The sequence below is a fragment of the Proteus vulgaris genome (assembly GCF_033708015.1).
Lineage (GTDB): Bacteria > Pseudomonadota > Gammaproteobacteria > Enterobacterales > Enterobacteriaceae > Proteus.
In genome coordinates, this window is the sequence record NZ_CP137920.1 from 1614798 (window position 1) to 1729170 (window position 114373).

Genomic DNA, 114373 nt, shown 5'->3' on the forward strand with positions numbered 1-114373 from the left:
GAAAAGCACTTTATTACATTTACTAGGCGGGTTAGATTCTCCAACATCAGGTGAAGTCTTTTTTAAAGGCCAATCACTTAATAAATTATCCTCTTCTGAAAAGGCTGATTTACGTAATAGCCAATTGGGTTTTATTTATCAATTTCATCATCTATTACCTGATTTTACAGCACTGGAAAATGTTGCTATGCCATTGATGATTGGCGGAGCAAACGCTTCTGTTGCGAAAGAAAAAGCGATGTCTTTACTTGAAGCGGTTGGATTAAAAGATCGTGCTCATCACCGTCCTTCCGAGCTTTCTGGTGGTGAAAGACAACGTGTTGCGATTGCGAGAGCATTAGTGAACGATCCCGCATTAGTCCTTGCTGATGAACCAACGGGTAATCTTGACCAGAAAAATGCAGAAGGGATTTTTGACTTGTTGATTAAATTAAACAGAGAAAAACAAACAGCTTTTCTGGTCGTAACGCATGATTTGTCACTGGCAGCTCGTTTTCAGCGCCAACTTGAAATGAAAGATGGTCAATTACAGTCACAAAACGCAATTTCAGGAGTGAAATAATGGCGCAATTGCCACTTGCATTAGTGACCGCATTACGTTTTTCAAGAGGGCGAAAACGTGCGGGAATGGTTTCTTTAATTTCAGTTATTTCAACACTGGGCATTATGCTTGGTGTTGCTGTTTTAATTATTGGCCTAAGTGCGATGAATGGGTTTGAACGTGAATTAAAAAATCGTATTTTATCTGTGGTGCCTCACGGACAAATTTATTCAGTAGAACAGCCATTTGTACAATGGCAATCAGCATTACCTCGTATTGAAAATACCCAAGGTGTTGTTGCTGCGGCTCCTTATATTTTACTCACTGGATTATTAGAAAAAGGAACCGAGTTAAAAGCGGTGCAGGTTATGGGAGTCTCACCTGAGAAACAAGGTGATATCAGTTTATTACCTCAATATGTACAAAATAATGCATGGCAAGATTTTAAGGCGGGTAAGCAACAGATTATTATTGGGCAGGGTGTTGCTGATGCATTAAAGATCAAACAAGGTGATTGGCTCACCGTATTGATCCCTAATAATGATGATCCAACTAAGCTTTTACAACCTAAACGTATTCGCTTACAAGTGAGTGGCATATTTAAACTGAGTGGTATGCTCGATCATCAATTAGCGTTAATTCCTTTAGCTGATGCTCAGCAATACATGGATTATGGGCATGGCATTACAGGGATTGAAGTGAAAACAGTAGATCCTTTTTTCGCGAATGAAATTATTCATAATGCAGGTTTAAATAGCGAAGAGTATGTTTATGCCAAAAGTTGGATAAGTGATTATGGCTATATGTATAGCGATATTCAGATGATCCGCAGCATTATGTATTTATCGATGATCTTAGTGATTGGTGTCGCTTGTTTCAATATTGTCTCAACGTTGATTATGGCGGTAAGAGATAAAAGTAGTGATATTGCTATCTTGCGAACGTTAGGTGCAAGAGACAGTCATATTCGTAATATCTTTTTATGGTACGGCTTATTATCTGGCATGATTGGCTGTATTGCTGGTGTGATATTCGGTGTATTGGTTGCTTATAACTTAACGCCATTAGTATCTATTATTGAATCATTAACGGGACATAGTGTGTTGTCTGGCGATGTTTATTTCGTCGATTTTCTACCTTCAGAAGTGCATTTAATTGATGTTTTCTCTGTATTTATTACCACTGTGATCTTAAGCCTGATTGCAAGTTGGTATCCTGCACGTCGAGCCACTAAACTAGATCCTGCAAGAATTTTAAGTGGACAATAAGTTTATTGGCATACAAAGAAGAAAAAACGCTTAAACTAGTGAAGAAAAGAAACGCGATATTTAAACTTGAAAACCAAGGATTGTAATGATGAAACTTAAACTTCGTCATCGTCGGCTTAGGAAGTTTCGTAAAATTAAAAGTTTACGTAGACAACATTCACGTTGTCGCTATTTTCATCTAACCCATAAAACGGAACATGAAATGAATTTACCCAAAGTTGTCGTATTAACAGGGGCTGGCATTTCGGCTGAATCAGGAATTAGAACATTCCGATCAGAAGATGGATTGTGGGAAGAACATCGCGTTGAAGATGTTGCAACACCTGAAGGTTATCAACGCAATCCCCAATTGGTTCAGCAGTTTTACAATGACCGCCGCCGCCAATTGCAACAACCCTCGATCCAACCTAATGAAGCACATTATGCATTAGCAAAATTGGAGCAACGTTTAGGTAAAGAAAATTTTTTACTTGTTACGCAAAATATTGATAACCTGCATGAAAAAGCAGGTAGTAAACATATTTTGCATATGCATGGTGAATTGCTAAAAGTACGCTGTCCCCAATCTCGCCAAGTATTTGAGTGGAAAGGGGACTTAGAAACAACGGATCGCTGTCATTGTTGTCAATTCCCATCGCCATTACGACCGCATATTGTCTGGTTTGGAGAAATGCCAATTGGTATGGAAGAGATTTATCGCGCTTTGTCTGAGGCTGATATTTTTATCTCTATCGGGACATCTGGAAATGTTTACCCAGCGGCGGGTTTTGTCCATGAAGCTCGATTAACAGGCGCTCATACCGTTGAATTAAACCTTGAACCAAGCTTGGTTGAAAGCCAGTTTGAAGAGAAACATTATGGTCCTGCTAGTCAGGTCGTTGATGAATATGTTCATAAATTGTTTGAATTAATTAATGATCCTAAAGCTGATTTGACGCAATAATTATTTTATAGAGTTCCCTATTATTGTTCTTAGAGAGATTTTAGGGGGCAAAATGGATAAATTATTAGAACGTTTTTTTGAATATATTAATTTTGATACACAATCAAAACCATCTTCAAAAATGTCACCAAGCAGTGATGGACAATTAAAACTTGCCAAGGCATTGGTTCAAGAATTAAAAAAACTGGGTTTTTCCGATGTAACGCTCAGTGATAAGGGATGTGTAATGGCAAGTTTACCATCCAATGTTTCTTGGCCAGTGCCGGTGATTGGCTTTATTTCACATCTTGATACATCTCCTGACTTTTCAGGAAAACATGTAAAACCACAAGTTCTTGAAGATTATCGTGGTGGTGATATTGCATTAGGTATTGGTGATGAAGTGTTATCGCCGGTTATGTTCCCAATCTTACATTCAATGATTGGTAAAACATTAATCACCACAGACGGTAAAACGTTATTAGGTGCTGATGATAAAGCGGGGATCGCCGAGATCATTACCGCTATGGTACGTTTAAAAGAAACCAATCGACCTCATGGTGATATTCGTATTGCATTTACACCTGATGAAGAAATTGGCCGTGGTGCACATTATGTCGATTTAAAAGCATTTGGTGCAAGTTGGGCTTATACCGTTGATGGTGGTGGTGTTGGTGAATTGGAGTATGAAAACTTTAATGCGGCATCCGTGAATATCAAAATTGTTGGTAACAATGTTCACCCAGGCAGTGCAAAAGGGGTGATGGTAAACGCATTAGGATTAGCTACGCGCATTCATCAAGAATTACCTGTTGATGAAACACCAGAAAATACTGACGGTTATGAAGGTTTTTATCATCTTCAAAGTATCAAAGGTACGGTAGAAAGAGCGGAAATGCATTATATTATCCGTGATTTTAATCGTAATTTATTTGAAAAACGCAAACAGAATATGATTGCGATTGCGGAGAAAGTGGGTAAAGGCCTGCATCCTGATTGCTATATTGAGCTAACGATTGATGATAGCTATTACAATATGCATGATAAAGTTGTTCAATTCCCTCACATCATTGAAATAGCTAAACAAGCCATGGTTGATTGTGATATTGAGCCAAATATCAAGCCTATTCGTGGTGGTACAGATGGCGCTCAACTTTCTTACCGGGGATTGCCTTGCCCTAATATTTTCACCGGTGGCTATAATTTTCATGGTAAGCATGAATTTATCTCTTTAGAAGGTATGGAAGCAGCGGTGAGTGTGATTATGCGTATCGCTGAAATTACTGCTGAGAGAGAAAAGGCTAAAGTGATATAATTGCTTATTGAGTTATCGATGATAAAAAATAGTAGCCGATATCTCGGCTATTATTTTTGGGGTTATCTTGTTTTAGCTATATCGCTAGTGTTGATTATTTATTTACATTCTTAATCTAATTCTATCTTATGGATAATTGATAAAATAAAATAGAAGAAATAGCTAAAAATAAATTGAAAAGAGTTACTTAATCTAAAATAAAGCTACTTTATAATAATGATAGTGCTAATTATGAGTTTTCCAAACTGAAAATATACGCTACTTTATCGTAATAGATTGATAAATTAGAATAAATATATTTCATTTATAATTATTATAAAACGATACTATAAGGATGGTAGAATGGATTCAGTTTCAGAAAAACTAGTTAACCCCATAATTGAAAAACAAGTTAAATTAAACAAACAAAAAGAAAATAATATTAATAATGAAAGTGAATATTTAATTAAAAAGTCTGGAAAATACGAATTTATTATTATTCTTAGCTATTTTATTATCACTTTTATCATTTTATTTTCTTTATTTGCTACAAACAGTAAACACACTTTATTACTCTTTTTCTTACAAAGTATTTTTTTTATCACAATTCCTTTCTTCTTTCATAATACAAGAGTGCTTTTAAAAGAGTCTATAACTTATTTAATTCGTTAGTTATGTAAAATATTAAATAATAAAAAGCCCTGTTATTAATATAGCAGGGCTTTATAACTGAAAATTAGTGATAATTAATCTTCAAAGTACCAATAACCTTGATTAACTAAGTGTGTTAATAAACGAACAAATTTCGGATCAGCTAACGCATCACCTAAGTGTTGTTTATCAATATAGTCATATTGGCAAAGTGCATCTGCAGCTTCTATATGATCAGTATCCATCAATTCACCATTTACAAAACAGTTATCACCAACCCGCAGTGCACGAAGACCATTTAAACGATGAAGTTGCTCACCTTGTTGCAGCAAATCATGAATTTCCGCGTTTTCATATAAAGGCTCTGGGATCGCGAGATCAAGTTCATGACGAGATTGAGAAATAAATTCCCCAAACCAATGACGGAATACTTCGGGTTGAGCAAGTAAATCTTCCATCATGTCATGAAGCTTATTGAGCTCTTGATGTTGCACTAATGCTGGGTTTTCACGCAGTGTTAGATCAGGATCACTGTAACGATAGCTACCTAAATCATTTGCTAACACATAGTCAGCAAAACCACTGAAAAGTTCACGAGCATTCGGTGATCGGAAACCAACAGAGTAGTTTAGCGATTCTTCAATCGCATATCCTTCATGAGGGAATCCAGGTGGGATATAAAGAATATCGCCCGGTTCTAATTCCTCATCAATAATTGCTTCAAAAGGATCAACTTGAAGCAGATCAGGGTGAGGGCAGTGTTGTTTCATGGGGATTTTTTCCCCAACTCGCCAACGACGACGACCTTGTCCCTGAATAATAAAGACATCATATTGATCAAGATGTGGACCAACACCACCACCGGGAACAGAATAAGAGATCATTAAATCATCAATGCGCCAATCGGGTAACACACGAAATGGCTTCATTAGTGCCGCACTCGGAAAATGCCAGTGATCGACGGCTTGTACAAGTAAAGACCAATCTTTATCACCCAGTCCTTCAAAGTGTTCGAAAGGCCCGTGTTTGACTCCCCATTGTCCGTCTTGACAGCTAACAAGACGGCTATCTACTTCATCTTCCATTGCAAGACCAGCAAGTTCGTCAGGAGATAAAGGATCAACAAAACGAGAGAAGCCGTTTTTAATTAATAAAGGGCGTTTCTGCCAATGGCTTTCGAGAAATGATTGCCAATCTAAATTAAGTTTATAGTCCATTGTGTATATCCTGAATTCGGGAAGCCTGAAACCATAGTATAATGAATTCTTATTTCCTGCTAAACATTCCTTTGAGCAATGTGAGTAATAGCGAGTAACACAATAATAACTGAACAGATATCATACATAATGCTGGATATTTGGCGGTAATTTAAAAAGACGTTTTTTATCAATAATGATTATTCACGTTCAGTAGTCAGCTGTTGCTCAGCAAAGATTACGGTGATACGAGCACCACCTAAAGGACTATTGGTGATCGTAATTTCGCCACTGTATTGCTCAATAATATCTACTGCGATAGATAATCCTAAACCTTGCCCTGGACGCAGAGTGTCTGCTCTTGTTCCTCGCTGGAAAATAGCTTCTCTTTTTTCATCTCTGACACCTGGACCATCATCATCAACAATTATCATTACACTATTTTCATTATTGCTAACATTGATTTCGACAAATTCTAAGCAGTATTTACAGGCGTTATCAAGAATATTACCCATCACTTCCATAAAATCATTTTTCTCACCTAACCACATGATTTCAGGTGAAACATTGAGTGTTAAATCAACCCCTTTTGACTGATAAACTTTATTTAATGCACTGCAAAGATTATCGAGTAATCCGGATAATGAGTGGAGTTTTCGCGTGCTAATATCGTGATCCCCATGGATGGATGCTCGATGCAGATAATAACCGACTTGCTGTGAAATTCGCTCTATTTGATCGAGCATAATAGGTTCAGCTTGCTCTATCGTCATCTGTTTGCCTGAACGTAAAGAGCGTAATGTCGATTGTAACACGGCAAGCGGTGTTTTTAAGCTATGGGTAAGGTCAGATAAACTTGTGCGATATTTACTGTAACGACTGCGTTCATTACGCAACAATACATTTAAATTTCTGACCAAGCCTTTTAACTCGGTTGGCGGATTTTCATCCAAATCATTGCGAGTTCCTTTTTCTAATGCACTGATTTGTTCAATAACTTGTTTTATAGGTCTTAAACTCCAATGTGCTGCCAGCCAAATTAAGGGGATAACCAAAAATAGATTTGCAAGAATGATATATAAGAACCAATCCCAAACCTGACTGACTTTTTGCATACGTTGAGGAATAGGATCGATAACGGCGATTGCCATGTAAGGCATATTATCAGCCGCAGGATAATGATTAATCACAACTGAATGAGTTAAAAACTCATTACTGGCGTATTCTTCAAGACGTTTAATATAAACACGGTATTGCGGTAGCTGTTTTAACATTAAACGTGTTGTTTTTATATCAACAGAGATCTCAAATAAGCCTTCTTCATGGCGCCATTTATGTTTAATGCTATCCGGAATTGCTTTAGGCAAATCGGGAGGCGTCCATAATACACCACCTTTATCATCAAAAATGACTACCAGTGACGTGTTGTTATTATTAAGATTTGTTGGAAACTCAATATTCAGCTTGCCCTTATCCCACTGCGCTAAACTGTAGTAAAGATTACTTTGACTACGCATCAGCATAAAAGTGGTTTTATCTACACTGACAATCGAACCGACAATAGCAACTAATCCATAAGAGAGCGTAAGTGCTAAAATTATGGCACTGGTTGCAAGTAAAAAACGAGTTCGTAATGAGAGTGGAGAGCGCTGTTTTTTTTGCATATTAAGGTTTCATATCGAAACGGTAGCCTTGCCCACGTACTGTGACCACCACGTCATCAGGGTATTTCTCTAAGATTTTTTTACGTAGTCTCCCCATCAGGACATCAATAGTGTGACTCTCTTTTAACTCAGCATCTGGATACAACTGACGCATTAATGCATCTTTGCTAACAACTTTATTTTGATTGCGCATTAAGGTTTCTAAAATTGTATATTCAAATGCGGTTAACTTAATTTGTTCTCCTGAGATCATGAACGCTTTACGTGACAAATCCAATTCAAAAGGTTCAATAGCCAGAGTTTGCGATGCAATTCCCATGTTCCTTCGCATTAATGCCTGAATACGTGCAACAATTTCCTCAAAATGAAAGGGTTTTGTCACATAGTCATCCGCGCCTGCATTTAACGCTGAAACTTTTTCTTGCCAACTTTCTCGTGCCGTTAAGACCATTATTGGTAGGGTAATATTATGCTCTCGCCATCGACGAATAAGGCTAATGCCATCTTCATCTGGTAACCCTAAATCCACAATGGCAACATCAGGTGTACCTTCTGCAATAAAACTATCTGCCTCTTTGGCATCTTCTGCCGCATCAACTTGATGTCCTGCATCACGAAATTGCACAGATAAGTGATGGCGAAGTAAGATATTATCTTCAATAATTAAGATCCGCATTATTCCACCTTGAGTACAAGCAGCAAAATTCACTGTTGTAAAATAATATAGGAAATGATAGTTAACCTATCAGATAAAAATATGGGCTCATCATAGACAATCTATCGCTTAAAAAACACTGTATCCGACAAAGTGTTTAAGTTACAGATAGTTTTCTTTGTGTTTGGTTATAAAAAAAGGCAGAAATTATCTGCCTTTTTAGAGAGGGAATTAGTTTAATTTATCAACAAGTTGAGTCGCAAAACCAATATAGCTTTCAGGTTTCATCGCTTTTAAGCGTGTTTTTTCATCTTCTGGTAGTGCTAAACCATCAATGAAAACGACCATATCTTGTTCTGTGATGCGTTTTCCTCGCGTAAGTTCTTTTAGTTTTTCGTAAGGTTTTTCAATACCATAACGACGCATTACCGTTTGAATTGGCTCTGCTAATACTTCCCAGTTGCAGTCTAACTCTTCACGCAGATGGTTTTCATTCACTTCAAGTTTATTAAGGCCTTTCATGGTTGATTGATAAGCAATCAGCGCATAACCAATACCAACACCTAAATTACGCAGTACAGTTGAGTCTGTTAAGTCACGTTGCCAGCGGGAAACGGGTAATTTACTCGAAAGATGTCCCATAACTGCATTTGCTAACCCTAAGTTTCCTTCCGAGTTTTCAAAATCAATAGGGTTGACTTTATGAGGCATGGTTGATGAACCAATCTCACCTGCAATGGTTTTTTGTTTAAAGTGGTTCAGTGCTACGTAACCCCAAATATCACGGTCAAAATCGATTAAGATAGTATTGAAGCGACTAATACAATCAAAAAGCTCCGCAATATAATCGTGTGGTTCAATTTGAGTGGTGTATGGGTTCCATGTGATACCCAGTGAAGTGACAAATTCTTGACTAAATTGATGCCAGTTTACTTCTGGATATGCAGCTAAGTGAGCATTGTAGTTACCTACGGCTCCATTGATTTTACCTAAGATCTCAACTTGAGTTAGTTGACGATATTGGCGCTCCATACGGTAGGCAACGTTAGCAAACTCTTTGCCAATGGTAGAAGGGGTTGCAGGTTGACCATGAGTGCGAGACAGTAAGGGTAAATCACGGTATTCTTGTGCCATTTTACTAATGGTATCAATAAGTTCACGCCAAGCAGGTAATAAAATTTCTTGACGCGCTGTTTCCAGCATAATGGCATGAGACAGGTTATTAATATCTTCAGAAGTACAAGCGAAGTGAATAAATTCAGAAACTTGATGTAAAGCAGGGATGGTCGCCACTTTTTCTTTTAAGAAATATTCTACGGCTTTTACATCATGGTTAGTGGTGCGTTCGATAGTTTTAATACGAGCTGCATCTTCTTCATTGAAGTTAGCAACAATCGAATCAAGGTAATCGTTTGCGTTTTTTTCAAAGGCGGGAACTTCTTTAATGTCGGCGCAAGATGCTAGCTTTTGTAGCCAGCGAACTTCTACCTGTACACGGAATTTCAGAAGACCGAATTCACTAAAAATAGAACGTAACGACGAAGTTTTACTACCGTAACGACCGTCAATCGGTGAAATCGCTGTCAGCGAAGATAATTCCATTGTTGGCAACTCCCAGGTTGAATTTAAAGTATTAACATTGAGCGAGAAAATCATCAGCTTGTCGCAGAATAGTCTTTTGATGCAGTAAAAAATCAAAACGACGACCACCTACTTGACGCCAGAGCACGGCACTACGAATGCCAGTTAATAACAACGCCCTAACTTTAGCTTGAATAATAGAATTCTTTAACAGATCAATTGTGCCATGTACTTGAATGCGTGGGCCAACAGGGCTAACGGCATCAACATAAACGCCCGCAAGTGCATTAAATACACCTTCAGACATGGGTTCAAAGTAATTTTTTTGGCGCTCTAATTGAGAAATTTTTTGTGATAAACGAGAACTGTAATCATCATTTCTATTGATAAGACGCTCTAGATTGATTAAGCCCTGTTGATAAGTCATTAATTCAAGCGTTAATTTTTCTCTTCTTACCGCCTGATGAATGGCTTTCAGTGTTTGAAAGCCTAATTTTAAGTGGCTGACTTGATTGCCATAAACATCTAATGTTGAAGTGGGGTTGAGATTAAAAACACTGTTAACCATGACTTCAACATCGCGCTCATTTGCACTACCTTGGTAAGCAATTTGTTGAACGAGACGACTTGCTTGGCAGATGCCTGCCAATGCAAGAGTTATATCACGAAAATCTTTAGCCACATCTACTCCTGAATACGGGTTTCAATGATACCGCCACCTAAACAGACTTCGTCTTGATAAAAGACGGCTGATTGTCCCGGAGTAACTGCTGCAACAGGATAATCAAAGCGGACTTCAATTTTATCTTCACCTAAAGGTATTACTGTACACGCAATATCAGGTTGGCGATATCGTGTTTTAACAGTACAACGGAAAGTTTCAGTTATAGGTTCTCTTGATACCCAATGTAACTGTTGAGCAATTAAACCGACAGACATTAGTCTTGGATGTTCATGGCCTTGAGCGACAACAAGAATGTTGTTTTCAACATCTTTATCAACCACATACCAAGGATCTTCTCCACCATCTTTTGTGCCACCAATACCTAAGCCTTTACGTTGACCTAATGTGTGGTACATCAAGCCTTGGTGCTCACCAATAGTTTCGCCATCAACAGTCACAATAGCACCAGGTTTTGCCGGCAAATAGCGCGATAAGAAGTCGGTAAATTTACGTTCACCAATAAAACAAATACCTGTTGAATCTTTTTTCTTTGCTGTTGCGAGATCAAGCTTTTCAGCAATTTTTCTGACTTCAGGTTTTTCCATTTCACCAACTGGGAAAAGGCTTTGTGCAATTTGCTCATAACTTAGTGTGTATAAGAAATAGCTTTGGTCTTTGTTATTATCCACACCGCGAAGTAATTGACTTTTACCATCAATATCACGACGGCGAACGTAGTGACCTGTTGCAATGTAATCTGCACCTAAATCTTCAGCTGCGTATTCTAAAAACGCTTTAAATTTTATCTCTTTATTACACAGAATATCTGGGTTTGGGGTGCGGCCTGCTTTATATTCGGATAAAAAGTGTTCAAACACATTATCCCAATATTCAGCGGCAAAATTGATGGTATAAAGTTCAATGCCAAGCTTATCGCACACAGCTTGCGCATCGGCAAGATCGGTAGAGGCTGAGCAATATTCTGTATCGTCATCTTCTTCCCAGTTCTTCATAAACAGACCAACGACCTGATATCCCTGTTCCTTAAGAAGATAGGCTGAGACGGATGAATCTACGCCACCGGACATTCCTACGATGACTTTTTTTTGGCTGTTATCTGACATAACGGGATCTCACTGCGGAAAAATAAGCGCCATACTTTACCATATCACTGAGATAGGTGCATCATGTCTTACTCTGTTTTTGATGCTTTTTTTTTCCCTTTTCTATTATTTAGTTAAAAGGTGTTCCAAAGCTACTTAATAAGGAAAGGGGATAGCGCTCACCTTGCTGATAACAGAGTAGGCTTTCTCTTACCAAGGGTGAGCGTAATTGTTGACTATGAATAATTTCATCGGCGCTAACCCAGTGACAACAATCAATATCGCTATCTTGAGGATGAGTTTCCAATTGTTCCTGCGCTTCAATAAGAAAAAGAAAACGTAGAAAAGGTGTTTTATCTGGGGCAATCCATTGATGTAATTTAAGAAAATGTTGAACGGGAAGTGTTAAGCCAGTTTCTTCCCATAATTCACGTTGAACAGCCTGAATAAGTGTCTCATTGGCTTCAAGGTGTCCAGCTGGTTGATTCCATGTCGCTTTTCCATCGACCGTTTCTTCAACAACGAGAAACTTATTTTTTGCATGGACGATACACGCAACAGTTACATTAGGTTTAAACAAAATCAATCTCCTTCCATTCACCAGGTAATAAATTATCCAATGTAATATTACCCATACTAAAGCGGATCAAACGCAATGTTGGATAACCAATATGAGCGGTCATTCGTCTCACTTGACGGTTTTTACCTTCAAATAACGTTATTTTTAACCAAGTTGTCGGGATAGTTTGACGTTCTCTAATGGGAGGATTTCTCTCCCATAGCCATTGGGGTTGTTCAACTATTTCGACTTGTGCTGGTAATGTTTTACCATCTTTAAGTTCTAATCCATCTCTAAATTGTTGTAATGAAGCAGTATTTGGAACGCCTTCAACCTGAGCATAGTAGATTTTTCCTGTCTTTTTACTTGGTTGTGTTAATTTTGCTTGTAGCTTCCCATCATTTGTTAATACTAAAAGTCCTTCACTGTCTCTATCTAAACGTCCTGCTGCATAAACATCACGAATAGGAATAAAATCTTTTAGTGTTTTTCTGCCATTTTCGTCCGTAAATTGCACAAGAACATCGAAGGGCTTGTTGAAGATAATGACCTTACGTTCACCTCTTGGGCGTGCTGGTTTTCTTTGTGCTGATGGAGTGTGATATTTTTTCGATTTAGCGCTATTTTTAAATTGATTTGCCATAGTTAATTTTTGTAAAAAATGGGAGATTGATTATACCTTAAAAGAGAAGCGATTGGCGTTAGCTGAATAATCAAGTAGTATTGACAGGTCTCTTACAAAAAATTAACAAAGCGTGCGCTTACATGAAAGGAGAGGTAAATGGAAAGCAAAGTAGTTGTTCCGGCTAATGGCGCTAAAATTACACTAGATGCTAAAGGTAAGCTTGTTGTTCCAAATAATCCGGTTATCCCTTATATCGAAGGGGATGGTATCGGTATCGATGTTACGCCAGCAATGTTAAAAGTTGTTGATGCAGCGGTTGAAAAAGCTTACGGCAAAGAACGTAAGATTGAGTGGATGGAAGTCTACACCGGCGAAAAATCAACGCAGGTTTATGGTAAAGATGTTTGGCTACCAGAAGAAACTTTAGATCTTATCCGTGAATATCGAGTTTCTATTAAAGGCCCTCTTACTACCCCAGTTGGTGGTGGTATCCGTTCATTAAACGTTGCATTACGTCAACAATTAGACCTCTATATTTGCCTACGTCCGGTACGTTATTACAAAGGTACTCCAAGCCCAGTTAAACAACCTGAACTAACCGATATGGTTATCTTCCGTGAAAACTCAGAAGATATCTATGCTGGTATTGAATGGAAAGCGGGCTCAGCAGAAGCAGATAAAGTGATTAAATTCCTACAAACTGAAATGGGAGTCACCAAAATCCGCTTCCCACAAGATTGCGGTATTGGTATCAAACCTTGTTCAGAAGAAGGCACTAAACGTTTAGTTCGCGCTGCAATTGAATACGCTATCGATAACGACCGTGATTCAGTTACATTGGTACACAAAGGTAATATTATGAAATTTACCGAAGGTGCCTTTAAAGACTGGGGTTATGAGTTAGCTCGAGAAGAATTTGGTGGTGAATTACTAGATGGCGGTCCTTGGGTTAAAATCAAGAATCCAAAATCAGGTAAAGAGATCATTGTTAAAGACGTTATCGCTGATGCTTTCTTACAGCAAATCCTGTTACGCCCAGCAGAGTATGATGTCATCGCATGTATGAATCTAAATGGTGACTATATTTCTGATGCATTAGCCGCTCAAGTGGGAGGTATTGGTATTGCTCCTGGCGCAAATATTGGTGATGAATGTGCATTGTTTGAAGCAACACACGGCACAGCACCAAAGTATGCTGGTCAAGATAAAGTTAACCCTGGTTCTATCATTCTTTCCGCAGAAATGATGCTACGCCACATGGGTTGGACAGAAGCCGCTGACTTAATCATTAAAGGTATGGAAGGCGCAATTGCTGCTAAGACCGTAACTTATGATTTCGAACGTCAGTTAGAAGGCGCTAAACTGCTGAAATGTAGCGAGTTTGGTGACGCGATTATCAAACATATGTAATTGTTGATTTGATAAATAGTTAACGGGAGCTTATTAGTTCCCGTTTTTTATTGTCAATTTTGAAATGGTTATCAAAAAGTTATCAAAACGAATTATCAAAATGAATATAGACCTTTGCAAACCTTTAGAGTTGCCCAATAAATTTGTTAATCGGTTAAAGGCGATTGGAAACTCATGTATAGATGAACAATACTCAGAATCACTAATCGAGCAATGTAGTGTTTATTCTTTGGTTAGAGATATTGATCAATACTGTAGAAGCAATCGAATTATAGGAATACATTACACAAGAGCTATGCCTGAAAGTATTCGCTCACAAGGACTATTAGTTCGGGATGGAGAGACGATCAGGGATACATTTCTGAATGAACATGGACATCTCTTTACACAGAAAGAAATTTTGGAGATCAAGAATCGATGGAAGAGTTATTTTAATCATAATCAGAGCTCCATTAGAAATAATCGTATTTTTTTCAATTTTACAGAATCTGCACTTGGGGGCGAAGGAACAAAGCACCTACTTGGGTTATATGGTGGTGAGCAGGTCAGTATGTGCTTTGAATTAGATGACCCAATTGGACTTAAACTTGGAAAAATCGGAGTACCAATAGTTGTTCGGTGCTCCCTTAATCCTAATCAAGTAAAAACTTTTACTGAGTATCCTTGGGGAAAAATATTAGTTTCCTCTTTTCATAAGTTAATCAACCCAAACGCATGTGGAATTGACCAAGATGGATATCAGATAATACCTGTAATATCAAAAGATATTATCGAGATCAGAATACTGAAAAATTAAGACTTACTATTATTTTAAATAATAAAGTCTGCTACTTGCTCAGATTAGATTATCAAGTTTGATTATGTTCTACTTATAAAAATATATTAACTAAAGTCCAAGTTAATACGATTTAATAACTAGCCAATCTTTTCCTCTGTCATCATGATATCTATCGGTTTGCTGTTGGTTTTTATGACCCAGCAAATCTTTAGTGTTTATACCTTGTGCTCTATATAACCTTTCAGATAAAGATCGTTGTTCATGAAATGTTGCAGGCGTTCCTTCTCCCCAATCAATATCTGTTTTATTTCTCGCCTTTTTAAAGTTAGTTGTTAGCGTATTTGCTGTAACTTGATCACCACGTTTAGATTGTGAAGTGGTATGAAAATAATGAATAAGATAAGGGCTAATAACGCGATCACGACAACGGGAAACAACATCACGTAATGACATATTTAATTGTTCAGAACGTAGTGATAATGGAATAGCTAATTTAGTACCCGTTTTCTCTTGAGTAATATGCAAATGATCATCCCAAATATCATTAAACTTCATTGCGGAAATATCACCTAATCGTTGGCCTGTAATAAGTGCAAGCAACATGGCATTCCCAACATAACGATGTTGTTTATCAGCAATCTCAAATATCTTTTTCCATTCATCAAAATTAAGGCGTTGGCGAGTTACTTTTCGTTTTGGTTGTTTAGTGGCAAGGGCAGGGTTGTAACCAGGAGGAACTTCACCGGCATGTTGTGCTTCTTTAAACACATCAATTAAAACAGAGCGAATAACTTGAGCCATTCTGTGTTGGCCATTAGATTTATACTCATCAAGAATTTCAGCAATATCTCTGGCATCAACAGCGGGTAATGGTTTCATGGATAAGGCTTGCCTCATTAAATCTACCGGCTTCCTTTTTTGTTTATAAGTATTCGGCTTTATATCACCTTCTTTTAAACGCTCTTCTTGAATAATCCAGTATTTATCCAACCAAGTATTAACCGTGATTTCTTTACCTTTTATTTTTGCCACCCGATCACCAATAGCCATAACTTGTCGGCTACGTTGTTCCGCTAATCTTGTGTTAGCTTCAATGGCTATTGCTTTCGCCTCGGCTTCATTATCACCGAGGGCATGATATTTACCTGTTACAGGATGGCTGTAACGCCAATAAACCTTGTTAGCTTTACGACTAAATAATGGGTAAAGATTAGGGATATTGACGTTATTTTTACGAGGTCTGGCAGCCATCTTTGAGGATCCTTTGTAAAATAGGGTTATCGTTGTTATTGATAACCGGTGATGTCAAATTACCGACAAGGTCGGCATCTTCTCTCACGCGCCAAATGCCACCTTCTTTCCTTGCTGGTGGGTAGAACAGGCCACCACGAGCATATCGTTGTAGCGTTCCTAACTTTGGTGGACGACTTTTATATCTTTCTTGTGCCCACTCCTCTAAAGTCAACATTTGCATATTTTTCTCTCCACACTGTCCGTACACAGTTTAAATAGATATTAGTTAATGCTGGTGGTAATTATTCAATCTCTTTAAGAAAAGAGATCCAATGTGTTTTATCATTTTTCCCTACACGCTGAACAACGGTTGGTTTTTCATTGGTTAAAGCTAATATTTGTTTGGCTGGTATTTGGGTTTCATTCCATTTGAACAGTAATGTCCCTCCAGGCCTAAGCACTCTAAATGCTTCACTAAACCCTTTACTTAAATCTTCTCTCCATGATTCTTTATTTAACGAACCGTATTTTTTAAACATCCAACTATTTTTACCAACTCTAATTAAATGAGGTGGGTCAAATAACACTTGGTAAAATGTATTATTAGAAAATGGAAGGTTTTTAAAATCAGAAATAACATCTGGTGTTATATTTAAAATTCTTCCGTCACATAAAATATGTTCTTCAGCTCTAATATCATTAAATAAAATACGGTCATCTTGTTTATCAAAATAAAACATACGAGAGCCACAACACATATCAAGTATCGGTTTCACTCTTAGCCTCAAATTTAATATTTGAATCTTTATTTATCGATAATCTTAAACATGTCTTGTCATGATAATAAGATAATAGATCCTCTTCTTTTTGTAGGTCTATTGATGTTTCATTTCCCCAATATCTTAAATACCTAATTCGATACCATTTATCACCAATTTTAATAACATCATTGGGACTTAATTTGTTTATTGATTTATCCATTATTAAATCCTTTTAAACTCAATAACCCACACCCACGGATTAGACGACCAACTTCCATCTCCATATATTTTTTCCCATAAAGTAGGAAATTGATCGCTAGGTGTAATAGCCTTATCGGGAACTCCACCCCCACGCCCATACCAACAACCTTCAGATTTAGCATCATCGTTACTGATATCATTCAGTCGCTCAACACGAATGTTGGTGATTTCTAACGTAATGCGTGAAGCCCAGCGAGGCATGTGTATAGATGGAGTCCAGCCAATCATTTCAGCACCATCCCAAGATGCACGATAAATACAATGCTCTGGAGTACGATAGCATTCAGGTATCATGCTTAATTGTGAGTCTTTACATCCGTAAAACTCAACATCACCCCAAGTTCCATCGCGAGGAGCATCAGGCATCCATGTTTCACGAACCCAAAGGTGATCACCAGCTTTACCAAGGGGACATAAATTATATTTTGGAGCATCCAATACATGTGTAGTTGTGCCACTTCTTGTTTTGGTCGGTTTCTTTAGCCATATTCCATTATCAGGCATTACATTTTTAACGATGCGACGAGTTTGAGTTTTACGCCCATCTAAAATGGCGCGCACCATTTCTGCATTAAAAATAATTCCGCGTTCTTTCATATCATCCACCTATACGCGTAGCTGTTCTAATACGCTGGTAGATTTCGTGTGCTTGAATTCTCTCTTCGCCGATATCGCAAGCGCAGAAATATTTATAAGCTGTTTTTTCAGCTTCTCGATGGGCTTTTGAAAACTGTTCTTTTAATTGATATTTTGAAGAGCGTAACCAACGGCAGACGGGGCCATCTTCACTTTCGTATATAGCTCCAATAAACCAGCCTTCACCAGGAGGTTCCGTTGGCATCCAAGCTGATACATTAGGGTTACCGTGAGTGAAATAGTTTTGGAAAACAGGTGTATTCTCTCCGACATCTTCACTCATATAAATACAGCGTTGCTCTAATTGGTTATCCGCTACCCACTGCATAATTTCATTACTATTTTCGGAATATGGCAGTTTTGAATGAGCCCAATAACCATTTTCATCATATTCTACAAATTCTGGAGTAATTGACATAAAGCCTCCTAAATCACATTAATTAAATGGCGTGGATACATCAGCCCAATCGGTGCGAATGGAATATCATCGTCAAAATCCATTGGTGGTTGACTACTCTGTGCTTGAGATTGAGCTGGTGGCTGATTTTGCTGTGCCGACTGTGACCCTGCTGATTTACTAGCACCACCTAGCATCTGCATCGAACCGCCAACTTTTACAACAATTTCTGTTGTATAGCGTTTAACACCGTTATCATCCCATTCGCGCGTTTGTAGTTGGCCCTCAATATAAATTTGAGAGCCTTTGCACAAATAGCCACTGGCGATATCTGCGAGTTTTCCAAACAGAACGACACGGTGCCATTCTGTCTTTTCTCGGTTGTCACCCGTTTGTTTATCTCGCCATTTTTCACTTGTGGCCACAGCTAAATTAGCAACAGCACCACCAGAGGGAAGATAACGAATTTCAGGGTCACGACCTAAATTACCGATAAGAATTACTTTGTTTACTGATCCGTTAGCCATTTTCAGCCCCATTATAAAGTTCATTAAAACGGCGGAGGAATAAAGCTTTTGCTTGTGGTGGTGTTAGTGGGTTAACAACAAAATCACTTGCTGGAATACCCTCAAGCATTAACCAGTTACTACCTACATCAATTTCTAAATCACGCTTTTCTGTGGCTAACATCATTAAGTCAGCAAAATGAACTGCATCAGATATAGATTCGGGTAATCCAAACTTTTTGCGGATCATCTTTTCTACACGTAATTCAATTAATTTATATTCAGGCAATAGCTTTTTAAGTGGTGATGGTAGGTCTTTGACATAAGCTTCACTGGCATCATGAAGTAGGGCCTCTAAAGCAAATTCAGGTGCAACTAAATAACTTGCATATACAGAATGCTGAGCAACAGAATAGAAATTATCAATCTGTCCATTAAAGCGACATTCATTAGCAAGACCACTGGCAATATCTTGAATATCTATATCCTCGATCCGTACATCGAGGTAATAGAAGTGCTTATTTGTTGCTGTTGCAATATAAGACATTATTCTCTCCACACAATTTTTAGGTAATAAGAATTCCTCTCGAATTAATCGAGATTAAATTTCCCTGGTGTTGCTAATAAAAAATAAAAATGGATTTACACTTCACACAATAAGAAAGGGCACTAGCTACAGTAGATACCTGATATGGACTGTCATGGATGAATGCCAGCACCCTTACTTATTGTTAGAGTCATAATCAAAAAGAGCGGACCACCTGTGGTTTCATCAGCCCGATTGGGATTCGGATTTCTAGCTGACTGCAGGTTACTTTTTTTTCACGCCCACGCTCTTTGGTTATAAAACTAACTCTATAAAAATGGCTGACTGAGCAGAACATTATCACCATACCCCCGTTAATGGTTTAAGACTCAGCCAGCCATTGTTTCTCTTCACACGTTCTCTTCACACATAAAAATCATTTACTTTGTATCTGAATAGCACTTTTATTTGTGTACTCTGCTATTTCAGCATCCAGTTTTGCTAGTTTATCCACCAGCTCTTCACGTCTTGCGTTTAACTCACCGAGGACTTTGATAGACGATAGTTTTTCTTCCATCCAAGCAACAACATCTTCATCAATGAAATTGGCTGGCGGTATAATTACTGGTTCAGTTGTCATAAGTATTCTCAATAACTATTTAGTATAGATATTAGTAAACTTACATTTTAAGTCAAGAAAAAATATAAGTAATCTTACATTTCTTTCTTTTTTGTGAGGAGATTGGGATCAGTCTAGATTTATAATGACTTGTTTAACTTTACCAGCTATAACGCAGTCACCGTTTATTTGAATAGGGTTAAATTGTGGATTTAAAGGAGCTAAGTATTTGTTTGGTCCATCAATAATAAGTTTTTTAATAGTAGCTTCATCACTACCTTTTTGTTGTGCTATAACTATTTTTCCATTTATATCATCTAGATAACCATAATCAGGTTCAACTATAACCACTGCTCCTTCAGGAATACTCAACTCCCCGTTGTATGTAGTCATTGATTGACCTTTAACGATTAGTGCAAATGCTTTATCTGATAATTTTAAATTGGTATCAACATATTTGTAATCACTAGGATCTGATTCACAGTATGTTTCAGTCCATACTCCAGCCTGGACCCAACTAATGATAGGTATAGACTTATAAATAGCAGCTTGTAATTTAACATCATCCTCAGGAAGTCCTGTTCCGAACATTAACCATGTTGGATTGCAATTCAAAACGGATGATAGTTTTAATAAACTTTCTGCAGATAAACCAGTGTTGTCACTTTCCCATTGAGTAACCGCTGACGCTGATATACCAACACGTTCAGCTATATCTTTTTGAGTCATTTTTAACTGTCGTCTACGCTGCTTTATTCTCTCTCCTACTGTTTCCATAGTTGGCCTCAAATTCACACTCATCATGTAAGCAATCTTACATTTTATTGACATTAGTATCCTGCTACATTAAATTGTAAGTATGCTTACTTTATGGGGAGTGTAATGCTTAAAAGTTTAGTTTTAGAACATTTTGGGGGAACGGTAAAAACAGCTTCGGCACTTGGAGTTTCTCATAGCGCTGTTTGTCAATGGTCGCTTATTGTTCCTGAAAAACAAGCCTTGAAAATAGATAGATTAACTAAAGGAGCTCTTAAATACAGTCCCGAATTTTATACAAACAATAACAAAACCGTTTAAAGCAGTTAACTACAAGAATTTATCAATGGTGGTAGGAAATGAGTAACCAATCAATAAAACAGGTAGTGAAAGAAATGTGTGAGGCGACAGCTGGTGGGCGTGAGGCAATGGCTGGAGCACTTGGTCTGTCTTTAACGTCATTTAATAACAAGCTTTATGAGAAAAACGGTTGTCGCTCATTTGATTTAAACGAGTTGTTAGCGATGCAAGATATTTCTAAGACCGTTTTATTTGCTGAATTTGTCGCTCGTGAATCAAATCGTTTACTCGTTGACAGAATTAGTCCTGCGGAACTGGATGAAACGGAATTGTTTGTACTGCGTAGTGGTGTTGACGAAATGCAGGGGCGTTTAGCGTTATTCATGAAAGATAGCTTGGCTGATGGCGTTATTGATAACGAAGAAGAGCAAAAGATAAAAATGATGTTGGATGGATTAATTTCGCAGATCCGCACATTTATGAATGCGTTTGTTTCGTTGCATCAAAAGAGAAATTAAAGATGGCTATATCCAGAAAGGGTGAAGCCAAAGGTGTACGGCCTCTGGCTTCGGTTTGCAAATTTCAATTGTGTGAAGAGAAATTAGCATGAGTAGATTAGCGCATTTAATACCTAAAAAGCAATTCCGTTGTTTACCTGTCTCGGGTAGTCAGTCATTTCGCTATGTGGAAATCATAGCGTCTGACGAACAACCAGACAACTACAAGAAACCTGCATATTTGGTAGATAGACAGTCTCTTAAAAAGGCATGGGCTGATTTTTATTTTTCAAGTGGAGAGCGGGGCAATGAGCAATGAGAACCCAAACCAACTTGATCGCTACTACAAAAATCACAGGGGTATCGTTGTTCATGTTGTTCGTTATGACAGAGAAAAACAGCGAGTCATTTTTATGCTGGATGGTTGTGACGATCCACAATGTGAACCCTTACAACGATTTAAAGAGAAGTACACACATATTAAGTAATGAGGTGGCAAGATGAGTTTATTATTACTAAAAAGTCGCCCTTTAGTCGTTATTCCTGAATTAGCGGTACGTCTTGGTTTAAATGAGGCGATGCTGTTACAGCAAATTCAATATTGGCTAACTGAAACTACTTCAGGTGTTGAATATGACGGCTCACGCTGGATTTATAACACCGTCGAAGAGTGGAAAAATCAATTTCCTTTTTTCTCTGAATCAACGATTAAACGTGCTTTTACTAATTTGAAAAAGCAGGGCGTTTTACGTATCGAGCAAATCAATAAATCGAACCATGACCGTACTAATTATTATGCGATTAACTACGATCACCACTTGCTGACCGATGAGGTCAATATGACCCAATCGAACGGTGATAACTCATCTAGTCGAACAGTTCAAAATGACCTTATCGATAAGCGCAAATTGAAACCTTCAAGCAGTTCAAAATGCACTGTTCTGAACGGGTCAAAATGGCCTGTTCTTACAGAGAATACAACAGAGATTACTTCAGAGATTACTTCAGAGAGTACAACAGAAACAGATCATTCGTCGCAGAATTCTGGCGAATCCAGCGACCAGCCAAAAAATGATTTTTTAACTCGTTATCCCGAAGCGGTAATTTACAGCCCTAACTTCCAAAAATGGGGTGATGAAGGTGATTTGAAAACGGCGAAATGGATGTTTGGTCGTGTTAAAAAACTGAATCCATCCGCGCTAGAGCCTACTTGGTATGACTGGGCGAATGATATTCGTTTGATGCGCCAAATCGATGGACGTACCCATGAACAAATTTGTGGATTGTTCGACTGGGCCAACAAAGATTCATTCTGGCACCAAAACATTTTAAGCCCTCGTAAGTTACGTAAACACTTTGATGAGCTGATCGTTCGTAGTCAAAAACCAAAGGATGAGCCAAAGGTTCAAGTTGATACTGTTGAACGTGACAGCGCATTCTCACGCTTGATTGGTTCTCGCTCTAAACCTCAAAACCGTATTGAAGAGATCGCACTTGAATTAGCAGGTAAGACAGGCATTCGTCGTATGAGTGAGTTTTCGGGGCGCCAGGCATGGAACAGCATTTGGAAACAAGCGACTGAAATGTCACAGGAGGCTCAGTAATGCTAACTAAATACATTTTGTTCGTTGGGTTTTGGTTTGTGGTGACATTGCTAATTGGCTTATGGGGGGCTTATGCCTGAACTAGTTCTCATACTCCCATTTCCACCTAGCGTAAATACTTATTGGAGAAATACCAAAAGAGGAACCTTAGTTAGTGCAAAAGGGCGAGTCTTTAGAGCAAATGCGATTGCAGCAGTCTATGAACAATTAAAGCGTAGACCTAAAGCGATTGAGAGTGATGTGTTTGTTTCAGTGAAATTATATCCCCCAACTAGGCAAGCTAGAGATATTGATAATTTCTTAAAAGCACCTTTTGATGCCCTTACTCATGCCGGTGTATGGGTGGATGATAAACAGATTAAAAAAATGGATGTTGAATGGATGGACGTTATTAAAGGCGGGAAGCTTGAAATAACCATTCGTCAGCATAGTAAAAATGTGATGTACGGTCACGAGTAAAAGTGGAGAGAAATAACATGAATGGATTAATTGTTATTGATGAAATTTCGACCGCTCCTGAGATCACAGGAGCGCCTATTGCTACTGCTAGATGTTGTCAGCTTGGGAAGAACATGACCAGTCCTAATACTCCTCGTGAAATCCAACTCCATTTCTTTGAGAGTAAAACGGATGAATTGATCCGCATGGTGATGCTGAATAAACAGGTGAGTGCATGAAATTATTATTAACGCCTTATATTCAGCCAGAACTTGGTGTTGTGTTGCTTAAACCGGGTGCTGAATTACTTGAGCAATTTAAAAATCACCATCGTGTGATTATCAGTGATGTGCCTAAAAGTTTAGATGTGCTGCCCTCAGGTGCATTAACGGGTGATGAACAGCCTATTTTAAACAATAAGCACATCGTCCAATTTCTCAATAGTAAAAAAGTGATCCACACCATCGATAAGGTGGCACCGATGGATACATGGGTTATTCGTCATATTCAATGCTGTCAGATCGATAACGATGAAGATAATTATCATCACCATGAATTAGTAACGACCTTTCATGAAGTGGGTGTAATCCGCACTTGTTGGCATCACGATAATCATATTAGAAATTCATCTGCTGGGTGGGTTGCTGAATTGGCCCATAAAAACCGCATTAACTGGATGTTAGATACTATTCGTAGTCGCTTGAGATTAGATGATGGCCACCAGCTAACGATACCTGATTTTTTCTCATTTGCAGTAATGCATAGTTTGGTTGATGAATTACCCGAAGCAATATTACGCCAGATTTTAAATTGGTCAGATAAACAAGAAGAACGCAGAGTTCACGGTGGTTTTCCTGAGGCAGATATTATTCCAAGCAACGTAACTGCATTATCTGTAATGAATGAACGTTTAGATGCGATAAAGCCGGTTATTAAAGTATCTGTCGATCCGGAGCCACCAGCGTCATTTCTTCTTAAACCTAAAATGCAACGTTGGGAAAGCCCCGACTGGCTCCAATGGGTAAAGACTCAACCGTGTTGCGTGTGTGGGCAACAGGCTGATGATCCGCACCACATCATAGGTCATGGCATGGGCGGTATGGGTACTAAGGCTCACGACTTATTCACTATTCCATTATGCCGCATTCACCATGATGAGTTACATCGAGACCCAAAACAATGGGAAGCCACTCACGGCAATCAACTCGAATTGTTATTTCATTTTTTAAACCGTTCATTAGGCATCGGTGCATTTATTTAACGTGTGTACGGCACGAGGAGTATTAAGTATGAGAGATATTCAAACTAGATTAGAGCTATGGGGGGCATGGGCAGCATCAGAAAATAGTGGTGTTGATTGGAAACCTATAGCCGCAGGCTTTAATGGATTATTACCTAATACAAAAAAATCCAGACTTAGGTGTGATGATGATGAAGGAATACTTTTAGACAGTTGTGTAGCATGTTTGAAAAAATATCAACCTAGAGAATACGAATTAATTATAGCTCATTTTGTTGTCGGAATATCTTTACGTAATATAGCTAAAAAAAGAAAGTGCGCTGATGGTACAGTAAGAAAAGAACTTCAATCAGCAATGGGTTTTATAAATGGTTGTTTATGTTTTATTTTAATTTGAACTTATAATCCTAAAAGCCACAATTGTGGCTTATTCTTTATTCAGATCTCTTTTTTCTTTAAATAATTCCTTTATTTTCAAAGGAATAAAGGTGGATTGGATAAAAGAAAAACAGGTTAAAAATGAAATGGTATAGCTAATAAAAGATTTCGTTAATAAAAAACATTCACTAGTGTTGTTTTTATCCTTAGATAGTAGATAAAAGATAAAAATTAACGCAAGAGTTAATATATAGAGTAGAAACAACATATAATATTTATTAAATCTCATTAAAAACCGTCTTTCCTGATTTTCTTCGTCAAGTAATGAAAGTCCATTCATAATTGTTGAATTTTCACCTGACATGGTTATTACTAGCAGTAAAAAGCCAGAAAGAATAGAAAAAACGTTAGCAACAAGATTTAGTGCATCAGTATTGTTTATTAAGCTATAAGTAAGAAAATAAGAAAACATAGCTGAGGCTAGCATATTAAATGCTGTTATAAGTATTCCTTTTAAGTTAATATTTTTAAACATGTTAGCCTCTCTATTTCTCTGTATTATAACTCTTTTACAGCGAAATCTTCTAGAATTTCTTTAGCATATTTAGCATTGATGGATTTTGAGCCATATGGAACAGTATAGTATGTTTTTGTGAGCTTCATATCATCACCATATATTTTTTCACCTTTTTTGGTCTCAATATAAAAATCAGAAGCAAGATCTCCAATCCATTTAGAGGGATTTTTTTCTATCGATTGAGCTAAATCTGCGTTTCCAGATGCATCAATTTTTAGATGTCCTGTAATTCCTTTAGTTTTTGTCTTTGGTTCATTTTTGAATATTGATTCTAAAAATTTGGGGGTCTTAACAAAATCAGATTCATCAACAGAAAGATCAAGATGCAAAGCTCTTAATTTTTGCTCTTTAATCTTATCAATAACTTTTTTTTCTAAAATTGGAGTTGGCGTGATTTTAATCCCAAATTGCTCAAAAATAAGAGCAATTTTTTTTTCACACCAATTGGTTGATATTTGCATTAGTGATGCGATCTTATTATTTTTCACTAATAAAAAAGCATGTAGATTATCTAGATTTTCGACATCTAATAAATCCTTTGTTTTGTTATTACTTGGAGTGATAGAAACTTGTTCTTTGGGGTTGTATAAAGCAAAATGTAAATAATGATAATTTGTCGTTGTTGAAAAGCTTTTTAATTTTAGATGCTTATCTTTACTTATTTTAATTATAGTATTAGGGACAAATTTTTTCGAGTTAGATATTTGATCAAAAAGAATATTTTTAGATGATGTATTAACTTTAAATGCTCTAACTAAGCATTTTTTTGTATTTCCATCTTTTTTAGAGTCAGAAAAATTCATATATAAGCCATTAGTAAAATTTGAGTTTAATTATTGTAGTAAAAAACTAACGCGTACGCAAAAAAGTTGGTATTGTGATAAGAATAAAAACTTTGCCGCATAACTTATGGAATATAATTTCCTTTTTTGGGTTCTTTTATACCTAGATTTATTTAAAACTTGCCTTTCTCTTTGGTCAGAGTTACATGTGTAGTTATGCACGATAACTGACCAAAGGTATAAAATATCATGTTAAAACAGTATGATATGACAACGCAGGCAAGTTGTGTACTTGAAACAATCTCAAAAAGTGATTGGCAAACAGTACAAGCGATTTCAAATCAAACTGGATTAAGTAATGAAAATTGTGAGTTTTTATTAACTCAGTTTGAAATAGCAGGGTTTGTCGCAAAGCAAGGAAATAGCTATATGCGTACAGCCTAAAAATAGGAAGCTTTTATAAAGCTGGTGGCTTAATAGTCATCGGCTTTTTTATTGCGTAGAAAAGGACTTCTGATGCAACTATTTAACGATGACGCACTCTCTGTATTGAAAACACTACCCGAAAATAGCATTGATTTAATTGTGACTGATCCACCGTATTTCAGAGTGAAATCGTGTGCATGGGATAATCAGTGGGATAGTGTTGAGGCATATCTATCTTGGCTTGATGAGGTATTAGCTGAATTCTGGCGGGTATTAAAGCCTAATGGAAGTTTGTATTTATTCTGTGGATCCAAATTAGCGTCAGATACTGAACTGCTTGTTCGTGGGCGATTTAATGTATTAAGCCATATAATTTGGGCTAAACCATCAGGACCATGGCGACGACAAAATAAAGAAAGCCTCCGTGCCTTTTTTCCTTCAACAGAACGAATACTTTTCGCTGAACATTATCAGAGACCGGTTACAGCCAAAGGTTCTGAATTCTCTTTAAAATGCAAAGAGCTAAAACAGAACGTATTTAAGCCCCTGATTGATTATTTTAGAAATGCTCGTTTATCACTGCAGGTGAGTGCAAAAGAAATAGACCAAGCAACAGGTAAGCAAATGTGCAGTCATTGGTTTGGTAGTAGTCAGTGGCAATTACCCGGCGAAGAAGACTATAAAAAGTTACAAACACTGTTTACACACATTGCTGATAAACAAGAAAAAATATCACCGTTATCTCGTCACTTTAGTGAGTTAGAACGAGAACAACTCACTTTACAAAAAGACTACCAAGAGTTAATAAAAGAATATGGTTTATTAAGACGACCATTCTTTGTGACTGCAGATGTACCTTATACAGATGTGTGGACTTATCCCCCTGTTCAATATTACCCCGGCAAACATCCTTGCGAGAAACCATCAGACATGATGGAACATATTATTCGTTCTAGCAGTCGTGAGGGAGATCTGGTTGCTGATTTCTTTATGGGATCAGGCGCAACTCTGAAAGCAGCATTAAAACTTAATCGAAAGGTTTTAGGTGTTGAGCTTGAGAAAGAGCACTTTGAACAAACAGAGCAAGAAATAAAAAAGCTAACTTGTAAGTAACCCTTACAGGTTCAACTATCCAGAATTTCTGGATAGTTCCTTGATATGTGATCTAATGGTAAGAATAACTTAACTATTTAACATATTATCTCTTTGTGTACACAACAGTAGGAGATATTTATGGATCATTATTATGTTCACAAATTCACAGATAATCATGGTGATTATGAGGTGCATAAGGAAGGCTGTAATCATATGCCTGGTGTACTAAATAGAGAGTATTTAGGCATATTTTCTAATTGTACTCAGGCTGTTGCTAAAGCAAAAATTAATGGTTATAGAACTGCTGATGGTTGTTATTGGTGTTGTAGAGAGTGTCATACATCATAAATAAAAAATTTGTGAATTAATTAAAGATCGCCTAGGCGGTCTTTTTTATTATCTAAAATAAGGAACGAAATTATGTACGCACTTAAATTAATTACTGAACGTGAAGGTCGTAAAGTGGAAGAAGTCCACTGCTTAGGGGATATGTACCGTTTGGAGTTTTATCCTGAATCTGAAAATAAAGATATCGTGGCTAGAGTCGAACACACGAAAAAAGACTCTATTCCATCGTTTGATATTAAACGTATAGATCACGCCTACATTACAACAGTAACAGGTGATACGGTTAGAGTTATCTCTAGAGGTAAAGAAGTTTATCAATAAATTGCTTAGTATGGTTTTTTCGTATAAGAGAAGTAGTTATGGATAATAAAAATATCCAAGAAATTAAAGATAGTGATGAAAAAGGCTACCAAGGTAGCCTTTAGTAGGAAGTTTCCTGTTTACGCACTCAATCTCATATTGTTCTCTGCCACAGAATCGTAACCAAGATTGTATGCCTCAAAAGCATCTTTATGGCGTACTGTGCCTGCTTGACTGTCCGAAGTGTATGCTAGAACAGAGTCATTTTTTGCTTTTGGTGCTCCAATGAGAGCGTGATGCCGACCTAATTCATATGCGCATCCAGCACATTTATGTCTTCCAGTCTGTCCTTGATTTTCAGACAGATAAGTAAATGAATAGTCGTATCGGTGAGCGTGTTTACAGATATTTTTGTTCATAGTTTAAAACCCTGTATGAATTTCAGGGCTTTACACTGATCACCGGGTAAACTAGACTGTGAAGGTGATCAAATGTAGCACCCTGCAGTTTTGTCATGCCTTTTTGTAGCTCGATACTACATAGAGGCGCTTCTATATCTAGTGCGTTCTCTTCCACAAGAACACAAGATATTCGGTCATTATAACTGACTGAGTAAAAAAAGATCAATCAAATGATCAACTTATGAGCATTTCAAGAAACCCTGCCATTTGGTGGGGTTTTTTCGTATGTGCAGGAAGTTTTATCACGTTGGGAAGCGTGGTCGGTAGATAATACTGAATAGGTCCAATAATATTCGATTACTGCGGGATTAAAAGGATTAATATCACCATCATCCAGTTCACGTATTACGTGCAGTGATGATGATAGATTATTAATTGATGGTGTTATTAGCCATTTAAAACGAATTAGGAAAGAAGATTGGTTGGAATTAATTGTTACTCATTATATTTATGGAATATCAAAGCGTGGCATTGCTAAATTATGGAATGTAAATGAAGGGCGCATTGGATAGCAAATGCAAGTAGTTGGGGGGATGTTTGACTATGTTAAATCTTTCTCTTGAGATAGATATCGAAGTAATGAAAAAGGAGAAATAAATTCCCCTTTTAAAATTTACTTTTTCTCTATATTTATTGAAAGATGACATTCAGCCTTAAGAAAACCAATAGAAAATCCACAACTAGCATTTACTTTTTGGTTAGCCAAAAGCCTGATTAAATATAGCATGATAGAAAATATGACCATCATATAGTTTGTAAATCCAATGTTCGTCTCTTTACTTAGGCTATAGAAGCGACTAATATTCTCAAAGACAAAGAAAGGCGCTAATAATGAATAAAAGAGACGTTGTATTATTCATTAGCCCTTATGAAAGCCCATCAAGACTGGTACTCTTGGTGGGCTTTGTTTTTATATGATATGACAATATTTAGGCAACACAATAAATTAAATCTTATCTTGAACTGATATAGATCAAGGTATTTTTCATGACTCAAGTCTGCCAAGGGATTACGTACATTGTAAATATAATTATTGATATATGGTTTGCTTTTATTTTCTCTTTTTTATTAAATTTTAACTTAAATATGTTTTCTAAATCTCCAATCTAATATTTTTACTTGTTACTTCTTACACTTAATCCTCTTACATTAATCATCAACGGACACTCCGTAGGGGGTGTATATGCGCATGGAAAAATTAACCAATGCTACCTACGGAACGGCTGGCTTAACTGCCTTTTTTGCAAGTCTTTCACTTTATGAATGGGGATTTGTAATAGGGATGGGATTCAGCATGCTCCTTGGATTAGCGACTTACTTTATGACACAGCGAGAACAACGGAAACGAACAGCGTTATTTGCTGAATTAGTTCATCGAAATTGTTCTAGTGATCCGCAAGACATAGAAAAGATAGTTGGTGAAATGCTGACTAAAGCTAAAAAGGACATTTAATGAATCTAAAACAGAAGGTAGCAGCAGTTGCGAGTGCCGGTGCGGTAAGTATTGCGATAACTATGATTGGTTACTTTGAAGGTGTGCGTTATGAACCTTATCGTGATGTCGCTGGGATCCTGACTGTTTGTTATGGCCATACTGGAAACGACATTATTCCAGGTAAGACATACACACAGCAAGAATGTGACGAGTTACTTCAGAAAGACTTTATTAGAACGCAACAACAAGTTGATGTCCTGGTTAAAGTTCCACTGGATGATAAAACAAAAGCTTCTCTATATTCCTTTGCTTTTAATGTTGGTACCACAGCCTTTGCACGTTCTACATTGCTAAAGAAATTAAACTCAGGTGATCAGTATGGCGCTTGTGAAGAAATGAAACGCTGGGTTTATGCAGGCGGAAAGGTTTGGCGAGGGTTAGTCAGTCGTAGAGATGCGGAGTCAGCACTATGTCATGGAAACCTTTAATTATCGTTATTAGCTTTATCCTCGTATTACTCATCACGGTCGCTGGTGGCGTTTATCTCTCAATTGATAATTCATGTGTTAACGACAAAGCCAGTTTAGAAAAACGCTGTCAGATAGCTCTCTCACATCATCGGTACTAATTATGAAGCATTGGAAACTTTACATTGTTATTGTGATAGTAGGGATTATTGCTGGTGGTTGTGTGCTGATTAATGCACAAGCGAAAAGAATTAACACACTGACAGAAAACCACAAAAAACTTACCGCCATGCTCGAAGAGCAAAAGATTATCAATGCAGACTATCAAGCACGCATAGAGCGACTAAATCAACTTGATACAAGGCACACTCAGGAGCTTGTTAATGCAAAGAATGAAATTAGTCGTTTGCGTGATATCAGTGAGCGTCATCCTGAGCGGGTGTACATCAAAGCCAACTGTTCAAAATCCGAAGGCGTTACCACCACCTCCGGCATGGATGATGCAACCACCGCCAAACCTACTGACTCCGCTATCCGAAATTATTGGTTACTCAGAGAGCGAATTGCAGAATCAGAGCAGATGATTAAAGGGTTGCAGGATTATATTAGAGAGGAGTGTGTTCAATGAATGAAAATAAAGTATTAGGCTAAATATATCTATAGGACTCTCGTGATACATCTCTAATAGAATTATCATTATCGTCAGATATGAAGTTTTTCAGTGTAGTAAGTGCCGGATAAGAAATATTAATCGCATATTTAGCCGCATCTTCATCTACGGAAGCTCCATGGGCTGCCTGATTACCTAAAATTATAAGCTCTGTTAGTATAGATACAAGGTTAGATGGTATCTCATTACTTCTTGCAAGAAGTTCAATTTTGCGTCTTAATGCTAATCCATTCCTTCCCTTTGGGGAAAATATTCAAATGGAATTCTATCTATAAGTTGCTCTATCTCAATTCTAATTGCAACCAACGTAAGAGCGGGTTTTATTTTAACTATATCCTCGAAGTATGAATATTCTTGAGGTTTTTCTTGGGGAGTAGGAGATTGTTGTTCTTCAGTTGTTGTTCCTAGTGCTTTTTGAATCTCAGTTAGTGTGATTTTTAATCCACCCAAACTTCCAATCTCTATTGTATTTATATATGGGCGAATTATCGGAAGTAACCAGCTCATTAACCAAGGAAGAAAAGCTATAATTATTAGAATGATAGTTATCAAATCAATATTAAGATCTTTTATAAAAATATGAAGTATCGCTAATAGGGAAAAAATTGCTGTTAGCGTTGTTGGTATTACTTTATTTTCCATAAAATATTTCCATTCCAAAATAAATAGATAATTAATCATATATTACTAAATATTAGAATACTAAAATACTAGTATTTTTATATTTTTGTATGGAGAGGAAATGATAAATATTGCTTTATTCTGAATATAATATCTATTTTTGACATTGATATTGATATTGATGTGGTTTTACATAAAACACTAGAATAATATTTCATATATATCAATTAATTGTTGAGGGTTATTAAAAAAACACGAGAGAGTATAATCTTGTATATAATTTAGTTATTTGATAATAACGTAGCCGAGGTTTATATGAGTGGTGGTGATTGGCTCTCAGGTATATCAATCTTTGCATCGGTAGTAAGCGCTATTGGTACGGCAATTACTGCGTATATTGCGTACAGGGCATTAAATGCATGGGTGCCAGAAAGAGAAGTTAGATATAGAGACGCTTTTATTACATCTATTCTTCATTATAAAGCATGTGTTAAGAGTTTACCTCAGTATATAGATGAAAAAAATCATTCAGAACTGTTAGATGAGTTATTACAGGCAAAATTAGAGTGTGATAAAAACTGGTGTTTTGTTGATTACAGAAAGAATAAGTCATTATTCAATTGCTATACTCGTATTAATTCACATCATGTGATGGTTATGGGATTTCAAATTGAACAGAATGAATTGTTAGATTGCTGTTATGAAATGATTAGTTTATTACTAGATGAATAACAAATAAGCCATATCTATATATTAAATAAACAAGAAAAAAACAATTAATTAATTCAAAAGGTACTCCCAGCGGGGTACCCTCTCCACGGGGCGACGCGCACGCGGGAAACGGCTCATTTTTCAATTTTTATCGGCCGTCACCACCAGTATAATTATTTGATAAATATATATTAAAAAAATAACAGTGATGAATTTGCTTGTTTTTTGTTCATCACTATCTCAAAACTTTAACTCTCATTTTTATTGTTTTACATCTCATTTCACTGCGCATTCACCGCGCAAAATAACCCATAGAACCTTACAGAAAGTCGAACCTGAGAAATCCCGTTAATGGTGTTTCTATGGGGCGGTTATTTCTGGTGAACAGGTTCGCTTTTCTATAAGGATTTACACCATGAGTAATGTAGTCGTTATTCCTGAATTTAATTTTCAAAAAATGGTTATGGCATCTGACGGTAAAGTGTTCACAACGAGTAAAAAGATTGCTGAGTATTTTGGTAAGCGCCATAAGAATGTGTTGAAGAAAATAAAGCAAACAATCAGTGATTGCCCTAGTGAATTTGCTGGGCTCAATTTTGAGCCCACTGATTACATTGATAAAAATGGTGATATTCAGCCAATGTATAAGTTATCCAAAGACGGATATATGCTATTGGTAATGAGTTTTACGGGTAAATCAGCAATGCTTATTAAAATAAAATTTATCCAAGCATTTAATTGGATGGTAGATCAAATCAATCGCTGGAAAGGTTTAGGTGAAGAGGCTCAGCATCGGCACGCATTAAAATCTGCTAAGTCGGAGTTAAAAGGTCGCCTTGGTAGCCAGTTAATGAATAAACGTAAGAAAGAAAAGAAAGCATTGCAATTGGAATATGAGCAAATACTTTCACTCACACAACCCAAATTATTATTTGTAGATGAATAGGCCCTAGTGGCCTTTTTTATTATTGAATTCGTTATGATCAGGAGTGGAATAAAACAAATGAAATATGGACAAAGAACTCAAACACCTAAAACTCAATATCAGCCAGATAGCTGCACTTTCTGGTGTCCATCGGCAAACTGCTTCCGCTCGTCTTAATCATTTAGAGCCTGTTGCAGGCAATAGCTCAAATCTAAAACTCTACGCACTCACTGATATTTTATCTGAAATGATGAAGGCGCCAGCCCCTGTCGATAATCAGGAAATGTTACCTCAAGATCGGAAAGCGTGGTATCAGTCTGAGCGGGAGCGTTTGAAGTTTGAACAAGAAGTGGGGGAGTTATTGCCTGCCTCAGACGTTGCACGAGAATATTCAGCACTGGCTAAAGCGATGGTACAAGTGTTGGAAACGTTACCTGACATATTAGAACGTGATTGTGCATTAACACCGACAGCCGTATCTCGTGTTCAAGGTATTATTGATGATCTTCGCGACCAGATAGCACATCAAGTCTTAAGTGATCAATCGGATGGTGAAGAGAGCGATGAGGATGAGTTATGACAGCAACAGTGTCAGCAACCACATTAAGAAAAAATGTGGCACAACTCATTAAAGCACCGAGGCGAATGCCGGTTGCGGATGCTGTGGCAAAATATATGCGCGTGCCTGTGGGAGCGGGTAACTCTGTTCCTTGGGACCCAGCAGTATCCCCTTACATTGTTGAACCTATGAATTGTTTATCGTCACGGCTCTATGATGCAGTGATATTTGTGGGACCTGCGAGAACAGGAAAGACGGTCGGGTTAATTGATGGGTGGGTGATTTATAATATTGTGTGCGACCCTTCTGATGTGTTGCTGGTGCAAATGACGCAAGATAAAGCACAAGAGCACAGTAAAAAACGGCTTTCTCGCACCTTTCGTTGTAGTCCTGAAGTCAGTAAGCAACTCAGCCCTCGTCGTAACGATAATAACGTGTTTGATAAATACTTTTTATCGGGCAGTTTTTTAAAAATGGGGTGGCCATCGATTAATGTGATGTCCTCATCTGACTTTAAATGTGTGGCACTCACCGATTATGACCGTTTTCCAGAAGACATCGACGGTGAAGGAGATGGCTTTTCTTTAGCCTCAAAACGGACAACCACTTTTATGTCAGCGGGTATGACGCTGGTGGAAAGTTCTCCGGGGCGTGATATCACCGATACTAAATGGAGTCGCTTATCGCCTCATGAAGCTCCGCCCACAACGGGCATTCTATCGCTCTATAATCGGGGTGATCGCCGTCGCTGGTACTGGCAATGTCCTCACTGCCATGAATATTTTCAGCCTATTTATGATGCAGTAAAAGGGTATCGTGATAATCCTGATCCCGTAGAAGCGAGCGAATCGGCGTATGTGGAATGTCAGCACTGTTTAGGTCGTATCGAGCCCCATCAAAAACGGGATCTCAATAATAAAGGGGTGTGGTTGATTGAAGGGCAGTCCATTGATAAGCAAGGGAAGATCTCAGGCTCAGGGCGTCGTTCTCGTATTGCCTCTTTTTGGATGGAAGGGCCTGCTGCGGCTTATCAAACGTTGTCTCAGTTAGTTTATAAATTACTGACTGCAGAACAAGAATACGAATTAACCGGCAGTGAAGAAACCTTAAAAGCGGTCACGAATACAGACTGGGGTTTACCTTATTTACCGCGCACAGCACAAGAGCAACGTCGGAGCGATGAATTAATCAATCGTGTTGAAGACTTAGGCGAATTGATTGTTCCTGATGGCGTACGATTTTTGGTTGCCACAGTTGACGTACAGGGCGGTAAAAAACGACGCTTTGTGGTTCAGGTGGTCGGTTACGGTGAAAAAGGCGAACGCTGGGTGATTGACCGCTTTGAAATCACCCAATCCCTACGTTATGACAACAACGGTGAATGCCGTCGAATTGATCCGGGCTCTTATCCTGAGGATTGGCAAGTATTAATCACGGATGTATTAGAGAAAACCTATCCATTGCAACATTATCCTCACCATGAAATGGAAATCATGATGTTGGGCGTGGACTCTGGTGGTGAAGATGGCGTTACTGATAATGCTTATAAATTTTGGCGTCGCTGTCGAAAAGAGGGATTACACCGTAAAGTGTATCTCTTTAAGGGCGACGGGCATAAACGCAGTAAGTTAATTACTAAATCATTCCCTGATAACACTAGTCGTTCTGAAAGGCGCGCCCAAGCCAAAGGGGATGTGCCTCTTTATTTACTGCAAACAGACCAACTTAAAGATCGGATCAGTTCTGCGTTATCGCGCGATACCGTCGGGCCTAATTATATTCATTTCCCTGATTGGCTGGATGAATCGTTCTATGACGAGTTGACGTATGAAGAGCGTGATGAAAAAGGGCATTGGGAAAAACCGGGTCGAGGCGCTAATGAGGCATTTGACTTGATGGTTTACGCTCATACCTTGGTGATATTAAAAGGGTACGAGAATATTAATTGGGAAAAACCGCCTAAATGGGCGAGATTGCCTGATGTAATGCTTTCCTCATCCCCGCCAATTGCCGATATCGCCACAGAGCCTGAAATAAAACCCTCACCCGAAATCCAAAAACAGGAAACGCCTGCCGTATCAGCATGGGCACCGGTATCAAACAGCGGAGGCTGGATATGACGAAAGAAGAAATTGAACACATGATTGAGCAATACCGTTTAGCGGAAGAGGCGGTATTAAAAGGCAAATCCATCACCTTTAATGGACAAGCCATGACAATGGAAAATCTCAACGAGATCATAAAAGGTCGTGAGCGTTGGGAAACCCGTTTATCGGCGTTGATATCACGAAAACGAGGTAATCCGATGTATAAATTAGCGAGGTTTAGATGACATTATTAGACAGCGCCATTGGTTATTTCGCCCCAAACTGGCAAGCCTCACGCCTCCGCTCTCGATTACAAATTAAAGCTTATGAAGCCGTTTTACCCACTCGCACACATCCCGCTAAACGTGAAAATCGTAATGGTAACCAACTGACTCAATTTGGTGGCACATCATTACGGGAGCAAGCGCGATGGTTAGATAACAATCATGATATCTCTATCGGCATTCTCGACAAGATGGAAGAACGCATTGTCGGGGCAAAGGGCATTATTGTTGAGCCTCAGCCCTTAGATGGCGCAGGGCAAATCCATGAAGATTTAGCGTCGCAAATTCGTCAAGCTTGGGCGGAATGGTCCGTGTTACCCGAAGTGACAGGGCAATTTAGTCGCCCTGTATTAGAACGTTTATTGGTGAGAACGTGGCTACGTGATGGTGAAGTCTTTGCTCAGCTCGTCAAAGGTAAAGCCAAGGGGTTAGATCCTCAAGCCAATATCTATTTTTGGCTCGAAGCCTTAGAGCCTGACTTTGTGCCTATTCACATGAATATGCCAGAAAGTAAGATTATCCAAGGCATTAAGTTCAATGAGTGGGGGCGAGCCACAGGGTATCAGGTATATAAAAACCTCCCCCAATTCAGTGCCAATTTGGGGGATATCAAAACCATCGATGCTGAAAATATGTTGCACCTGAAGTTCACTCGTCGGCTTCATCAAGCGCGGGGTGTCAGTTTGTTTTCGGGGATCTTAATGCGCTTAAGTGCGTTAAAAGATTACGAAGATGCGGAATTGACCTCCGCACGTATTGCAGCTTCATTGGGGATGTACATCAAAAAAGGGGATGCCGGCTCTTTCCCTGAAGGTGAATACGACGAAGATGAGCAACGTAATATTGATATTCAGCCGGGCATGATTTACGACGGTTTAAAGCCGGGTGAAGAAGTGGGCATGATCAAATCAGACCGCCCCAACCCTAATCTACAAACCTTTCGCAATGGGCAATTACGTGCGGTTTCTGCGGGCAGTCGGGGCAGTTATTCCAGTATCGCCCGTGACTATAACGGCACATATAGCGCTCAACGACAAGAGCTGGTGGAGTCATTTGAAGGCTATAACATTTTTCAAGACACCTTTGTGGCGGGCATTAGCCGTCCGATGTATCGCAATTGGTTAAAAATGGCGATAGCCAGTGGTGTGGTCGCCGTGCCACCTGATGTTGACCCTAAATCCCTGTTTAATGCGGTTTACAGTGGACCTGTGATGCCGTGGATTGATCCGAAAAAAGAGTCTGAGGCATGGAAAACCTTATTACGCGGTGGTGCGTCAACAGAAAGTGACTGGATACGCGCCAAAGGGGGCAACCCTGCGGATGTGAAACGTCGTCGTAAAACCGAAATTGACGAAAATAAACGATTAGGACTGGTATTTGATACTGATCCTGCTAATGACAAAGGGGCACAAGATGCTAAACAACAAGAACCTGATAACGATGCCTAAAATGTCGGGGCCAGTAACTCAAAAAAACTGGTTTCGCATGCAAGCTAAAGAAGACCAAACTGCAGATATCTATATTTATGATGAAATTGGTGGGTGGGGAATTAGCGCAAGACGCTTTACGGAAGATTTAATTTCGCTGGGTAATCTCAGCCATATCAATCTGCATATTCACTCGCCGGGTGGTGAGGTGTTTGATGGTATCGCCATTTATAACCAACTTAAAAACCATTCGGCAACAATCACGGTTTATATCGATGGTTTGGCCGCCTCAATGGCGTCGGTCATTGCGATGGTCGGTGACACGGTCATTATGCCGAAAAATGCCATGATGATGATCCACAAACCGTGGGGCGTTTCATGGGGGGATGCGAATGATATGCGCGAATATGCTGACTTGCTCGACAAGTTAGAAAACGTATTAATCCCTGCTTATGTGGCGAAAACAGGGAAAACAACCGAAGAAATTACCGCCATGTTAGAGCAGGAAACATGGCTTGATGGTGACGAGTGTGTTGAACATGGTTTCGCCGATAAAGTGATTGAGCCAGTGAAAGCAATGGCAAGTCTTACATCTAAACGAATTGAGGAATTTTCATCTATGCCAAGTGCAATTAAAAATCAAATTACCCCTAAAAACACCACGAGTCCTACACAACCTAATCCAACTCCAGTGCCAGCACCAGAGCCACAGCCTAGCGCCACCTATACGGATGAGCAAACGCGCTTAAATGGCATTAAAGATTTATTTGCCATGTTCGGTGGTCGTCACAATGATTTGATGATCACCTGTTTAGCAGATGCGAGCTGTTCTGTTGAGAAAGCGCGGGAACAATTACTCAATACCGTTGCACAACAACAAAATCCTGAGCCATCCAATAAAGGTAATGCGCATATTTACGCAGGAAACGGCAATATTGTGGGTGACAGTGTGCGTGCCTCTGTGATGGCGCGTGCGGGTTATCAAGATTATGAAAAAGATAACGCCTTTAATAGCATGACACTGCGTGAGTTAGCACGCGCATCACTGACGGAGCGTGGTATCGGTGTGGCTACGTATAATCCGATGCAAATGATTGGTATGGCTTTTACGCACAGCACCTCTGATTTCGGTAATATCCTGCTGGATGTCGCGAATAAAGCGATTTTGCTTGGTTGGGAAGAAAATGACGAAACCTTTGAAAAATGGACGAAAAAAGGACAACTCAGTGACTTTAAAACCGCACACCGTGTGGGATTAGGGGCATTCCCTTCCTTACGTGAAATACGTGAAGGTGCTGAGTATAAGTATGTTACGCTCGATGATAAAGGCGAAACCATCGCGCTGGCGACCTACGGTGAGTTATTCAGTATTACCCGTCAAGCCATCATCAATGATGATATGAACATGCTGACAGATGTGCCAATGAAGTTCGGTCGTGCAGCGAAAGCCACTGTCGGTGATTTGGTGTATGCGGTGCTTATTGACAATGAAAAAATGAGCGATAAAAAAGCACTATTTAGTGCCGATCATAAAAACATGATCACCGGCGGGATGGATGTAGAAACCATCAGTGCAGGTCGTACTGCGATGCGTCAACAAAAAGAAGGTGAACGCTCATTAAATATTCGTCCCGCGTTTATGTTGGTACCGACCACACTGGAAACACAAGCTATCCAAGTGGTTAAATCAGGCAGTGTGAAAGGCGCGGATGTTAATGCCAATATTATTAACCCAGTGCGTGATTTAGCGGAAATTATTGCCGAACCTCGTTTAGATGATGCAAGCGAAAAAGATTGGTATATGGCCTCACGTCAAGGTAGCGACACCATTGAGGTGGCGTACTTAAACGGAATCGATGTGCCGTATATTGACCAACTTGAAGGTTTTACCTCAGACGGTGTTACCACAAAAGTGCGTATTGATGCGGGTGTAGCGCCAGTTGATTATCGCGGTCTGCTGAAAGTGACGGGTAAGTAAGACGTCTTTTTTCTTCGTTTTATCCTGATGCCCTGATGGGCTTTTTTTATATCTAAAATCCGGTGCTTCGGCATCGGAAGGAGTTTTTATGGCTAAAAATTATGTACAACAGGGTGGCACAATTGCCGTGATTAACAGCACAAAAGAGATCATTAAAAGTGGTCAACTGGTACACGTTGGCACTATTGCTTGTGTTGCGATCACGGATATTCAACCTAGTGAGAAAGGTGATGGTTTCTCAGAAGGTGTTTTCTTACTGAACAAGAAGGCGGGAATTGCCTTAAAAGCCGGCACTACGGCATCCGTTAAAGACAATATCGTGGTGGATACAGGTGGCACACCTGCTGGTGTGGTTTGGGATGATGCGGATGCATCGAGTGAAAATGTTACGGTTAAACTCAATGTGTTCGCACCAGCGGGTACGCCATAAGGTAGGAAACGATGAATCCATTTGAACGGTTGGTAAAAAGAATGGATAACGTGACCGAAGAACGGATGGGGATCCCCATCCGTATTAATGGTGTTTTTTATCAAGCACTCGAATCTCACTTTATCCCTGAATTGGGTCCGATGAGTGGTGATGGGGTGAGTTATGTTATTTTTTCGTCAACCTATCAACCTGACCGTAAGGATACTGTTGAAATTGATGGGAAAACTTACCAAATTACTCGATATCAAAAGTTTAATGGTAAACCACATATTTGGATTAAATAGGTGGGTGATATGAAAGGATTAGAGCAAGCCATTAAAAACCTGAATAGCATTAATGATGAAATGGTACCGAAAGCAACGGCAATGGCGATCAACCGTGTTGCTCGCCGTGTCATTAGCCATAGTGTTAAACGGGTTTCAGCTGAAACCAAAGTGCCTCAACGCCTGATCCGTCAACGTGTTCGACTTAGTCGAGCGAGCAGTCGCTATAAAACGCCTCGTGCTAGATTAGTGATAAACCGAGGTAATTTACCCGCCATTGCTTTGGGTAGTGCTCGCGTTCAACTATCAAGAAAACGAGGTAATCAGAAAGGAGCAGGGAGTGTGTTGAAAGTGGGCAAGTTTTCTTTTCCTAATGCCTTTATTCAACAGCTTGATAATGGGCGCTGGCATATTCTTCAGCGCGTTGGGAAAAGTCGTTATCCCATCGAAGTAGTTAAAATACCCCTCGTCACACCGTTAACAACGGCTTACACCGAAGAGTCAGAGAAGCTTATTGAATCTGATATGCCTAAAGAAATGGCATCGGCATTAAAGCAACAATTACGGCTTTATATAAAAGGGAGGGTTTGGTGATCAAACACACACAGATCCGACACGCAATTAAAGAGGCGATTGAGCCTCATGCCAATGGGGCGACAGTATTTGATGGTCGCCCTTTTTTTGTGGATGAAAACGACTTCCCAGCCATTGCTGTGTATATCACCGATGCTGTTTCAACAGGTGAAAACCTCGATGAAGACAGCTGGCAAGCGATTGTTCACATAGAAGTTTTTCTCAGTGCGAATAGTCCTGATGCTGAATTAGATAAATGGGTTGAGGCTGTGATTTATCCCGCACTGACCTCCATTCCCGCACTGTCCGATCTTATCGAAAATATGACCCCTAACGGCTACGACTACCATCGCGATGAAGAAATGGGGTTGTGGGGTTCAGTCGATCTCAATTATCAAATTAATTATTCAATGTAAAAGGAATCATTATGCCTACACCAAACCCATTGGCACCCGTAAAAGGTGCTGGTACTACGCTTTGGATTTATAGCGGTACCGAAGACCCATTAAAAGATCCGTTTACTGATACGGATTGGACGCGACTGGCAAAAATTAAAGAGTTACAGCCGGGTGAAATTACCGCAGATAGTTATGACGATACCTATCTTGACGATGAAGATGCAGATTGGAAAGCGACTGCTCAGGGGGAAAAATCAGCAGGTGAAGCCAATATTACGCTGGCATGGAAGCCGGGTGAGCAAGGACAAAAAGATCTGGTTGATTGGTTCCAACTGGGTGATGTTCGTCACTATCGCATTCGTTATCCGAATGGGGCGGTTGATATTTATCGTGGCTGGGTTAGTTCGCTTGGAAAAACAGTGCCCGCAAAAGAAGTAATCACCCGCACGATTAAGATCACTAATAGTGGTCGTCCAGCTCTTGCTGAAGAAATTAAATCAGCGTCAGAGCAAGGAAAAAGTGCGCCCGTTATTAAAAAAGACAATGAATAAAAGGTAACAGTATGTTTTTAAAGAAAAAAGAGTTTACTTATGGTGGTAATTCTGTTGCGTTATATGAATTATCAGCACTGCAACGCATTGAATACTTTGATTTTTTAGTCGAGCAAGCAGAAAAAAACGACGATATTGAAAAAGTGGAAGGCGTTAAAAAAACCGCCCTGATTATTCGTGCAAACACAGAATCGAATGCCTGGTTAGTGTCTCGTTCATTAGAGCACGGTGGTTCGGATGATGTTGAGCAAATTTACAATGATGTTCTTTCTACATGGAATCCGGAAGCACTTGGTCTTGCAGCTAAAGAAGTGCTGGTGATTAGCGGGATGGCACAAGTTGAAAGCGCGGAAAATGAAAATATTCACAGTGATGCACAGGAAGAGTCACTGGAAAAGTAGTCGCCCGTGAACATCAATTTATCCTGCGCCTGTCGCATGAATTTAAACGTGCTGATTGGCGCAGGATGCTCAGCGAAATGACAGCGACTGAACTCGCTGATTGGTTACACTTCTTTAATGAAACTCCCTTCACCCTCCAACTCATTGATCATGCTTTTTCTGGACTTAACTTCACTGTCGCCAGTGTTTTTGGTGGCAGTGATAATTTATCGCCAGAGGATTTTAGCGTGTTGTTACGAAAACCCGCTGTTGATATGGACGATGAAACCATGATGGCGGTCAGTGAAGGGATAGCGGGCGGAGTACGATATGAGCCAACAAATAGCCGATCTCACGATTAACTTAGGCGCTGAGACAGCAGATTTCAGCCAGCAAATGGGGCGTGTTGAACGTCAACTGCAAGAAACCGCAGAAAAAGCCGAAGCCAGTCAACGACGCATGGCTCAACTGGTTGAACAGCAAGCGCAATCTGCTCGCAGTTCTGCAGAGAGTACTGCGCAATCTCTTCAAGAACTTAACAATCAACAAGAAATTTCTCAGCAACAACGAGCGGATTATTATCAGCGGATCGCACAGGAAGAAGCGCGTGCAGCTATTGAATCACGCAAACAAGCCGATGCTTTTTTAGAGCAAGCTCAAAGTGTTGGGCAAACGAGAAATGCACTCGAACAACTCACTGAGGTTTTAAATAAATCAACAAAGGCTTATGACAAGCTCAAAATTACAGGTGAGCAGTTTGCCGAAATTCAGAATGTCACTAAATCAAGAATAAGGGCAATACAAGATCAGCAAGACGCGAATACTGAGAGATATTATAAACAAATTGAAGCCGTTAAAGGCCTATCCGGCAGTGAATCGGCGTTAAGAGCGATTCAGGCTCAGTTAAACCAAGAAGTGAAAAAAGGCACTATCCATCAGCGCGATTATCAGGTGCTTATTTCTGCTATTACTTCAGAGTCAATGAAGTTACGCCGAGAAGAAGAGTCTCTAACACAACAAAAAACACGGTTTATTCAGCGACTAAAAGAACAGGTTGCCACTCAAAATTTAAGTCGTGAACAGATGTTGCGTTATCAAGCTTCTCAACTTGGCGTCAGTTCTTCAGCCGAGATCTATATTCGTCGATTATCTGAATCGAACAAAGAAACTAAAGAGTTTGATAAAAACAGTAAGTCATTATCTGGTCGTCTTCAAGGTATTGCCAACTCCTTTCATATGGGCTCATTGGTTCGTGGTGGTATTTGGGGAGGAATTACTGCTGGTTTAACGGGCGTTGCAAAATTAGCTTATGATGCAGAAAGAGAGTTTTCCCAATTTAACAAGCAGTTGATATTAACGGGTAACTACGCAAATAAATCCGCGAGCCAATTAAATGAAATGGCACGGACACTGGCTGGTGGCGGTATTACGCGTGGTGAAATGGCATCATCCATTTCGAGTGTTGTTGGTACAGGCGTATTTTCAAATAATGAGATTTCCCGTGTTTCAAAAGCGGCCGCACAGATGAATTACATCACAGGGCAGGCGATTGATACCACGATTGATCAGTTTAAACGCTTGCAAGATGAACCGCTTCAAATGTCGCTTGAATTAGAAAAAGCGAATCACCACCTCACGGCATCCCAATTAGAGCAAATCAGAACGCTCGAATTACAAGGTAATAAAACTGAAGCAGCACGATTGGCAATCGATGCTTATGCGCAATCTATCAATGATGGTGCTAATGATATTGTTGAAAATCTTGGATACTTAGAGTCGGCATGGGTAGGCATTAAGAACGCAGCAAAAGAAGGCTGGGATGCCATGCTTGATATAGGTAGAGAAAAAACACTAGCAGAGCAAATTAGGGAGCAGGAAAACTTATTAAGGAATTTAAATAATGTTGGGATTGCACCTCAATATAGAATAAATGAGATACAGGAAAAGATTTCATCTTTAAATGAGCAAAAATTTCAACAAGACCTTAGAAGTGCTCAGGATCAAGCTGAAAAAGTAGCCAATCAATTAGAGGTTAATAAATTCAGGACAAGAGATGAGTGGAGTAGTTTCTTAAGTTACGAAACGAAACGAAAGAATAAAATTGCACAATTCGATGCAGTAAAATATGCATTTACCGAGGATGAGCAAAAAGAAATAATCGAAAGAATTAATTTTGTACTTAGAGATCGCCAAATGCCCGGCACGGGTAAAGGTAAGGGATATGTAGTACCTGCTGGCGATCGTGAAGAGGAAAAAGCCTCTCGTGATTTATTGGCATTACAGGCTCAATTGGAAGTTCTTAAGAAGCATCAGGGTGCTAATGATGTTATTAGCCAACAACGCAAAGATTTTCAAAAAGAGCAGGCGCAATTTGCAATTTTAGAACAAGCACAATTAACGCGTCGATTAACTAACGCGGAAAAATCTTTATTATCAGATAAAGAAAACATTCTTGCTCAAAAGGAAAAACTTGCATTAGTGGGTGATGAAGTTGCTTTGCAAGATCGTTTAAATAAGATGCAAGATCAGGCTGATAAATACATTGCTCAACAATCGGAAAAACGTAAAGCGATTGAAGAAAGTATGGGTAAATCAGCAAGAGAGCAACAACGGTACTTAGAACGCGCTCAATTGCTTGCTGGACAAAAAGACAGTCCGCATCTGAATAATATGTTAGCCGAGCAACAAAAAACCTATGAAGTTGAAGATCAGAAGCGGGCTGATTGGTTAGCGGGTGCCCAAACCGCGTGGGGCAACTATAAAGACACCGCTCTTGATGTTAACTCTCAAGTGCAAAACGCAACATCAATGGCGCTTAATGGGTTTAGTAGTCAGTTAACCAACGTATTATTTGAAGGTGAAGCTAATTTCAAAGACTTTACAAAATCCATTCTTAAAATGCTAACGGATATTTTAATTAAAATGTCATTAGTTAAAGGAATAGAGGCGATGGGCTTTGGTTTTGGTGCACCAGTAGCGAATGCAGATGGTGGAGTTTACAACTCAGCTAGTTTAAGTGCTTACAGTGGACAGATCGTTCATAAGCCTACTATGTTTGCGTTTGCAAAAGGTGCTGGTTTGATGGGAGAGGCAGGCCCAGAAGGTATTTTCCCTTTGCGTCGTGGTGCTGATGGAAAACTAGGTGTTATCGCTAAAATGCCCAATCAAGGATCAGGAGTTACTCAGCATTATCATATTAATATTCAAAATGACGGTAGCAATGGTCAGATAGGGCCTGAAGCATTGAAAAAAGTTTATGAGATCAGTAAGCGAGGTGCTCAGGACTATATTATGAGCCAACGTCGGGATGGTGGAGCTATGTAGATGGAAACATTTAAGTGGAAAGTTAAACCTGATATGAAAAAGGAGTTTGAGCCTCGAGTAAAATCAGTGAAATTTGGCGATGGCTATGAACAGCGTCGCCCTGATGGTATTAATAATAATCTAAAAAAATACAATGTAACGCTGATCTATATAAATAGTGAAAGTTTGCAGATTGAATCATTTTTAGAAAAACATGCTGGTGTTACCGCATTTTTATGGAAGCCACCTCATCAATCAGATCTAGTTAAGGTACTATGTCGAAAATGGTCGTATTCAGTTGGGATGATTAGAACTGAAATAATGGCTGAATTTGAACAGGTTTTATTGTAATGAGGATATTAGTGTGAAAAGAATAATCTCAATAATTTTTATATTTTTTAGTATTAATGTGCAAGCGATTGAGAAAAAAATATCAGCTCCGTTTGGATTAAGTTGGGGTATGACGTATGAAGAAGTATTAAATAAAGCTGGAAATATAAAATTAATTGGGAGCAAAGAAAATAGAATAAAAGAATATTTAATTAACAGTGATTCTAAATTAATAGATGGTCTTGAGCGATATGATGTTGGTATCGATGATAAATATGGATTGGTTAATGTCGGAACATTAATTTCTATAAGTGATTACGAGAATGCTGATAATGTTGTGGAAAAATATAATATATTAAAACAGGCATTGTCTTCTAAATATGGTGAGCAGTATTCTGAAGAGTATTTATGGAAAAATAGAACAAAAAGAAAATTAACTTTACCTGAATGCTTAAGTAATGAATTTTGTGGTAAATATATTTCTATATTTCAAGGTGATGATTCAAGTAGAGTTATATTAATGATGGGGGCATCGCCTAGTAAAGAAGATGTAATCATATCGTTATTTTATAAATCTAGTTTTATTGAAAAAATAAAACAAGAAGAAAAAGATCAGCAAGAAAAAGTTATAAAAGAAAAAGCAAAAGGTCTAGCTGATTCTTTATAATATTTTTGTTTAGAATATCAACCACCTTCGGGTGGTTTTTTATTTGGAGCTAATATGCAACATATTCCTCCTGAAATGCGAATTAGTGTTACCGAACTCTCCTCAACTGATGCTTTGCTTGAGCTTTACGAATTTGATTTAACTAAAATAGGCGGTATTCGGTACCGCTTTTTTGATGGACTCAATCAACGTAAAGAGCCGTTAATCTGGCAAGGAAATACCTATGAACCTTACCCTGTGAAAGGTGAGGGATTTACCTTTAATGGCAAAGGCCCATCAGGGCGACCCACTATTACATTGTCGAATTTATTCGGGCTGATTACAGGGATTGCCAGTCAGCTAGATAGTGCAATTGGTGGGCTGGTGGTGCGTCGCATTGTCAGCACCCAATTTTTAGATGCGGTAAATTTTCCTCATGGCAATCCTAATGCCGACCCATCACAAGAGATTGTGACACGTTGGATCATTGAGCAGATGACCAGTTTAAATTCAGTAACCGCTACCTTTATGTTGGCGACCCCCAGCGAAACTGACGGATTAATGCTTCCTGGTCGTGTGATTTTGTCAGATATCTGCCCTTGGGGATATCGTTCAGAAGAATGCGGATACAAAGGGCCTCCTGTTGCCGATGAATGGGGAAATCCAACCACCGATCCATTAAAAGACAAATGCGGTAAACGCCTTAGTGATTGTAAATTAAGGAAAAACGAATCACGTATAGGCGCGTTTGTCTCAACTTCCCGTATAGGTAATAGTTAATTCCCTCCTAAGGTGTTTCTTATGATTGAACAAGCAATTTTGGCGCAGGCAAAAGAGCAAGCGCCCTTAGAGGCGTGTGGATTATTGATAAGTACCGCGCAGGGTGAACAGTATTTACCTTGCGTTAATCAGCACGCTGATCCGAAAAACCATTTCACAATTTCTTTTGATGATTTTATTCGAGCCGAACAGCAGGGCGAGGTGATCGCGGTTGTACATAGTCACCCTGACGGACAACAGTATCTCAGTACATTAGACCGCCAATTGCAGGTGAACAGCGCATTGCCGTGGTGGGTGGTCTGTGATGAAAAAATTCACTGTTATCAGCCAGTGCCTCATCTATTAGGTCGCCAATTTATTCATGGCTCAACAGATTGTTATGGGTTGTTTCGTGATGCTTACCATTTAGCTGGGCATGAATTGCCTGATTTTGAGCGACATGATAATTGGTGGCGACAAGGTAAAGAGTTGTACCTCGACAATATGGCGAACAGTGGTTTTCGGCAGGTCAAAAAAGAGGCGCAACCCGGCGATATTATTTTGTGTTGTTATGCCAGCTCTCGCGCTAACCACGCAGGGATCTATTTAGGCAATCAAACGATTTTGCATCACATTCCAAACCAACTGAGTAAACGCGAGGAGTATAACGAACGATGGCAACGAATGACGCACTCAATTTGGCGTTACCGCGATTGGCAACCTTCCGATTTTACGGGAATTTGCAACGATTTGGACGTCGCTTTGATTTAAATGTGAATACCGCCTCTGAAGGGCTTCACGCGCTTTTTATTCAAATCCCCGCATTACGCCTCGCCATTCGTGAGGGTTGGTATCAAGTCCGTATTGCGGGTACCGATATTTCCCCGCAAGAAGTTCACCAAAAATTCAATGAAACCTTACCTGATAACGCGGTCGTCCATATTGTTCCTAAATTATCAGGGGCTAAAAACGTCGGCGTTTTTCAGTTTGTTGCGGGTGCTGCTTTATTTTCATTGGGATGGTGGGGACCTGCGTGGATCTCCGCAACAGTGGCGACTTCTTTGATGGCAGGTGGTGCGGCCATGATGATTGGTGGTGTCGCTCAAATGCTGATCCCCGCACCTAAACCCCCTAATTTATCTCGTGGTGATGAAGAAAAAGGCAATACCTATTTTAGTAATCTTGATAACGCAGTTGCACAAGGGATGCCGGTGCCCATTGCGTATGGCGAAATTATGTGTGGTTCACGCGTCATTTCACAATCTGTTGAAATTATGGATGACAGTGACGGCGAAGATATCGATGCCGGCAAACACGGCGGTTAAGAGGAGTTCGTATTATGGGTAAAGGTGGTGGTGGTCAAAGAACACCGTATGAGGCACCAAACGATTTAACATCACGTCAAAAAGCCTCATTAATTGATTTAATCAGTGAGGGGCCAATTGAAGGCCCTATTCATATTCAAGGCTCGATGGATGATTTAGGGTGTATTTACTTGGATGATACGCCTGTGATAGACGGCTCTGGCAATAGCACGATTAATGGGATGTATGCACAATGGCGGGCAGGGACATTAGAGCAACCGGCAATGAGTGGCTTTACCGCGTCTGCGAATGAAGTGCCGGTGGGTATCGAAGTTAAATATAATTCACCGGTTACCCGCACCATCACCTCACCCAATATTGACCGTTTACGTCTAACCTTTGGCACACAAGCTCTCGTTGAAACCAAAGATAATGGTGATCGCGTACCGACTTCTGTTCAATTACAAATCCAAATCCAGCGCAATGGGGCATGGATAACAGAGAAAAACGTCACGATTAATGGCAAGCGCTCTAACTCACCTTATTTAATGGCCGTTGTGTTGGATGATTTACCGCCTGTACCATTTAGTGTGCGCATGATCCGTATCACTCAAGACAGCACTTCTGACAAAATTCAAAATAATACCGTTTGGTCGAGTTATTCTGAGTTAGTCGATATTTCACAAACTTATCCGGGCTCTGCGGTTGCGGGATTGATGTTTGATAGTGAGCAGTTTGGTAATAAATTTCCACGCCGTAATTATTTAATTAAAGGTCGTATTATTCAGGTACCGAGTAATTATGATCCAGATAAACGGATTTATTCGGGAATTTGGGATGGCACCTTTAAACCGGCATTTACCAATAACCCCGCATGGATATTATGGGATTTATTAACCCATCCGCGTTATGGCATGGGGAAACGTCTCAATATCAGCGAGGTCGATAAATTCGCTCTGTATGCAATTGGTCGTTATTGTGATGAGCAGGTTGATGATGGTTTTGGTGGAAAAGAGCCCCGTATGACGTGTAATGCCTATATTACGGATATGCGGAAAGCCTATGATGTCATGGGCGATATGTGTGCCATGATGCGCATTATGCCAGTCTGGAACGGGCGAACATTAACCTTTATTCAAGATAGGCCGTCTGATGTGGTGTGGCCCTATACCAACGCCAATGTGGTTGATGGTAACTTCCAATACAGCTTTAGCGCATTAAAATCGCGTCATACCGCTGTCGAGGTTCGTTTTATTGATCCCGATAATGGCTGGAAAACCAGTGTTGAACTGGTTGAAGATGATGCCAGCATTGCCCGCTTTGGTCGTAATGTGATGCGCGTCGATGCTTTTGGTTGTACTAGCAGAGGGCAAGCCCATCGTCATGGTCTTTGGTTATTAACCACTGAGAAATTAGAGACACAGACGGTTGAGTTTACTATCGGCAGTGAAGGCTTGCGTCATATGCCGGGTGATATTATCGAAATTGCCGATAACTATTACGCGGATAATCAAATTGGTGGGCGTCTGACACACATTGATTATGCCTCTCAAACATTAACCTTAGATCGCAATATAGAGATACCCAAAAGCGGTAAATCAAGCGTCACACTTATTAATGCTCAAGGTGAACCGCAATCGTATGAAGTGCTGAGTTACCCCGCATCTAACCAAATAAAGTTAGACAACTTACCGTTAGGGTTGCGGGAGGGCGGAGTTTGGACGTTAACGCTCCCATCTTTACGTCGTCGATTATTTCGTGCCATTAGTTTAGCTGATAATGGTGATGGCAGTTTTACGGTTATAGCCGTGCAGCACATACCCGAAAAAGAGGCGATTGTTGATAAAGGCGCTAAATTTGAGCCAAAGCCCGATACGCCACTGGGTGGATTTATTCCACCTGTTGAAAATCTTTCTGTGGATATCGAATCAGATGCAAGTGCATGGCAAGTGGAAGCCAGTTGGAACACGCCTTATTCCAGTCGAGGAGTAGACTTTTTATTAAAACTCACTACCGGTGATCGCATTGTCGGTACTGCCTCAACCACGGATACGATGTATCGTTTTGGTGGTTTGCCTCAAGGAAATTACGTTTTATCCGTCGTACCTCAAAATGATCGGAAACAAAAAGGCGAGGTGGCCACAACTTCATTCGCGATTAATCCACCCTTACCACCGAGTTATATTGAAGTGGAATCCGGTTATTTTAGCTTGGGTATTATTCCGCGTTCCGGTGGTCAAAATAGCCTACGGGCACAGTATGAATTTTGGTTTTCAGAAAAGCAGATCACGGATATTCGCGAAGTGGAAAGTCGTGCTGAATATTTAGGTGTTAGTTCTATGTGGGTTATTCAAGGTAGAAACCTAAAAGCAGGGCATACCTATTATATTTATGTTCGTAGTGTGAATGCCGTTGGAAAATCAGTATTTGTTGAAGCGAAAGGCGAGCCAGATAGTAACACCAAAGAAATACTTGATGAACTAGACGGCCAATTTATGACAACTGAGGCAGGAAAGCAACTCAGTGAAAAATTAGATTGGAATGCTGAGACAGCGCTCATTCTTAGTAACGCTGACTCTCAACTATCACGCAGTTTGTTAATGAAACACGGTCAATCACAAGCTGGAATCAAAGAGCTATGGCAAGTCCGTGCAACGGATAACGAAGCATGGGCACAGACTGTTACTCAGCTCTACTCATCAATTGATAATGCAGAGAACACTTTTAACTCAGAAATTAAAGAAGTTAAAACATCTATTTCTAAACTCGATCAAGCGTTCGGTCAAACAACAACTGAAATTAGAACGGAGATAACAACAACTAATAGTGCAACTAATCAGCGTATTGATAGCACGAATAACAATTTGGCTGGCACTAATAAAAACCTTGGTATCACTAATCAAAATTTAGATAAAACTAATCAGAATCTCGAAAAGACCAATCGTTCATTGCAAATAACGGATGAAGAACTTGTTCGTGTTGCTGCAGATGTTGTGACAAACAAAGAAGCAATATCTAAAACAGATAAGGCACTAGCTAAATCAGAGGAGCAAGTACAAGCGCAATTCGGCAAACAGCAAGGCATGATTAACCAGAAAATGCAGGCTGAATTTAGCCAGACCGGTGACGGTGTTGTCACTCACTCAATTAATATCACGATTGTTCATGACAAGGTTAAATATAACGCAGCAGGGCAAGTGATTAGTGCTCAAGTTAAGAATGGAAAGCTCGAATCATTCTTTGGTTACAATGCGAATAACTTTGCTTGGTATAACCCTGTAAATGGCAAGATGGAATTATTCATGTATGCCAAAAATGGGCAGTTTTTTATTAAGGAGGCGTTTTTAGATAAAGCGAATGTTCGTGAAATGGTGTTATCTGAAGCTATAAAGTCCAAGAATTACGAATTAGGTAAGACGGGATTTAATATTGATGCTAATACGGGTAATGCTGAATTTAATAATGCGACATTTCGGGGAACTATCGATGGTGCGGATGGAAATTTTAATGGAACAGTTAAGGCCGGAAAGCTAATAGGAAATATTGTTTCAATTTCTGATGAGATTTATATAAATGATAGATGGAAAGGCGATGGAATAAAAGAGTTGTTTAAATTTAAACAACGAGACACCCCATGTTATTTGTGGGTTAGCGGTTCACTACATCAAGAAGATTATATCCCTGACTGGTTTGGAACAAAAACACCAAACGGGGCATTAATGGGGTATATGGCTCCATTCATGGGAGATGGTAGAGGGGTTGCTGAAATTTATGTTGATGGAATTTTTAATGTCAAAACAGTCTCGGTCTGGTCAGGAAATACATCGAATGCTAGAAAAGATGAATATGTTTGCAACGAATTTGTCGTAAAAATACCAGCGGGAAAGGGAATTAGTAGTGTTGGTATAAAAATACCTTATGCGACCGGAGGGGTTGCTGGAGAGTGGACGGAGTTTATTCTCAGGGGGAGAGTTTTTGCATTTCCTGATTCAAGCGAAGAATTTCTAATTAATTAAGCTAGGAAATAAATCATGATATACACAACAGGCACTGTTAGCACAGTGTCGGGGTCTGCTATTGTCCGCGGAACTGGCACTAAATTTAAAAATAATAATCCCGCCATTAATATCGGAATGACAATTTTAATTAAATCAGGAAATACTAATATTCCCTACATGATTAAATCCGTTAATTCCGACACTGAATTAGTATTAGCACAACCTGCATTAGCAACGACTACTAACACCACATTCTCAATTCATATTACTGAGCCCGATAATAATAGTGATGCAGCTAGAACCATGGTTGCTATAAATGCATACACGCAATATTTTCTCGATGCGATGAATACGTGGATGACTGAAACAGGGCAAACAAAAATTGAGATGCCAAACGGTGAAGTTATCACGCTCGATAGCATTAAGAAGATGCAGGGGGATATTAGTAAAAAAGCGGATGATAATAAAACAGTACATATTGGGGATTTTGGTGTTGGTGCTGTAAACAGACTGAATGCTAAAAATTTAAATGAGGTCATAATTGCGGGCGATTATCAGCAAGATGCAACTAATGAGGCCACACTTGAGAGAAATTATCCAATAAAAGAAGCCGGCGCATTAAGAGTGGCTCAAACCGTTGGTGGCTGGGCGTTGGGTGGTTGCATTCAGGAATACACTACATATCTATCAGCAAGAAAATTTATTAGAGTTAGGGTATCAGTTGACTGGTATCCATGGGAAGAAATGCCAAATCGACATACAAGTGAGACTCAACGATTTAACGGTCAGCTAATGTCGTACAACGGAATATTTAGCTCAGATAAAAATAACCCAAATGACTATTTTGGTTTTCTAAAAGCAATAAGAGGGAATCAGTACGGAATATACTCAAATGTTAGTGGTGTGGGTGGTTTTACTGTAAAAATACCGCAGAAATCAGGGGAGATGATGCTCGTTGGTGATCATGGCGTTGGTGGTAAGGCTGGTTATGTAACTGACTCTGATTTGAAGGATCCATTAAGGGGTTCTTATTTCTTTTCTCAAGGAGCTAATGTTGGAAGTAATTATTTTGGCTCATATGGCTCAGGGATTTCCTTGCAATACGATAATAATATATCGTTTAAGTTTTTTGTTGCGGGGAACGGAATTACCATTACTGAGTGCCTGAATGCAGGAAATCAGAGAAGAAATGTGTTGTGGGGCAGTGTTAATACAACACTGGATTCAAATGGCTTTATCAAAAGAGCTTCCCCTATTATCGACATCAATCCCGACGGCACATTCAACACTAACGATGAATCAGAAGGCGCTACGGTTACTCGAGTAGCTCAAGGTGAGTATCTCATTGAAGGAGTTCTTGGGTTTAACGCTGACGCAGGCTGGGGTGGTATCGATGGTGGTATTGAAATTCCACTCGATGTCAATAAACAGCCACTTATTCGGGTAGACTCTGAAGTTAACAAAGACGGTTCTATTCTCGTTAAAACTTATCACCGCACTCATCCTAATGCACCTAAGTTCGCTCGTAATGATATTGATGGTTACAACGACGGTGATCCGATTGATATTCCATCCGATCGTTTTATTTCAGTGCGTGTACAGATGCCAGAGCAATCAATCTATAACGTGAGAATGCGTGAGATGGAAGAGGTGCAGAAAGTGGAAGAGGAACGCAGACAAAAGGAAGAGGAGATGAAAGAGAAATTTGGGTTAGGTAAGAATGACGTATTACTTTAATAATCAGGACACCAATAGCGCACCAGAAATTGATAACTGATTGATTATATAACTCGGTCGGTTCCATCGAGCATCGGCACTACTCTGTTTTCAAATACTGCACTGAATTCACATCAGGAAACTTCTTACTTCTCTCTCAATAAAATACCAATCGTTCATTAAAGAACTCGCGCAAATGTGTGTTTTTTGAATTCCTCACCCCAAACTTATCAGAAAATAGCCTAGCAGTAAGATGGGGCAACATTTTTATATGGTATGCTGATATTATGGGTTAAATAACTAATGATTAGATGAAGATTTTTGTTAAAGCATAGATTATTGCCAAATATATACAATTGTTTTGATACATTGAATCACCTCCATTGATATAATAACTCATGATATTTATCATTTATTGCCAAATAAGGATGTTTAACTGGCGACATGTGCCAGTGATGTGTATATTAATACGATATCTAAATAGGGAAAAACTATGTTAATCGAATTGTCAATTACTAACTATAAATCAATCGCAGAAAAGCAAACATTTTCAATGTCTGCAAGCAAGCTAACTGATTTGAAAGATAATGTGTTCACGTTAATGGAGCCAAATGTAATTGAACTTTTAAAAACAGCTGCTATGTATGGCGCTAATGCATCTGGTAAATCAAATTTTCTTGAGGCTATGCATACGATTTGTGAAATCGTTGTTGAGTCAGCATCTGGCTATAAAGAAAGCGATCCACTTCCTATTAGTCAATATAAATTAGACGAAGAGCTTTTATCTTCTCCTAGTGAATTTGAAGTTACATTTATTTCTGATAGCGTTAGATACCAGTTTGGGTTTTCAGCTACTAAAGAAAGAATTATTTCTGAATGGTTGTTTTCTTTCCCTTATGGACGAGCGAGGACTTTGTACCAAAGGGAGTGGGATAATGAGACTTATAACTATAAAACCTATTTTGGTCAGGAATTAAAAGGGGATAAAAGTGTTTGGACTCGCTCGACAAGAAGTAATGCGTTACTTTTATCTACAGCCGTTTTATTAAATAGTGAACAGTTACTTCCTGTATATAGATGGTTTGAGAGGAAGGTTAAATTTAGCTCTAGTAAAGGATGGGGGGTAGCATTTACTGCTGAGAGTTGTTTGAATGGTAAAAAAGAAAGAATTCTTAAAGCATTAAGAAATGCAGATACGGGGATTGACAACATTGAAGTAAAAAAACGTAAGTTTGACCTTAATGATCTCCCATCTGATATGCCAAAGGAACTAAAAAGCTTTTTATCTAAAGAGGCCGAAGGATCGGAAGCTATCGAGGTGATGACATATAGAAAAAATAAAAAAGGTGATTTAGTTAAATTTGATTTGTCAGAGGAATCAGATGGAACGACAAGGCTTTTTGGTTTTCTTGGTCCATGGATCGATAGTTTAAATGCTGGAAATATTTTATTTATTGATGAATTACATAATAGCTTACATCCTAAAATGGTAGAATACTTGGTTAAGTTATTTAATAATCCCTCAACAAACCCTAATAATGCACAATTAATTTTTACTACACATGAAACATCGATTTTAAAACAAAATGTATTTAGAAGAGATCAAATTTGGTTTTCTGAAAAACTTAATAATGAAACATCAATTTATCCATTAACTGACTTTGTAGTTAGAAAAGGTAGTGAGGATTTAGAAGCGTCGTATTTAGCTGGAAAATTTGGAGCTCTTCCTTTCATTGGTGATGATGATGTCTGATAAACTTTTTCAAAAAAGAAAAGCTAAAAAGATAGCTGAGTTAGGAAGAAAATCTGCTAAAAAAGAGTCTTATGATCGAATATTGATAGTAACTGAAGGTGAAAAAACAGAGCCCAATTATTTTAATGAAATAATTAGATTATATAAATTAAGTAGTGCTAATGTAAAAGTTGATGGTAGTTGTGGCCCATCACCTAAAACGGTTGTGCAGTATGCAATAGAGTTAGCTAAAGAAGAAGAGCGAAGTAAAAGAATACCTTTCGACAAGATATATTGTGTTATTGATAAGGATGCACATCCTTGTTATAAAGAAGCTCATGAAATAGCCAGAGATACTAAACTTAAAGGTGAATTGATTATAATTAGTTCTGTTCCTTCATTTGAATTTTGGCTACTTCTTCATTTTATTTTTACAACAAAGAGTTATCAGCAGCAAAAGAAAAACAGTACAGGCAAACAGGTATTATCTGATCTTAAAAAATATATACCAGATTACAATAAAGGTATGATTGATATCTTCTCTCAATTAGAAGATAAATTGCCTACTGCGATTAAGAATGCAATTGCAGTAAATAAAAAGGCTGCGGAGTATCAAACTGATATGCCAACTACAAAAGTTTATGAATTGGTTCAAAAGTTGACAAATCTCAAAAGTTAACTAGTTACAATTTAGAAAAGCCTTTTTCGAGGTTTTTTGTTGCCTAAAATTCATGATATCTATTAATTTTACATAATAGATAAAGTATTGTTCATCTTTAAATAACTATAGTCTCTAGTATCCAAGAAATGCTCACTTTTTCTCAAATAATTACATAGATCATAACTATTTTTGATAAAAAGTGAGTTCTTTATGTTTTTGTACCATATATCTTAATTGGGATGTTTATTCTTTTCTTCAACTAGTATTTTTCCTGCATATAATCATTAAAAGCTATTTATATTTCTAACTTGCAGTTATCAAAACCAATAAAAGCATTATGGTAATCAAGTAGTTATAAAAAGGTACAATCATCGTCTTTTAAACCTATTAAGTGTGAATATGCCTTAATAAACAAATAGTTAATGATGGCAGTTTTATATAATGCTACGCCACATGGGTTGGACTGAAGCTGCTGACTTAATCATTAAAGGTATGGAAGGCGCGATTGCTGCTAAGACCGTCACTTATGATTTCGAACGTTAGTTAGAAGGCGCTAAACTGCTGAAATGTAGCGAGTTTGGTGACGCGATTATCAAACATATATAATATAATTAGCGTTGTGAATTGATTACGGGAACTTAAGGGTTCCCGTTTTTGTTACAGGATTTTTTATGAGTGCGTGTAACGTGTTGATGCGTATTTTTGTATTAAAAGTAGCCTAATGTAGCAAAACCAAACAAACAATAAATAAAACGTAAGTGTTAAAATCAATACTTTAAAAGAGGCGATAAGGCTTTATTTATGGCAAAATGAAAAAGAAAGAAAATAATCTGCAAACCGCATGATAAACGTGGCGAAAATTATCATTTGCAGATTATCTTATGAATTAAAATAAAGTCAGAAATAAGATTAACACGCGATGGTTATCCATTCTTTGCCACGAACATCATTATAACGATCTGTCTGTGCTTGAGTGGCATGCCCTAATAAAGCTTGCGTATCGATACCCTGTTTTCGATATAAACGTTCTGATAATGAACGTTGCTCATGAAAGGAAGCGGGTATTCCTTCACCCCAATCAATATCACGTAATAACATATAAAAGAATTGATTAAAGACTTTATATTATAAGAAAAGCTATCAGTTCATATTTTTCTTGCATAAAAGATAAATTTACACTTAATAAGCCCTAGATAAAGATAAGACTGAATAATAACTTTATAAATAAAAATTCAAGATAAAGCTTTTCGATTAATTGACGATATACATAATGACTTATCTTAAATGAGAGATTAAATTTGTGAAAAAAATCTTATTATTATCACTACTGTTTAGTTCTTCTGTTTTTGCACAAAATGTTGATGTAGGGCAAGTATGTAAAGCTTCTGCGGCAACTATGTTTGGTCGAGATCATAAGATTATGCAATTAGAGACTATTGAAAACGGTATTGCTTATGTTCATTACATTCGTTCAGTAGATAACAGTCGCTGGGCTATTAAATGCAAGCTAAACGGTGAAAAGGTAATTTGGGCATCAAATAATGCTGATAGTATTGGTCGATGGAGGGATGATCCTTTAGATAGCATTGTGAAATATTCAGTAAATGGCGGGGACATTACGATTTCTGAAATTTATAGTGATGGTTCTAAAACGGAAAAAACATATCCAATAAAAGAGCTATAAATTACCACCTGTTTTTGCACCCTTTTATATTAAATATAAATACAAGTCAGAAGTTTGATAATTTCTGGCTTTTTTGTTGCCTCAATAAAGGATATAGATGCAATTATATAATAATGACGCATTGATTGTGCTGAAAGCGTTACCAGAGAATTGTATTGATTTGATAGTGACAGATCCCCTTATTTTCGGATTAAATCATGTGCATGGTTTAACATAAAAACGCACCCTTCAATTTAGACTAAAAGAGTCCAACTTTTGGGGTGCAGTTCACGACAGGGCGGGGCGCAGTCACATTTATGTGTTAACGGTTTCCTGTTGCAGATTTTTTTTCGTCGGTACGGCTTTTGGCTTGCTGCTAGAGTAAATGAAAAAAAGTGCGATACCCAAACAGATAACGGCACTAAGTCTGCTTAAGGAGAACGAGATTGCCTCATTGCCTAGCCAGCCGAAGTTATCAATCAGCATGCTCATGGTTAACTGGCCAAAAATGACCGCGACCGTAGCAACTGCTGTGCCAATACGTTGAACGGCTAGAACCATAATAACGATATATGGTACGCCAAATATTGCGCCTAGCAATTGCCATTTAGGCACATCCATCAAAGTCAGAGCGTGTTTGGGCTCGAAAAAAAAGATCAGCAACGCCGTCACCAGCGCGCCTACAGAAAATGTCAGGAACGCACTTTTGAATACGCCGACCTTGCTGCCCAGCTGGCCATTGATAGCCGCTTGGATACTCAACATAGCACCACCGACGACGGCGAGAAGGATCATGATAATAGTCATAATGTTAATTTACTCCTGTGCAACCATAACCAGCGCTGCAATGATGAAAAACAGCGCGATGATACGTTTTCTGTCAATTTTCCTGTGTGACGAACCAAACAGGCCAAAGTGGTCAATAATCAGGCTATTAAAGACTTGACCTGCCAATATGCCGATCATAGTCATAGCGATGCCGATTGTTGGTGTTGCTACAGTCAGGATGATGACGTAAATTGGCCCAAGCACACCACCAAGCAGATACCACGAAGGCTGTGCAAAGAATGATGGGCTGGTACGTGGGCTGAAAAAAAGCATCAGCAAGAAGGTCAGTGCCGCGCCCACACCAAATATGCTGAAAGTAGCCCAGAGATCACCAACCTCCCCACCAAGAGGTCCAAGCAATCCTGCCTCTATGGACAGTCCCATACCTCCGGCAATTACGATAAAAATTAATATCAGCTGCATAGCAATCAATCTCCCGTTGTCTAGGTGGAGAAGATTACAGCTTTACATAGATGAGAAAAATGCCACAATAAGATAAACACTTGTGCAGGATATGCATTAATGAATAAACTTGGAAACATCAGTATTCGTACCCTACTGATTTTTATAGATGTTTATGAAACGCAGAATTTCTCTGTAGTGGCACGGCGGGAAGGGATATCAGCTTCTCAGGTATCGCGCGTCATCCATCAGATAGAGGATATGCTCGGGCAGCAGCTTTTTTACCGTAATACCCGTGCGATAATTCCGACGGAAAGTGGCCATATTTTTGTCCGCTATGCGCGGGCCATGACTAGCAACATGGAGGAAGCGCGACGAGAACTTAACGAGAGAACGCTTGAGCCTTCTGGAATGGTTCGCATAAACGCACCGGTGTTCTTTGGACAGCGCCATGTAGCACCCGCGTTACCCAGCTTGGCGGATCGATACCCTCGGCTTAGCATTGAACTTACGCTGACTGATGATTACATCGATCCACACCAAAAGGCGGCTGACGTAATTTTCCGAATTGGAGTGCTGACGGACTCCTCGTTTCATGCGCGCGTGTTTGGCCAGCAGTTCTATCATCTTGCTGCGTCACCGGATTACATCCGCCGCCACGGTAGACTAAACTCACCCGAAGAGTTCGCACATCATAAATGCCTGGTCTATCGCGGTTCGTCAGGACCAAACCACTGGCTGCTACGTAGGCATGGAGAGGAATGGGTGCACTATCCCGTCTCACCTCTGATGTCGTCTAATAATGCTGAAACCCTGCTGATTGCCGCACTCGGAGGAATGGGAATTGTGCTGTTTCCTGACTGGCTGATTGGAGACCGGTTGAAGAGTGGCGATCTAGTCGAACTGTTGCCGGATCTGGATATATCTATAAAAACCGAGCCACAGCATATCGCGGCAATCTACCCAAATGCCCGCCACCCTCCACTGAACGTTCGGGCAGTTATCGATTACTACATAGACGCGTTCAGTTCACCACTTTACTGGCAGTCTAAATAAGATAGCGATTCTATTGCTCGTCTTGAAAATAGTGCTGATGAATTTAATGGAAACGAACAGCCAATGAGCGTAATCAGAACTCTCAAGATGCAAGTCATTCGCTTCAATGAAATGACGAGTGAACTCGCCAGTAAAGAAGGTGAAGGAGATTTAAGCCTAGCGTATTGGACAGAGAAGGCCATAAGCATTATTTTGAACGCTAGGGCTCTTCTTCTGAAGAAATGGAGCTTATCTTTGAGGAATTTGAACTTATAGAAATTTTGTAACAATTCACAATCAAGGAATTTGTATGCGTTTTCTAACGCTAATTTTTTGCCTCAATCTAAGTTTGGCGTCTTTTCCATCAATGGCAATTGATGATGTTGATGACGATGGTACTATGTCTGCCTCCTATTCAGGAGAATTGTTTGACTGCCGCCAAGAGTTAATTAAGTTAATCGTCAGTAGTAACCATGCATTAATTCGAGTGGAACGTGTCACTGCAGATAGGCTTGATCTTTTTATCGATAGGCGTGAGCAAGACAAACTGATAATTCAGCTTTCTGATAAAAGTCAAAAACCATCCAATGAATCCCCTGGTGCAGGCATGTTAGGGTGGGTTTCATACGATCTGAAAAGAAACCAACTGCAAGATGTAAGCACCGGTGAGGCCTTAACGTTCAGTCATTCTAAAGGGCAAAGAATGCAGTCATGCCTCAAAAAAGAGGAGGAGTGTCATCAAATTTTGAATACTATCCGACTTCAAGCCTTCATTGCACAGTCACCAAAATGGCGTGTAGTAGGAAAAGGGAGAGCCTATTTTCATGCGGCGCCGACAGAAAAATGCCGCCACAATAATTGGTTTGTAGTACCCGGAGATATTCTTCAAATCAATGGGATGAGAGCGACAAAGCCTGTTGATGGGGATAATAATGATTGGCTATTGGTTGGATATGGTGACGCACATGGGTGGATAAAGGTGAATAGATTAGAGCCAGTAGATGAACCAACAGAGTAAACGCTGGCCATCATTTGTATTTACTTAAACTTAAAAGAGTAAAACTGCTCTTGACCGTTTGCTTTGAGCGAGGAGCGGATCTTTTTATTTTGTAGCGAAAACGCTCCATATGGTCAGGTTATGGCAATACCTCTCGCTCTTAAGCTACGTCTGCTTGAATTAATTGCTTCCAGAAGACGCTGGCGGCTTTCTCTGAGATGAATGGCGAGTAATTCTACGGCTTTCTCAGTATCTTGCAATCTAAGTGCAGTTATTATTTCTTGATGATCCTCCCAGGCGGGATTTGATGGTGCTTTGTCGAGCCATCGTGCCCGTGAAAGTCGGCGCAGGGAATCGCTTATTCCTTCGATGATAAACGCGTTCTGACAATAATGGGCTAGCTGAAGATGGAATCGTGTTCCTGCATCGTCCATTATCTCTTCCGCAGCGTCAACAGTATTCCCCTTGAGTAGATTTTCCAGAATGTTAAGTTGTTCTGCTGTCATCTGTTTGATTGAAAGTTTTAATGCTGCAATTTCAAGTACTTCTCGGTAAATACACAGTTGTTCAACTTCATCGACATCGATAGGTGCCACTAACCAACGTAACCCTTCTCGACAGACCAAACCTTCTGACTCAAGTTTTTGTAATGCGGTTCGCACAGGCGTTCGAGATGCGTTAAACGTTGCTTCAGCCCAGCGCTCAGTCAGCCGTTCTCCAGGTCCTAGATCCATGCTGAGTATCAATTTTCTTAATTGGTTTTCAACTTCTGATGCCTGGCTCATAACGACAATATTCTCCCGTGAATTGACAGTAAGATGCGCTATCGGTATGGTATACCAATTTGGTATACCAAAAAAAGAGCGTTTTTATGACTCCTTTTTATAACAACTTTTGGAAGAGAAACCTGATTGTTTGCTTTATTGGCTCGTTCTCAACCGTCTTTGCAATGACTCTGATGCTACCATTTCTGCCTTTGTATGTCGAAGAACTTGGTGTTCACGGTCATGCTGAGATTGTTCAATGGTCTGGTGTGGTATTCAGCGCAACATTTATTACTGCCGGGTTGATTGCCCCAGTTTGGGGAAGACTCGGTGATAGATATGGACGCAAGTCGATGCTCGTGAGAGCCAGCTTTGGAATGGCTATCACGGTTTCACTTATGGGACTGGCAACAAATATCTGGCAATTAGTCGGACTGCGGTTGTTAGCTGGCCTTGCAGGAGGTTACTCATCCGGTGCTACGATCCTTATCGCTGTCCAAGCTCCCAAAGAACGTATCGCATGGGCGTTAGGGATCGTTTCATCCGGTGTCATGGCAGGTAATCTTGTTGGCCCCCTTGCCGGGGGATGGTTGCCGGGACTGATTGGCATTCGAACTACGTTTTTCTACGCAGCCGCCTTGATATTTCTGGCCTTTATTATGACCCTCACGCTCATCCGTGAAGAGGTGCAAAAAAACACAGTTTCATCGACAAAAAAATGCATGAACTGGTCGCAGTTACCTGCCCGTTCGGTGATTGTCTGTATGCTTTGTACCGGCTTATTGCTGATGCTGGCCAATATGTCGATAGAACCCATTATTACGGTCTATGTACAAACTCTCGTTAGTGAGGCATCTCAGATAACTAAAGTGGCAGGGTATGTAATGGCTGTCGCGGCCTTGGGCAGTATCATTTCCGCATCTTGGCTTGGAAAGCTAGCCGACAGAATAGGACATTTCCGCATCATCATACTGGCGTTAGCTGCTGCCGGATTGTTGCTGATCCCTCAGGCATTTGTTACCTCGGGCTGGCAGCTTATTGTTCTGCGTTTCCTTATGGGGCTTGCACTAGGTGGATTATTACCCTGTATTGCAACGGTAATACGTCAGCGCGTACCAGAAGGAATGGTAGGAAGTATTCTCGGCTATTCTGTAGCCGCACAGTTTGCAGGCCAGTTCATCGGACCGCTGATAGGCGGAATTGTCGGTGGTCATATCGGGATGCGGGCAGTATTTCTAGCAACTAGCTTTATATTGCTGCTCGGTGCGATTTGGAATTTTAAAATATATCGCAAGTCAGCTACACGTTGATGAACTGTATTCCTCTTCACTTGTACATTTCGGAGATTTTATGATGACTCAACTCAATAATATCGATAAAAAAACACCTTTTTAGTAATGGATTTTTAGATGAGCATACTCGAAAAATACTGTCTCAACATGCCTTTGTTATGCATTCAACCGAAATATTAAAAGCTTGGACATAAAAATATAACTATTTGATATGGAAATAATTACCACAGTTATTTGAGTGGTTCAGGGCGAATATCTCATTGAAGGGGGACTGGGCTTTAATTCAGATGCAGAGTGGGGGCTATTGATGGTGGTAGTGGGGGCTATTGATGGTGGTATTGAAATTCCACTTGATGTCAATAAACAGCCTCTTATTTGGGTTAACTCTAAAGTTAATAAAGATAGTTCTATCCTCGTGAGAACGTATCATCAAACTCACCCTAATGCACCTAAGTTTGCCCGTAATGATATTGACGGCTTCAATGATGGCGACCCGATTGATATCCCTGATGGTCGCTTTATTTCCGTTCGTGTACAGATGCCAGAGCAGTCAATCTATAATGTAAGAATGCGTGAGATGGAAGAAGTGCAGACGGTGGAAGAGGAGCATAGACGGAAAGAAGAGGATTAATTATGATTGTTGTTAAACGGGCTGTACTGATTAACTAACTCACCCGTTTAACATAATGGGTCTTATGTGCATCAGTTTTATAATCATTATTCCTTTACTGTTAAGAAAATTGCATTAGCAATTATTACCAATAATGTAAATATTATTAATAATAAATTAGCTGGCAATTCTCCATATTTTATGGAAAGAAGTACATCACCACAGATAAAAAACATTAAATAAAAATATAAGATGCTAATTCTATACTTAATATTTTTATTTTTTTTATTATTCATTTTTAGAAAAACAATAACATTAATTACAGTTAAAATAAAAAAAATATATATTTTCATTTTTGTTCATCCATAAGTATACCATCAACACTTACCTTATAGGGATTTCCATTCTTATCTAAACATCGGTAATAATAAGGGGGAGAGTTTGGATCACCTGTAACTAGGATAACTGTCTCACAATGTTCAACAATATATTCTATGTTGGTAATTTTTTCCGGTTCAGAAAGACTTAACATTAAATTCCCTGACTCTTTATCAAATACAAAAGCATTCTTTAAATCTTCTTTAATTTTTAATAAATTAATAGCATCACTAGCAATCTCAAGATTAAGAAAAAATTTATTTGCTTGCTTAAATGCATAATCTAAATCTTTTCTACCATAATAAAATAAAGCCATCGGTTTTATTTTTCTTTCATCATAAACTTTAGATAACTTAGGTACTAATTTTAATTTACCCTGAACTGAAATCCCTAAATCAACCAAGTCATAAGCTAAGTTTCCGACTGACTCATCAAAACCAAGAGCTTTAGCTGTTGCCTTATATCCTTCTCTCAACGGACCTTGCACCTCACTATTTCCTTCATAAAATCCTATACCTCCTTCATAGATACCATTGAGACCATGAGCAATAAGTGGAGCTCCAATTAAGCACCCTAACCCTGTATAACATAGACCAATCCCTCCTATGGTCATCCCTAAACCGCCTAGAATAGAAAGACCATTAATTATCCAATCAATTGATTGATCAGTTAAACTTTTCTCTTCTTTTTTTATTTCAGCCGAACCTTGTTCATAGGTTATCTGACCAGATTCAACTTTCTTAACTATTCCATATGAAAAAGATTCAATATCTTGTTTAAATTCATTTTTTATTTCAGAGTAATATAAGTGTTTTTCACAAAGTTCATTAGCACAGTCAATTAAATGCTGAGCATCTATTCTAATTCTATTATCGTCTTCATTTACCATAACAGGGATATATTGCTCACTAGAACCATTGATAGTTTGTGATGTAGATAAAATGTCATTATTAACTTGTGAACTAAATACTTTAGGACTTGAATATGGAATATCGGTAATTACAACGTTAGAACCTAAAGGACACCCACACTGAACAATTGAACCCTCAACAGCCTGTACTTTTCCATGATTATTGATTCTATTTTCGCCTGTAGCAATTTTTCCAGCTTGCCCACATTTAGGACAAATAGTGGTAGGATCTCCTACTCTAAGCGCCATTTTTTGATGACAACTTACATTTTGAATGGTAGCAATACAAGTAGCACCCGTTGTTGTTTTATCTCCATTTATGGCTATAGCCTTACCAAAAATATTCGGTCTTAATTTAGACATAGAATTTTTCTTTATCCTTTAAATTATGTACCCTAGTAAAAAAGTTAGTTATTAACATAGGTTTTTATAGTGATAAAATAGGTTAATCCATCTATTTTTAATTCAGGCCAATCGCCAAGAACAGTGACTTCTAATCTATATTGGCCATATTCTGGTGGGACTGATGCTATAGAAAAGGCATCGGCTCTACGAACACTATTATTTCTGTGTATATAATCTAAAATTAATGATTCAGACATATCATTATTCACTTTATATAAATTTACTTTAAATATCGCAGAGTTACCGATGTTTTTTATTGGTCCTTTTCCATTGAATATTTCAAATTTAGAAAAATTAAGATTTTTATTTGGATTTTCTTCTATATTCAAAATTATATGAGATGACGGAGGTGATACAGGGAATAAATATAATAATTTAGGTGATGGGATTGGAGTTTTCCAAAAAACAAAGTTAATAGAGTCCCCTTTTTTATACAGTTTTATGGGGATATTAATAGGGTGCCCTTCGGCTATTTTAGGTGATAAGAAAAAATAAGGGTCATCATCTATTGGTTTAAGCCATTGATATAGAAGAATTCCACTCACTCCAACCAATAAACCCAATACAAACAAAATCCTTTTCATATACATAAATCCTTAGATTTAAGAAACTATATATAATATAGCTTCTTAATTTTGGTTATGCTAGCGATATATAAATACTACTTATCTTTTAGCGACGATAGTTTTTTACACCATACGTCAAGTGTTTCTCGTTTTTCCCTTAAATAATCATATCTATCATCATGTTTCTGGGAAACTCCTGGCCTTTTGTGGTTTTGTACCATATCCCTTAACTCAGAACTAATCTTTATCCCACCCGCTAATGTTTTGCATACACACTGTCTTTTAAGTCTATTAAGAGTGAATATGCCTTAATAAACAAATAGTTAGTAATAACGAGTTTATATAATGTTACGCCATATGGGTTGGACTGAAGCGGCTAACTTAAGCATTAAATAGTTGAATATACAAAACCTCGCTTTGCGGGTTTTTTGCTATCTACAATCTCATGTTGGTCAAAGATAAAAAATTTAGATATTGGGGGCTACAAGATTATATAAAGTAGGAATGTGTAGATTAAAAAGAACGCTGTGAATTTGGGCTACCACAGGGCTTTAATGAGTATGTGTAAAAACAATAAATTACCAATATATACCAATCTAATTTATTAATAATAAACGTTATTTTTTAGAGGGGAAGCGTGACGAAGATCCTTTACTATTAGGACAGTTCTTAGATTAATAAATTAAAAATACTGTATATTTAAACAGTACTTTTAATTATAGGAGAAAATACAATGTCAGATTCAGGTTTTTATCCCGTATTGGGTAGTCGTCATTTTAGTTTAAATAATATTCCTCGAAATATTGCAGTAGGTTATAAAAATACGGATAGCGGTAAAGTGTTCAACGATGATGGAACGTTCTTGTTACATACATCAATAGATATTAAAGGTCAGAGTGGTCCACTTTCCATTAGAAATGAGTTTGCTGCTGGTTGGTCCGTTAAATTTTCTGAATTACCTTGCGATGAAAAAGGAAATATTTTAGTCATTTCCCATTTCTTCTCACAACTGACTACGGTAACTCCAGAATCGATGAGACTCGTCATTTTGTGTTCTAAAGAGCCAACGCATCGAATTAACTTAAGTACAGGGGAAATTATCGATAATTCAAGTGATAATCAATATATAAAAGACATGGTTATTTATTATACTGTCAATGATTGTAGCCATTCTAACTAATCCCATTATATTGATATAAAAAGATCGTTTAGGCGGTCTTTTTTCGCCTCTGCGACCACAAAATCAATCACAACACCTCACATTCACACAATAACTGTGTGTCTGTATTCTTTTAACTAAACTCGGACACTTTGTTTACTTCGAGAACTTAATGAAAGAATATGGCGTAGAAATTGGAAGCCGTTATATAAGGGTTAATCAGCGACTACTTTAGTGAGGAAAATAGTACAGAAATTCTATTTTATAAAGTTACAAAATAACTGGTTATAAAAACAGTGTTTTATTGCATTTGATCTGTAATTACCTTACCATCATCAAATAGCTGGTAATTTATTATTTATCACTCTAAATTTTATCAAATGCTCGTTTGAGTGGGATTTTCTTTATCTTATACAACTTATTATTCCAATAATATATGTCTAACAAGGAGGATGAGTGAAAGGCAAAAGAGTTGTTATTGTTCATGGTTATATTGCATCTCCAAAGGATAACTGGTTTCCATGGCTGAAAGAAGAGCTTGGTTCGTTAGCGAAAAACGCCGTAAACCCTCGCCCAGTGCGGGCGGGGGTATAAGGCGAAAAGGCCGCAGGGCTTTAAAGATCAATCAAGCGTTGACTGGCTCTGAACGTAGGCTCTGAGTGTTTCAATCGTTGCCCCTCCGGTGCTACAGACAAAGTACGACCTTGACCACAAAAGTCCCGTTTTACTTTGCGTCCGTAAATGTGTGTTTTGCTGGCGCAGCAGGCGCGACGATACTGATTTCAGATTGTTGACCATCACACTGACCGCCAGTTTTGGCGGGTAAGCAACCAGCAGATGCACATGGTCAGGCTCTCCGTCCATCTCAATAATTTCGCATTCAAGTTTTGCCGCAGCGGAGTCAAATGCATCACGCAGTTGAGCGAGCATCTGTCCGTCAAATAGCTTACGTCGATACTTTGTCGTAAAGATCAGATGCACGACCAGTTTACTGACACTGTGCCGCTTTCTGAGGAATTCCGCCAGTAAATCATTATGATTACTCAATTGATATGTTTCCCTAACATGTTAAAATAAAAACATTATATCAATGAGCGCTGATGATGTTAAGAGCAACAAAAGTACGCATCTACCCTACACCAGAACAGGCTGAATATCTCAACGCTCAGTTCGGTGCGGTTCGTTTTGCGTACAACAAAGCGCTGCACATCAAGAAAGACGCTTACCAGCGGCACGGCGTAAATTTAAACCCGCGTAAAGACCTTAAACCGCTGCTTGCCGTGGCGAAAAAATCCCGCAGATATGGGTGGCTTAAAGAATATGATTCTATTGCATTGCAGCAGGCGGTGATTAACCTTGACGTGGCTTTCTCCAACTTTTTTAATCCGAAACTAAAAGCCCGTTTTCCCACGTTTAAAAGTAAGCATGGCAGACAATCTAGCTATCATTGTGTCGGGATCAAAGTCATTGATGGCGCGATAAAAATCCCGAAAATCGCACCGATTGAAGCGCGTTTACATCGTGAAATTACGGGGGCGCTGAAAAGTATCACACTGAGTCGCAGCGCAACCGGAAAATACTATGCGTCACTACTCTGTGATGACGGGGTAGAAGCACCGGCAAAGCCAACATTGATATCAAATATCACGGGGCTTGATGTGGGGCTGAGTCATTACGCCATCAAATCAGACGGCAATAAGATTGCTAATCCGCGCCACCTTATCAATGCCAGCCGTCACCTACGTCGAAAACAAAAAGCCTTATCTCGCAAGCAAAAAGGGAGTGCTAATCGCCGTAAAGCCCGAATACAGCTTGCAGGTGTACACGAACGGGTAGCCAATGCCCGTGCTGATTTTCAACACAAACTCTCTCGTGCAATTGTTGACGAAAACCAAGCGGTAATTGTAGAGACACTGAAATCGGCGAATATGATGAAAAACCACTGTCTGGCTCGCGCTATCGGTGATGCAGGCTGGCATGGTTTTATCACAAAGCTGGAATATAAAGCCGCAGAAAAAGGCGTCCATCTGGTAAAACTGGATCAATGGTTTGCCAGTTCGAAAACCTGTCATTGTTGCGGTCATAAAATGTCAGAAATGCCACTACATAAGCGTATCTGGCAATGCCCTGAATGTGGAGTTGAACATGACCGAGATATCAATGCGGCAATCAATATCCGACACAAGGGCATATTGGAATTACACGCGGCGGGACTCGTCGTTTCAGCCCATGGAGACCCGCGTAAATCCGTCGTACAGAGGGTTGCGGTCTGAGAAGTGGGAAGCCTCGCCGATTACAGTGGGGAGCAGTCACGATGTGATATCAGTATACCAATGATGCCTGAATCTAATCATCCTAGTCCTAGTGAATGGCAGCAAAAACTAGCTGATGAAAACATAATACTTGATAAAGATACTATTCTTGTTGGGCATAGCCTGGGATGTATAACTTTATTGCGTTTTCTTTCTGAACGGGCTTCTGAAAATATAAAAATAGGTGGATATATTTTAGTCGCTGGTTTTAATAGTGAGCAAAAAACTTTACCTGAGTTAAATTCTCATATTTATCAGGATCTGAATTATAGTAAATTAATTAAAATATCAGATAAAAGAGTTTCATTAATATCATCCAATGATTGGGTTGTAAGCCCTAAATCATCCCAATATTTAGCAAATAAATTACAAACCAAAATTATCATTGAAAATGATGCTGGACATTTTCTTGATAAAGAAGGTTATATTAAATTACCTGTCATGCTTAAAATTTTTAAACACATGCTTGAATAAATATAAGCTATAAATTTAATATTTAAATACTAGGTATTAAGTTACATCATTTAATGACTATAATGAAATTACGATTAACTACATTGGTAAATAGTACCAATGTAGTTAATTTCAAGAGGGAAAAGTATGATGTTCAGTACTTCTAACGTATTAACTTATTGAAATTCAATTTAGGTTCAATAAACCAGCGAATAGTTGAATTTAAAGTTAATAAAAGACAAATACTAATGGTTGATAGTGTTAGTAATATTATTACTAATAAACTATATTCCACATGAAAATAAGTTAAGGTTTGTAAGAAAATAAAACAAATAATAGGATGGATTAAATAAATACCTAAAGCATTGTTTGATACTTTAGCATACTTATCAGTGGATAAAGCAAAATAAATAATGCTAGAACCTAACACTATACTGATAAAGAATTTTAAAATATAAATAACAAAAAAAGATGATAAAAAAGTGGCATTAGTGAAGTTTATAATTACTCTATTAATGCTTTCCTCATGATAGAGCACGGATATAGCTAAAGTTGTGGTGATTAAAATCATTAAGAAGGATTTTTTTCTAAGTAAGGATATTTTTTCATTATTAATGAAATAAGCCATTATAAAAAATGGAAAATAGATAATAATAGAGAAGAATTTTGATAAATTCATTAAATGATTATTTGTTAAATAAGAAAGGATTAATGATGCTATCAAAATGAAAAATAGTATTAAATTATTAAATTTTAATTTTGGTGGTAATAATAAAAAAAAAGCTTGCCAAACCGGAATGGCCAAAAAAAACCATACTCCATTTTGAGGCTCCAAAATATAAAGCTTTAAACTTAATTGGTCTGAAAAATAGAGTGGAATTGCATCAACCGTTTGAAATGTTAAGTAAATTATAAAAGATGGAAGTAAACTAAGCTTCAATGACTTCCATGTAGTATTCTTCGTTACGAATGCAACAATAAATACGAACATAGGAATCAATGTTAAATTGAAAATATCAATAAGAAGCCAGACTTTATTTTTATCAGCTAAATTTAAGTAGAAATTAAAAACAATAAAAGAACTCAATATGAGCTTCAAAGTAGGCCAATATGGTTGGGTATTTGATTCAGGCTTGATTTGCTGTTTCATATGGACGCTCTATATAGAAATTAGCTCATTGTACCGCATTGATATGCTTATTTGAAATGGATTCATTAGAATTAATTAAGAAATAGTTTTAACTTATTTTGAATAAGTATTAGTTCTATGAGTTCAACTTTCGATTACTGTAACGGGGGTTTTCTATTGATTAAATCCAGATCTACCATAAATGAGGATATGTGCATGAGAAAATTAACGGATGTGACCTACGGAATGGCTGGCTTAACGGCTTTTTTCACGTTGGTTCTTTAAGCGCGAGATCTTTTCGTTCTATTTATCAAGTGGTTCTCGTTTTTTCTTAAGCAATGTGCGAACGTTCATCTCAAATATCACAAATCATTGGCCTCTAATAAGTGCAAGCAGTAATGACATTATTGATATAACGATGTTATTTATTAGCAGTATTGCAGTAAAATTAAGGCGTTGATGAGTTATTTTTTGTTGCTCAGTGGTGAGGGGATGATAATAGTTAGTAGTAGCCATTGAATGTTTGCATATCTCAATAATTTAATTTAAGTTGAATAATTCTCTTAACTAACTAAAATATTTAGATTAAATGTAATTTTAATTGAAATTTATATATGTTTGGTAATCAAAAAGAAAACAAAAAGCTAAGCGATGATGCTGAACTAGATAAAATAGAAAAAATATCTAGTACATTACTTGATATAGTGGTTGGTATATCACTAGTTTTTATTGCAACCATCGTTGTCTTTATTATCGCTTTCACTTACTTTACTTAAAATGAAATACCAACAAAACCTACTAGTGGTTAGGATACTGCTGCCTGTGCAGTATCTAGCAAGTCCGATTGGGCTTCTTATGAGTCTTTCTTTCATCAAGCGCATTATCACTACACAACAGGTAAAGTTTTAGATTATATATTCAACCCAATGCTGGACAGATCTCAAATTTGCCCGAATATTATTCAAATAAAGCGATAGCAGGGTTTGCTAGTTGCCATAATAATCGCTGTATGGGGTCAATAATAGGCAATTAATTGATTAAAATCTAATTTTATAAATTGGATAAATCCCATTAGAATTTCAGGTGGATTTTTTTAAATTAAAGAAGAGTAAAATAATACTCCATAAACGCTAACTTAATGATATTTAGGAGACTATATGAAATTTTTATTTAAAAATATTTTTCTTGCAGTAGGTATTTTGTCTTCTAGTTTTGTTATGGCAGATAATGCTGATGAGATAACGAAAATTTCTTATGTATGTGAAAATAATAAAGTAATGGACGTTATCTATATAAATACAGCCAAAGATAGCTATGCGATCATTAATCAAATGGATGAAATGATCCCAATGAAGATTATGAAAATGGCCTCTGGTGCAAATTATGAGGCGATGAATAAAAATTACACCTACAAGCTTTACACTAAAGGTGATAATGCCGAGTTAGTTGAAGGTAAAGATATACCCGTCTTGAGTGATTGCAAAGCGGGCTAATTGGCATTCGCTTTATTGATAATTATTTAGCATTCGTATAAAGGTCACTCCGGTGACCTTTTTTCTTTTTATATCGAAAATACTCTATCGGTAATGCATTGCTAATCATCTTTAACTGATGATTTTGTAAAACAGTGTAAGTCAGACCGTTCTGTTACTGTTTTGTGCCAATATTTTCTCTTTTAAAAATGGGGAATTATTATGTCTACAATGAAAACAGAAGTTATAGTTATTCGCTTAACAAAAAAAGAGCGTGCATTATTGGATTCAATAAAGACAGCACCACTACTTGCAGATTGGATGAAAGAATTGGCACTTTCTAAATTACAAGAAAAAGATATTTCATCTAATAAATAGTGACTAATGCCGACAATAGGGAATTGAGTCGGCATCATTATTTTATTATTCATACTATAAAATTGAATAGAAATAGAAACAGTAATAATGGATTAGAGTTTATGTACATTAAACTTTAAGATAATACATATGGATACTAATAAGACTAATAAAAAAGCCCAATGTGGCGGCATTGGGCTTAGTGACTCGAATAGATGGGTATAAAAAACTATTAGAGATCAGTATAAATGTAGTGAATTTTCATTTTATAAATTAACAATAAATGCTTTTTTCATACTAAAAAGTGCTTTTAGGCTTTACTTCGTCTAGTTTTAAGACAAATTGATGTTTTTTTGTTCTTCCCTGCAATGCCAGAGTTTTGTAGATTTACTTATTTTTAGTTTTATCTACCTGGAGGATATCAATTTATTATTGGTAAAGATAGGAATGCAACTGTTTGGTTTGAAAAGATAAATAAGTATTTATTTTATCATTATAGACTAAGTAGATTTACATTTTTATATGACCTTATGCGTTGAATTTATTAATAATATTTAGAATATAAAAATATTAAGTCATTACAAAAATATAAAAATATTGATTGATATTGATCTTATTTTTAACATAAAAATAATGACAGGTTAATCAGTTTAGGTAAATATTATAAGAGCATTTAATTCACAATTAATAAGGAAGGTAGCTATTTATGTTTCCAGAATATCGTGATTTAATTTCAAAACTTCGCCAGACTGATCCCCATTTTCGTGATCTTTTTAACCAACATAACGAACTTGACCATAAAATTGTTAGATTAGAGCATAAGGATAGGAGAGGATATGGCGAAGAAGTTGTTGAGCTAAAAAAACAAAAATTAAAATTGAAAGAACAAATTCATCAGATCCTTAAAAACCCACCAGAAGAAGAGTAAGTAATAAAAAATAATGACACTATAAACACATAAAGAAGCAGAAACCATCCACCTAAAAAGGATGGTTTTTCATTTTTTGCTGTGGTGATCGTTATTGTATTTTATTAATTAAGATAATGCTTATCCCTATTTTATTATTTTTTTGAGATGATTCTTTTTCAATAAAAATAAGAGAAATTATTTTCTAATGGTCAACAATACTTAAAGGATATTTATGAAAAAACTTATTTTAGCATTGGGTTTATTATCAATTTCTTCTATTGCTTTTTCTGCTGATTTATCTAAAGCATGTGAAGACTATTTTAAAGAAACTGACTCTTATGTTGAGTTAATGGCAAAAAATGATGCAACGAAAGCTCAAGCAGAAGCGATGAAAGCGCAATATGCTCAAGCTAAAGAACAATTTGCAGCATTACCTAAAGATGTTCAGGAAAGTACTTGCAAGCAAGCTTTAGATTCTTTAGAACAAATGAAAAAAATGTCAACAGGTCAATAAATTTTTTTGTTGCAATACGCCTTATAATGATTAAATTTATAAGGCTTTTTCGCTTAAAGATAAATCCTCTTTTATATTATTATTTAATCTAATTTATAATTGACAGGTTGTTAATTATTATTTTCTTTTTTATTCTTGATGTTTGTATTTGGTTTTATTTATTTAATATTACATTCTCTTACTAAGAAAATGTATTAAAAATAAATATTATCATTTATAACCTAATGGTTTAGATGATTAAATAGAGTGTATATTGATGGCGGAATAATAGTGCAAGATTTATTAATAGCAGGCATCTTATTGATGTCATTTTTATTTCCATATAACTATATTTTAATATAGCCAGTTACTATATACTCAGTGACAATAGTTTTCATATGACCTTGTTATTTGTGTTAGGGTGTTTTTTTATTCTGTGTTTTTTGCTTATTTATAGTTGAAACAATTTATCATTGTCATTTTACGAGTGTATTTTTTTATTTTTATATAAATGTAAAAATTTATTTTGTTGGTGAATCGATTTTATGGAATAATTGTTCATTCCTATTTCTTATTGATATTTAATTTATGTATTACTTTTTATTATTTTCTGTATTTATAATCTCTGGATGTACCACGAATAAAGCAACTCAGACTAAATTAATTGAAACACACACCAATAATCTCACTCCTGATAGTCACGCAGTTAATAATAACTTGGTTTTTATGTTAGGAAAGCAATCTCGCTTTGAAATGGAAGTGAAAGAAGAAAAACAAAGACTTAACCAAGTTTTTAAAGTTGGTTTAAATGAGGTAAAACCATCAGTAAACGATCAGTATTTAAATAATCATTCAACATTAAAGCCTATTCAAAAAATAAGTTTTACTATGCCTGTTCCTGAGCCTATTTGGAATGAAGAAAAACAGACAGTTGAATTCAAATGGAAACAAAAGCCTCATTATACTTTTGATGCCTATTAATACTTTAATATCAATTTAAAATTTAATTTTATATGGAAAAATTATGCGTATAGCAATCGCCTTATTATGTTCTTTTCTATTACTGGGCTGTGCTACTGATAACGTTACTTTTAGTATGGGTAATTCAGGAAGCCATAAAATAGGTAGTCCAGTGTGTTCTACATTAGTATGTGGTAAAAATACTCGAACACAAGGAGAGCAAAACGCAATTAATGAAGCTGTTCATGAACAACAGCGAGCTATTATGCGAGGAGAAAAACCTGATTTACAGATTATGGCCTCTTATTAAAAATTAACACTATTATCTATGCCAGTAATTAATACTGGCTGATAATTATTTTTTAAATTTTATTAATAATAAAGTTAACTCTATCGGTGATCCCAATTTTAGGTAGCTCTATTAACTTATAATTATATTTTTTATAAATAGCTATCATAGCTAAATAAGTTTCTTCTGCTTCTTTTTCTGTCTGTTTTCTTTCTTGATCTTGGGTATAAATCTCAGGCCATGGTGGCGCGATAAACACATTTGTGGAATAACGAAATAAGGTTATTGCCTTATCAAGGTGATTAGGAATAGTTAAACCACATAGTAGTAAATATCCTGCAATATCAGGGAGACCTCGATCATAGAAATAAAGTATTTTGTTGTTGCTTGCTTCATGCCATGATCGTAACTCCCAAATTAGCATTGCTTGTGCAAAAGCGTTAGGATCGACCCACGGTAATGCATTTCCTTCAATAATATTTTGATCTTGAATAATGGCTCTTCCTGCTTCTAAAGAACAGGAATAACCTCTATTTTTAAGTTCATTTATTAGTGTGGTTTTCCCAGAACCAGGACCTCCAGTTAATATAACTCGATGTGATTTTACAGGCATAATAGCTCCTATGATTTTGGATAATTAATAAAGAGAATAGTGATGATATTAGGGGGGAGTAATAGTGCTGTTAGACATTAAATATACTATAAAAAATAGACCTAGAAAAAGTACACAAGCATTAAATGCTAATATAACTCTTAAGTAGCTTTATTTTACTTAATCAAAAAATAGCGTAATAACTTACGTTGTTTTAGTCGCGGAAAATTAATGGATAAGTCAGAAGGGACACAAGACGCTGGTGTGTAGAGGTTATTGAGAAAGGATTTAGTCAATAACGACATATTTTATTGTTTTTTGTTTGCCGTCTTCTGATTCAAAAAGTGCAATACCAATTACACCCGTATTTCTTTTATCATTTTGAGTGTTATTACCTCCCATTTTTCTTATTTAGGCATTTTATGTCTATGACCGCATCTAATAACAATTGAAAGAAATAGAGTTTGATTCTATTATAGAACGTATATGTTTTATAATGATTTATATATAAGGATTGGCGTGGGTATTGTAAAAATTTCTGATGAATTACATGAGTACTTGCGAAAAGCAAGTAATGTGATGTCACGCTCTGTTAATGCTCAGGCAGAGTTTTGGATAAAAATTGGTATTCAAGCAGAATTAAACCCAGATAAAACGTTTCCAATGATTATCAATGAGATGCTGGAAAAAGAAGCCATCAAGCAAGAAGTAGAATAAGAGGAAAGAAAAGTGGATAAAATAACGATTAAAACGGCTGATGAAATTGAATTAATGCGTGAATCAGGGCGTTTATTAGCGAAAGTTTTTACAATGCTTGATGATTTTATTGTACCAGGTGTTTCTACACTAGAGATTAACGATAAAGTTGATGATTTTATTGTCAATGAACTTCAAGCAAGACCTGCAAGTAAAGGTCAATATGGTTATGAATATGTGCTAAATACATCTATCAATGAAGTTGTTTGTCATGGTGTACCAAAAGCAGATGAGCGCCTTAAAAGCAAAGATATTATTAATGTTGATATTACATTAGAAAAAAACGGATTCATTGCTGATTCTAGTAAAATGTATATTATGCCAGAGGCATCTCCTATTGCGCGCAAATTAGCCAAAACAACATATCAAGCAATGTGGGAAGGTATTAAGGAAGTAAAGCCAGGTGCAACATTAGGCGATATTGGCCATGCGATCCAAAGCTTTGCACAAAGTCATGGATATAGTGTAGTAAGAGAATACTGTGGGCATGGAATAGGAAGAGAAATGCATGAAGCGCCACAAGTACTACATTATGGTATTAAAGGGCAAGGGGTTGAGTTAAAAGAAGGGATGACTTTTACGATTGAGCCAATGATAAATCAAGGTGGCGCAAAAATAAAAACCAAAAAAGATGGTTGGACGGTTGTGACAAGAGATAAAAAATTATCTGCTCAATCAGAACATACTATTTTAGTAACAGCAACAGGATATGAAGTGCTCACTTTACGTCCTGAAGAAGTATTACCATAATTGCTACTCTTTTATATTTATAGCCATTTTAAGATAAAATACTTTTTATAATTTCAAAATTATTTAATTTTTAATTAAAGTGGCTAATCGTCTTTTTTATTTTCCATTTCTATCAACAAATTAATATCTTTATAAATCTAGGTTGTAAATTGCACGTTGATTGCTATATTAATATTCATTAAATGTTAATGGATATTATTAATTAATTGTAGAGCACGATTATTATTTTATGAAGAACAAGGATGTTAATATGGAAAATATTTCAAAAATTTTAGAAGAATGGGGCTCATGGGTAGCTAATGATCAAAATGCGTTTAGTCAGTTAAATAATAATAAAGATTTTATTCCAGAACGTATAAAGTTAAGAAAAAAACGGACCCATTTTAATGTCAACATTATCAATGAGTTAATGGTAAGACTAATGGTGCACAATAAGGAAGATTATCAATTGCTTATTAATTATTATGTTTTTGGTAAAACATTTGCTCAACTTGCAAAATATGACCAGTGTTCAGATACATATATTGGTAAAAAATTGAAAAAAGCAGAAGGTATAATTGAAGGTATGTTGATTCTTTCTAGTGTAAATTGAATATTGGTTAAAATAATGCTTTACGATCGTAAAATAGAGATTATGCTAATAACACTTAGAACAATTAAGGTATCAAAGTATAATGTTTAGGATAATTTTTATACTTCAATGATTTTATTTTAAATTTTTATTCTAGATATTGTTTTAAGTATTGCTAATAGGATGTTTAGCAAATTAAATAGATTAATTTAAACCCAAGGAGTGGAAAATATGTCAACTACATATCCAATTATTTTAGTTCATGGTTTATCTGGTTTTGATGATATCGTCGGTTATCCTTATTTTTATGGTATCGCTGATGCCTTAGAAAAGGATGGCCATAAAGTTTTCACCGCATCTCTTTCTGCATTTAATTCTAACGAAGTTCGTGGTGAACAACTTTGGGAATTTGTGCAAAAAGTTCTCAAAGAAACGAAAGCGAAAAAAGTAAATTTAATCGGTCATAGCCAAGGCCCATTAGCTTGCCGTTATGTTGCTGCAAAACATGCTAAGAGCGTGGCTTCTATTACCTCGATTAATGGTGTAAACCATGGTTCAGAGATCGCCGATTTAGTACGACGTATTATGCGCAAGGATAGTGTGCCAGAATATATTGTTGATGCAGTAATGAAAGCTATTGGTACGATTATCTCTACATTTTCAGGCAATCGTGGCAATCCACAAGATGCCATTGCGGCATTAGAAGCGCTAACAACTGAAAATGTAACCGCGTTTAATAAAAAGTACCCACAAGGGTTACCAGATGTTCGTGGTGGCGAAGGTAAAGAAGTCGTAAATGGCGTTCGCTATTATTCATTTGGTAGTTATATCCAAGGTTTGATTGCTGGTGAAAAAGGTAATTTACTGGATCCTACTCATGCAGCAATGCGTGTCTTAAGTGCATTTTTTACTGAGCGTGAAAATGATGGCTTGGTAGGTCGTACAAGTATGCGATTAGGTAAGCTGATTAAAGATAATTATGCTGAAGATCATCTGGATATGGTAAATCAGGTTGCTGGATTAGTAGGGCGTGGTGAAGATATCATTGCTATTTATACCAACCATGCGAAATTCTTAGCAAGTAAAAAACTTTGATTATCCTGAATACTTATTGTAGATAACTCAGGTACGAATGGCTCTAATCGTTTTAGAGCCATTTTGATTTTAACTATTATTGTTTAATATCTTTATTGACGCTGACAGAAATAGCATAGCCTAATAAATAAAGAGCTTGCTCTAGACTATCTACTTTTGAGGTTTGATTAATTTCAAGTAAACGCTCTATTTGTGCACTTGTTAAATTCATCTTTCTTGCAAGATCAGATTTTTTTGTCTTTGTTTCTAACATTGCATTATGTAACGCAATTTTTAAACAGCTAATAAGCGGTAAGTAGACAATAAAATCACCAGGTTGTGCTTTAGATGGCGCTGGAATAGGCTGTTTGCTCGCAATAAATTCTTCAAGACCTACATGTAAAATATCAGAGGCTTCTAGTTCAATATCATCTTTGGTATAAGCAACAGCGTGTATATTATCAAAATCACGGTAGGTAATTTCGTAAGTTTCACTTTCTTCATCAAAATGAGCGACGGCTGGATAGTTGAACATAAATAACCTTTTATAAAGTTGAAAACGAGATTTAATGAAAATGAAATTACACAATATAGTGTGTTCTCAAAATTCCTGTGTATAGTATCAAAGTGAAACTTTATTTATCTATTTGATATTAAATAGTATATTAAAGATTAAAGCATATTTATCAAAATTTATCTTCATTTCTTGCTAATGTAAGACAGAGTGAGGTAAATAGCATATTGCTTGTTGATTGTTACGTATTTTTACTGGAATTGATAATTAATGTTGGGTAGATCTTATATTTAAGAAAACCATCTTATCGATGTTCATAAGGTGTTTTAGAAAGGAGTTATTTATGTATCCTGTTGATTTACATGCTCATACTATTGCTAGTACACATGCTTACAGTACAGTTAGTGAATATTTCCAACAAGCTAAAAAGCAGGGAATTCAATTGTTTGCAATTACAGACCATGGTCCAGATATGGATGATGGGCCTCATGAATGGCATTTTTCTAATTTACCCGTGATCCCCCGTATTATTGATGGTGTTGGCATACTTTATGGTATAGAAGCGAACATTAAAAATATTAAAGGTGAAACAGATTGTAGTGAGAAAATGAGCAAGAAATTAGATATTGTACTTGCTGGTTTTCATGATCCAGTAATGAGCTCATTAGGCATTGTTGATAATACAAAAGCATTAATAGCAACAATAGCAAGTGGTTGTGTTCAAATGATTACGCATCCAGGTAATCCGAAATACCCAATAGAAATTGCTGAAGTTGCAAAAGCGGCTGCAGCTTATAACGTTGCTTTAGAAATGAATAATTCATCATTTATTCATTCTAGAGTAGGGAGTGAGAAAAACTGCATAGACATAGCGAAAGCAGTACGTGATGCTGGAGGACTTATTGCGCTAGGCTCTGACTCACACATAGCCTCTTCATTAGGAAATTTTGATCGAGTATTAGACGTATTAGCTCAAATAGACTTTCCACAAGAGCGTATATTAAATGTAACCCCAAGAAGGGTGTTAGATTTTCTAAAATCACACGGCAAAAAAGAGATCCCTGAATTTAGCCATTTTTAATGTTGGTTTAAATCAGTAATAAGAAAAAGCTATCCTAAGATTAAGATAGCTTTTATGATGCGGGGGGATTTAACACTTACTGATGAAAAACCGTTAATTCTTGTTTTAGTCTATCTGATTGTGTTTGCAAAGAATCTAATGAACTGACTAATTCTCGAGTCATGGTTGAGTTAGCTTGTGTTGTTTGATCTAATTGATTTATTGCATCTTCAATTTGGGCAATACCATTACTCTGTTCATTTGTAGAAATAGAAATATCGTGGATCATTTCATTAATATTTTCAGTATGCTTAGAAATATCTACCATATTATCGTTTGCGTCAGCGGCTAGCTGAAAACACTGATTTATTTTTTTACTTGAATTAGCGACAAGGACTTTTATCTCTTTTGATGCCAAATTACAGCTAATCGATAATTCTCTTACTTCTTTAGCGACAACCGCAAAGCCTTTTCCGTGTTCACCCACCCTTGCTGCTTCTACGGCGGCATTTAAAGCCAATAGATTTGTTTGGAAGGCAATATTGTCGATCGTAGAGGTAATATCGTTAATTTGTTCAGAGAATGTGACAACTTCATGCATATTCTCAACAACGTTAGCGAGCATTTCATTGCTTTGATGGATCATCGTATCTGTTTTTGTGACTAACTCACAGGATGCTTGTGTATTTTCTGCATGTTGTTTGGATGTAACACTTAATTGTCGTATCCCCGCTGAGGTTTCGAGTACAGCTGCTGATTGTTGTTCAACACGAATAGCAAGATTATTGTTCATCACAGCAATATCGCTCAATTCCGAATTAATTAGGCCCGAGCTGTGATTGATGTTATTGACGATCCGTTTTATCTGGTCACGCATTTTTTGAATATTCGCTGTGAGAATATTTATTTCAAATAAACCTTTTGTAGTAACATCAGTCGCTAATTCTCCGTTACTAATATCTTCGATATTTTTCATTATAGCGTTTAAAGGTGAAATAAAGTTTTTTCGTAATACAACTTGAACTAAGAAAGAAAAAACAACAATTAATATTGAAATGACGATCAAGCTGTAAATAATTTTATCGTACAGTAATTCACCTTCACCTAATGAAGCTGTGTAATAAGTTTCTAACTGTTGATGATAGTTTGTATAGGCTTGCTCAAAATTGTCTTGGTAAGTTTGTGTCGGTTGATTTAAATACTCGTATGTTTTGCCTTGTTCTAGGAAGGCTAAAAATTCAATAAGTGCTGCATTAAGCTCAGTATATTTTTGCTCTAATTGTTGTATATAACTTTGATCTTCAACATGATGAGAAAAATTTTTGAAGTCTTTCCATCCATTTTCAACGTGTTGAAGTTTTTCTTTGGTTTGTTGTAATAATGAAGAGATGTCAGTATTTGCAGTAGCCATTTTATTAATGATTAATAAGTGACGAGAGCTGGCTCTATTTAGGGTATTCCGTGTTTGTAGTAGATTTTCCCATGTGTTATTTAGTAGTGATTGTTCATGATAGATAGTATTTAGTGTGTTTAAATTTCTCTTGTAATCATTAACGGAAGAGAGGAATAAAACACAAGCTAACCCAAGAAGTAAGATTAAAGAGCCAGTAATAAGCCAAACTAAAGTAGTTGTTTTTAAACTCGACATATTAAAAGAGACGTTTGGCAAATAACGTTGTTTGAAGTTCTTAAACATGTAATGTTATTTCCTTTTCATAAAAATATAACTGTGTAATTTATTGATTTTTAAGTTTTATTTTTACTTCCTGTAACTGGTATAGACAAAGAATTAAAAAACAAATGAAAATATGTTTTTAGCTCACTCTTTGATTTAATGCCATATATCCTTTTGATTTTTTCAAATACTAAAAAATAGTATCGGCATTTTATAAATATTCTTTATGCTTATTTATTGTTCTAATTAATAAATTTATCAAATGTATTTGTTTGTTTTGTAACACTTTGATTTTTAATTAATTTTTCTTAAATATTAAAAGGCAAAGATAAAAAATAAAAATGATATAAAAGATACTAACTTAGTAGGTGATACTTAACCTGTTGATTTATTATTAATTTTATGTGGTTGTTTCGTTGGTTTTTAAACCGTTAGAGTTAAATAGTGTAACTGTTTCTATTTATAAAATAAAAAAGTAATAATGATTAAAACAGCAATAAATTAAATTATTTTTTGGTTATTAAATAGGATAAATAAGAGAATCTAACGTTATGAATAGGAAGGAAATAAAAAGATTGCAGTAAAGAAAAATAAGAAATTAGATGAAATCACTATAAACGTAAGGGTTATAAACCTTACGTTTATAAATAAAAATTACATCAATAATGATGTATGAAAATTTCACATAAGATTAAGGATAAAACAAATCGTTAAAGTGAAATACCAGAGAATGACATAAAACCAAGCGACATTAACCCTACTGTAATAAATGTGATCCCTAACCCTTTTAATCCTTTTGGAATGTCTGAATATTTCATTTTTTCACGTAAACCGGAAAGGGCGATAATCGCAAGTAACCACCCTATGCCACATCCTGCACCATATATCACTGATTCACTAAATGTGTAATCACGTTCAACCATAAAAATAGTGGCACCAAAGATAGCGCAATGAATAGTCAATAAGGGTAAAAAGATCCCTAATGAATGATAAAGTGAAGGGATAAATTTATCTAAAAACATTTCTAAAATTTGAACTAATGCGGCTAAAACGCCAATAAAAGTAATATATCGCAGAAAACTAAGATCAATACCTTCAACTATTGCGTCTTTTTTTAGGATAAAATGATAGATTAAGTTATTGATAGGTGTAGCAATAATAAGTAAAACTGTAACAGTAATACCTAGTTTTAATGAGGTTTTTACTTCTTTAGAAACAGCAAGAAAAGTACACATTCCTAAAAAGAAACTTAAAGCCATATTCTCAATAAAAGTTGCCTTAATAAAGATATTAAGGTAATTTTCAATCATAACCCCTCCTATTAATATATTTTTTATTAATTCTAGTAAAAACAGTACATTAATATAAGTGGTATTTTAAAAATATCTTTAAAATTAGATCTGAATGACATTTTTTGACTAAGCGTGAGGTTTATTTAAGATAAGGAAAATAAAATTATTGAATAAATGTAATAAATATGTCATTTAAACACGTTTTCTATTTTAAACCTCATTTTTTATTCTTAATGAATAAAATAAAAAAGAGTTTGAAACGACAAAGCATCAATATCTATTGATCAAATATTGATGCTTAGATGAGAAATTTTTAATTATTTTTTGCAGAGGTGTTTGCTGAATAAATTTTTTATGATTTTAGCTTGTTTAACATGAGTGTTTTATAGTTATTTTTCTCAAGATCTTTTTCTGTAAACCCAAATTTTGTGGCTAAATGCCTTAGTTGGTCAGCGTAGGACAAGAGTTTGCTTTGATCATCTGTCATGATAGCAAACTCAGCAAATGAGCCTAACTTATCTAATTTATCAATAGTGATATGAAACTCATCTAGAAAATAGATTTCTCTTGATTTTGTGTAGTTGAGAATACAATGGTAGCCAAGCGTCATAAACATAGAGACCGTTTTTTCTGCATCTTCGATACGAACAGCTTCACACTGTGATAAATCAGGACCTTTGACGATAAGGAGGTTTATTCCCGCGGGTTGCATTTTTCTTATACATAAACTGATCGTTGGAGCTGAAAACTCAGTATTATTATGCTCCATATACCAATCAGTTTCTTTATTCTCGGGCGTAAATAATGTAGCGCCTGCTTTTTTTAATTCAGTAATAAAAATTTGTGGGTTTTGAAGGTGATATTTTAATTCAGCTTCAAATTTACCTTGAAAGTGTTCAGACATACGTTTTCCCCAATTTAGCGTTAATGAATTATAGCATTAACAAGGTGTCTTTCTGGGATAAGAACGAATTTTTAGTGTTATTTCACTATCTTCTATTTTAGTCAATTAGATAAAAATAGTTAAATAGAGTAATGGATAGCATTACGATGAAATAAGGAAAGGGGATATGACGTTATTAATAAAGGAAAGAATAAGAGAAAATAAAAGGGGCGTTAGCCCCTTTATGATTACAGAACACCTTCAAACGGGTTCCAACTTTGATCATTTTTGGTTTCTTTTAAGTAGTATGCATAGTTGGCTGTTATCGCCCATAAAATGTTAATTGCAATACCTACTACATTGATGACACCATTGTTTACAGGTAAAAAACCAAGAATAGTAAAAATAACAATGTTAATAGCAAATAATGTTAATGCTTTACGCCATAAACCTAAGATAAGAAAGTAAATAAAACCAAAGAAAAATGCCCAAATATTCATTCCAATAAGAATACGTTTACCAAAGGGGAGCGCTTTATAAGCGGCTTTAAATTCTGGTGTTTTAGGTGAACCATATTTATCAAAAAATGAAAAACGTGTTTGCCATTTTTCAGAAAGTTCTTTATTCATTTTAATTCCTTTTACCCTGCTGATTAAATTTAGTCTTGATAGGAAAAGTATTTTTACATAATTTAACATTATGAACAATATAAATTTATTAAGAAATAATTAATGTTGAGAATTATATAGAAAGTATAGCGATGAATATATGTGTTCAGTTTTTAATAATAATCTTATTGCTTAAGAATATATATTTAAGCATTACTCTTAAAAACAAGAATTATAAAATAAAATATTATTTTGAGTGGATTTTATGGTGAAAAGGATAAGAAATCTGGCTTATAACGAATACCAGATTTCTTATGAAAGTAGAAAGTGAGTGATTAACGCACGACTAATACCGATGATTCTGCGTAACTGACTACCGAAGATGCGGTAGAACCTAGGAGATAAGTTTTCATCCCAGGATTACGAGAACCAATGACAATCAGCTCAGCTTGAATTTTTTTTGCCGTTTCTAAAATTTTATCGCGAGGATTACCGATAGAAACATAAAATTGAGTTGTACTATTAGAAATATCAATGTGCGATAGATTTTCTTTTAGTGTAGATAATGCAATTTCAATACGTTGTTTGTCACTTGCTAGTCTATCTTGGCCTGCGAATGCAAATCCGACAAAAGACTCATAACTTGGAATGACTGATAAAAAATGAATATTCAATTTGTCAGCGACAGACAATGCTTTTAGATGAGACACAACCTTGTCCAATAAACCAAGCTCTGTAAAATCAACGGGTACTAACACTGTTTTTGTCATAGTGGCTCCTAATTAACCTTTTATTATGATTAGGGCTTTAATATTAATTTTTTGTGCATACAAATATGAGTTACCTACTCATCTTATCAGTCAAAATGAAAAACTGCACAAAATTTGAAATTATTTTTATTTTTTGAGAGTTATGTATTTTTTTATATGAAAAAAGTGAAAAAAACGGTTGTTAGAAAAAATAAATGTATATAAATATAAAAGAGAGGTTTTAATAAATAAAGTATGATAATGAATAATAGGTGTTTTTTATTTACTTAAAGATAAATATTATTTTTTAGATATTTATTCATATAGGGTAGAGTTTTTTTTCTAAAATTTTTAATGGTGGAATATAATTTTTCATATGATCTTAATTTGAATATCTTGTTTTATAAAGAAAAAGTCAATAAAGAAAAAATTTAAAAATCAAGCTTTGTAGTGATGTTTATATCTATATATTTCAATGCGTTACATTGTTTTTTTGGTAATAATTAAATATATATCCATCCTTAATGATAATAAGTACTATTTAGTTTTTTAATAGGGTTAAAAGTATATTACAAATGAGATTGGTTTTTATTTTTATTACAGTTAATTAATTGAAAAAACAAATAAAATCACACTTAAATAGCTATATTTTTATTTTTAACTGTGCATAATATCCATAATGTTAATTTTTATCGTAAAGGACGTAAAATATGTTACATCAAGATATGATCAATAAATTGAATGAACAGCTAAATTTAGAGTTTTATTCGGCAAATTTGTATTTGCAAATGAGTGCTTGGTGCAACGATAAAGGATTTGATGGAGCTGCTAAATTTTTAAAAGCCCACTCTCGTGAAGAAATGGAACATATGCACCGTTTATTTGATTACTTAAGTGATACAGGTGCAATGCCTTTACTTGGGGCGATTGAAGCTCCACCTGCTGAATTTTCATCATTATCTGAATTATTCGATAAAACTTACGAACATGAAAAACATATCACATCTGAGATTAATAAATTAGCACATGTTGCAATGACAACTCAGGATTATTCAACATTTAACTTCTTACAATGGTATGTTGCAGAACAGCATGAAGAAGAAAAATTATTTAAATCAATCCTAGATAAATTAGCAATGGTTGGTGACAGTGGTAAAGCTTTATTCTTGTTAGATAAAGATCTGAATACATTATCAACATCTGCACATGTCTAATTATTGGCTAAAATTTAGATGACCTAATTAATTGCGCTCTGTTATGAATGAATAGCAGGGCGTTTTATTCTTCTCTACTACCTCCCTTTTTATTCTTACTATCCTTATCTCTTATCTCTTATCTCTTATCTCTTATCTCTTATCTCTTTTCTTATTTATATTGTCTGTTTTTTATCCTCAAAATACTTATTGAATGCTATTTATACAGGAAGGTTATTTTGTTTTTAATTGCATTTGGTTATGTATTGAACTGTTTAGACTGTCAATATGGGTATTATATTTTTTTGAAGTGTAAAAATGGGTGATATCTGAAACAGAAACTGGTCTAAATAACATATATTTTGAGTGCTAGTTCACAACCTTTTATTTCTAATATCAAGAAGCGAAGATCTTGACGTAAATTTGCTATAAAATATTTTCATAAATAAAAAAATCACCTGTAATTTAAGAGGTTATTATGTCATTAAATACACTTAAGACATCTTGGGGTAAATTATCAGCTATTGCTGTTTTATTCCTTGGTATGTCATACCAACAAGCATTAGCACACGCACACTTAAAATCACAGTTACCTGCTGAAGGCGCAGCGATTGAACAAGCCCAAGCGCCGAAAGTTATTACGTTAGACTTCTCTGAAGGTATTGAATTAGCCTTTAGCAAAATCAAAGTTACTGATAGCGATGGCAAAGAAATCACGGTAGGAAAGTTGAGCTTAGACCCTGTTAACAACACTAAATTATTACTGCCTTTAGAAAGTGATTTAGCTGAAGGTAATTATTTGGTTAATTGGAACGTTGTTTCCGTTGATGGGCACAAGACAAAAGGTTCTTATCAATTTAGTGTAAAATAATGACACCTGAAGACGTTTATATTTTATGCCGTTTTTTCCATTTTGTGGCAGTCATGTTTATGTTCGGACTGAGCTTCTCGGCTGCCATTCTTGCAAAAGATAAGTTTATTCCTCTTATTCAAGTTCGTTTGCGTCCTGCATTAGCGATTAGTACTGTTACTGTATTTGTTACGACTTATTTATGGATGGCAGTACAATCCGGTATTATGGGGGACGGATGGGAGGATGCTTGGTCGTTTGAAATATGGAAGGCAGTATTAGGTACTTCATTTGGTCAAGTTTGGCAATGGCAATTAGTATTAGCAACCGTTGCATTTACTTTTTTATTTATACATCAACGTCATCTTCGTAACTTCTCTTTATTAATTGTTGCTTCAATTATGTTGATCTTACATGCATCAATTGGTCATGGTGCTATGTTTACAGGAGCAGAAGCGACATTTTATAAAGTTAACCAAAGTATTCATCTTATTAGTGCTGCATATTGGTTTGGGGGACTGTGGCCATTTGTTGCTTGTTTGCAATTTTTACGGAATAAAGATGAACTTGCAGATGGGATGCTCAAACCTATCATTGGGACAATGAAGCGATTTTCGCTTTTAGGTCATATTGCTGTTCTATTGGTTACTATTACTGGTATTATCAGTGCCATTATGTTAATTCCAGGATGGCCATCAGTACAATTATCATCCGAATATCAAAGTATGCTATGGCTTAAAATTAGTTTAGTGGTGTTAATGCTTGGTCTAGCCGTAATTAATCGCTATGTGTTAGTTCCTAATATACGTAAAAAAAATAATTTTCAATGGTTGCTAGTAAATAGCTGGTTTGAATTATTACTTGGAACAATGGTTATTTTTACCGTAGCCATCTTTGCGATTAACTCACCTGTATAGCTTGTTATATAATCGAAAAAACCTAATTTCTTAAGTGAGATATCCACATGAAACGTTTTTTATTAGTGGGAATGTTAATGCTTTTCTCTTTTCAAGCATTCTCTGCGGCACCTATTTCAACAGTGAGTAAACTTCAATTTGGTGATGATTGGCCATTTACGCGGGAAGAAGTGATGCTCAATTGTCGTGCTGATGGTGCTTGGTTTGTGATTAATCCAGCAACACTGATGCAGTACCCACTTAATGAAATCGCAATAAAACAAATGGAAAGTGGAAAAGTAAAAGCACAGTTGATTGATGTGATTTTACTGCCAGATCCTAATTCACCTGAAAAGAAAAAATCCGTAGAAGTCATACAGAATGCAATTAAGTCGCTCTGTGAGAAAAATTAATCAAGTGATTAATAATATAGTTAAGCACTTTTTTACTTTAATTACATTGAGTTAAATAATAAAAATTAAGAGTAAAGACGATTTTTAATAGAAAATAATGTGCTGCTAGGTTGTTTACTGGATCTTTACATATTGTTAGCTAATATTTAACAGTAGGTTGTGAAAACAAAAAGTCTGAGTTAGTCCTTGATTTTTGTTTATGCAGTAATCAGTAATTACTTTTTAGCGCACGGCTCGTAATGAGCCATTTCCCTAAGCCAGATAAATGATTTATCTGGCTTTTTTTATTTCTCTTTAGCATCTCATTATGCCACTTTTAAGATCCAGTGGTGATTTTCTTTATCATAAGCATGACGATAAAGCAGAATATTTTTATCTTTCAATTGCGCGGGAATACTTGTGTTTTCATCCCATCCATCTAATTGCATGCAAAACTCTTTGTCATAATCACATGGAATATGGATATAAGTTAATTGGTTATCGGAAGAGTGTTTCAATGTAATATCTTCAATTTCATAGCAAGCAATTTTCAATGTTGTCTTTTTCATAATGAAACTCCAGTTTAAGCGATGTTGTGTTGTGTTGTGTTGGGGCATTTGTTGTAAAGAATTCTTTTTGACCAAAACAAGATCAAGCATAGTATAAATGGAATCTATTTCCAAAATATTTTTTTAGAATAAAAAAAACGGATCATTTTTTGTGATCCGCTTTAAATAAATTATCTGAAATAGGGGAGAATTATCTAATCTTTAAGGTTTAGGTATTGCCGTTCCCCATTCATCCCAATCCTTGGGTTCTTTATTATTTAAAATGAAATTCTGTTCCTGTTTGGCTTTTGCTTGTAATGGTGTAGAAGGTGGCGTTGCAAAAGTGATCCCTCCACGTATAAATTGCTTGAATGTACCACTACGAATAACTCCGCCAGTTAAACCAAACGAGAAGTTATATCCGGATGAGAGCCAAAACTCTGTATTATTTCGAACAAGATATTGGTATTTTTTACTAATACGAATATGAATTAATACTCTGTCAGACATGTTTCCTAGTTCAAGGCCTGTTACGGCGCCAACCTCAAGACCACGGTAGTAAATGGGGGTGCCGATTTGTACCGAACCCGCTTCAGTGGCATTTAACACGAGGTTTAATCCATCGAGATAGCGTGAGTCTGTTATATTGGATGTTTGCAATTCAAATTGACGGTATACGCCACCATTACCAGGCTCTGCTTTAATATAAGGTTGTATAAGTGAATCTAAGTTATCTAATCCCGATGCCGTTAATTCGGGAGTCACAACAGCGAAGCGGCTACCTGATCTCGCAAAGGTTTTGACATAATCAGGGTAGAGAACCGCAGATACAGTCACTGCCTTTCTATCTGGAGAGAGGATTAATGATTCGACTTGCCCGATATCAATACCTAAATAACGAATAGGCATCCCTTCGGAAAGTTTGCTTGCGTCATATGTTTTTAAAGTAATTTGTGCACCGATAGCTCGTGCGCTAGTTTCTGATGGGTAGAGTTTGTAACGTGAAACATTACTATTGATATTTTCGAAATTATCAAAACTGATAGCGCCTTTTAAAGCACGATTTAGTGGCGTTGCTTCAACAGTTAATCCTGAACCATTAACGGATACTTTAGCTGCCCCCTCAGTCCAGAAGACACTCTTTTCTGTAAGCAAATGGCGATATTGTTTGGAAATATAAACATCAATATCAAATTCATCCATTAAAGGTCGAACATCAGTAATCTCGCCGACTTGAAATTGATGGTAAAGAACCACCGAACCTTTTTGGATCCCCGGAAGGCTTGATGCTTTTAAAGTGAGTGTTACAGGTAATTCATTACCATTAATACTGGCTTTAGCAAAAAAATCGTTACGATACAGGCGATACTGTTCTTTAGGTGCGCCTTTAGTACCTTGAATCAGGTGAATGCCTCCTTCAAGCCATTCTTGCGGTGTTGCACCTTGCACTTCAATGCCATTTAAACCCATATTGACGTTAATTCGACTATTGGCAACAAATTTACTATTTTCATAAATATAATGCTTATATTCAGGAGCAATAATTGCATCAAAAATAACTCCGTCATCACTCATATTGCGCTGAATAATTTGTCCAATAGTAATTCCTCTAAAAAGAATAGGTTGCCCTGCATCGACTCCCCAACTTTCTTCACTGGTTAGAGAAATAATTAAGCCATCTTCGCCATATATTGCTTTACCCGCATCTACGGAAGTTGCAGATTGTAAAACGAACTGCTGATTTTCTTGTGCTGGAGGACTATTTTCTGGGGAATCAAAAGCAATGGCGCCATTAATTAAAGCAGAAACACTTTCCATTTTTACTGATACGCCACTTTTTAAATTGAAACTACCTTGAAAGCCAGAGACATTCCAGAAATGACTATCTTGGCGAATTAAGTGGGCGTATTGCTTTTCAATACTCAGTTCAATAAAAATACCCTGATTATCAGGGCGGATTGTATAGCTATACACTTTCCCCACAGGGACTTGGCGATAATAAACTTGGGAGTCAACATTGAGTGATCCCAGTTTATCTGCTGTTAGCGTTATTAATTGCTGGTTTTTATCGATATTCGCTTGAGGACGAACTTCCTGAGCAATAAATTTAAACTGTTTTTCACCGTCACCCGGTAACATGCTGATATAGTTGCCACCAACTAAAGCATCTAGTCCCGAGACACCAGAAAGGCTGGCTTTAGGTGTAACCAACCAAAACTGTGTATTTTTGCGCAGTGCAGTCGCAAGATCTTTGCGGATATCAGCAGTAACAATAACTTGCCGTAAGTCATTGCTTAAAGTGATGTCCTTAACAAGACCGACATCAACGCCTTGATAGCGAATGGGTGTTCTGCCAGAGACAATTCCTGATGCAGATTGAAAATCAATCGTAATTTCTATTCCTTTATCTTGCCAATGTTGGAAAAGCAACCAACTCGCTATAAAAATGGCGATAACAGGGAGTAGCCAAAATGTTGAAATTTTACGTTTGTGGCGTATTTGGGCTTGTGTGTCCTGAACGTCGTTTTCTTCTTGTTGCATAAGTATCCCATAGTAAACGACTATCCAGCCATTCAACGGCAAGGATAGTAAGAATAACCGCAGTACCAAAATAAAAAGCCGCTGGTCCCATTGTAAAAGTCATCAGTTGATCACGATTAATCAATGACATCATCAGCCCAATTACAAAGAGATCAAGCATTGACCATCGTCCTATCCAAGAGACGAAACGGTATAATTTCATTCGAATTAGAGGATCAATACGAGAGTTAAAATGAATGCTTAATAATAAGCCCAGCATAATAATGATTTTGAAAAAAGGGACAAAAACACTGGCAATAAAAACAATAATCGCAATCGGAGTATTGCCTGAATTCACTAAGGAAAGTACACCTGAAAAAATCGTGTCTTCGCTACGTCGACCATTTAGGTAGAAAATAGAAATAGGTAATAAATTTGCAGGTATTAGCAAAATTATTGCTGAAATTAATGCCGCCCATGTCTTTTGCAAACTCATTGGTTGTCTTGGGGTATAGCAAGATTTACAACGTGGGCAGTGTGTTGATGGTGTTTTTTTAAAATGGTAATGACAAGCATGGCAAGTCGCAGGGCTTTTTTCTATTTCTTTTTGTGGATAGAAGCGTTGCCAAAGTTGGTCCATATTAATGTTAATGAGCATTAATAAACTGAGTATCATTAAAGAAACAAAAGCAATTAGACCATTGCCAATATAGACCGTTGCATAATCGCCTAATTTTATTGTTGCAACACCAAGCCCAATCAAATAGACATCGAGCATAACCCATTCCTTTAATTTTCCTAACATTAATAAGACTGGGCGAAGATTAAGGCGTAAGCGAGATCCTAAATGGAGATATAAAATAGCGATGGGGAGGCTAAGTGGTGCCGCAATAGCACAAAAGGCGACCATTGTCGCCGTAAGAGGGGAGCCTTGTTCTGACATCATACGAATACCATCGAGCACATTTGCCGTTATCATTGTGCCTAATAGGTGAATTTTAATTAGTGGTTGAGTAAATGCTATTGATGCCAAAATAAGCATGGTAATAGAGAGAATAAGTAGACGAGTTAATGACCAATATCGATAAGATGCAAGTTTGGCTTGGCAACGTGGGCAATAAGCATCCTCTCCACGCTTTAATGCAAGAGGGAGTGTCACGAGATGATCACACTCTTGACAGCGTATTGATTTTTTTTCCTTTGTTGCGATATTGTTCACTATGTTGCTCGCTAATTCGCCTAAGTTGGTTTTCTTCAGAGTTATCGTTTGATTAAGCTAAAAAAAAGTACCTATACTCACTGGTTCACAAGTTATCATTTTTATTATATTTATGCTTTTCATTTTACAATACAAAGTGTCTGATTTTGTTGTGGGTGTTAAGGGAATATTCTCGTTTTTTTACCCAATTCTTGAAAATGGAGTATTCAACCTCAAGATAAAATAGGCTAAATTATGAGTATGTTATCTGTTTTAGTTACGCAAATAGGGTTTTATGATGCCAAAATCGCTTTTTTATCAGGAACTCACTGATAATTTGTCAGCCTTGTTGTCTGGTGAAAATGATCTTATAGCATCACTTGCTAATACCAGCGCCCTTCTTTACGAGAAGTTGGATACGATAAATTGGGTTGGGTTTTATCTTAATGATGGTGATTCATTAGTCCTTGGCCCATTTCAAGGAAAAATGGCTTGTGTAAGAATAGGTTTTGGAAAAGGAGTTTGCGGAACAGCATACTCTGAAAACAGAATTTTAAGAGTAAGTGACGTTCACCAATTTAGTGGTCATATTGCTTGTGACAGTGCCAGTCAGTCTGAAATTGTTCTACCTTTAGAAGTAAATGGACAAATTATCGGCGTTCTCGATATTGATAGTCCTATTTTTGATCGTTTTGATAAAAAAGATGAAAATGGGCTTAAAGCGTTGTGTGACGTGCTTTGCGAGCATTTAAAAACGTGTCATACAGCAAAATATTGTGAATTTTGTGTAAGTTAACAGGCGTTTGCCATAGAAATTGTTGGCAACACTATTATAATGTCGCTTGTTCATGCCTGCGCTGGTTGGCAAAACCGTTGTAATCAGGAAATTTCATGGAAAATCAACCTAAGTTGAATAGTAGTAAAGAAATCATCGCTTTTTTAGCTGAACGTTTCCCTAAATGTTTTATCGCTGAGGGTGAAGCTCGCCCTTTGAAAGTGGGCATTTTTCAAGATCTTGTTGAAGATCTGAAAGATGAAACTCAACTGAGTAAAACGCAGTTACGTTCGGCATTACGCTTGTATACCTCAAGTTGGCGCTACCTTTATGGAGTTAAAGAAGGAGCAAAACGTGTCGATTTGAATGGTAATGACTGCGGCGAACTGGAAGCTGAGCATATTGAACATGCTCGTACACAATTAGCAGAAGCTAAAGCGCGAGTTCAAGCTCAAAGAGCAGAACAACGTGCTAAGAAGCGCGAAGCTGAAGGTGATAAGGAGACCAGCAAACGTCCGACAGCGAAAAAGCCAAATAATACGCGTCGTCAGCCACCTAAAGAGGGTGAAAAACGACAGCCTCGTCCTCAAAAAGCGACTCAAGCACCTCGTAAAACACCACCACGTCAAAATACTGAAAAGTTAATTCCAGTGAAAGACACATCAGTTCTTACTGTTGGTCAATCGCTGAAAGTTAACGTTGGTAGCAGCGTGATGGACGCGACAGTGCTAGAGATAGCGAAAGAGGGTGTACGTGTACAATTGCCTAACGGTCTGGCAATGAATGTACGCACGGAACATTTAAAGTTCTGATACGGAGGCCAACCAGAGCATGAACAAACTTTTAAATGTGGCTTTTGCAATCGGATTAACGTTAACAGGCACTTCTGTTGTGATGGCTGAGAAACCAGCCACCCCAGCAATGGTAACTATTGATCAGTTACCCGAATTAAAGCAAGAGCCACAGCATTCTACTGTGAGCGAGCGAGTAACCTCTCGTTTTGAACGTTCTCATTATCGCCAATTCTCTCTAGATGCGAGCTTTTCTGAAAAGATTTTTAATCGCTATCTTAATTTATTAGATTATAGTCACAATGTGTTGCTAGCATCAGATATCGCCCAATTTGATAAAGAAAAAACCAAAGTAGGTGAATATCTGAAAAAAGGTGAGCTTCAACCTCTTTATGATCTCTTTAATTTAGCGCAAAAAAGACGTTTTGAACGTTTTCAATATGCCTTAAATCGCTTAGACAAACCCATGGATTTAACTGGCCAAGATAAATTTGAGTTAGATAGAACAAAAGCGCCATGGCCGCAAACTCAAGCTGAGCTAGATAAACTTTGGGATGAAAAAGTCAAATATGATTGGTTAACGCTGAAACTATCTGAAAAAACGGATAGCGAAATTAAAGAGACACTAACTAAGCGTTATAAAGCGGCTTTACGTCGTCAAACGCAAAGTCAAAGCGAAGATGTTTTTCAAATCATTATGTCGGCATTCGCCCGCGAAATTGACCCTCATACAAGTTATTTATCACCAAGAAATACCGAAGCCTTTGATTCTGAGATGAGTTTATCCTTAGAAGGTATTGGTGCTGTATTACAGATGGATGATGACTATCCTATGATCAACTCTATGGTTACGGGTGGTCCAGCTGCAAAAAGTAAAGAGTTGAAAGTTGGCGATAAAATTATTGCCGTAGGACAAGAAAATAAACCGATGGTTGATGTTGTCGGTTGGCGACTTGATGACATTGTTGCTTTGATTAAAGGACCGAAAGGTAGCCAAGTAAAATTAGAAGTTATTTCTGATGAGAAAGGTGCTAAACCAAGAACAATTACTTTAGTTAGAGAGCAAATCCGTTTAGAAGACAGAGCTGTTAAGCTAACTGAAAAAGTGATTAACGGCGATAAAGTAGCAATTTTGGATATTCCAAGCTTCTATGTTGGTTTAACCAATGACGTAAAAACACAGTTACAAAAAGTGGCGAAAGATAATGTTTCAGCTTTAGTCATTGATTTGCGTGGTAACGGCGGTGGTGCATTAACAGAGGCGATTTCACTTTCAGGATTATTTATTCCAAGTGGTCCTGTTGTGCAAGTCAGAGATAATAATGGTCGTGTAAGACAAGATTTCGATAAAGATGATGTTGTGTATTATAAAGGACCACTGGTTGTTATCGTTAATCGCTTTAGTGCTTCTGCCTCTGAAATTTTTGCTGCTGCAATGCAAGACTATGGACGAGCATTAATTGTAGGTGAGCAAACATTCGGTAAAGGAACGGTTCAGCAATATCGCCCATTAACCCGTGTTTACGATCAAATGCTAAGCCCTGATTGGCCGGGTTTAGGGTCAGTGCAATATACTATTCAAAAATTCTATCGAATTAATGGTGGGAGTACTCAACTTAAAGGAGTAACACCTGATTTGTTGTTGCCAAGCTTTGATAGTGCTGAAATGGGTGAAAGTTTTGAAGATAACGCATTGCCTTGGGATAGTATCTCTCCAGCAAGCTATCAGCTATCCGAGTATTCAGACAAGCTGAAAGCTGCGTTAGTACCATTAACCGAGCAGCATACTAAGCGTATTGCAAATGACAGAGAGTTTTCATACATCTTTGATGATATTCAGCGCTACAACGATGCTAAAGCAAAAGGTGAAGATAAATTTGTTATCTTAAACTTTGCTGAAAGAGAGAAAGAAAACAAAGAGCTAGAAACCATTAAATTAAACCGTATTAATGAGCGTTTTAAATTAGAAGGTAAACCAGCATTGAAATCACTCGATGACTTACCTAAGGATTATGAAGGTCCAGATCCTTATTTAGATGAAACGGCTAAAATTGCGGTTGATCTCTCAAAAGTGCTGAAACCTAAAAAATTATTAAATTAAGTTATCAGTTATAACAATAGAGACTTAAAATAACCCCTCCAATAGTTGGATAACCAATTGCTGGAGGGGTATTTTTTATATTAATTAAAATATAAAATTATCATTGCTAATCAATGTTTATCAGGCTTTCCATCAAAAAGTTTTTTCAAAAAATCCATAATATCTTTTTAGATGGGATCCTTCTCATTTTTAGTTATTCACCATATTAAGTTACCCGTAATATAAATAATTATTAATAAATGGATATTTAAATTTAACTTTATGCAACTTAATTTTCAATCCGAAATATATCGTGAATAAGTTCTATAAGCTATAAGAGAGAATGTTAGGTTTATTTTTAGGTAATAAGTGAGTTTCTTGCTTAATAAAGGGAATAAAAAGCCAAAATAGCTACTTATTGTGATTAAGATCTCATTTGATATTATCTCTATTGCAATAAATGTAACATCTTGTGACAATGATCTCTTAAATTGACATAAAATTACTATAGTATGCAATTTATGAAATATTTGCGTCATTTTTAGATGTTGATGCATTAGCTAAAATTATTACCTAAATGATGAGTTATCTTTATTCAATGAGCTTAAAATGTATTTTTAGAGCAACATACCATAACTAAAATATTATATTTTCAAAGTAAGGTTCTCTATGTAAGGGATAATGACTAAAGGCAAATAATCTATTATTTGCTTATAGGGTTTTATTACAAAAATAAGTAAATATAAATATGGTGAGACATCCATATTGGATTTTTTATGCCAAAAAATGACTCTATTGCTTGAAATTAGTGCAACTACAAATTTAATCAAAGGTTATTTTTTAGCTAAATAAAGAAATGGTGCTTTATTAAACTTGCTGAGTATAAATCAGCACAACTTAATTCAAATATTTATTAACCAGGTTGCATTAAGATGAAAGTAAAAAAAATAGTATTATTTATGCTGTCTCCTTGTTTCTTAGCGGTAAGTACAGCTAATGCTGCAAATTGGGAAAACTCAATTAAAGAAAGCGCATTTATTTCAGATTCAGAACTTGAGCTTTCTACAATTAATATGTGGAAATACCTAAAAACAGAAAACCGTTTTGATAAACAAGAGCAGCGTTACAGAAAGCAAGTTGCTAATGCTTGGGGTCAAAACTTCCAAGCGGATTTCAAATCAGGTTATTTCGGTGGCATTTTAGGATTTGATGTTTCTTATTATGGTGGTATTAAATTAGGCGCAAGTAAAGACTTCGCCTCTCGTGCAATTTTATATAATGATGATGGTGAAGCAAAAGGTTATAACAAAATAGGTCAACGTTTTGCAAAAGTAAAATTCGATTTAGATCCGGTCTTAATTAATGGTAAAGCAGGTTGGTTTACCTTGAAAAATACTGGTATTTTTACTAACTCACAGCGTTTGTCATTAAATAGCTACAATGGTTATGCAATCAATACTGCAATGGGTGACTGGAGCTTAGATTTACTGTTCCTTGACGGTAAAGTAATGCGTCGTGATAGCCCAAATATCGACAGAATGTATTTTAATGATGGTAATGATATTAGACATAATATCGATCACGTTCTTACGGGTGGCATAAACTACAATTCAAAACCGTTAAAAGTCTATTACTTCTATGGTCAGGCTGATGATGTATTCCGTCAACAAGGTTTAGAAGCTAAATATAAATTAACATCAGACGTCACTCTGGGCGGTGTTGTTTATTACCATGATTACGGCAGTGATGGTAAACGCACATACAGCGATGCCAATAAGGGTAAACGTAACTTTGATAATGACGCATGGCACTTTGCTGGTACTATGGAATGGCGTATTCCTGAGTCACCGTGGACAATTCGTACGGGTGTGACGTATACCGATGCGAAAAAAGCTAATGGTGTTGGTCAATTTGCGCGTAATCCAATTGGTAATACTCGTGGCCGCTTTAATTCACCCGCTTATGCAGATATTGACTATGTGCGTGATGGTGAGATTATGGGCGCATTAGAAGCTGCATACAAAGTTAACAATGAGTTGTCTATTGGTGCACGGACTAACTATAGTGAATTTAGTTACTCAGGTGAAAGATTAAAACAAGGGCAGTTTGGCTTATTTAGCTACTGGAAACCAACTGCGAATCTTTCAGTTTCTTTAAGTGGTGGTATTGGCTGGCACCACCAGCAAGAAAACGACTATACCACACCAAAACTTTATGATGGTCACTCACAACGAGCTCATTCATTATCAGGCTCTATGACAACCACATATCGCTTCAAAATGTAATTTATAGCGTAATTGCGCTTATTACTTGTATCAGATGCACGACTTACATGTGTTGTGAGTCGTGCATAAAAATACAGTGATCGTTGCTGTTTTATCAATTATCGTAAATAATAGCGTCGGCATAGTAAGTTACGTTATTTTTGCGGTTGCTAGACTAAACGATATATGACCTCTCTAAATAAATCCCTTCCAGTCAACCACACAGAAAATTAATATCACCTATTATCAATCTCGCTTTATACTTAAGTTTAGAATAATACATAATATTAGGTGTTCACTGGTTGTTTCTTTATCAAAATGTAAAGTTATATCGTTTTTAATATTAAATAGGTTAAAAAGCTTGATAAAATCTAAAAAAGCCTTATTTATAAGACAGCTTTAGCAATGTGATAATTAGATAAAATAGGAACAGTATCAATATGATGAGAATTGCTTTATTCCTGCTAACAAACTTAGCCGTTATGTTTGTTTTTGGGATCATCTTATCTTTAACAGGTATACAAGGTCGTAGCGTTCAAGGCTTGATGATCATGGCGGGCTTATTTGGCTTTGGTGGTGCATTCATTTCACTATTAATGTCAAAATGGATGGCATTACGTTCAGTGGGTGGCCAAGTTATCGAAAACCCAACTTCAGAAGTAGAGCGTTGGTTATTAGATACAGTAAGACGCCAATCGGAACAAGTCGGCATTAAAATGCCTCAAGTTGCAATCTACGATGCGCCAGACATTAATGCGTTTGCAACGGGGGCTCGTCGTGATGCTTCGTTGGTGGCGGTTAGCACCGGATTATTAGCCAGTATGAGCCGTGATGAAGCGGAAGCTGTTATAGCACACGAAATTAGCCATGTTGCTAATGGTGATATGGTAACGATGACCTTATTACAAGGTGTTGTGAATACTTTCGTGATCTTTATCTCCCGTATTATTGCTCAATTTGTGGCGAATTTTATTTCGAGCGATGAAGAGAGCGAAAATAGTAACGGAAACCCATGGGTCTATATGGGAATTTCTATGGTGCTTGAAATTGTCTTCGGTATTTTGGCAAGTATTATTACCATGTGGTTCTCTCGTTATCGTGAATTCCATGCGGATGCAGGCTCTGCAAAGCTTGTTGGTCGTGAAAAGATGATCGCTGCATTACAACGGCTGAAAACGAGTTATGAGCCACAAGAAGAGAGTAGCATGATGGCTTTCTGTATTAATGGCCGTAATAAGTCATTCAGTGAGTTATTTTTATCTCACCCGCCATTAGATAAGCGTATTGAAGCACTGCGCAATGGTGAGTATTTAAAATAAAATTGAGGGTTTAATCGCGAACGCTCAAATTAAAGCGCTCAATATGAAAGTATTGGGCGCTTTCTGTTTATGAAGAAAATGGGGTGTTTAATCTAAATATTCCCCAAAGTATGTTGCTACTTTTTCCTCATCAATTTTAAGATTACCTTTCCAGCCAGCCCATGGCATTTCCATATCAGAGCGACCTTTGGTGTTATTAAGCTGGTTTTCTGCAATAGTCATATCGCCGAAATTAGCCCAATGATTTAAAGATAATGGAATATAGGCATTAGGAATAACACCAACTAAGGCAAGTGAGTGTAAAACACCTCGTTTGGTATATCTATCACCAGAAATTAACTTAGCTTCATTTAATCTCTTTTCAAATTTACCCGGCGTTTCATCTTCAGGTGCATGGCGTAATAAATGGAGTAATTGCTTAAAGATCGCTTTATCAGCGGGCGTTGGACTTACTGGTACGACGGTCAGTAGATGCTTTAAGTTCAAGTAGGCATAAGAAGGGCGGCCTGTATAAGCGTTACCGTAATAGAGGCAATATTGAAAATAGCTATCATTAATATGTTTTTGCTTATCCCCATCACTACAAATCCAACAGCAGTCATATTGAGGCTTTTCTTTATAATCATGTGATGGCAAATTTTGTAATTTATGAAAAGCACCTAAAACCGAGCGACCTCTAAGATAACTTCCCCCAACCCCCGCAACAAAAGCATCTAAGCAACGCTTTTGGGTGAGTAAAGGATTATTCCTTAAGCTATTTAATTTCGAGATAACATCAGTGTGATCAGTAAATTTTTCTATAATATTAGGTTGCCAATTGACTTCAAATAATAAGTTTTTTTCTTTATCTGAAAGGATATCAAGGTGATACAGTGAAACTTGGCGTTCTGGATCATATTGGCAGTTTTCATATTTATAGAGTTTACGCAAAACTCGCATAGTTTTTTGCACGATTTTACCTTGTTATATTTATAGGGGGATTAATTGATAATAGAGAATGACATAAATAGAAGATAGGTAACTTAATATAGATACAAAAAAAAGCCAGCTCAAATGAACTGGCTTTATCAATAGGGTAGATAAAGTTTATTTTACTGTAAGTTCAGTTTCTTCATCTTGGTTAAAAACAGCTTTGTCCGTTTGCCCCATAATTTGACTAGTAATTGTACCCGCTGTCATTGAGCCACTAACGTTTAATGCTGTACGTCCCATATCAATTAACGGCTCTACTGAGATTAACAGAGCAACTAATGTCACTGGTAAGCCCATTGCAGGTAAAACGATAAGGGCTGCAAATGTTGCACCACCACCCACGCCAGCGACACCAGCAGAGCTAACAGTCACAATAGCAACTAAAGTCGCTATCCACATTGGGTCTAATGGATTAATTCCCACTGTAGGTGCAACCATAACCGCTAACATCGCAGGGTAAATACCCGCACAACCATTTTGACCAATTGTTGTACCAAAAGATGATGAGAAGCTTGCGATAGATTCTGGTACACCAACACGCTTAATTTGTGTTTCAATATTTAAAGGAATACTTGCCGCACTTGAACGGCTTGTAAATGCAAAGGCTAATAAAGGACCTGCTTTTTTGAAGAATTTAATAGGATTTAAACCTGTGAAGCTGACCAGTAATCCATGAACAATAAACATTAAGCCAATAGCAACATAAGAAGCAACAACAAAGCTTCCTAATTGAATGATGTCGTGCATATTTGAACTTGCAACAACCTTAGTCATTAGAGCCATTACACCATAAGGTGTCAACATCATAACAATGCGAACTAGCTTCATGATCCATGATTGTAAGCAATCAATTGCAACTAAAACTTTCTCACCACGAGGTTGGTCTTCTTTGAGTAATTTCAGTGCAGCCATGCCTAAGAAAGTTGCAAAGATAACGACGCTAATAATCGATGTTGAGCTTGCACCTGTTAAATCAGCAAATGGATTTTTAGGAATAAATGACAAAATAAGTTGTGGCATCGTTAAGTCAGAAACTTTGCCCATATAATTTTGTTCAAGTGCAATTAAGCGCTGTGCTTCTTGTTCACCTTGTACTAAGCCTTCTGCTGTTAAGCCAAATAGGTTAGCAATAACAATACCGATTAAAGCAGAAATAGCTGTGGTGAATAATAGTGTACCAATAGTAAGGCCACTAATTTTTCCTAGTGATGATGCTTGATGCAAACGAGCAACGGCACTAAGAATAGAGGCAAATACTAATGGCATAATGATCATTTGTAACAGCTGTACATAGCCATTACCCACGATATTAAACCAAAGAATAGATTCTTTAATAATAGGATCATGTGAGTCATAGAATGCATGTAGTGCTAGCCCAAAAACCACACCAAAAACTAAACCAACAAGAACTTTCTTTGAAAGGCTCCACTGACGTTGACTTAATTTAGCCAAGATGAGTAATAGCACAACAAAGACGAGTACGTTAATGATTAACGGAAAATTCATCTTAACTCTCCAACGAGATCTTTATTTATATAATTTCGACGATTGTATGCGATATGAGTTCTTAGGTAATAAGAAAGGATATAACAGCATCAATTCGTTATAGAGTAACAGGATTGTTAATAACTTTTTATAATTAATTATTATTTTATATAACTGTTTGGTTATAAAAACAAGGAAAGTAGGCATAAAAAGATGTAATAATTTATAAATAAATAGAGAAACGTAGAGTTTTGTCCGTGTGTGTTAAAAATTAGCACGCTTATTGTGGTACATCTGTAACCAATCGTTGACTTGCGAAGGCAGGGTAATAGTCAGGTGAGGTGGTAAAAAAAGTGCACCAACAAGGATCAAAACAGAGATAAATCGCTCGCCTTTTTTATTGTTCTTTTTGCCTAAAATAGGTAATGCAAAACGCATTTTTAAAGGCCATAAGAAAGGAACGCCAGCGGGGGTTAACATATCGGCAATGAGATGGCTAAGATAACCCAATAAAAGAGCATGAAAGATATCGGCAGAAATACCCCAACGTGGTGAAACTTGGATTTCCCACAAAATAGCTAAACCACAAAACGCAAGTAAACTATGTGTAAAACCGCGATGACCACAGAGCTTTGAGAGGGGCAGAGAGATAATACGGAATAATCGCCCCAGAATAGAACCTGGATGATCTAAGTCAGGTAGAAGTGAGCCTAATAAGACAGCAGGGATCATGTGAAACCAATCACCATGAGCAAGAGCTGGCGTTATTTCAAGCTTCTGCGCTAACACAAGTGTTGCCACAGAAAAAAGTAGATGTCCTTCTGCTGTCATTCCGTGTCTGTTCGTTTGCTGTTCATTTATACAGTAATGAAGTATAAAAGGTTTTGACGATAACTAACAGACAAAAAAGATAAAAATTGTCTTAAATATTAATGAATAACAGGAATGTTTTATTCAATTGATTTAAAAATGATCGAATTTAGGATAAAAGACTAAAAAGTAAGATAGTAATGATCAACGATCATCAAAATATGCAAGAAGAAGACTTTAAAGTAGAAAAGGGGGGAATATGGGGCAATGAATATTAAAAAGAGAATAAAAGGATATCTTACAAAGTAGGATATCCTTTTTATTTATGGAAATTAACCTAATAAATGCAGTTGTGTTAGCTCATTAAGTGATGCAATTTTTACATCAGCCAAGCCCCATTGCTTATCATTAAATTGTTCTATTGCCGGTACAACTATAGAGCGCATTCTTGCGCTTTTACAAGCAATCATACCATTGCGAGAGTCTTCTAATGAAACGCAGTGGATAGGATCAAGATTAAGTGCTTTAGCTGCATTTAGATAAACTTCAGGGTGTGGTTTGCTGTATGGCAATTCATCAGCAGACACGACGGCTGAAAAATAGTGACGAATATTAAACAACTCAAGTACGCGTTCAAGCATAAAATCAGGCGATGCTGATGCTAGTGCAATTTTTAACCCTGATAATTTGCAAAGTTCTAAAGCATGCTCAACACCCGGCAATAGTGGTTTGGTTTCTTCAACCAATTTGACAACACGAGAAACCATTTCTTGTTTTGCTTCTTGTTTTGAGACACCTTGCCAAGGTGATGCTCTATACCATAAATCAATGACTTCGTTTATTCTTAATCCAACCATATCGGGCATTGCCGATGCAAGGGATAAGTCGACGCCCAATTCAGCAAAGACCTCATGTTCTGCTTGCTGCCAAAATGGTTCAGAGTCGATTAATAAACCATCCATATCAAATATTGCAGCTTCAATAGGGAATTTAAAAGACATGTTACTCTCCATAAATAAGGTCTATGTTGTCGAGTGGCGATTGTAGCAAGAGTTGTAAGGAAAATCTTTTTAATCAGTTTCTTATTTATTTTGTAAAATAAATAGAGAGAATAGCTACTATTAATTTATTGTCGTATTAGCCGTTAATTAGACTACGATAAACAGATAAATATTGACGAATTCTACTAGTGAGGATGTGATGAGTTATCAATATGCAGGATTGTATGCCATTTTAAAGCGTGTACTTGGTTGGCTTATTTTTATTCCTGCCTTTATTTCAACCGCCGTATCATTGATAGGATTGGCAGCAATACAACGCCCAAATGGCGATGGTGTAAATGCTGTCATTAATGATTTTTTTCGTGTATTAGCGGAAATGGTGCAATTTAACACACCTTTTTTGGATTTTTTCTGGCGAAATTCACCTATCCCCAATACACAAATGGGATTTAGCCAAGAAAATATCACGTTTTTTGTTATCTTTCTTTTTATGTTTATTGGGTTAGCATTCAGCGCATCAGGATTAAGAATTTATCGCCAAGTGAAATACTTGAAAGAAAATATACAAGATCAGCTTATTATCGAACGTGCAATGAAAAGTGGTGTAACGGCTGAGGAGTTGCAACAAAATATTAAATTACCGCGGCATACTATATTTACTCAAATTATGGTGCTTTATATATCTCCTCTAATTGTTATTGCAATAGGCTATTTCTTGATAAAATTCTTAGGATGGTAATACTGCTTTAAAGTGAACGAGGACGGTTCATTTATATCAACTGAATGGAAAAATAAACCTCGCATAACTGAATCTGGCGAGGTTATATTTTTAGTTTATGTTCTTATCTCAGTGCTATTTCATTCTTTTCCGATTAAGGTGTTGCTAATAGATCATCAATTATTTTTCTGACTTCTAAATAATTTTCTTCGCCCCCAAATAAATTACAACGGTTGAGGAAGAAATAGAGTTGGTAAATAGGCTGACGAGATAAAAACTTATCTGAGAGCGGCCAAACACTTTGATAGCCATCGAAAATATTTGCAGGTACTGCTGTGCAAAGCGGTAACATCGCGATATCACACTCTCGATCGCCCCAATAACAGGCAGGATCGAAAACGGTACCTTCTGATTGATTAATTGCTGCGCAGTTTTTAGGCCACAAGTTGCCGTGAAGCAGAGAGGGTTGTGGATTATGATCAGCAAGACGATGATTAATAATTTGGGTGATCTCGTCGATATCCCCAAAAACCATGCCTTTCTCAGAAGCAAGTTGTAGCTGAAAACCAATGCGTTTTTCAGAATAAAAGCGATTCCAGCGTTTTTCCCAGCTATTGAGTTGAGGGGTTGTATCGATTTGAGTATCGAAATCAAAACCATAGCTAGGTTGTTCTTCCCACTGATGGAGTCTGGCTAATTGTTGTCCAAAACAGTAGGCGCTATGAGGTGTAAATGATTGAACGGGCAAAAATTCAAGGAGTAGAAAACTGGCATCTTTACTATTACCGATACCAAAAACTCGAGGTATTCGAATTGTTTGGCTTTTTGCCAACATTTCGAGTTGTTCTGCCTCATTTTTAAAATTAGGCAGAAATTCACGCAAATTAGATTTCACAAAAACAGGTGTATCACCATAATAAATTTTCCATGTATGATGAATATCACCACTAGAAAGGTGAATTTTTTCGTTTATCTTTGCTGAAAACCCTAAATTTGATTCCAGTAAACGACCTATATTCTGCCACATACTTACACCTCGCAAAGTTGTTTACTTAGTAGACCCAAATAAAATAATAACGAGCGATGTTTATACTATGACAATAACACTTTAATTAAATCAATAAAGTATAAAACTAAAAAACGGGATGATTATCCCGTTTTTGTTAAGATAAAGAATATTATCAGGCGCTAGCGGGATTTGTTTGTCGCTTTATTTTTGCCAACTTAATCTGATTACAGAGTAACGCAATAATAAAGAATACAGCTTGCGTTAGCACAATACATGGCCCTGTTGCTCCATCAATATGAAAACTAATAAATGTTCCGATAAAACTAGATGTGACAGAAAATACAATTGCTAACATAATCATACGTGAAAAACTGCGTGTTAATAAATACGCGGTGATCCCCGGTGAAATAAGCATTGCGACAACTAAAATAATCCCAACGGCCTGCATTGAAGCTACAATGGTTAATGCCAAAATAGACAGTAATCCATAGTGTAATAATGTAACAGGTAAACCAACAATCCTTGCTTGGTTAGGATCGAAACAATAAAGCATAAAATCTTTTTGTTTAACAAGCATAATAGTGACGGTAATTAGGCAGATAACACTAATTTGAATTAATACATCAGGTGTAATACCTAAAATATTACCAAATAAAATATGCATTAAATGTTGGTCAGTATCAACACTGGCAAAAATGACCAGCCCCACCGCAAACATGCCTGAGAACACTATTCCCATCACTGTATCTTCTTTAATGCGACTGTGATCTTTTAAATAACCTGTGGCGAAAGAGCAAAATAGCCCAGAAAGAAAAGCGCCTACTGTTAACGGGATGGCGGTGACATAAGCAAGAACAACGCCGGGTAAAACGGCGTGAGAGATCGCATCTCCCATCAGCGACCAGCCTTTTAATACCATGTAGCAAGATAAAATAGCGCAGGCAATACCTATAATAATGGCTGCAACAATAGCGCGTTGCATAAACGGATATTGAAAAGGCTCAATGAAAAATTCCATCAACTCATTCATAGTTTCACCTCTTTTTGGTTTGTTGATCCTTTATGCTGATGAGATTGCGTAATCAACTGTTGTGAACTCTGACGAGCACGACGACGAGCGGCTAACATACCGTGTTTAGGGGCAAATAAGAAAGCTAATAAAAAGAGTGAGGTTTGCATTGTGACAATCACGCCACCTGTTGCACCATTGAAGAAGTAGCTAAGATAAGCGCCTACTGCACTAGTGATTGTGCCGATACAGATAGCAATAATTGCAAGCCGTTTAAATTGATCTGTGAGTAAGTAAGCTGTTGCACCTGGCGTCACGACCATAGCAATGACAAGAATGGCGCCAACAGTTTGAAGCGCTGCGACAGTACATGCGCTCAAAAGAGTAAAAAAGATAATTTTTAATTTTAGTGGTGATAAGCCGATTGATTTTGCATGGACTTCATCAAAAAAGACCACTAGCAAGTCTTTCCAAATACAAAATAAGATTAAGAAAGAGACACCTGTAATAATCACAACTTGCCATACATCTTCATCAGCAATACCTAAAATATTTCCGAGAATGATGGTCTGAACGTTGACGGCTGTCGGTTTAAGCGAAACCAGCAACAGACCAAAAGCAAAAAAAGTGGAGAAAATGAAACCAATAACAGCATCTTCGCGAAGACGTGTAATATGACGAATAAATGTCATTGATAATGCAGCGAGTAACCCCGTAAAAAAAGCCCCAACGGCATAAGGTAAACCTAATATATAAGCCCCTGCAACACCAGGAACAACGGAGTGGGAAAGGGCATCTCCCATTAACGACCAACCTTTTAAAATAAGATAGGATGAAAGAAAAGCGCAGACGGCACCGACTAAGGCGCTCACCCAAATCGCTTTCACCATATAGTTATATTCAAAGGGCTGTAGGAGTATATCTAGCATGGCTAATCTCCTTGTTTGCGTTGGCTTTGGTGCGCCGGCGTGTGTTCTTTTTGATGACCATAGAAAACAGCAGCACGTTCATCATCAGTAATGACAGTCAGTGAACGTGGATCATCGTCGTCATGAAGATCAGAACCCGATAGGCTAATGTGGCGTAATACACCACCAAATGCATGTTCTAAGTTTTTCTGTGTAAATGTTGTTTCAGTTGGCCCACTGTCTAATACTGTTCTATTGATTAAAATAACGTGGTCACAAAATTCAGGCACACTTCCCAAGTTATGTGTTGAAACTAAAACTAAGTGGCCTTCTTCACGTAAATTACGTAAAAGTTCGATAATCGCATTTTCTGTTTTAACATCGACACCAGTAAAAGGCTCATCAAGTAATAAAACAGTACCTTCTTGAGCCATTGCTCGAGCTAAGAAAACACGTTTTTTCTGACCACCAGAAAGCTCTCCAATTTGGCGATGTCCTAAGCCTGATAAGCCAACGCGTTCTAGGGATGCTTCAACAACTTCATGGTCGCGTTTTGAAGGAATACGAAAAAAACCCATTTTTCCATAACGTCCCATCATTACAACATCAGAAACAAGGACGGGAAAATTCCAGTCAACTTCTTCTGTTTGTGGAACATAAGCGATCATATTTTGTTTTAACGCCTGTTGGATCGGGCTATCGTTTAATGTCACTTTACCTTTAGAGGGCTTTACTAGCCCCATAATGGTTTTAAATAGTGTGGATTTACCACTCCCATTGATGCCAACTAGGGCACAAATAGTGCCACCAGTGATAGAGAAACTTGCATCGAAAATAGCCGTATGACCGTTGTTGTAAGTCACTGTGGCATTATCAACAGTCAACGTAGGATTAGCTTTTATATTATTCATTGCCCAAATCCTTTCGCAATTGTATCTACTGTAATCGTAATTAAGTCAATATAAGTAGGAACTTCGCCACCTTCAGCGGAAAGTGAGTCAACATAAAGAACACCACCATATTTTGCGCCTGTTTCTTTACTAACTTGTTTAGCCGGTTTATCTGAAATTGTACTTTCACTAAAGACAACCGGGATCTTGTGTTCTCTAACAGTATCAATCACATATTTAACTTGTTGTGGCGTGCCTTGCTCTTCCGCATTGATTGGCCATAAATAAACTTCTTTAAAGCCATAGTCATTAGTTAAATAGCTGAATGCCCCTTCACTGGTGACTAACCAACGCTCTTCTTGTGGGATCCGAGATAATCTTTCTCTTAATGGTGCGTCAAGCTGTTTAATTTTTTCTGCATAACGTGCCGCATTTTGATTATAAATAGCCGCATTATCGGGATCATGTTCAACAAGTGCCTTGCGAATATTTTCAATATAAATTAATGCATTATTCGGTGACATCCACGCATGTGGGTTCGGATTATTTTTGTAAGCACCTTCACTAATTGCCATTGGTGTGATGCCTTCTGTAACAACAACCGCAGGTACGTTACGTAATTCATTAAAAAAGCGTTCAAACCAACGTTCAAGGTTTAAACCATTCCATAAAATAAGATCAGCCTTTTGAGCTTTTACAATATCTTTAGGAGTGGGTTGGTAATCATGAATTTCAGCACCCGGTTTTGTAATTGATTCAACAATTGCAGCATCTCCAGCTACATTTTGAGCAATATCTTGAATAATCGTAAAGGTGGTGACGACTTTTAGTTTATCTTTTGCGTATGTAGGTGCTGTTAAAAATACAGATGCCATAAGGCATAAAGCCGTAAGTGAAAATTTGTTTACAGAGCGAAATATATCCATATTATTATTGCCTTATAGTTGCAGAGTTATCTTCTTAATTGATAATGATTATCAATATCATTTTAAGGAAGTCAAGTTATCTCTGTGTAAAAAGCTTAATTTGATAACGACTAGAAATAAGATAACAACATGTATTCCAATAAATGTTAAGTAGATTGTCGTTTTTTGTCATAAAAATTAACAATAGTTCGTAACTATTTGTGTGAGAGATTATTTTTATCATGTATAAAAATACATTATCGTTTATTAATCTAAGGCGGATTATGTCTCTACGATTTTTATTACCACCTCTCAACACTTCTTTTATATTGCTTTAACGCACATTATTTATTCGATGGTAAGTAATAATATGAAATAACCCCGTTATAGCAGAATTTTATTCTGAGTAATCTATTTTTGGGGTAATATTGTGAATAGAATAGATTTGAGATAAAACACGCATCCACTAGAAATAGTAATAGATTGATTTATTTCTCATGCTTTGCCATATTTTAGCGTGCATTTTGCGTGAAAATAGAGTTATATTCTATAATCCGTTGATATATACCGTGTCTTTGTACAACCCTTTCTGCAAAAGGATAAAACGTGAAGGTAAAAATCATCTTTTCTTTGGCAATTTTGCTTCTTGCGGGTTGTGCTGAGCATGCACGTCAACCTGTTCAAAAAGAAACACCACGATTCTTAAGCCAAAAACCAGTCGAAAATCGTATTAATAATGCTTCAATCTCAACGGCACAATGGAAATCAACACCTTTTGATAACCATATACAACAAGCCTCGAGTCGTTACGATGTTGATGAAACATTAATTAAGGCGATTATCCAAGTTGAATCAAACTTTAGACCTGAAGTTATTAGTAAATCAAACGCAGTAGGATTAATGCAAATTAAAGCATCAACTGCGGGAAGAGATGTTTATCAAAATAGGGGTAAAGCAGGGCAACCAACAACGGCTCAACTGAAAGATCCCGCTATTAATATCGATTTGGGTACAGCGTATATTCAATTATTAAGAGAGCGCCACCTTGTTGGTATTATCGATCCTGAAACGCTTTATTACGCCACTATCCTTGCTTATGTGAATGGCGCTGGTGCTTTATTAAGAACATTTGATAAAGATAGAAATAATGCCATCGCTAAAATTAATTCAATGAGTGCGGATGATTTTTATCGTTATGTTGAAAAAAATCATCCCGCTTCTCAAGCACCGCGTTATTTAGCAAAAGTGAGGGCGGCTTACCATGCAGGCGATAATTAATCTGGCAAATTAGCGGCTGCTTGAGCCTGTTTTAATAAAGCGGGTAAATCAGCAACAATCTCAAGAACGCCGTTGATCATAAACTGAACACCCATACAGATTAATAAAAATCCCATTACGCGAGAAATAGCGTCAATACCACTATGGCCTAAATATTTCATAATGCGAGTGGAACCACGGAGTGATACCCAAACAATAACGCTAATTAAAAAGAAGCTTGTCACAGGGGCGATATACAATACCCATTGCGCAATATCAGTACGTGAGGGGATTGAAGCCGCTGTACTTATTATCATTGCGATTGTTCCGGGGCCGGCTGTACTAGGCATTGCTAAAGGAACAAAGGCAATATTCGGCTCTTTGGGATTTCGATGAGGATTGTTATCGTCTGAAATAGGATCATCGACATTAGGCGTATTTGGAAACAACATACTAAAGCCAATAAAAGCAACGATCATTCCGCCTGCTATACGAAGACCGGGAATTGAAATACCAAAGGTTGTCATTATGATCCGTCCTGCATAGAACGCGATGGTCATAATGATGAAGATATACACACATGCCATTAAAGACTGTTGATTACGTTGCTCCTTTGTCATATTGCCTGAAAGGCCAAGCCAAAGAGCAACAGTCGTCAATGGATTAGTTAAAGGTAAAAGCAAAATAAGACCAAGACCAATAGCCTGAAAAAATTGGTAAACAGAATGCATGGAATCCAAAAGCTCCCAATAACAGATAATAAGGAGTAATTATGATAACAAATTAAACAAGATAAAAGTTATTTTCCTCATAATATTCTTAATGTGTATTAGTATTTTTTCATCAGCCACTCTAAATGTACTTTTACCGCTTCCCAGTCATAATCAGTAATGCTATAAACGCAAGTATCTCTTTTTTGTCCCGCTGTCGTTAATCTATGATTACGTAAAATACCATCTAATTTTGCACCAAGTCGTTCAATTGCTCTACGGCTAGTCTGGTTTAATATATGAGTACGAAATTCAACAGCAATACATTTCAAGTCTTCTAAAGCATATTTAAGTAAGAGATATTTAGCTTCTGTATTTATTCCCGTTCTTTGCACTTCTTTAGCATACCACGTGGAGCCAATTTCTAATCTTGGTGTTTGGTTATCAATATTCATAAAGGTTGTTATGCCAACTACACTGTTATTCGCTTTAGAAATAATAGAAAAAGGTAGCATTAACCCTTTTTGTTGTAATTGAAGTTTATGCTCAATATCGTGTTTTAGCTCTGTTAGCGAAGGAACGGTGGTATACCAAAGTTCATCAGGCCTATCTTTTCTAATTAGTTCATGGAGTTCTGAGTAGTGCTCCATACTTAAGGGCACTAAACGCACAAGTTTTCCTTCCAGTGTTGTCCACTCTGTTATC

Annotated in this window: 131 protein-coding genes and 4 pseudogenes (2 of these 135 only partly in view); 84 read left to right on the plus strand and 51 right to left on the minus strand. The window is 37.1% G+C overall.

The genetic code is table 11. From position 1 onward, the window contains the following. The 5 genes from lolD to SB028_RS07635 form a co-directional block, all read left to right on the plus strand. Positions 1-562, plus strand: partial view of a lipoprotein-releasing ABC transporter ATP-binding protein LolD gene (gene lolD, locus SB028_RS07615; RefSeq protein WP_069368148.1) — the 3' portion only. Its footprint begins 143 nt before the window's first position; the window shows 562 of its 705 coding nt (coding positions 144-705); the start codon falls outside the window, past its left edge; it ends in the stop codon at positions 560-562. Next, positions 562-1809: a lipoprotein-releasing ABC transporter permease subunit LolE gene (gene lolE / locus SB028_RS07620; protein ID WP_069368132.1), complete on the plus strand. Its 1248-nt coding sequence runs from the start codon at positions 562-564 to the stop codon at positions 1807-1809. Before lolD ends, lolE begins: the two co-directional genes overlap by 1 nt. A gap of 85 nt (positions 1810-1894) precedes the next feature. Beyond that, positions 1895-2752: a Sir2 family NAD+-dependent deacetylase gene (cobB, locus tag SB028_RS07625; RefSeq protein ID WP_248620209.1), complete on the plus strand. Its 858-nt coding sequence runs from the start codon at positions 1895-1897 to the stop codon at positions 2750-2752. A 52-nt stretch (positions 2753-2804) separates the two neighbouring features. Further along, positions 2805-4046 (plus strand): peptidase T, encoded by a 1242-nt coding sequence (pepT, locus tag SB028_RS07630; protein WP_069368133.1) that lies wholly within the window; start codon positions 2805-2807, stop codon positions 4044-4046. A gap of 342 nt (positions 4047-4388) precedes the next feature. Then, the gene (locus SB028_RS07635; RefSeq protein ID WP_069368134.1) at positions 4389-4697 is read left to right on the plus strand and encodes a hypothetical protein; all 309 of its coding nucleotides are present in this window, start codon (positions 4389-4391) and stop codon (positions 4695-4697) included. A 74-nt stretch (positions 4698-4771) separates the two neighbouring features. Here the strand turns inward: SB028_RS07635 and SB028_RS07640 are convergent, their stop codons facing one another. The 8 genes from SB028_RS07640 to rluE form a co-directional block, all read right to left on the minus strand. Continuing rightward, positions 4772-5893: a cupin domain-containing protein gene (locus SB028_RS07640; RefSeq protein ID WP_069368135.1), complete on the minus strand. Its 1122-nt coding sequence runs from the start codon at positions 5891-5893 to the stop codon at positions 4772-4774. 179 nt (positions 5894-6072) lie between these two features. After that, positions 6073-7536: a two-component system sensor histidine kinase PhoQ gene (phoQ, locus tag SB028_RS07645; RefSeq protein WP_069368136.1), complete on the minus strand. Its 1464-nt coding sequence runs from the start codon at positions 7534-7536 to the stop codon at positions 6073-6075. A 1-nt stretch (position 7537) separates the two neighbouring features. Continuing rightward, positions 7538-8212 carry a two-component system response regulator PhoP gene (gene phoP, locus SB028_RS07650; RefSeq protein WP_069368137.1) on the minus strand — a complete coding sequence of 225 codons (675 nt, stop codon included), beginning with the start codon at positions 8210-8212 and terminating at the stop codon, positions 7538-7540. 210 nt (positions 8213-8422) lie between these two features. Continuing rightward, complete coding sequence (purB, locus tag SB028_RS07655; protein ID WP_069368149.1) at positions 8423-9793, minus strand: adenylosuccinate lyase; 1371 nt, start codon at positions 9791-9793, stop codon at positions 8423-8425. Between the two features lie 31 nt (positions 9794-9824). Beyond that, on the minus strand, positions 9825-10454 hold the full coding sequence (gene hflD / locus SB028_RS07660; protein ID WP_069368138.1) for a high frequency lysogenization protein HflD: 630 nt from the start codon (positions 10452-10454) through the stop codon (positions 9825-9827). A 2-nt stretch (positions 10455-10456) separates the two neighbouring features. Continuing rightward, on the minus strand, positions 10457-11560 hold the full coding sequence (gene mnmA / locus SB028_RS07665; RefSeq protein WP_069368139.1) for a tRNA 2-thiouridine(34) synthase MnmA: 1104 nt from the start codon (positions 11558-11560) through the stop codon (positions 10457-10459). A 109-nt stretch (positions 11561-11669) separates the two neighbouring features. After that, positions 11670-12119, minus strand: coding sequence for an NUDIX hydrolase (locus SB028_RS07670; RefSeq protein WP_069368140.1), 450 nt, complete (start codon positions 12117-12119; stop codon positions 11670-11672). Beyond that, on the minus strand, positions 12112-12741 hold the full coding sequence (gene rluE, locus SB028_RS07675; protein ID WP_069368141.1) for a 23S rRNA pseudouridine(2457) synthase RluE: 630 nt from the start codon (positions 12739-12741) through the stop codon (positions 12112-12114). The genes SB028_RS07670 and rluE overlap by 8 nt, the downstream gene beginning before the upstream one ends. Positions 12742-12879: 138 nt before the next feature. Between rluE and icd the strand changes: the two genes are divergently transcribed. Further along, a complete protein-coding gene (gene icd, locus SB028_RS07680; RefSeq protein WP_023582546.1) occupies positions 12880-14133 on the plus strand; it encodes an NADP-dependent isocitrate dehydrogenase in 1254 nt (417 codons plus the stop codon). Positions 14134-14233: 100 nt separating this feature from the next. Further along, positions 14234-14929, plus strand: a complete 696-nt coding sequence (locus SB028_RS07685) for a hypothetical protein (RefSeq protein WP_196544045.1) — start codon at positions 14234-14236, stop codon at positions 14927-14929. 102 nt (positions 14930-15031) lie between these two features. Here SB028_RS07685 and SB028_RS07690 read toward each other — a convergent pair whose 3' ends face one another. From SB028_RS07690 to SB028_RS07735, 10 genes are all read right to left on the minus strand, one after another. Beyond that, on the minus strand, positions 15032-16162 hold the full coding sequence (locus SB028_RS07690; protein ID WP_318860072.1) for a site-specific integrase: 1131 nt from the start codon (positions 16160-16162) through the stop codon (positions 15032-15034). Beyond that, a complete protein-coding gene (locus tag SB028_RS07695) occupies positions 16143-16385 on the minus strand; it encodes an excisionase (RefSeq protein WP_036894694.1) in 243 nt (80 codons plus the stop codon). The genes SB028_RS07690 and SB028_RS07695 overlap by 20 nt, the downstream gene beginning before the upstream one ends. Before the next feature lie 61 nt (positions 16386-16446). Continuing rightward, positions 16447-16884, minus strand: a complete 438-nt coding sequence (locus SB028_RS07700) for an SAM-dependent methyltransferase (protein WP_196544062.1) — start codon at positions 16882-16884, stop codon at positions 16447-16449. 19 nt (positions 16885-16903) lie between these two features. Beyond that, complete coding sequence (locus tag SB028_RS07705) at positions 16904-17125, minus strand: hypothetical protein (RefSeq protein WP_036904882.1); 222 nt, start codon at positions 17123-17125, stop codon at positions 16904-16906. Between the two features lie 2 nt (positions 17126-17127). Next, positions 17128-17763 (minus strand): hypothetical protein, encoded by a 636-nt coding sequence (locus SB028_RS07710; protein WP_196544044.1) that lies wholly within the window; start codon positions 17761-17763, stop codon positions 17128-17130. 1 nt (position 17764) lies between these two features. Next, positions 17765-18220, minus strand: a complete 456-nt coding sequence (locus tag SB028_RS07715) for a hypothetical protein (RefSeq protein ID WP_161710932.1) — start codon at positions 18218-18220, stop codon at positions 17765-17767. An 8-nt stretch (positions 18221-18228) separates the two neighbouring features. Then, entirely contained in the window at positions 18229-18726 is a 498-nt protein-coding gene (ssb, locus tag SB028_RS07720) for a single-stranded DNA-binding protein (RefSeq protein WP_161710931.1), read from the minus strand. Next, on the minus strand, positions 18719-19252 hold the full coding sequence (locus SB028_RS07725; RefSeq protein ID WP_318860077.1) for an HD family hydrolase: 534 nt from the start codon (positions 19250-19252) through the stop codon (positions 18719-18721). Before SB028_RS07725 ends, ssb begins: the two co-directional genes overlap by 8 nt. Positions 19253-19667: 415 nt before the next feature. Continuing rightward, on the minus strand, positions 19668-19871 hold the full coding sequence (locus SB028_RS07730; protein ID WP_185901979.1) for a hypothetical protein: 204 nt from the start codon (positions 19869-19871) through the stop codon (positions 19668-19670). A 108-nt stretch (positions 19872-19979) separates the two neighbouring features. Next, positions 19980-20627 carry a LexA family protein gene (locus SB028_RS07735; protein ID WP_135022259.1) on the minus strand — a complete coding sequence of 216 codons (648 nt, stop codon included), beginning with the start codon at positions 20625-20627 and terminating at the stop codon, positions 19980-19982. A gap of 105 nt (positions 20628-20732) precedes the next feature. Between SB028_RS07735 and SB028_RS07740 the strand changes: the two genes are divergently transcribed. The 9 genes from SB028_RS07740 (at position 20733) to SB028_RS07780 (ending at position 25082) form a co-directional block, all read left to right on the plus strand. After that, positions 20733-20927 (plus strand): Cro/CI family transcriptional regulator, encoded by a 195-nt coding sequence (locus SB028_RS07740; RefSeq protein WP_135022261.1) that lies wholly within the window; start codon positions 20733-20735, stop codon positions 20925-20927. 38 nt (positions 20928-20965) lie between these two features. Next, a complete protein-coding gene (locus SB028_RS07745; RefSeq protein WP_099659595.1) occupies positions 20966-21424 on the plus strand; it encodes a YmfL family putative regulatory protein in 459 nt (152 codons plus the stop codon). Between the two features lie 88 nt (positions 21425-21512). After that, positions 21513-21722, plus strand: a complete 210-nt coding sequence (locus SB028_RS07750) for a hypothetical protein (RefSeq protein ID WP_098943307.1) — start codon at positions 21513-21515, stop codon at positions 21720-21722. Next, the gene (locus SB028_RS07755) at positions 21712-21891 is read left to right on the plus strand and encodes a DUF4222 domain-containing protein (RefSeq protein WP_318860084.1); all 180 of its coding nucleotides are present in this window, start codon (positions 21712-21714) and stop codon (positions 21889-21891) included. The genes SB028_RS07750 and SB028_RS07755 overlap by 11 nt, the downstream gene beginning before the upstream one ends. A gap of 12 nt (positions 21892-21903) precedes the next feature. Beyond that, a complete protein-coding gene (locus SB028_RS07760; protein WP_318860086.1) occupies positions 21904-23007 on the plus strand; it encodes a replication protein in 1104 nt (367 codons plus the stop codon). 72 nt (positions 23008-23079) lie between these two features. After that, the gene (locus SB028_RS07765; protein ID WP_318860088.1) at positions 23080-23466 is read left to right on the plus strand and encodes a RusA family crossover junction endodeoxyribonuclease; all 387 of its coding nucleotides are present in this window, start codon (positions 23080-23082) and stop codon (positions 23464-23466) included. Between the two features lie 17 nt (positions 23467-23483). Continuing rightward, positions 23484-23684: a hypothetical protein gene (locus SB028_RS07770; RefSeq protein ID WP_260663879.1), complete on the plus strand. Its 201-nt coding sequence runs from the start codon at positions 23484-23486 to the stop codon at positions 23682-23684. After that, positions 23681-24706, plus strand: coding sequence for a DUF968 domain-containing protein (locus tag SB028_RS07775; protein ID WP_318860090.1), 1026 nt, complete (start codon positions 23681-23683; stop codon positions 24704-24706). The genes SB028_RS07770 and SB028_RS07775 overlap by 4 nt, the downstream gene beginning before the upstream one ends. Positions 24707-24734: 28 nt before the next feature. After that, on the plus strand, positions 24735-25082 hold the full coding sequence (locus SB028_RS07780; protein WP_260663877.1) for an antiterminator Q family protein: 348 nt from the start codon (positions 24735-24737) through the stop codon (positions 25080-25082). 30 nt (positions 25083-25112) lie between these two features. On the opposite strand, the gene SB028_RS07785 is transcribed toward SB028_RS07780, so the two are convergent. Together SB028_RS07785 and SB028_RS07790 are read right to left on the minus strand one after the other, a co-directional pair. Beyond that, the gene (locus tag SB028_RS07785) at positions 25113-25598 is read right to left on the minus strand and encodes a hypothetical protein (protein ID WP_260663876.1); all 486 of its coding nucleotides are present in this window, start codon (positions 25596-25598) and stop codon (positions 25113-25115) included. 23 nt (positions 25599-25621) lie between these two features. After that, positions 25622-26443, minus strand: a complete 822-nt coding sequence (locus SB028_RS07790; protein WP_260663875.1) for a hypothetical protein — start codon at positions 26441-26443, stop codon at positions 25622-25624. A gap of 228 nt (positions 26444-26671) precedes the next feature. Here SB028_RS07790 and SB028_RS07795 point away from each other — a divergent pair, with 228 nt between their 5' ends. The 9 genes from SB028_RS07795 to SB028_RS07830 all read left to right on the plus strand — a co-directional run bounded on the left by SB028_RS07795 (position 26672) and on the right by SB028_RS07830 (position 31582). Then, positions 26672-26866 (plus strand): hypothetical protein, encoded by a 195-nt coding sequence (locus SB028_RS07795; RefSeq protein ID WP_109372922.1) that lies wholly within the window; start codon positions 26672-26674, stop codon positions 26864-26866. Positions 26867-26938: 72 nt separating this feature from the next. Beyond that, the gene (locus SB028_RS07800) at positions 26939-27961 is read left to right on the plus strand and encodes a DNA-methyltransferase (protein WP_260663874.1); all 1023 of its coding nucleotides are present in this window, start codon (positions 26939-26941) and stop codon (positions 27959-27961) included. A gap of 120 nt (positions 27962-28081) precedes the next feature. Further along, positions 28082-28291 (plus strand): hypothetical protein, encoded by a 210-nt coding sequence (locus tag SB028_RS07805; protein WP_260663873.1) that lies wholly within the window; start codon positions 28082-28084, stop codon positions 28289-28291. A gap of 72 nt (positions 28292-28363) precedes the next feature. After that, positions 28364-28612 (plus strand): hypothetical protein, encoded by a 249-nt coding sequence (locus SB028_RS07810; RefSeq protein WP_260663872.1) that lies wholly within the window; start codon positions 28364-28366, stop codon positions 28610-28612. Positions 28613-29396: 784 nt separating this feature from the next. After that, positions 29397-29564, plus strand: a complete 168-nt coding sequence (locus SB028_RS20730) for an antiterminator Q family protein (protein ID WP_413242934.1) — start codon at positions 29397-29399, stop codon at positions 29562-29564. A gap of 671 nt (positions 29565-30235) precedes the next feature. Next, entirely contained in the window at positions 30236-30505 is a 270-nt protein-coding gene (locus SB028_RS07815) for a bacteriophage protein (protein WP_036904926.1), read from the plus strand. Then, positions 30505-30975: a lysozyme gene (locus SB028_RS07820; RefSeq protein ID WP_318860094.1), complete on the plus strand. Its 471-nt coding sequence runs from the start codon at positions 30505-30507 to the stop codon at positions 30973-30975. The genes SB028_RS07815 and SB028_RS07820 overlap by 1 nt, the downstream gene beginning before the upstream one ends. Continuing rightward, a complete protein-coding gene (locus SB028_RS07825; RefSeq protein ID WP_318860096.1) occupies positions 30957-31115 on the plus strand; it encodes a hypothetical protein in 159 nt (52 codons plus the stop codon). The genes SB028_RS07820 and SB028_RS07825 overlap by 19 nt, the downstream gene beginning before the upstream one ends. A 2-nt stretch (positions 31116-31117) precedes the next feature. Continuing rightward, positions 31118-31582, plus strand: coding sequence for a lysis protein (locus tag SB028_RS07830; RefSeq protein WP_318860097.1), 465 nt, complete (start codon positions 31118-31120; stop codon positions 31580-31582). Between the two features lie 264 nt (positions 31583-31846). On the opposite strand, the gene SB028_RS07835 is transcribed toward SB028_RS07830, so the two are convergent. Then, positions 31847-32266 carry a hypothetical protein gene (locus tag SB028_RS07835; RefSeq protein ID WP_318860098.1) on the minus strand — a complete coding sequence of 140 codons (420 nt, stop codon included), beginning with the start codon at positions 32264-32266 and terminating at the stop codon, positions 31847-31849. Between the two features lie 294 nt (positions 32267-32560). Here SB028_RS07835 and SB028_RS07840 point away from each other — a divergent pair, with 294 nt between their 5' ends. The 26 genes and pseudogenes from SB028_RS07840 to SB028_RS07960 all read left to right on the plus strand — a co-directional run. After that, entirely contained in the window at positions 32561-32977 is a 417-nt protein-coding gene (locus tag SB028_RS07840; RefSeq protein ID WP_318860099.1) for a hypothetical protein, read from the plus strand. A gap of 394 nt (positions 32978-33371) precedes the next feature. Further along, the gene (locus SB028_RS07845) at positions 33372-33902 is read left to right on the plus strand and encodes a Rha family transcriptional regulator (protein WP_194952275.1); all 531 of its coding nucleotides are present in this window, start codon (positions 33372-33374) and stop codon (positions 33900-33902) included. Between the two features lie 64 nt (positions 33903-33966). Beyond that, positions 33967-34461, plus strand: a complete 495-nt coding sequence (locus SB028_RS07850) for a DUF1441 family protein (protein ID WP_099659611.1) — start codon at positions 33967-33969, stop codon at positions 34459-34461. After that, a complete protein-coding gene (locus SB028_RS07855) occupies positions 34458-36560 on the plus strand; it encodes a phage terminase large subunit family protein (protein WP_318860100.1) in 2103 nt (700 codons plus the stop codon). The genes SB028_RS07850 and SB028_RS07855 overlap by 4 nt, the downstream gene beginning before the upstream one ends. Next, the gene (locus SB028_RS07860; protein ID WP_109399528.1) at positions 36557-36772 is read left to right on the plus strand and encodes a hypothetical protein; all 216 of its coding nucleotides are present in this window, start codon (positions 36557-36559) and stop codon (positions 36770-36772) included. The genes SB028_RS07855 and SB028_RS07860 overlap by 4 nt, the downstream gene beginning before the upstream one ends. Next, positions 36769-38259: a phage portal protein gene (locus SB028_RS07865; protein ID WP_318860101.1), complete on the plus strand. Its 1491-nt coding sequence runs from the start codon at positions 36769-36771 to the stop codon at positions 38257-38259. Before SB028_RS07860 ends, SB028_RS07865 begins: the two co-directional genes overlap by 4 nt. Further along, entirely contained in the window at positions 38225-40216 is a 1992-nt protein-coding gene (locus SB028_RS07870) for a ClpP-like prohead protease/major capsid protein fusion protein (RefSeq protein WP_318860102.1), read from the plus strand. Before SB028_RS07865 ends, SB028_RS07870 begins: the two co-directional genes overlap by 35 nt. 88 nt (positions 40217-40304) lie before the next feature. Then, the gene (locus SB028_RS07875) at positions 40305-40646 is read left to right on the plus strand and encodes a DUF2190 family protein (protein WP_318860103.1); all 342 of its coding nucleotides are present in this window, start codon (positions 40305-40307) and stop codon (positions 40644-40646) included. An 11-nt stretch (positions 40647-40657) separates the two neighbouring features. Continuing rightward, a complete protein-coding gene (locus tag SB028_RS07880) occupies positions 40658-40930 on the plus strand; it encodes an ATP-binding protein (RefSeq protein ID WP_270757093.1) in 273 nt (90 codons plus the stop codon). Between the two features lie 9 nt (positions 40931-40939). Continuing rightward, positions 40940-41503: a phage tail protein gene (locus tag SB028_RS07885; protein WP_161681297.1), complete on the plus strand. Its 564-nt coding sequence runs from the start codon at positions 40940-40942 to the stop codon at positions 41501-41503. Beyond that, positions 41503-41898, plus strand: a complete 396-nt coding sequence (gene gpU / locus SB028_RS07890; protein ID WP_318860140.1) for a phage tail terminator protein — start codon at positions 41503-41505, stop codon at positions 41896-41898. Before SB028_RS07885 ends, gpU begins: the two co-directional genes overlap by 1 nt. Positions 41899-41909: 11 nt before the next feature. Next, positions 41910-42371 (plus strand): annotated as a pseudogene (locus SB028_RS07895) (phage tail tube protein); the annotation flags it as partial. A gap of 71 nt (positions 42372-42442) precedes the next feature. After that, the gene (gene gpG, locus SB028_RS07900) at positions 42443-42832 is read left to right on the plus strand and encodes a phage tail assembly chaperone G (RefSeq protein WP_318860104.1); all 390 of its coding nucleotides are present in this window, start codon (positions 42443-42445) and stop codon (positions 42830-42832) included. Between the two features lie 65 nt (positions 42833-42897). Beyond that, a complete protein-coding gene (locus SB028_RS07905; protein WP_228766747.1) occupies positions 42898-43173 on the plus strand; it encodes a phage tail assembly protein T in 276 nt (91 codons plus the stop codon). After that, entirely contained in the window at positions 43142-46135 is a 2994-nt protein-coding gene (locus SB028_RS07910; protein ID WP_318860105.1) for a phage tail tape measure protein, read from the plus strand. Before SB028_RS07905 ends, SB028_RS07910 begins: the two co-directional genes overlap by 32 nt. Then, on the plus strand, positions 46136-46465 hold the full coding sequence (locus tag SB028_RS07915) for a phage tail protein (protein ID WP_318860106.1): 330 nt from the start codon (positions 46136-46138) through the stop codon (positions 46463-46465). It abuts the gene before it with no gap. Between the two features lie 13 nt (positions 46466-46478). Next, entirely contained in the window at positions 46479-47111 is a 633-nt protein-coding gene (locus SB028_RS07920; protein ID WP_318860107.1) for a hypothetical protein, read from the plus strand. Positions 47112-47165: 54 nt separating this feature from the next. Then, complete coding sequence (locus SB028_RS07925; RefSeq protein WP_318860108.1) at positions 47166-47870, plus strand: phage minor tail protein L; 705 nt, start codon at positions 47166-47168, stop codon at positions 47868-47870. A gap of 21 nt (positions 47871-47891) precedes the next feature. After that, positions 47892-48620: a C40 family peptidase gene (locus SB028_RS07930; protein ID WP_318860109.1), complete on the plus strand. Its 729-nt coding sequence runs from the start codon at positions 47892-47894 to the stop codon at positions 48618-48620. After that, a complete protein-coding gene (locus tag SB028_RS07935) occupies positions 48524-49174 on the plus strand; it encodes a tail assembly protein (RefSeq protein ID WP_318860110.1) in 651 nt (216 codons plus the stop codon). Before SB028_RS07930 ends, SB028_RS07935 begins: the two co-directional genes overlap by 97 nt. A gap of 14 nt (positions 49175-49188) precedes the next feature. Further along, positions 49189-50973 (plus strand): annotated as a pseudogene (locus SB028_RS20735) (host specificity protein J); the annotation flags it as partial. A 1278-nt stretch (positions 50974-52251) separates the two neighbouring features. Beyond that, a complete protein-coding gene (locus tag SB028_RS20740; protein WP_413242935.1) occupies positions 52252-53169 on the plus strand; it encodes a DUF1983 domain-containing protein in 918 nt (305 codons plus the stop codon). Between the two features lie 15 nt (positions 53170-53184). After that, positions 53185-54888 carry a pyocin knob domain-containing protein gene (locus tag SB028_RS07945; RefSeq protein WP_318860112.1) on the plus strand — a complete coding sequence of 568 codons (1704 nt, stop codon included), beginning with the start codon at positions 53185-53187 and terminating at the stop codon, positions 54886-54888. 472 nt (positions 54889-55360) lie between these two features. Then, entirely contained in the window at positions 55361-56620 is a 1260-nt protein-coding gene (locus SB028_RS07950) for an AAA family ATPase (protein ID WP_069368425.1), read from the plus strand. Further along, positions 56613-57278: an RloB family protein gene (locus SB028_RS07955; protein WP_197672852.1), complete on the plus strand. Its 666-nt coding sequence runs from the start codon at positions 56613-56615 to the stop codon at positions 57276-57278. Before SB028_RS07950 ends, SB028_RS07955 begins: the two co-directional genes overlap by 8 nt. 420 nt (positions 57279-57698) lie before the next feature. Beyond that, positions 57699-57866: pseudogene (locus SB028_RS07960) on the plus strand (isocitrate/isopropylmalate family dehydrogenase); the annotation flags it as partial. A 303-nt stretch (positions 57867-58169) separates the two neighbouring features. Here SB028_RS07960 and SB028_RS07965 read toward each other — a convergent pair. Next, positions 58170-58346: pseudogene (locus SB028_RS07965) on the minus strand (integrase); the annotation flags it as partial. A gap of 214 nt (positions 58347-58560) precedes the next feature. Between SB028_RS07965 and SB028_RS07970 the strand changes: the two are divergent. Further along, positions 58561-58944 carry a hypothetical protein gene (locus tag SB028_RS07970; protein ID WP_069368427.1) on the plus strand — a complete coding sequence of 128 codons (384 nt, stop codon included), beginning with the start codon at positions 58561-58563 and terminating at the stop codon, positions 58942-58944. A gap of 294 nt (positions 58945-59238) precedes the next feature. Here the strand turns inward: SB028_RS07970 and SB028_RS07975 are convergent, their stop codons facing one another. Both SB028_RS07975 and SB028_RS07980 read right to left on the minus strand, forming a co-directional pair. Continuing rightward, on the minus strand, positions 59239-59730 hold the full coding sequence (locus SB028_RS07975) for a DMT family transporter (RefSeq protein WP_069368428.1): 492 nt from the start codon (positions 59728-59730) through the stop codon (positions 59239-59241). 9 nt (positions 59731-59739) lie between these two features. Continuing rightward, entirely contained in the window at positions 59740-60174 is a 435-nt protein-coding gene (locus SB028_RS07980; protein ID WP_069368429.1) for a DMT family transporter, read from the minus strand. A 99-nt stretch (positions 60175-60273) separates the two neighbouring features. Between SB028_RS07980 and SB028_RS07985 the strand changes: the two genes are divergently transcribed. The 3 genes from SB028_RS07985 (at position 60274) to SB028_RS07995 (ending at position 62206) form a co-directional block, all read left to right on the plus strand. Then, positions 60274-61209 (plus strand): LysR family transcriptional regulator, encoded by a 936-nt coding sequence (locus tag SB028_RS07985; protein WP_069368430.1) that lies wholly within the window; start codon positions 60274-60276, stop codon positions 61207-61209. Positions 61210-61296: 87 nt separating this feature from the next. Further along, entirely contained in the window at positions 61297-61464 is a 168-nt protein-coding gene (locus SB028_RS07990) for a hypothetical protein (protein WP_286138888.1), read from the plus strand. A 34-nt stretch (positions 61465-61498) separates the two neighbouring features. After that, on the plus strand, positions 61499-62206 hold the full coding sequence (locus SB028_RS07995) for a hypothetical protein (protein WP_069368432.1): 708 nt from the start codon (positions 61499-61501) through the stop codon (positions 62204-62206). 113 nt (positions 62207-62319) lie between these two features. Here the strand turns inward: SB028_RS07995 and SB028_RS08000 are convergent, their stop codons facing one another. After that, complete coding sequence (locus SB028_RS08000) at positions 62320-62970, minus strand: GntR family transcriptional regulator (protein ID WP_069368433.1); 651 nt, start codon at positions 62968-62970, stop codon at positions 62320-62322. An 86-nt stretch (positions 62971-63056) separates the two neighbouring features. Here SB028_RS08000 and SB028_RS08005 point away from each other — a divergent pair, with 86 nt between their 5' ends. Both SB028_RS08005 and SB028_RS08010 read left to right on the plus strand, forming a co-directional pair. Next, on the plus strand, positions 63057-64259 hold the full coding sequence (locus SB028_RS08005; protein WP_069368434.1) for an MFS transporter: 1203 nt from the start codon (positions 63057-63059) through the stop codon (positions 64257-64259). Positions 64260-64479: 220 nt separating this feature from the next. After that, a complete protein-coding gene (locus SB028_RS08010) occupies positions 64480-64872 on the plus strand; it encodes a hypothetical protein (RefSeq protein ID WP_069368435.1) in 393 nt (130 codons plus the stop codon). Between the two features lie 86 nt (positions 64873-64958). On the opposite strand, the gene SB028_RS08015 is transcribed toward SB028_RS08010, so the two are convergent. The 3 genes from SB028_RS08015 to SB028_RS08025 are packed head-to-tail and all read right to left on the minus strand — an operon-like array spanning position 64959 to position 67128. Beyond that, positions 64959-65204, minus strand: a complete 246-nt coding sequence (locus tag SB028_RS08015; RefSeq protein ID WP_069368436.1) for a hypothetical protein — start codon at positions 65202-65204, stop codon at positions 64959-64961. Next, positions 65201-66502: a DUF4225 domain-containing protein gene (locus SB028_RS08020; RefSeq protein ID WP_074454086.1), complete on the minus strand. Its 1302-nt coding sequence runs from the start codon at positions 66500-66502 to the stop codon at positions 65201-65203. The genes SB028_RS08015 and SB028_RS08020 overlap by 4 nt, the downstream gene beginning before the upstream one ends. A 44-nt stretch (positions 66503-66546) precedes the next feature. Beyond that, positions 66547-67128: a hypothetical protein gene (locus tag SB028_RS08025; protein WP_069368437.1), complete on the minus strand. Its 582-nt coding sequence runs from the start codon at positions 67126-67128 to the stop codon at positions 66547-66549. A gap of 715 nt (positions 67129-67843) precedes the next feature. Between SB028_RS08025 and SB028_RS08030 the strand changes: the two genes are divergently transcribed. Beyond that, complete coding sequence (locus tag SB028_RS08030) at positions 67844-68290, plus strand: hypothetical protein (protein WP_318860113.1); 447 nt, start codon at positions 67844-67846, stop codon at positions 68288-68290. 435 nt (positions 68291-68725) lie between these two features. Further along, entirely contained in the window at positions 68726-68863 is a 138-nt protein-coding gene (locus SB028_RS08035) for a hypothetical protein (protein ID WP_413242931.1), read from the plus strand. 27 nt (positions 68864-68890) lie between these two features. Here the strand turns inward: SB028_RS08035 and tnpA are convergent, their stop codons facing one another. Further along, positions 68891-69316, minus strand: coding sequence for an IS200/IS605 family transposase (gene tnpA, locus SB028_RS08040; RefSeq protein WP_318860114.1), 426 nt, complete (start codon positions 69314-69316; stop codon positions 68891-68893). A 56-nt stretch (positions 69317-69372) separates the two neighbouring features. Here tnpA and SB028_RS08045 point away from each other — a divergent pair, with 56 nt between their 5' ends. After that, positions 69373-70542 carry an RNA-guided endonuclease TnpB family protein gene (locus tag SB028_RS08045; RefSeq protein ID WP_318860131.1) on the plus strand — a complete coding sequence of 390 codons (1170 nt, stop codon included), beginning with the start codon at positions 69373-69375 and terminating at the stop codon, positions 70540-70542. 60 nt (positions 70543-70602) lie between these two features. Next, positions 70603-71055 carry an RBBP9/YdeN family alpha/beta hydrolase gene (locus SB028_RS08050; RefSeq protein WP_286139084.1) on the plus strand — a complete coding sequence of 151 codons (453 nt, stop codon included), beginning with the start codon at positions 70603-70605 and terminating at the stop codon, positions 71053-71055. A gap of 142 nt (positions 71056-71197) precedes the next feature. Here the strand turns inward: SB028_RS08050 and SB028_RS08055 are convergent, their stop codons facing one another. Beyond that, the gene (locus tag SB028_RS08055; RefSeq protein WP_069369389.1) at positions 71198-72184 is read right to left on the minus strand and encodes an acetyltransferase; all 987 of its coding nucleotides are present in this window, start codon (positions 72182-72184) and stop codon (positions 71198-71200) included. 593 nt (positions 72185-72777) lie between these two features. Between SB028_RS08055 and SB028_RS08060 the strand changes: the two genes are divergently transcribed. The 7 genes from SB028_RS08060 to SB028_RS08090 all read left to right on the plus strand — a co-directional run bounded on the left by SB028_RS08060 (position 72778) and on the right by SB028_RS08090 (position 76665). Then, on the plus strand, positions 72778-72939 hold the full coding sequence (locus tag SB028_RS08060) for a hypothetical protein (protein WP_171729950.1): 162 nt from the start codon (positions 72778-72780) through the stop codon (positions 72937-72939). Between the two features lie 381 nt (positions 72940-73320). Next, positions 73321-73656: a c-type lysozyme inhibitor gene (locus SB028_RS08065; RefSeq protein WP_069369388.1), complete on the plus strand. Its 336-nt coding sequence runs from the start codon at positions 73321-73323 to the stop codon at positions 73654-73656. Between the two features lie 201 nt (positions 73657-73857). Next, a complete protein-coding gene (locus SB028_RS08070; protein ID WP_171729949.1) occupies positions 73858-74013 on the plus strand; it encodes a hypothetical protein in 156 nt (51 codons plus the stop codon). Between the two features lie 685 nt (positions 74014-74698). Further along, complete coding sequence (locus tag SB028_RS08075) at positions 74699-74920, plus strand: DUF465 domain-containing protein (protein WP_069369387.1); 222 nt, start codon at positions 74699-74701, stop codon at positions 74918-74920. A 214-nt stretch (positions 74921-75134) separates the two neighbouring features. Continuing rightward, positions 75135-75416, plus strand: a complete 282-nt coding sequence (locus tag SB028_RS08080) for a DUF5339 domain-containing protein (protein ID WP_069369386.1) — start codon at positions 75135-75137, stop codon at positions 75414-75416. 567 nt (positions 75417-75983) lie between these two features. Then, positions 75984-76376 (plus strand): hypothetical protein, encoded by a 393-nt coding sequence (locus SB028_RS08085; RefSeq protein ID WP_069369385.1) that lies wholly within the window; start codon positions 75984-75986, stop codon positions 76374-76376. A 43-nt stretch (positions 76377-76419) separates the two neighbouring features. Then, on the plus strand, positions 76420-76665 hold the full coding sequence (locus SB028_RS08090; RefSeq protein ID WP_069369384.1) for a hypothetical protein: 246 nt from the start codon (positions 76420-76422) through the stop codon (positions 76663-76665). Positions 76666-76717: 52 nt separating this feature from the next. On the opposite strand, the gene SB028_RS08095 is transcribed toward SB028_RS08090, so the two are convergent. Beyond that, positions 76718-77257, minus strand: a complete 540-nt coding sequence (locus SB028_RS08095; protein ID WP_069369383.1) for an AAA family ATPase — start codon at positions 77255-77257, stop codon at positions 76718-76720. A gap of 498 nt (positions 77258-77755) precedes the next feature. Here SB028_RS08095 and SB028_RS08100 point away from each other — a divergent pair, with 498 nt between their 5' ends. From SB028_RS08100 to SB028_RS08115, 4 genes are all read left to right on the plus strand, one after another. After that, positions 77756-77953 (plus strand): ParD-like family protein, encoded by a 198-nt coding sequence (locus tag SB028_RS08100; protein WP_036913277.1) that lies wholly within the window; start codon positions 77756-77758, stop codon positions 77951-77953. A gap of 12 nt (positions 77954-77965) precedes the next feature. Beyond that, entirely contained in the window at positions 77966-78742 is a 777-nt protein-coding gene (map, locus tag SB028_RS08105; protein WP_074454103.1) for a type I methionyl aminopeptidase, read from the plus strand. 250 nt (positions 78743-78992) lie between these two features. After that, the gene (locus SB028_RS08110) at positions 78993-79334 is read left to right on the plus strand and encodes an antiterminator Q family protein (protein ID WP_069369382.1); all 342 of its coding nucleotides are present in this window, start codon (positions 78993-78995) and stop codon (positions 79332-79334) included. 210 nt (positions 79335-79544) lie between these two features. Next, positions 79545-80408, plus strand: coding sequence for a lipase family alpha/beta hydrolase (locus SB028_RS08115; protein WP_069369381.1), 864 nt, complete (start codon positions 79545-79547; stop codon positions 80406-80408). 76 nt (positions 80409-80484) lie between these two features. Here SB028_RS08115 and SB028_RS08120 read toward each other — a convergent pair whose 3' ends face one another. Continuing rightward, a complete protein-coding gene (locus SB028_RS08120) occupies positions 80485-80922 on the minus strand; it encodes a hypothetical protein (RefSeq protein WP_069369380.1) in 438 nt (145 codons plus the stop codon). Positions 80923-81244: 322 nt separating this feature from the next. On the opposite strand from SB028_RS08120, the gene SB028_RS08125 reads away from it, so the two are divergent. After that, a complete protein-coding gene (locus SB028_RS08125; protein ID WP_069369379.1) occupies positions 81245-81982 on the plus strand; it encodes a phosphatase in 738 nt (245 codons plus the stop codon). Between the two features lie 76 nt (positions 81983-82058). Here the strand turns inward: SB028_RS08125 and SB028_RS08130 are convergent, their stop codons facing one another. The 5 genes from SB028_RS08130 to SB028_RS08150 form a co-directional block, all read right to left on the minus strand. After that, the gene (locus tag SB028_RS08130; protein WP_069369378.1) at positions 82059-83657 is read right to left on the minus strand and encodes a methyl-accepting chemotaxis protein; all 1599 of its coding nucleotides are present in this window, start codon (positions 83655-83657) and stop codon (positions 82059-82061) included. A gap of 689 nt (positions 83658-84346) precedes the next feature. Next, positions 84347-84946, minus strand: coding sequence for an NADH:ubiquinone reductase (Na(+)-transporting) subunit E (gene nqrE / locus SB028_RS08135; RefSeq protein WP_139152008.1), 600 nt, complete (start codon positions 84944-84946; stop codon positions 84347-84349). Between the two features lie 334 nt (positions 84947-85280). Further along, positions 85281-85832 carry a class IV adenylate cyclase gene (locus SB028_RS08140; RefSeq protein ID WP_069369377.1) on the minus strand — a complete coding sequence of 184 codons (552 nt, stop codon included), beginning with the start codon at positions 85830-85832 and terminating at the stop codon, positions 85281-85283. 227 nt (positions 85833-86059) lie between these two features. Then, a complete protein-coding gene (locus tag SB028_RS08145) occupies positions 86060-86440 on the minus strand; it encodes a DUF2628 domain-containing protein (protein WP_069369376.1) in 381 nt (126 codons plus the stop codon). Between the two features lie 314 nt (positions 86441-86754). Beyond that, entirely contained in the window at positions 86755-87189 is a 435-nt protein-coding gene (locus SB028_RS08150; protein ID WP_069369375.1) for a universal stress protein, read from the minus strand. A gap of 689 nt (positions 87190-87878) precedes the next feature. Here SB028_RS08150 and ftnA point away from each other — a divergent pair. The 4 genes from ftnA (at position 87879) to SB028_RS08170 (ending at position 90520) form a co-directional block, all read left to right on the plus strand. Continuing rightward, positions 87879-88382 carry a non-heme ferritin gene (gene ftnA / locus SB028_RS08155; RefSeq protein WP_069369374.1) on the plus strand — a complete coding sequence of 168 codons (504 nt, stop codon included), beginning with the start codon at positions 87879-87881 and terminating at the stop codon, positions 88380-88382. Between the two features lie 457 nt (positions 88383-88839). Next, on the plus strand, positions 88840-89232 hold the full coding sequence (gene copC, locus SB028_RS08160) for a copper homeostasis periplasmic binding protein CopC (RefSeq protein ID WP_069369373.1): 393 nt from the start codon (positions 88840-88842) through the stop codon (positions 89230-89232). Next, positions 89232-90128 (plus strand): copper homeostasis membrane protein CopD, encoded by an 897-nt coding sequence (copD, locus tag SB028_RS08165; protein ID WP_318860115.1) that lies wholly within the window; start codon positions 89232-89234, stop codon positions 90126-90128. Before copC ends, copD begins: the two co-directional genes overlap by 1 nt. Positions 90129-90175: 47 nt before the next feature. Continuing rightward, entirely contained in the window at positions 90176-90520 is a 345-nt protein-coding gene (locus SB028_RS08170) for a YebY family protein (protein ID WP_069369371.1), read from the plus strand. A gap of 305 nt (positions 90521-90825) precedes the next feature. Here the strand turns inward: SB028_RS08170 and SB028_RS08175 are convergent, their stop codons facing one another. The 3 genes from SB028_RS08175 to yebS form a co-directional block, all read right to left on the minus strand. Continuing rightward, a complete protein-coding gene (locus SB028_RS08175) occupies positions 90826-91068 on the minus strand; it encodes a DUF1480 family protein (RefSeq protein ID WP_069369370.1) in 243 nt (80 codons plus the stop codon). Positions 91069-91269: 201 nt separating this feature from the next. Further along, positions 91270-93588, minus strand: coding sequence for a PqiB family protein (locus SB028_RS08180; protein WP_069369369.1), 2319 nt, complete (start codon positions 93586-93588; stop codon positions 91270-91272). Next, on the minus strand, positions 93530-94831 hold the full coding sequence (yebS, locus tag SB028_RS08185) for a membrane integrity lipid transport subunit YebS (protein WP_413242936.1): 1302 nt from the start codon (positions 94829-94831) through the stop codon (positions 93530-93532). Before yebS ends, SB028_RS08180 begins: the two co-directional genes overlap by 59 nt. Positions 94832-95063: 232 nt before the next feature. On the opposite strand from yebS, the gene SB028_RS08190 reads away from it, so the two are divergent. The 5 genes from SB028_RS08190 (at position 95064) to htpX (ending at position 101994) form a co-directional block, all read left to right on the plus strand. After that, positions 95064-95561 carry a GAF domain-containing protein gene (locus SB028_RS08190; RefSeq protein WP_069369367.1) on the plus strand — a complete coding sequence of 166 codons (498 nt, stop codon included), beginning with the start codon at positions 95064-95066 and terminating at the stop codon, positions 95559-95561. Between the two features lie 95 nt (positions 95562-95656). Then, positions 95657-96352, plus strand: coding sequence for an RNA chaperone ProQ (gene proQ / locus SB028_RS08195; protein WP_069369366.1), 696 nt, complete (start codon positions 95657-95659; stop codon positions 96350-96352). A gap of 19 nt (positions 96353-96371) precedes the next feature. Continuing rightward, positions 96372-98432: a carboxy terminal-processing peptidase gene (prc, locus tag SB028_RS08200; protein WP_069369365.1), complete on the plus strand. Its 2061-nt coding sequence runs from the start codon at positions 96372-96374 to the stop codon at positions 98430-98432. Between the two features lie 911 nt (positions 98433-99343). Beyond that, a complete protein-coding gene (locus SB028_RS08205; RefSeq protein ID WP_069369364.1) occupies positions 99344-100696 on the plus strand; it encodes an OprD family outer membrane porin in 1353 nt (450 codons plus the stop codon). 419 nt (positions 100697-101115) lie between these two features. Next, positions 101116-101994, plus strand: coding sequence for a protease HtpX (gene htpX / locus SB028_RS08210; RefSeq protein ID WP_069369363.1), 879 nt, complete (start codon positions 101116-101118; stop codon positions 101992-101994). Between the two features lie 87 nt (positions 101995-102081). On the opposite strand, the gene SB028_RS08215 is transcribed toward htpX, so the two are convergent. From SB028_RS08215 to hxpB, 4 genes are all read right to left on the minus strand, one after another. Beyond that, positions 102082-102945, minus strand: coding sequence for a hypothetical protein (locus SB028_RS08215; protein ID WP_286139079.1), 864 nt, complete (start codon positions 102943-102945; stop codon positions 102082-102084). Positions 102946-103080: 135 nt separating this feature from the next. Beyond that, on the minus strand, positions 103081-104472 hold the full coding sequence (locus SB028_RS08220) for an L-cystine transporter (RefSeq protein WP_069369362.1): 1392 nt from the start codon (positions 104470-104472) through the stop codon (positions 103081-103083). 243 nt (positions 104473-104715) lie between these two features. Continuing rightward, a complete protein-coding gene (locus SB028_RS08225) occupies positions 104716-105282 on the minus strand; it encodes a metal-dependent hydrolase (RefSeq protein WP_069369361.1) in 567 nt (188 codons plus the stop codon). Between the two features lie 311 nt (positions 105283-105593). Further along, positions 105594-106262: a hexitol phosphatase HxpB gene (gene hxpB / locus SB028_RS08230; protein WP_069369360.1), complete on the minus strand. Its 669-nt coding sequence runs from the start codon at positions 106260-106262 to the stop codon at positions 105594-105596. A 199-nt stretch (positions 106263-106461) separates the two neighbouring features. On the opposite strand from hxpB, the gene SB028_RS08235 reads away from it, so the two are divergent. Continuing rightward, on the plus strand, positions 106462-107001 hold the full coding sequence (locus tag SB028_RS08235) for a YniB family protein (RefSeq protein WP_069369359.1): 540 nt from the start codon (positions 106462-106464) through the stop codon (positions 106999-107001). Positions 107002-107134: 133 nt separating this feature from the next. Here the strand turns inward: SB028_RS08235 and SB028_RS08240 are convergent, their stop codons facing one another. The 5 genes from SB028_RS08240 to SB028_RS08260 all read right to left on the minus strand — a co-directional run bounded on the left by SB028_RS08240 (position 107135) and on the right by SB028_RS08260 (position 111671). Next, positions 107135-108007 carry a fructosamine kinase family protein gene (locus SB028_RS08240; RefSeq protein WP_069369358.1) on the minus strand — a complete coding sequence of 291 codons (873 nt, stop codon included), beginning with the start codon at positions 108005-108007 and terminating at the stop codon, positions 107135-107137. A 154-nt stretch (positions 108008-108161) separates the two neighbouring features. After that, positions 108162-109019 (minus strand): metal ABC transporter permease, encoded by an 858-nt coding sequence (locus SB028_RS08245; protein ID WP_069369357.1) that lies wholly within the window; start codon positions 109017-109019, stop codon positions 108162-108164. Continuing rightward, on the minus strand, positions 109016-109927 hold the full coding sequence (locus SB028_RS08250) for a metal ABC transporter permease (protein WP_069369356.1): 912 nt from the start codon (positions 109925-109927) through the stop codon (positions 109016-109018). The genes SB028_RS08245 and SB028_RS08250 overlap by 4 nt, the downstream gene beginning before the upstream one ends. A 2-nt stretch (positions 109928-109929) precedes the next feature. Next, positions 109930-110817, minus strand: coding sequence for a manganese/iron ABC transporter ATP-binding protein (locus SB028_RS08255; RefSeq protein WP_069369355.1), 888 nt, complete (start codon positions 110815-110817; stop codon positions 109930-109932). Further along, complete coding sequence (locus SB028_RS08260) at positions 110814-111671, minus strand: metal ABC transporter substrate-binding protein (protein ID WP_128860514.1); 858 nt, start codon at positions 111669-111671, stop codon at positions 110814-110816. The genes SB028_RS08255 and SB028_RS08260 overlap by 4 nt, the downstream gene beginning before the upstream one ends. A gap of 636 nt (positions 111672-112307) precedes the next feature. Between SB028_RS08260 and SB028_RS08265 the strand changes: the two genes are divergently transcribed. Then, positions 112308-112979 (plus strand): transglycosylase SLT domain-containing protein, encoded by a 672-nt coding sequence (locus tag SB028_RS08265; RefSeq protein WP_069369353.1) that lies wholly within the window; start codon positions 112308-112310, stop codon positions 112977-112979. Here SB028_RS08265 and SB028_RS08270 read toward each other — a convergent pair. Then, positions 112976-113689: a MarC family NAAT transporter gene (locus SB028_RS08270; protein ID WP_069369352.1), complete on the minus strand. Its 714-nt coding sequence runs from the start codon at positions 113687-113689 to the stop codon at positions 112976-112978. The genes SB028_RS08265 and SB028_RS08270 overlap by 4 nt on opposite strands. A gap of 98 nt (positions 113690-113787) precedes the next feature. After that, positions 113788-114373 carry the 3' portion of a GNAT family N-acetyltransferase gene (locus tag SB028_RS08275; protein WP_069369351.1) on the minus strand. Its footprint extends 8 nt past the window's final position, so 586 of the gene's 594 nt are visible here — the last part of the coding sequence; the start codon falls outside the window, past its right edge; its stop codon occupies positions 113788-113790.

What these genes read in the sequence shown, in the direction of transcription:
- lolE (WP_069368132.1), top strand. Translation starts at nt 562, where the DNA reads ATGGCGCAATTGCCACTTGCATTAGTGACCGCATTACGTTTTTCAAGA.
- cobB (WP_248620209.1), top strand. Translation starts at nt 1,895, where the DNA reads ATGATGAAACTTAAACTTCGTCATCGTCGGCTTAGGAAGTTTCGTAAA.
- pepT (WP_069368133.1), top strand. Translation starts at nt 2,805, where the DNA reads ATGGATAAATTATTAGAACGTTTTTTTGAATATATTAATTTTGATACA.
- SB028_RS07635 (WP_069368134.1), top strand. Translation starts at nt 4,389, where the DNA reads ATGGATTCAGTTTCAGAAAAACTAGTTAACCCCATAATTGAAAAACAA.
- SB028_RS07640 (WP_069368135.1), bottom strand. Translation starts at nt 5,893, where the DNA reads ATGGACTATAAACTTAATTTAGATTGGCAATCATTTCTCGAAAGCCAT.
- phoQ (WP_069368136.1), bottom strand. Translation starts at nt 7,536, where the DNA reads ATGCAAAAAAAACAGCGCTCTCCACTCTCATTACGAACTCGTTTTTTA.
- phoP (WP_069368137.1), bottom strand. Translation starts at nt 8,212, where the DNA reads ATGCGGATCTTAATTATTGAAGATAATATCTTACTTCGCCATCACTTA.
- purB (WP_069368149.1), bottom strand. Translation starts at nt 9,793, where the DNA reads ATGGAATTATCTTCGCTGACAGCGATTTCACCGATTGACGGTCGTTAC.
- mnmA (WP_069368139.1), bottom strand. Translation starts at nt 11,560, where the DNA reads ATGTCAGATAACAGCCAAAAAAAAGTCATCGTAGGAATGTCCGGTGGC.
- rluE (WP_069368141.1), bottom strand. Translation starts at nt 12,741, where the DNA reads ATGGCAAATCAATTTAAAAATAGCGCTAAATCGAAAAAATATCACACT.
- icd (WP_023582546.1), top strand. Translation starts at nt 12,880, where the DNA reads ATGGAAAGCAAAGTAGTTGTTCCGGCTAATGGCGCTAAAATTACACTA.
- SB028_RS07685 (WP_196544045.1), top strand. Translation starts at nt 14,234, where the DNA reads ATGAATATAGACCTTTGCAAACCTTTAGAGTTGCCCAATAAATTTGTT.
- SB028_RS07690 (WP_318860072.1), bottom strand. Translation starts at nt 16,162, where the DNA reads ATGGCTGCCAGACCTCGTAAAAATAACGTCAATATCCCTAATCTTTAC.
- SB028_RS07695 (WP_036894694.1), bottom strand. Translation starts at nt 16,385, where the DNA reads ATGCAAATGTTGACTTTAGAGGAGTGGGCACAAGAAAGATATAAAAGT.
- SB028_RS07700 (WP_196544062.1), bottom strand. Translation starts at nt 16,884, where the DNA reads ATGTTTTATTTTGATAAACAAGATGACCGTATTTTATTTAATGATATT.
- SB028_RS07705 (WP_036904882.1), bottom strand. Translation starts at nt 17,125, where the DNA reads ATGGATAAATCAATAAACAAATTAAGTCCCAATGATGTTATTAAAATT.
- SB028_RS07710 (WP_196544044.1), bottom strand. Translation starts at nt 17,763, where the DNA reads ATGAAAGAACGCGGAATTATTTTTAATGCAGAAATGGTGCGCGCCATT.
- SB028_RS07715 (WP_161710932.1), bottom strand. Translation starts at nt 18,220, where the DNA reads ATGTCAATTACTCCAGAATTTGTAGAATATGATGAAAATGGTTATTGG.
- ssb (WP_161710931.1), bottom strand. Translation starts at nt 18,726, where the DNA reads ATGGCTAACGGATCAGTAAACAAAGTAATTCTTATCGGTAATTTAGGT.
- SB028_RS07725 (WP_318860077.1), bottom strand. Translation starts at nt 19,252, where the DNA reads ATGTCTTATATTGCAACAGCAACAAATAAGCACTTCTATTACCTCGAT.
- SB028_RS07730 (WP_185901979.1), bottom strand. Translation starts at nt 19,871, where the DNA reads ATGACAACTGAACCAGTAATTATACCGCCAGCCAATTTCATTGATGAA.
- SB028_RS07735 (WP_135022259.1), bottom strand. Translation starts at nt 20,627, where the DNA reads ATGGAAACAGTAGGAGAGAGAATAAAGCAGCGTAGACGACAGTTAAAA.
- SB028_RS07740 (WP_135022261.1), top strand. Translation starts at nt 20,733, where the DNA reads ATGCTTAAAAGTTTAGTTTTAGAACATTTTGGGGGAACGGTAAAAACA.
- SB028_RS07745 (WP_099659595.1), top strand. Translation starts at nt 20,966, where the DNA reads ATGAGTAACCAATCAATAAAACAGGTAGTGAAAGAAATGTGTGAGGCG.
- SB028_RS07750 (WP_098943307.1), top strand. Translation starts at nt 21,513, where the DNA reads ATGAGTAGATTAGCGCATTTAATACCTAAAAAGCAATTCCGTTGTTTA.
- SB028_RS07755 (WP_318860084.1), top strand. Translation starts at nt 21,712, where the DNA reads ATGAGCAATGAGAACCCAAACCAACTTGATCGCTACTACAAAAATCAC.
- SB028_RS07760 (WP_318860086.1), top strand. Translation starts at nt 21,904, where the DNA reads ATGAGTTTATTATTACTAAAAAGTCGCCCTTTAGTCGTTATTCCTGAA.
- SB028_RS07765 (WP_318860088.1), top strand. Translation starts at nt 23,080, where the DNA reads ATGCCTGAACTAGTTCTCATACTCCCATTTCCACCTAGCGTAAATACT.
- SB028_RS07770 (WP_260663879.1), top strand. Translation starts at nt 23,484, where the DNA reads ATGAATGGATTAATTGTTATTGATGAAATTTCGACCGCTCCTGAGATC.
- SB028_RS07775 (WP_318860090.1), top strand. Translation starts at nt 23,681, where the DNA reads ATGAAATTATTATTAACGCCTTATATTCAGCCAGAACTTGGTGTTGTG.
- SB028_RS07780 (WP_260663877.1), top strand. Translation starts at nt 24,735, where the DNA reads ATGAGAGATATTCAAACTAGATTAGAGCTATGGGGGGCATGGGCAGCA.
- SB028_RS07785 (WP_260663876.1), bottom strand. Translation starts at nt 25,598, where the DNA reads ATGTTTAAAAATATTAACTTAAAAGGAATACTTATAACAGCATTTAAT.
- SB028_RS07790 (WP_260663875.1), bottom strand. Translation starts at nt 26,443, where the DNA reads ATGAATTTTTCTGACTCTAAAAAAGATGGAAATACAAAAAAATGCTTA.
- SB028_RS07795 (WP_109372922.1), top strand. Translation starts at nt 26,672, where the DNA reads ATGTTAAAACAGTATGATATGACAACGCAGGCAAGTTGTGTACTTGAA.
- SB028_RS07800 (WP_260663874.1), top strand. Translation starts at nt 26,939, where the DNA reads ATGCAACTATTTAACGATGACGCACTCTCTGTATTGAAAACACTACCC.
- SB028_RS07805 (WP_260663873.1), top strand. Translation starts at nt 28,082, where the DNA reads ATGGATCATTATTATGTTCACAAATTCACAGATAATCATGGTGATTAT.
- SB028_RS07810 (WP_260663872.1), top strand. Translation starts at nt 28,364, where the DNA reads ATGTACGCACTTAAATTAATTACTGAACGTGAAGGTCGTAAAGTGGAA.
- SB028_RS07815 (WP_036904926.1), top strand. Translation starts at nt 30,236, where the DNA reads ATGCGCATGGAAAAATTAACCAATGCTACCTACGGAACGGCTGGCTTA.
- SB028_RS07820 (WP_318860094.1), top strand. Translation starts at nt 30,505, where the DNA reads ATGAATCTAAAACAGAAGGTAGCAGCAGTTGCGAGTGCCGGTGCGGTA.
- SB028_RS07825 (WP_318860096.1), top strand. Translation starts at nt 30,957, where the DNA reads ATGTCATGGAAACCTTTAATTATCGTTATTAGCTTTATCCTCGTATTA.
- SB028_RS07830 (WP_318860097.1), top strand. Translation starts at nt 31,118, where the DNA reads ATGAAGCATTGGAAACTTTACATTGTTATTGTGATAGTAGGGATTATT.
- SB028_RS07835 (WP_318860098.1), bottom strand. Translation starts at nt 32,266, where the DNA reads ATGGAAAATAAAGTAATACCAACAACGCTAACAGCAATTTTTTCCCTA.
- SB028_RS07840 (WP_318860099.1), top strand. Translation starts at nt 32,561, where the DNA reads ATGAGTGGTGGTGATTGGCTCTCAGGTATATCAATCTTTGCATCGGTA.
- SB028_RS07845 (WP_194952275.1), top strand. Translation starts at nt 33,372, where the DNA reads ATGAGTAATGTAGTCGTTATTCCTGAATTTAATTTTCAAAAAATGGTT.
- SB028_RS07850 (WP_099659611.1), top strand. Translation starts at nt 33,967, where the DNA reads ATGGACAAAGAACTCAAACACCTAAAACTCAATATCAGCCAGATAGCT.
- SB028_RS07855 (WP_318860100.1), top strand. Translation starts at nt 34,458, where the DNA reads ATGACAGCAACAGTGTCAGCAACCACATTAAGAAAAAATGTGGCACAA.
- SB028_RS07860 (WP_109399528.1), top strand. Translation starts at nt 36,557, where the DNA reads ATGACGAAAGAAGAAATTGAACACATGATTGAGCAATACCGTTTAGCG.
- SB028_RS07865 (WP_318860101.1), top strand. Translation starts at nt 36,769, where the DNA reads ATGACATTATTAGACAGCGCCATTGGTTATTTCGCCCCAAACTGGCAA.
- SB028_RS07870 (WP_318860102.1), top strand. Translation starts at nt 38,225, where the DNA reads ATGCTAAACAACAAGAACCTGATAACGATGCCTAAAATGTCGGGGCCA.
- SB028_RS07875 (WP_318860103.1), top strand. Translation starts at nt 40,305, where the DNA reads ATGGCTAAAAATTATGTACAACAGGGTGGCACAATTGCCGTGATTAAC.
- SB028_RS07880 (WP_270757093.1), top strand. Translation starts at nt 40,658, where the DNA reads ATGAATCCATTTGAACGGTTGGTAAAAAGAATGGATAACGTGACCGAA.
- SB028_RS07885 (WP_161681297.1), top strand. Translation starts at nt 40,940, where the DNA reads ATGAAAGGATTAGAGCAAGCCATTAAAAACCTGAATAGCATTAATGAT.
- gpG (WP_318860104.1), top strand. Translation starts at nt 42,443, where the DNA reads ATGTTTTTAAAGAAAAAAGAGTTTACTTATGGTGGTAATTCTGTTGCG.
- SB028_RS07905 (WP_228766747.1), top strand. Translation starts at nt 42,898, where the DNA reads ATGCTCAGCGAAATGACAGCGACTGAACTCGCTGATTGGTTACACTTC.
- SB028_RS07910 (WP_318860105.1), top strand. Translation starts at nt 43,142, where the DNA reads ATGAGCCAACAAATAGCCGATCTCACGATTAACTTAGGCGCTGAGACA.
- SB028_RS07915 (WP_318860106.1), top strand. Translation starts at nt 46,136, where the DNA reads ATGGAAACATTTAAGTGGAAAGTTAAACCTGATATGAAAAAGGAGTTT.
- SB028_RS07925 (WP_318860108.1), top strand. Translation starts at nt 47,166, where the DNA reads ATGCAACATATTCCTCCTGAAATGCGAATTAGTGTTACCGAACTCTCC.
- SB028_RS07930 (WP_318860109.1), top strand. Translation starts at nt 47,892, where the DNA reads ATGATTGAACAAGCAATTTTGGCGCAGGCAAAAGAGCAAGCGCCCTTA.
- SB028_RS07935 (WP_318860110.1), top strand. Translation starts at nt 48,524, where the DNA reads ATGGCAACGAATGACGCACTCAATTTGGCGTTACCGCGATTGGCAACC.
- SB028_RS20740 (WP_413242935.1), top strand. Translation starts at nt 52,252, where the DNA reads ATGCAGGCTGAATTTAGCCAGACCGGTGACGGTGTTGTCACTCACTCA.
- SB028_RS07945 (WP_318860112.1), top strand. Translation starts at nt 53,185, where the DNA reads ATGATATACACAACAGGCACTGTTAGCACAGTGTCGGGGTCTGCTATT.
- SB028_RS07950 (WP_069368425.1), top strand. Translation starts at nt 55,361, where the DNA reads ATGTTAATCGAATTGTCAATTACTAACTATAAATCAATCGCAGAAAAG.
- SB028_RS07955 (WP_197672852.1), top strand. Translation starts at nt 56,613, where the DNA reads ATGTCTGATAAACTTTTTCAAAAAAGAAAAGCTAAAAAGATAGCTGAG.
- SB028_RS07975 (WP_069368428.1), bottom strand. Translation starts at nt 59,730, where the DNA reads ATGACTATTATCATGATCCTTCTCGCCGTCGTCGGTGGTGCTATGTTG.
- SB028_RS07980 (WP_069368429.1), bottom strand. Translation starts at nt 60,174, where the DNA reads ATGCAGCTGATATTAATTTTTATCGTAATTGCCGGAGGTATGGGACTG.
- SB028_RS07985 (WP_069368430.1), top strand. Translation starts at nt 60,274, where the DNA reads ATGAATAAACTTGGAAACATCAGTATTCGTACCCTACTGATTTTTATA.
- SB028_RS07990 (WP_286138888.1), top strand. Translation starts at nt 61,297, where the DNA reads ATGCAAGTCATTCGCTTCAATGAAATGACGAGTGAACTCGCCAGTAAA.
- SB028_RS07995 (WP_069368432.1), top strand. Translation starts at nt 61,499, where the DNA reads ATGCGTTTTCTAACGCTAATTTTTTGCCTCAATCTAAGTTTGGCGTCT.
- SB028_RS08000 (WP_069368433.1), bottom strand. Translation starts at nt 62,970, where the DNA reads ATGAGCCAGGCATCAGAAGTTGAAAACCAATTAAGAAAATTGATACTC.
- SB028_RS08005 (WP_069368434.1), top strand. Translation starts at nt 63,057, where the DNA reads ATGACTCCTTTTTATAACAACTTTTGGAAGAGAAACCTGATTGTTTGC.
- SB028_RS08015 (WP_069368436.1), bottom strand. Translation starts at nt 65,204, where the DNA reads ATGAAAATATATATTTTTTTTATTTTAACTGTAATTAATGTTATTGTT.
- SB028_RS08020 (WP_074454086.1), bottom strand. Translation starts at nt 66,502, where the DNA reads ATGTCTAAATTAAGACCGAATATTTTTGGTAAGGCTATAGCCATAAAT.
- SB028_RS08025 (WP_069368437.1), bottom strand. Translation starts at nt 67,128, where the DNA reads ATGAAAAGGATTTTGTTTGTATTGGGTTTATTGGTTGGAGTGAGTGGA.
- SB028_RS08030 (WP_318860113.1), top strand. Translation starts at nt 67,844, where the DNA reads ATGTCAGATTCAGGTTTTTATCCCGTATTGGGTAGTCGTCATTTTAGT.
- SB028_RS08045 (WP_318860131.1), top strand. Translation starts at nt 69,373, where the DNA reads ATGTTAAGAGCAACAAAAGTACGCATCTACCCTACACCAGAACAGGCT.
- SB028_RS08050 (WP_286139084.1), top strand. Translation starts at nt 70,603, where the DNA reads ATGATGCCTGAATCTAATCATCCTAGTCCTAGTGAATGGCAGCAAAAA.
- SB028_RS08055 (WP_069369389.1), bottom strand. Translation starts at nt 72,184, where the DNA reads ATGAAACAGCAAATCAAGCCTGAATCAAATACCCAACCATATTGGCCT.
- SB028_RS08060 (WP_171729950.1), top strand. Translation starts at nt 72,778, where the DNA reads ATGTTTGGTAATCAAAAAGAAAACAAAAAGCTAAGCGATGATGCTGAA.
- SB028_RS08065 (WP_069369388.1), top strand. Translation starts at nt 73,321, where the DNA reads ATGAAATTTTTATTTAAAAATATTTTTCTTGCAGTAGGTATTTTGTCT.
- SB028_RS08070 (WP_171729949.1), top strand. Translation starts at nt 73,858, where the DNA reads ATGTCTACAATGAAAACAGAAGTTATAGTTATTCGCTTAACAAAAAAA.
- SB028_RS08075 (WP_069369387.1), top strand. Translation starts at nt 74,699, where the DNA reads ATGTTTCCAGAATATCGTGATTTAATTTCAAAACTTCGCCAGACTGAT.
- SB028_RS08080 (WP_069369386.1), top strand. Translation starts at nt 75,135, where the DNA reads ATGAAAAAACTTATTTTAGCATTGGGTTTATTATCAATTTCTTCTATT.
- SB028_RS08085 (WP_069369385.1), top strand. Translation starts at nt 75,984, where the DNA reads ATGTATTACTTTTTATTATTTTCTGTATTTATAATCTCTGGATGTACC.
- SB028_RS08090 (WP_069369384.1), top strand. Translation starts at nt 76,420, where the DNA reads ATGCGTATAGCAATCGCCTTATTATGTTCTTTTCTATTACTGGGCTGT.
- SB028_RS08095 (WP_069369383.1), bottom strand. Translation starts at nt 77,257, where the DNA reads ATGCCTGTAAAATCACATCGAGTTATATTAACTGGAGGTCCTGGTTCT.
- SB028_RS08110 (WP_069369382.1), top strand. Translation starts at nt 78,993, where the DNA reads ATGGAAAATATTTCAAAAATTTTAGAAGAATGGGGCTCATGGGTAGCT.
- SB028_RS08115 (WP_069369381.1), top strand. Translation starts at nt 79,545, where the DNA reads ATGTCAACTACATATCCAATTATTTTAGTTCATGGTTTATCTGGTTTT.
- SB028_RS08120 (WP_069369380.1), bottom strand. Translation starts at nt 80,922, where the DNA reads ATGTTCAACTATCCAGCCGTCGCTCATTTTGATGAAGAAAGTGAAACT.
- SB028_RS08125 (WP_069369379.1), top strand. Translation starts at nt 81,245, where the DNA reads ATGTATCCTGTTGATTTACATGCTCATACTATTGCTAGTACACATGCT.
- SB028_RS08130 (WP_069369378.1), bottom strand. Translation starts at nt 83,657, where the DNA reads ATGTTTAAGAACTTCAAACAACGTTATTTGCCAAACGTCTCTTTTAAT.
- nqrE (WP_139152008.1), bottom strand. Translation starts at nt 84,946, where the DNA reads ATGATTGAAAATTACCTTAATATCTTTATTAAGGCAACTTTTATTGAG.
- SB028_RS08140 (WP_069369377.1), bottom strand. Translation starts at nt 85,832, where the DNA reads ATGTCTGAACACTTTCAAGGTAAATTTGAAGCTGAATTAAAATATCAC.
- SB028_RS08145 (WP_069369376.1), bottom strand. Translation starts at nt 86,440, where the DNA reads ATGAATAAAGAACTTTCTGAAAAATGGCAAACACGTTTTTCATTTTTT.
- SB028_RS08150 (WP_069369375.1), bottom strand. Translation starts at nt 87,189, where the DNA reads ATGACAAAAACAGTGTTAGTACCCGTTGATTTTACAGAGCTTGGTTTA.
- ftnA (WP_069369374.1), top strand. Translation starts at nt 87,879, where the DNA reads ATGTTACATCAAGATATGATCAATAAATTGAATGAACAGCTAAATTTA.
- copC (WP_069369373.1), top strand. Translation starts at nt 88,840, where the DNA reads ATGTCATTAAATACACTTAAGACATCTTGGGGTAAATTATCAGCTATT.
- copD (WP_318860115.1), top strand. Translation starts at nt 89,232, where the DNA reads ATGACACCTGAAGACGTTTATATTTTATGCCGTTTTTTCCATTTTGTG.
- SB028_RS08170 (WP_069369371.1), top strand. Translation starts at nt 90,176, where the DNA reads ATGAAACGTTTTTTATTAGTGGGAATGTTAATGCTTTTCTCTTTTCAA.
- SB028_RS08175 (WP_069369370.1), bottom strand. Translation starts at nt 91,068, where the DNA reads ATGAAAAAGACAACATTGAAAATTGCTTGCTATGAAATTGAAGATATT.
- SB028_RS08180 (WP_069369369.1), bottom strand. Translation starts at nt 93,588, where the DNA reads ATGCAACAAGAAGAAAACGACGTTCAGGACACACAAGCCCAAATACGC.
- SB028_RS08190 (WP_069369367.1), top strand. Translation starts at nt 95,064, where the DNA reads ATGCCAAAATCGCTTTTTTATCAGGAACTCACTGATAATTTGTCAGCC.
- proQ (WP_069369366.1), top strand. Translation starts at nt 95,657, where the DNA reads ATGGAAAATCAACCTAAGTTGAATAGTAGTAAAGAAATCATCGCTTTT.
- prc (WP_069369365.1), top strand. Translation starts at nt 96,372, where the DNA reads ATGAACAAACTTTTAAATGTGGCTTTTGCAATCGGATTAACGTTAACA.
- SB028_RS08205 (WP_069369364.1), top strand. Translation starts at nt 99,344, where the DNA reads ATGAAAGTAAAAAAAATAGTATTATTTATGCTGTCTCCTTGTTTCTTA.
- htpX (WP_069369363.1), top strand. Translation starts at nt 101,116, where the DNA reads ATGATGAGAATTGCTTTATTCCTGCTAACAAACTTAGCCGTTATGTTT.
- SB028_RS08220 (WP_069369362.1), bottom strand. Translation starts at nt 104,472, where the DNA reads ATGAATTTTCCGTTAATCATTAACGTACTCGTCTTTGTTGTGCTATTA.
- SB028_RS08225 (WP_069369361.1), bottom strand. Translation starts at nt 105,282, where the DNA reads ATGACAGCAGAAGGACATCTACTTTTTTCTGTGGCAACACTTGTGTTA.
- hxpB (WP_069369360.1), bottom strand. Translation starts at nt 106,262, where the DNA reads ATGTCTTTTAAATTCCCTATTGAAGCTGCAATATTTGATATGGATGGT.
- SB028_RS08235 (WP_069369359.1), top strand. Translation starts at nt 106,462, where the DNA reads ATGAGTTATCAATATGCAGGATTGTATGCCATTTTAAAGCGTGTACTT.
- SB028_RS08240 (WP_069369358.1), bottom strand. Translation starts at nt 108,007, where the DNA reads ATGTGGCAGAATATAGGTCGTTTACTGGAATCAAATTTAGGGTTTTCA.
- SB028_RS08245 (WP_069369357.1), bottom strand. Translation starts at nt 109,019, where the DNA reads ATGAATGAGTTGATGGAATTTTTCATTGAGCCTTTTCAATATCCGTTT.
- SB028_RS08250 (WP_069369356.1), bottom strand. Translation starts at nt 109,927, where the DNA reads ATGCTAGATATACTCCTACAGCCCTTTGAATATAACTATATGGTGAAA.
- SB028_RS08255 (WP_069369355.1), bottom strand. Translation starts at nt 110,817, where the DNA reads ATGAATAATATAAAAGCTAATCCTACGTTGACTGTTGATAATGCCACA.
- SB028_RS08260 (WP_128860514.1), bottom strand. Translation starts at nt 111,671, where the DNA reads ATGGCATCTGTATTTTTAACAGCACCTACATACGCAAAAGATAAACTA.
- SB028_RS08270 (WP_069369352.1), bottom strand. Translation starts at nt 113,689, where the DNA reads ATGCATTCTGTTTACCAATTTTTTCAGGCTATTGGTCTTGGTCTTATT.